At 68.3% G+C, this 109,868-nt stretch carries 112 protein-coding genes and 1 pseudogene (1 of these 113 running past the window's edge); 70 read left to right on the top strand and 43 right to left on the bottom strand.

Features of this window, described 5'->3' with window-relative positions:
* From F3H32_RS09620 to F3H32_RS09570, 11 genes are all read left to right on the top strand, one after another.
* On the top strand, positions 1 to 1,608 hold the 3' portion of the coding sequence (locus tag F3H32_RS09620) for a hydantoinase B/oxoprolinase family protein (RefSeq protein WP_149765663.1). It extends 276 nt beyond the left edge of the window; only the last 1,608 of its 1,884 coding nucleotides appear in the window; its start codon lies off the left edge, out of view; it ends in the stop codon at positions 1,606 to 1,608.
* A gap of 17 nt (positions 1,609 to 1,625) precedes the next feature.
* On the top strand, positions 1,626 to 3,755 hold the full coding sequence (locus F3H32_RS09615; RefSeq protein WP_188128635.1) for a hydantoinase/oxoprolinase family protein: 2,130 nt from the start codon (positions 1,626 to 1,628) through the stop codon (positions 3,753 to 3,755).
* A gap of 70 nt (positions 3,756 to 3,825) precedes the next feature.
* Positions 3,826 to 5,742 (top strand): ABC transporter permease, encoded by a 1,917-nt coding sequence (locus F3H32_RS09610; protein WP_188128634.1) that lies wholly within the window; start codon positions 3,826 to 3,828, stop codon positions 5,740 to 5,742.
* Positions 5,726 to 6,484: an ABC transporter ATP-binding protein gene (locus tag F3H32_RS09605; RefSeq protein ID WP_149765667.1), complete on the top strand. Its 759-nt coding sequence runs from the start codon at positions 5,726 to 5,728 to the stop codon at positions 6,482 to 6,484. The genes F3H32_RS09610 and F3H32_RS09605 overlap by 17 nt, the downstream gene beginning before the upstream one ends.
* Positions 6,484 to 7,191 carry an ABC transporter ATP-binding protein gene (locus tag F3H32_RS09600; RefSeq protein WP_149765660.1) on the top strand — a complete coding sequence of 236 codons (708 nt, stop codon included), beginning with the start codon at positions 6,484 to 6,486 and terminating at the stop codon, positions 7,189 to 7,191. The genes F3H32_RS09605 and F3H32_RS09600 overlap by 1 nt, the downstream gene beginning before the upstream one ends.
* Positions 7,192 to 7,255: 64 nt before the next feature.
* On the top strand, positions 7,256 to 8,236 hold the full coding sequence (locus tag F3H32_RS09595; protein WP_149765659.1) for a 3-hydroxyacyl-CoA dehydrogenase NAD-binding domain-containing protein: 981 nt from the start codon (positions 7,256 to 7,258) through the stop codon (positions 8,234 to 8,236).
* Between the two features lie 26 nt (positions 8,237 to 8,262).
* A complete protein-coding gene (locus F3H32_RS09590) occupies positions 8,263 to 9,183 on the top strand; it encodes a BKACE family enzyme (RefSeq protein WP_149765658.1) in 921 nt (306 codons plus the stop codon).
* Positions 9,184 to 9,193: 10 nt separating this feature from the next.
* Positions 9,194 to 9,622, top strand: a complete 429-nt coding sequence (locus F3H32_RS09585) for an acyl-CoA thioesterase (RefSeq protein WP_188128633.1) — start codon at positions 9,194 to 9,196, stop codon at positions 9,620 to 9,622.
* A gap of 14 nt (positions 9,623 to 9,636) precedes the next feature.
* Positions 9,637 to 9,843, top strand: a complete 207-nt coding sequence (locus tag F3H32_RS09580; protein WP_149765656.1) for a hypothetical protein — start codon at positions 9,637 to 9,639, stop codon at positions 9,841 to 9,843.
* Positions 9,840 to 10,994 carry an MFS transporter gene (locus F3H32_RS09575; RefSeq protein WP_149765655.1) on the top strand — a complete coding sequence of 385 codons (1,155 nt, stop codon included), beginning with the start codon at positions 9,840 to 9,842 and terminating at the stop codon, positions 10,992 to 10,994. Before F3H32_RS09580 ends, F3H32_RS09575 begins: the two co-directional genes overlap by 4 nt.
* 78 nt (positions 10,995 to 11,072) lie before the next feature.
* Entirely contained in the window at positions 11,073 to 11,801 is a 729-nt protein-coding gene (locus F3H32_RS09570; protein WP_149765654.1) for a hypothetical protein, read from the top strand.
* A gap of 84 nt (positions 11,802 to 11,885) precedes the next feature.
* On the opposite strand, the gene F3H32_RS09565 is transcribed toward F3H32_RS09570, so the two are convergent.
* Complete coding sequence (locus tag F3H32_RS09565) at positions 11,886 to 12,836, bottom strand: LysR family transcriptional regulator (RefSeq protein WP_115756682.1); 951 nt, start codon at positions 12,834 to 12,836, stop codon at positions 11,886 to 11,888.
* Between the two features lie 123 nt (positions 12,837 to 12,959).
* Between F3H32_RS09565 and chvE the strand changes: the two genes are divergently transcribed.
* From chvE to F3H32_RS09490, 15 genes are all read left to right on the top strand, one after another.
* A complete protein-coding gene (gene chvE / locus F3H32_RS09560) occupies positions 12,960 to 14,015 on the top strand; it encodes a multiple monosaccharide ABC transporter substrate-binding protein (RefSeq protein WP_115756688.1) in 1,056 nt (351 codons plus the stop codon).
* Positions 14,016 to 14,102: 87 nt separating this feature from the next.
* On the top strand, positions 14,103 to 15,623 hold the full coding sequence (gene mmsA / locus F3H32_RS09555) for a multiple monosaccharide ABC transporter ATP-binding protein (protein WP_149765653.1): 1,521 nt from the start codon (positions 14,103 to 14,105) through the stop codon (positions 15,621 to 15,623).
* A 16-nt stretch (positions 15,624 to 15,639) separates the two neighbouring features.
* Complete coding sequence (gene mmsB, locus F3H32_RS09550; protein ID WP_115756684.1) at positions 15,640 to 16,833, top strand: multiple monosaccharide ABC transporter permease; 1,194 nt, start codon at positions 15,640 to 15,642, stop codon at positions 16,831 to 16,833.
* A gap of 2 nt (positions 16,834 to 16,835) precedes the next feature.
* A complete protein-coding gene (gene araD1 / locus F3H32_RS09545) occupies positions 16,836 to 17,825 on the top strand; it encodes an AraD1 family protein (RefSeq protein ID WP_149765652.1) in 990 nt (329 codons plus the stop codon).
* A gap of 8 nt (positions 17,826 to 17,833) precedes the next feature.
* On the top strand, positions 17,834 to 19,576 hold the full coding sequence (gene araD / locus F3H32_RS09540) for an L-arabinonate dehydratase (protein WP_149765651.1): 1,743 nt from the start codon (positions 17,834 to 17,836) through the stop codon (positions 19,574 to 19,576).
* A complete protein-coding gene (locus F3H32_RS09535; RefSeq protein WP_149765650.1) occupies positions 19,576 to 20,487 on the top strand; it encodes a Gfo/Idh/MocA family protein in 912 nt (303 codons plus the stop codon). Before araD ends, F3H32_RS09535 begins: the two co-directional genes overlap by 1 nt.
* Positions 20,488 to 20,497: 10 nt before the next feature.
* Positions 20,498 to 22,006 carry an aldehyde dehydrogenase (NADP(+)) gene (locus tag F3H32_RS09530; protein WP_149765649.1) on the top strand — a complete coding sequence of 503 codons (1,509 nt, stop codon included), beginning with the start codon at positions 20,498 to 20,500 and terminating at the stop codon, positions 22,004 to 22,006.
* Between the two features lie 36 nt (positions 22,007 to 22,042).
* Entirely contained in the window at positions 22,043 to 22,999 is a 957-nt protein-coding gene (ytfQ, locus tag F3H32_RS09525; protein ID WP_149765648.1) for a galactofuranose ABC transporter, galactofuranose-binding protein YtfQ, read from the top strand.
* Between the two features lie 52 nt (positions 23,000 to 23,051).
* The gene (locus F3H32_RS09520; RefSeq protein ID WP_149765647.1) at positions 23,052 to 24,569 is read left to right on the top strand and encodes a sugar ABC transporter ATP-binding protein; all 1,518 of its coding nucleotides are present in this window, start codon (positions 23,052 to 23,054) and stop codon (positions 24,567 to 24,569) included.
* Positions 24,569 to 25,594: an ABC transporter permease gene (locus F3H32_RS09515; protein ID WP_149765646.1), complete on the top strand. Its 1,026-nt coding sequence runs from the start codon at positions 24,569 to 24,571 to the stop codon at positions 25,592 to 25,594. Before F3H32_RS09520 ends, F3H32_RS09515 begins: the two co-directional genes overlap by 1 nt.
* The gene (yjfF, locus tag F3H32_RS09510; RefSeq protein WP_149765645.1) at positions 25,591 to 26,568 is read left to right on the top strand and encodes a galactofuranose ABC transporter, permease protein YjfF; all 978 of its coding nucleotides are present in this window, start codon (positions 25,591 to 25,593) and stop codon (positions 26,566 to 26,568) included. The genes F3H32_RS09515 and yjfF overlap by 4 nt, the downstream gene beginning before the upstream one ends.
* The gene (locus F3H32_RS09505) at positions 26,565 to 27,410 is read left to right on the top strand and encodes an SMP-30/gluconolactonase/LRE family protein (protein ID WP_149765644.1); all 846 of its coding nucleotides are present in this window, start codon (positions 26,565 to 26,567) and stop codon (positions 27,408 to 27,410) included. Before yjfF ends, F3H32_RS09505 begins: the two co-directional genes overlap by 4 nt.
* Before the next feature lie 38 nt (positions 27,411 to 27,448).
* On the top strand, positions 27,449 to 28,387 hold the full coding sequence (locus F3H32_RS09500; protein ID WP_223191395.1) for an aldose epimerase family protein: 939 nt from the start codon (positions 27,449 to 27,451) through the stop codon (positions 28,385 to 28,387).
* Positions 28,384 to 29,289 (top strand): 2-dehydro-3-deoxygalactonokinase, encoded by a 906-nt coding sequence (locus F3H32_RS09495; protein WP_149765642.1) that lies wholly within the window; start codon positions 28,384 to 28,386, stop codon positions 29,287 to 29,289. Before F3H32_RS09500 ends, F3H32_RS09495 begins: the two co-directional genes overlap by 4 nt.
* Entirely contained in the window at positions 29,289 to 29,924 is a 636-nt protein-coding gene (locus tag F3H32_RS09490; protein ID WP_149765641.1) for a 2-dehydro-3-deoxy-6-phosphogalactonate aldolase, read from the top strand. The genes F3H32_RS09495 and F3H32_RS09490 overlap by 1 nt, the downstream gene beginning before the upstream one ends.
* A 43-nt stretch (positions 29,925 to 29,967) precedes the next feature.
* Here F3H32_RS09490 and F3H32_RS09485 read toward each other — a convergent pair whose 3' ends face one another.
* The 4 genes from F3H32_RS09485 to paaG all read right to left on the bottom strand — a co-directional run bounded on the left by F3H32_RS09485 (position 29,968) and on the right by paaG (position 33,278).
* Complete coding sequence (locus tag F3H32_RS09485; RefSeq protein ID WP_115756396.1) at positions 29,968 to 30,567, bottom strand: TetR/AcrR family transcriptional regulator; 600 nt, start codon at positions 30,565 to 30,567, stop codon at positions 29,968 to 29,970.
* Positions 30,568 to 30,690: 123 nt separating this feature from the next.
* The gene (gene paaK, locus F3H32_RS09480; protein WP_149765640.1) at positions 30,691 to 32,001 is read right to left on the bottom strand and encodes a phenylacetate--CoA ligase PaaK; all 1,311 of its coding nucleotides are present in this window, start codon (positions 31,999 to 32,001) and stop codon (positions 30,691 to 30,693) included.
* A 30-nt stretch (positions 32,002 to 32,031) separates the two neighbouring features.
* Complete coding sequence (gene paaI, locus F3H32_RS09475) at positions 32,032 to 32,463, bottom strand: hydroxyphenylacetyl-CoA thioesterase PaaI (protein WP_394349617.1); 432 nt, start codon at positions 32,461 to 32,463, stop codon at positions 32,032 to 32,034.
* 26 nt (positions 32,464 to 32,489) lie between these two features.
* On the bottom strand, positions 32,490 to 33,278 hold the full coding sequence (gene paaG, locus F3H32_RS09470) for a 2-(1,2-epoxy-1,2-dihydrophenyl)acetyl-CoA isomerase PaaG (RefSeq protein ID WP_149765666.1): 789 nt from the start codon (positions 33,276 to 33,278) through the stop codon (positions 32,490 to 32,492).
* Between the two features lie 104 nt (positions 33,279 to 33,382).
* Between paaG and paaN the strand changes: the two genes are divergently transcribed.
* From paaN to F3H32_RS09435, 7 genes are all read left to right on the top strand, one after another.
* Positions 33,383 to 35,032 carry a phenylacetic acid degradation protein PaaN gene (gene paaN / locus F3H32_RS09465; RefSeq protein WP_149765638.1) on the top strand — a complete coding sequence of 550 codons (1,650 nt, stop codon included), beginning with the start codon at positions 33,383 to 33,385 and terminating at the stop codon, positions 35,030 to 35,032.
* A gap of 34 nt (positions 35,033 to 35,066) precedes the next feature.
* Positions 35,067 to 36,212, top strand: coding sequence for an ABC transporter substrate-binding protein (locus F3H32_RS09460; protein ID WP_149765637.1), 1,146 nt, complete (start codon positions 35,067 to 35,069; stop codon positions 36,210 to 36,212).
* A 68-nt stretch (positions 36,213 to 36,280) separates the two neighbouring features.
* On the top strand, positions 36,281 to 37,153 hold the full coding sequence (locus F3H32_RS09455; protein WP_149765636.1) for a branched-chain amino acid ABC transporter permease: 873 nt from the start codon (positions 36,281 to 36,283) through the stop codon (positions 37,151 to 37,153).
* Entirely contained in the window at positions 37,153 to 38,112 is a 960-nt protein-coding gene (locus tag F3H32_RS09450) for a branched-chain amino acid ABC transporter permease (RefSeq protein WP_149765635.1), read from the top strand. Before F3H32_RS09455 ends, F3H32_RS09450 begins: the two co-directional genes overlap by 1 nt.
* Positions 38,109 to 38,888, top strand: a complete 780-nt coding sequence (locus tag F3H32_RS09445; RefSeq protein WP_149765634.1) for an ABC transporter ATP-binding protein — start codon at positions 38,109 to 38,111, stop codon at positions 38,886 to 38,888. The genes F3H32_RS09450 and F3H32_RS09445 overlap by 4 nt, the downstream gene beginning before the upstream one ends.
* Positions 38,875 to 39,576, top strand: coding sequence for an ABC transporter ATP-binding protein (locus tag F3H32_RS09440; protein WP_115756395.1), 702 nt, complete (start codon positions 38,875 to 38,877; stop codon positions 39,574 to 39,576). The genes F3H32_RS09445 and F3H32_RS09440 overlap by 14 nt, the downstream gene beginning before the upstream one ends.
* A 4-nt stretch (positions 39,577 to 39,580) precedes the next feature.
* Positions 39,581 to 41,521 carry a 3-hydroxyacyl-CoA dehydrogenase NAD-binding domain-containing protein gene (locus F3H32_RS09435; protein WP_149765633.1) on the top strand — a complete coding sequence of 647 codons (1,941 nt, stop codon included), beginning with the start codon at positions 39,581 to 39,583 and terminating at the stop codon, positions 41,519 to 41,521.
* Between the two features lie 31 nt (positions 41,522 to 41,552).
* Here F3H32_RS09435 and F3H32_RS09430 read toward each other — a convergent pair whose 3' ends face one another.
* Complete coding sequence (locus F3H32_RS09430) at positions 41,553 to 42,617, bottom strand: 3-deoxy-7-phosphoheptulonate synthase (protein WP_149765632.1); 1,065 nt, start codon at positions 42,615 to 42,617, stop codon at positions 41,553 to 41,555.
* A 260-nt stretch (positions 42,618 to 42,877) separates the two neighbouring features.
* On the opposite strand from F3H32_RS09430, the gene F3H32_RS09425 reads away from it, so the two are divergent.
* A complete protein-coding gene (locus tag F3H32_RS09425; protein WP_149765631.1) occupies positions 42,878 to 43,588 on the top strand; it encodes a 5-formyltetrahydrofolate cyclo-ligase in 711 nt (236 codons plus the stop codon).
* Positions 43,589 to 43,680: 92 nt separating this feature from the next.
* Positions 43,681 to 44,223 (top strand): NADPH-dependent FMN reductase, encoded by a 543-nt coding sequence (locus F3H32_RS09420; protein WP_149765630.1) that lies wholly within the window; start codon positions 43,681 to 43,683, stop codon positions 44,221 to 44,223.
* A 37-nt stretch (positions 44,224 to 44,260) separates the two neighbouring features.
* Here F3H32_RS09420 and F3H32_RS09415 read toward each other — a convergent pair whose 3' ends face one another.
* Positions 44,261 to 44,458 carry a hypothetical protein gene (locus F3H32_RS09415; protein ID WP_115757223.1) on the bottom strand — a complete coding sequence of 66 codons (198 nt, stop codon included), beginning with the start codon at positions 44,456 to 44,458 and terminating at the stop codon, positions 44,261 to 44,263.
* 329 nt (positions 44,459 to 44,787) lie between these two features.
* On the opposite strand from F3H32_RS09415, the gene phnC reads away from it, so the two are divergent.
* The 4 genes from phnC to phnE (F3H32_RS09395) are packed head-to-tail and all read left to right on the top strand — an operon-like array spanning position 44,788 to position 48,782.
* On the top strand, positions 44,788 to 45,606 hold the full coding sequence (gene phnC, locus F3H32_RS09410; protein ID WP_149765629.1) for a phosphonate ABC transporter ATP-binding protein: 819 nt from the start codon (positions 44,788 to 44,790) through the stop codon (positions 45,604 to 45,606).
* A 35-nt stretch (positions 45,607 to 45,641) separates the two neighbouring features.
* A complete protein-coding gene (phnD, locus tag F3H32_RS09405; protein WP_149765628.1) occupies positions 45,642 to 46,547 on the top strand; it encodes a phosphonate ABC transporter substrate-binding protein in 906 nt (301 codons plus the stop codon).
* A 57-nt stretch (positions 46,548 to 46,604) separates the two neighbouring features.
* Positions 46,605 to 47,453, top strand: a complete 849-nt coding sequence (phnE, locus tag F3H32_RS09400; protein ID WP_149765627.1) for a phosphonate ABC transporter, permease protein PhnE — start codon at positions 46,605 to 46,607, stop codon at positions 47,451 to 47,453.
* Positions 47,454 to 47,456: 3 nt separating this feature from the next.
* Positions 47,457 to 48,782: a phosphonate ABC transporter, permease protein PhnE gene (phnE, locus tag F3H32_RS09395; protein WP_149765626.1), complete on the top strand. Its 1,326-nt coding sequence runs from the start codon at positions 47,457 to 47,459 to the stop codon at positions 48,780 to 48,782.
* Here the strand turns inward: phnE (F3H32_RS09395) and phnF are convergent.
* Positions 48,779 to 49,498, bottom strand: a complete 720-nt coding sequence (gene phnF / locus F3H32_RS09390; protein WP_115757225.1) for a phosphonate metabolism transcriptional regulator PhnF — start codon at positions 49,496 to 49,498, stop codon at positions 48,779 to 48,781. The two genes, phnE (F3H32_RS09395) and phnF, sit on opposite strands and share 4 nt — an antisense overlap.
* Positions 49,499 to 49,615: 117 nt before the next feature.
* Between phnF and phnG the strand changes: the two genes are divergently transcribed.
* Genes phnG through phnN form a run of 7 tightly spaced genes read left to right on the top strand, consistent with a single transcriptional unit; the run spans position 49,616 to position 54,579 of the window.
* The gene (gene phnG, locus F3H32_RS09385) at positions 49,616 to 50,068 is read left to right on the top strand and encodes a phosphonate C-P lyase system protein PhnG (RefSeq protein ID WP_149765625.1); all 453 of its coding nucleotides are present in this window, start codon (positions 49,616 to 49,618) and stop codon (positions 50,066 to 50,068) included.
* A complete protein-coding gene (gene phnH, locus F3H32_RS09380; protein WP_149765624.1) occupies positions 50,065 to 50,631 on the top strand; it encodes a phosphonate C-P lyase system protein PhnH in 567 nt (188 codons plus the stop codon). Before phnG ends, phnH begins: the two co-directional genes overlap by 4 nt.
* Positions 50,631 to 51,713: a carbon-phosphorus lyase complex subunit PhnI gene (locus F3H32_RS09375; protein WP_149765623.1), complete on the top strand. Its 1,083-nt coding sequence runs from the start codon at positions 50,631 to 50,633 to the stop codon at positions 51,711 to 51,713. Before phnH ends, F3H32_RS09375 begins: the two co-directional genes overlap by 1 nt.
* Entirely contained in the window at positions 51,710 to 52,582 is an 873-nt protein-coding gene (locus tag F3H32_RS09370) for an alpha-D-ribose 1-methylphosphonate 5-phosphate C-P-lyase PhnJ (protein ID WP_149765622.1), read from the top strand. Before F3H32_RS09375 ends, F3H32_RS09370 begins: the two co-directional genes overlap by 4 nt.
* Positions 52,579 to 53,361, top strand: a complete 783-nt coding sequence (phnK, locus tag F3H32_RS09365; RefSeq protein WP_149765621.1) for a phosphonate C-P lyase system protein PhnK — start codon at positions 52,579 to 52,581, stop codon at positions 53,359 to 53,361. Before F3H32_RS09370 ends, phnK begins: the two co-directional genes overlap by 4 nt.
* Before the next feature lie 4 nt (positions 53,362 to 53,365).
* A complete protein-coding gene (gene phnL / locus F3H32_RS09360; RefSeq protein WP_149765620.1) occupies positions 53,366 to 54,049 on the top strand; it encodes a phosphonate C-P lyase system protein PhnL in 684 nt (227 codons plus the stop codon).
* Positions 54,046 to 54,579, top strand: coding sequence for a phosphonate metabolism protein/1,5-bisphosphokinase (PRPP-forming) PhnN (gene phnN / locus F3H32_RS09355; RefSeq protein ID WP_149765619.1), 534 nt, complete (start codon positions 54,046 to 54,048; stop codon positions 54,577 to 54,579). The genes phnL and phnN overlap by 4 nt, the downstream gene beginning before the upstream one ends.
* Here phnN and F3H32_RS09350 read toward each other — a convergent pair.
* A complete protein-coding gene (locus F3H32_RS09350) occupies positions 54,561 to 55,241 on the bottom strand; it encodes a DUF1045 domain-containing protein (RefSeq protein ID WP_149765618.1) in 681 nt (226 codons plus the stop codon). The two genes, phnN and F3H32_RS09350, sit on opposite strands and share 19 nt — an antisense overlap.
* A gap of 95 nt (positions 55,242 to 55,336) precedes the next feature.
* On the opposite strand from F3H32_RS09350, the gene F3H32_RS09345 reads away from it, so the two are divergent.
* A complete protein-coding gene (locus F3H32_RS09345) occupies positions 55,337 to 56,479 on the top strand; it encodes an alpha-D-ribose 1-methylphosphonate 5-triphosphate diphosphatase (protein WP_149765617.1) in 1,143 nt (380 codons plus the stop codon).
* Between the two features lie 54 nt (positions 56,480 to 56,533).
* Here F3H32_RS09345 and F3H32_RS09340 read toward each other — a convergent pair whose 3' ends face one another.
* The 5 genes from F3H32_RS09340 to F3H32_RS09320 are packed head-to-tail and all read right to left on the bottom strand — an operon-like array spanning position 56,534 to position 62,101.
* A complete protein-coding gene (locus tag F3H32_RS09340) occupies positions 56,534 to 57,493 on the bottom strand; it encodes an ABC transporter substrate-binding protein (protein WP_149765616.1) in 960 nt (319 codons plus the stop codon).
* Between the two features lie 18 nt (positions 57,494 to 57,511).
* Entirely contained in the window at positions 57,512 to 58,480 is a 969-nt protein-coding gene (locus F3H32_RS09335; RefSeq protein ID WP_149765615.1) for an ABC transporter permease, read from the bottom strand.
* A complete protein-coding gene (locus tag F3H32_RS09330; RefSeq protein ID WP_149765614.1) occupies positions 58,477 to 59,961 on the bottom strand; it encodes a sugar ABC transporter ATP-binding protein in 1,485 nt (494 codons plus the stop codon). Before F3H32_RS09330 ends, F3H32_RS09335 begins: the two co-directional genes overlap by 4 nt.
* Positions 59,958 to 61,052, bottom strand: a complete 1,095-nt coding sequence (locus F3H32_RS09325) for a Gfo/Idh/MocA family protein (protein ID WP_149765613.1) — start codon at positions 61,050 to 61,052, stop codon at positions 59,958 to 59,960. Before F3H32_RS09325 ends, F3H32_RS09330 begins: the two co-directional genes overlap by 4 nt.
* Positions 61,049 to 62,101 (bottom strand): sugar phosphate isomerase/epimerase family protein, encoded by a 1,053-nt coding sequence (locus F3H32_RS09320; protein ID WP_149765612.1) that lies wholly within the window; start codon positions 62,099 to 62,101, stop codon positions 61,049 to 61,051. The genes F3H32_RS09325 and F3H32_RS09320 overlap by 4 nt, the downstream gene beginning before the upstream one ends.
* A 96-nt stretch (positions 62,102 to 62,197) precedes the next feature.
* Here F3H32_RS09320 and F3H32_RS09315 point away from each other — a divergent pair, with 96 nt between their 5' ends.
* The gene (locus F3H32_RS09315) at positions 62,198 to 63,226 is read left to right on the top strand and encodes a LacI family DNA-binding transcriptional regulator (protein WP_149765611.1); all 1,029 of its coding nucleotides are present in this window, start codon (positions 62,198 to 62,200) and stop codon (positions 63,224 to 63,226) included.
* Positions 63,227 to 63,253: 27 nt separating this feature from the next.
* Here F3H32_RS09315 and F3H32_RS09310 read toward each other — a convergent pair whose 3' ends face one another.
* The 6 genes from F3H32_RS09310 to F3H32_RS09285 all read right to left on the bottom strand — a co-directional run bounded on the left by F3H32_RS09310 (position 63,254) and on the right by F3H32_RS09285 (position 70,082).
* Positions 63,254 to 64,270, bottom strand: a complete 1,017-nt coding sequence (locus tag F3H32_RS09310; protein WP_223191394.1) for a nucleotidyltransferase family protein — start codon at positions 64,268 to 64,270, stop codon at positions 63,254 to 63,256.
* Positions 64,271 to 64,386: 116 nt separating this feature from the next.
* The gene (locus F3H32_RS09305; protein WP_149765609.1) at positions 64,387 to 65,106 is read right to left on the bottom strand and encodes an adenosylcobinamide amidohydrolase; all 720 of its coding nucleotides are present in this window, start codon (positions 65,104 to 65,106) and stop codon (positions 64,387 to 64,389) included.
* Positions 65,107 to 65,130: 24 nt separating this feature from the next.
* Positions 65,131 to 66,519, bottom strand: coding sequence for a dihydrolipoyl dehydrogenase (gene lpdA / locus F3H32_RS09300; protein WP_149765608.1), 1,389 nt, complete (start codon positions 66,517 to 66,519; stop codon positions 65,131 to 65,133).
* A gap of 3 nt (positions 66,520 to 66,522) precedes the next feature.
* A complete protein-coding gene (locus F3H32_RS09295) occupies positions 66,523 to 67,809 on the bottom strand; it encodes a dihydrolipoamide acetyltransferase family protein (protein WP_149765607.1) in 1,287 nt (428 codons plus the stop codon).
* Between the two features lies 1 nt (position 67,810).
* Positions 67,811 to 68,827, bottom strand: a complete 1,017-nt coding sequence (locus F3H32_RS09290; RefSeq protein WP_149765606.1) for an alpha-ketoacid dehydrogenase subunit beta — start codon at positions 68,825 to 68,827, stop codon at positions 67,811 to 67,813.
* A gap of 1 nt (position 68,828) precedes the next feature.
* Positions 68,829 to 70,082, bottom strand: coding sequence for a 3-methyl-2-oxobutanoate dehydrogenase (2-methylpropanoyl-transferring) subunit alpha (locus F3H32_RS09285; protein ID WP_149765605.1), 1,254 nt, complete (start codon positions 70,080 to 70,082; stop codon positions 68,829 to 68,831).
* Between the two features lie 157 nt (positions 70,083 to 70,239).
* Between F3H32_RS09285 and F3H32_RS09280 the strand changes: the two genes are divergently transcribed.
* Positions 70,240 to 70,737, top strand: a complete 498-nt coding sequence (locus F3H32_RS09280; RefSeq protein WP_149765604.1) for an Lrp/AsnC family transcriptional regulator — start codon at positions 70,240 to 70,242, stop codon at positions 70,735 to 70,737.
* Between the two features lie 8 nt (positions 70,738 to 70,745).
* Here the strand turns inward: F3H32_RS09280 and F3H32_RS17705 are convergent, their stop codons facing one another.
* The 4 genes from F3H32_RS17705 to F3H32_RS09265 are packed head-to-tail and all read right to left on the bottom strand — an operon-like array spanning position 70,746 to position 74,680.
* The gene (locus F3H32_RS17705; RefSeq protein ID WP_188128632.1) at positions 70,746 to 71,138 is read right to left on the bottom strand and encodes a GtrA family protein; all 393 of its coding nucleotides are present in this window, start codon (positions 71,136 to 71,138) and stop codon (positions 70,746 to 70,748) included.
* Entirely contained in the window at positions 71,135 to 72,733 is a 1,599-nt protein-coding gene (locus tag F3H32_RS17700; RefSeq protein WP_188128631.1) for a hypothetical protein, read from the bottom strand. Before F3H32_RS17700 ends, F3H32_RS17705 begins: the two co-directional genes overlap by 4 nt.
* A gap of 13 nt (positions 72,734 to 72,746) precedes the next feature.
* Entirely contained in the window at positions 72,747 to 73,652 is a 906-nt protein-coding gene (locus tag F3H32_RS09270; protein WP_188128630.1) for an NAD-dependent epimerase/dehydratase family protein, read from the bottom strand.
* Positions 73,649 to 74,680, bottom strand: a complete 1,032-nt coding sequence (locus tag F3H32_RS09265) for a glycosyltransferase (protein WP_149765601.1) — start codon at positions 74,678 to 74,680, stop codon at positions 73,649 to 73,651. Before F3H32_RS09265 ends, F3H32_RS09270 begins: the two co-directional genes overlap by 4 nt.
* A gap of 178 nt (positions 74,681 to 74,858) precedes the next feature.
* Between F3H32_RS09265 and F3H32_RS17695 the strand changes: the two genes are divergently transcribed.
* The 3 genes from F3H32_RS17695 (at position 74,859) to F3H32_RS09255 (ending at position 77,600) form a co-directional block, all read left to right on the top strand.
* Positions 74,859 to 74,996: a hypothetical protein gene (locus tag F3H32_RS17695; protein ID WP_188128629.1), complete on the top strand. Its 138-nt coding sequence runs from the start codon at positions 74,859 to 74,861 to the stop codon at positions 74,994 to 74,996.
* Positions 74,997 to 75,055: 59 nt separating this feature from the next.
* Complete coding sequence (locus F3H32_RS09260) at positions 75,056 to 76,267, top strand: PQQ-dependent sugar dehydrogenase (RefSeq protein ID WP_149765600.1); 1,212 nt, start codon at positions 75,056 to 75,058, stop codon at positions 76,265 to 76,267.
* A 391-nt stretch (positions 76,268 to 76,658) separates the two neighbouring features.
* A complete protein-coding gene (locus tag F3H32_RS09255; protein ID WP_149765599.1) occupies positions 76,659 to 77,600 on the top strand; it encodes a mechanosensitive ion channel family protein in 942 nt (313 codons plus the stop codon).
* Here F3H32_RS09255 and F3H32_RS09250 read toward each other — a convergent pair.
* The 6 genes from F3H32_RS09250 to F3H32_RS09225 form a co-directional block, all read right to left on the bottom strand.
* The gene (locus tag F3H32_RS09250) at positions 77,597 to 78,325 is read right to left on the bottom strand and encodes a spermine/spermidine synthase domain-containing protein (protein ID WP_149765598.1); all 729 of its coding nucleotides are present in this window, start codon (positions 78,323 to 78,325) and stop codon (positions 77,597 to 77,599) included. The two genes, F3H32_RS09255 and F3H32_RS09250, sit on opposite strands and share 4 nt — an antisense overlap.
* Before the next feature lie 222 nt (positions 78,326 to 78,547).
* A complete protein-coding gene (rnk, locus tag F3H32_RS09245) occupies positions 78,548 to 78,961 on the bottom strand; it encodes a nucleoside diphosphate kinase regulator (protein ID WP_115755763.1) in 414 nt (137 codons plus the stop codon).
* Positions 78,962 to 79,435: 474 nt separating this feature from the next.
* A complete protein-coding gene (locus F3H32_RS09240; RefSeq protein ID WP_149765597.1) occupies positions 79,436 to 80,725 on the bottom strand; it encodes a TRAP transporter large permease in 1,290 nt (429 codons plus the stop codon).
* On the bottom strand, positions 80,718 to 81,212 hold the full coding sequence (locus F3H32_RS09235) for a TRAP transporter small permease (protein WP_149765596.1): 495 nt from the start codon (positions 81,210 to 81,212) through the stop codon (positions 80,718 to 80,720). Before F3H32_RS09235 ends, F3H32_RS09240 begins: the two co-directional genes overlap by 8 nt.
* A 4-nt stretch (positions 81,213 to 81,216) precedes the next feature.
* Positions 81,217 to 82,185: a TRAP transporter substrate-binding protein gene (locus F3H32_RS09230; protein ID WP_115755766.1), complete on the bottom strand. Its 969-nt coding sequence runs from the start codon at positions 82,183 to 82,185 to the stop codon at positions 81,217 to 81,219.
* Positions 82,186 to 82,321: 136 nt separating this feature from the next.
* Positions 82,322 to 82,969 (bottom strand): phosphoribosyltransferase, encoded by a 648-nt coding sequence (locus F3H32_RS09225; protein WP_149765595.1) that lies wholly within the window; start codon positions 82,967 to 82,969, stop codon positions 82,322 to 82,324.
* A gap of 240 nt (positions 82,970 to 83,209) precedes the next feature.
* Here F3H32_RS09225 and minC point away from each other — a divergent pair, with 240 nt between their 5' ends.
* From minC to minE, 3 genes are read left to right on the top strand one after another with little or no spacing between them, the layout of a single operon-like run.
* Positions 83,210 to 83,956, top strand: a complete 747-nt coding sequence (gene minC, locus F3H32_RS09220; RefSeq protein WP_149765594.1) for a septum site-determining protein MinC — start codon at positions 83,210 to 83,212, stop codon at positions 83,954 to 83,956.
* A gap of 23 nt (positions 83,957 to 83,979) precedes the next feature.
* The gene (gene minD / locus F3H32_RS09215; RefSeq protein ID WP_149765593.1) at positions 83,980 to 84,801 is read left to right on the top strand and encodes a septum site-determining protein MinD; all 822 of its coding nucleotides are present in this window, start codon (positions 83,980 to 83,982) and stop codon (positions 84,799 to 84,801) included.
* Between the two features lie 5 nt (positions 84,802 to 84,806).
* A complete protein-coding gene (minE, locus tag F3H32_RS09210; RefSeq protein WP_115755778.1) occupies positions 84,807 to 85,085 on the top strand; it encodes a cell division topological specificity factor MinE in 279 nt (92 codons plus the stop codon).
* 47 nt (positions 85,086 to 85,132) lie between these two features.
* Here minE and F3H32_RS09205 read toward each other — a convergent pair whose 3' ends face one another.
* The 4 genes from F3H32_RS09205 to F3H32_RS09190 all read right to left on the bottom strand — a co-directional run bounded on the left by F3H32_RS09205 (position 85,133) and on the right by F3H32_RS09190 (position 88,120).
* Positions 85,133 to 86,713 (bottom strand): GMC family oxidoreductase, encoded by a 1,581-nt coding sequence (locus tag F3H32_RS09205; protein ID WP_149765592.1) that lies wholly within the window; start codon positions 86,711 to 86,713, stop codon positions 85,133 to 85,135.
* A gap of 11 nt (positions 86,714 to 86,724) precedes the next feature.
* On the bottom strand, positions 86,725 to 87,267 hold the full coding sequence (locus F3H32_RS09200) for a Twin-arginine translocation pathway signal (protein ID WP_149765591.1): 543 nt from the start codon (positions 87,265 to 87,267) through the stop codon (positions 86,725 to 86,727).
* A gap of 45 nt (positions 87,268 to 87,312) precedes the next feature.
* Positions 87,313 to 87,708, bottom strand: a complete 396-nt coding sequence (locus F3H32_RS09195; RefSeq protein WP_149765590.1) for a VOC family protein — start codon at positions 87,706 to 87,708, stop codon at positions 87,313 to 87,315.
* Between the two features lie 97 nt (positions 87,709 to 87,805).
* Positions 87,806 to 88,120 (bottom strand): ribbon-helix-helix domain-containing protein, encoded by a 315-nt coding sequence (locus F3H32_RS09190; protein WP_115755779.1) that lies wholly within the window; start codon positions 88,118 to 88,120, stop codon positions 87,806 to 87,808.
* Between the two features lie 218 nt (positions 88,121 to 88,338).
* Here F3H32_RS09190 and F3H32_RS09185 point away from each other — a divergent pair, with 218 nt between their 5' ends.
* Positions 88,339 to 88,773 (top strand): hypothetical protein, encoded by a 435-nt coding sequence (locus F3H32_RS09185; protein ID WP_115755773.1) that lies wholly within the window; start codon positions 88,339 to 88,341, stop codon positions 88,771 to 88,773.
* 157 nt (positions 88,774 to 88,930) lie between these two features.
* Here F3H32_RS09185 and cydX read toward each other — a convergent pair whose 3' ends face one another.
* The 5 genes from cydX to cydD form a co-directional block, all read right to left on the bottom strand.
* Complete coding sequence (cydX, locus tag F3H32_RS09180) at positions 88,931 to 89,053, bottom strand: cytochrome bd-I oxidase subunit CydX (RefSeq protein WP_149765589.1); 123 nt, start codon at positions 89,051 to 89,053, stop codon at positions 88,931 to 88,933.
* A gap of 12 nt (positions 89,054 to 89,065) precedes the next feature.
* Complete coding sequence (cydB, locus tag F3H32_RS09175; RefSeq protein ID WP_149765588.1) at positions 89,066 to 90,217, bottom strand: cytochrome d ubiquinol oxidase subunit II; 1,152 nt, start codon at positions 90,215 to 90,217, stop codon at positions 89,066 to 89,068.
* Between the two features lie 4 nt (positions 90,218 to 90,221).
* Entirely contained in the window at positions 90,222 to 91,799 is a 1,578-nt protein-coding gene (locus tag F3H32_RS09170) for a cytochrome ubiquinol oxidase subunit I (protein ID WP_149765587.1), read from the bottom strand.
* Positions 91,800 to 91,889: 90 nt separating this feature from the next.
* Positions 91,890 to 93,581, bottom strand: coding sequence for a thiol reductant ABC exporter subunit CydC (cydC, locus tag F3H32_RS09165; protein ID WP_149765586.1), 1,692 nt, complete (start codon positions 93,579 to 93,581; stop codon positions 91,890 to 91,892).
* A complete protein-coding gene (gene cydD / locus F3H32_RS09160) occupies positions 93,578 to 95,269 on the bottom strand; it encodes a thiol reductant ABC exporter subunit CydD (RefSeq protein WP_149765585.1) in 1,692 nt (563 codons plus the stop codon). Before cydD ends, cydC begins: the two co-directional genes overlap by 4 nt.
* 205 nt (positions 95,270 to 95,474) lie before the next feature.
* Here cydD and F3H32_RS09155 point away from each other — a divergent pair, with 205 nt between their 5' ends.
* From F3H32_RS09155 to F3H32_RS09140, 4 genes are all read left to right on the top strand, one after another.
* The gene (locus F3H32_RS09155) at positions 95,475 to 96,353 is read left to right on the top strand and encodes an MBL fold metallo-hydrolase (protein WP_149765584.1); all 879 of its coding nucleotides are present in this window, start codon (positions 95,475 to 95,477) and stop codon (positions 96,351 to 96,353) included.
* Positions 96,354 to 96,379: 26 nt separating this feature from the next.
* The gene (locus F3H32_RS09150; protein WP_149765583.1) at positions 96,380 to 96,583 is read left to right on the top strand and encodes a YgaP family membrane protein; all 204 of its coding nucleotides are present in this window, start codon (positions 96,380 to 96,382) and stop codon (positions 96,581 to 96,583) included.
* A 40-nt stretch (positions 96,584 to 96,623) separates the two neighbouring features.
* Positions 96,624 to 97,049 carry a YeeE/YedE family protein gene (locus tag F3H32_RS09145; protein WP_115756786.1) on the top strand — a complete coding sequence of 142 codons (426 nt, stop codon included), beginning with the start codon at positions 96,624 to 96,626 and terminating at the stop codon, positions 97,047 to 97,049.
* A 127-nt stretch (positions 97,050 to 97,176) separates the two neighbouring features.
* Positions 97,177 to 97,551 (top strand): TIGR01244 family sulfur transferase, encoded by a 375-nt coding sequence (locus tag F3H32_RS09140; protein WP_149765582.1) that lies wholly within the window; start codon positions 97,177 to 97,179, stop codon positions 97,549 to 97,551.
* Between the two features lie 44 nt (positions 97,552 to 97,595).
* Here the strand turns inward: F3H32_RS09140 and F3H32_RS09135 are convergent, their stop codons facing one another.
* Entirely contained in the window at positions 97,596 to 97,916 is a 321-nt protein-coding gene (locus F3H32_RS09135) for an ArsR/SmtB family transcription factor (protein WP_149765581.1), read from the bottom strand.
* Between the two features lie 173 nt (positions 97,917 to 98,089).
* On the opposite strand from F3H32_RS09135, the gene F3H32_RS09130 reads away from it, so the two are divergent.
* From F3H32_RS09130 to F3H32_RS09110, 5 genes are all read left to right on the top strand, one after another.
* Positions 98,090 to 98,560, top strand: coding sequence for a c-type cytochrome (locus F3H32_RS09130; protein ID WP_149765580.1), 471 nt, complete (start codon positions 98,090 to 98,092; stop codon positions 98,558 to 98,560).
* Positions 98,561 to 98,742: 182 nt separating this feature from the next.
* Positions 98,743 to 98,943 (top strand): YgaP family membrane protein, encoded by a 201-nt coding sequence (locus F3H32_RS09125; RefSeq protein ID WP_115756792.1) that lies wholly within the window; start codon positions 98,743 to 98,745, stop codon positions 98,941 to 98,943.
* An 11-nt stretch (positions 98,944 to 98,954) separates the two neighbouring features.
* A complete protein-coding gene (locus tag F3H32_RS09120) occupies positions 98,955 to 99,914 on the top strand; it encodes an efflux RND transporter periplasmic adaptor subunit (RefSeq protein ID WP_149765579.1) in 960 nt (319 codons plus the stop codon).
* Positions 99,911 to 103,102: an efflux RND transporter permease subunit gene (locus F3H32_RS09115; RefSeq protein ID WP_149765578.1), complete on the top strand. Its 3,192-nt coding sequence runs from the start codon at positions 99,911 to 99,913 to the stop codon at positions 103,100 to 103,102. Before F3H32_RS09120 ends, F3H32_RS09115 begins: the two co-directional genes overlap by 4 nt.
* A gap of 166 nt (positions 103,103 to 103,268) precedes the next feature.
* Entirely contained in the window at positions 103,269 to 103,448 is a 180-nt protein-coding gene (locus F3H32_RS09110) for a hypothetical protein (protein WP_149765577.1), read from the top strand.
* A gap of 302 nt (positions 103,449 to 103,750) precedes the next feature.
* On the opposite strand, the gene F3H32_RS09105 is transcribed toward F3H32_RS09110, so the two are convergent.
* The gene (locus F3H32_RS09105; protein WP_115756623.1) at positions 103,751 to 104,116 is read right to left on the bottom strand and encodes a DUF5368 domain-containing protein; all 366 of its coding nucleotides are present in this window, start codon (positions 104,114 to 104,116) and stop codon (positions 103,751 to 103,753) included.
* 14 nt (positions 104,117 to 104,130) lie between these two features.
* Entirely contained in the window at positions 104,131 to 105,480 is a 1,350-nt protein-coding gene (locus tag F3H32_RS09100; RefSeq protein ID WP_149765576.1) for an NAD(P)/FAD-dependent oxidoreductase, read from the bottom strand.
* Between the two features lie 356 nt (positions 105,481 to 105,836).
* On the opposite strand from F3H32_RS09100, the gene F3H32_RS09095 reads away from it, so the two are divergent.
* The 5 genes from F3H32_RS09095 to F3H32_RS09075 all read left to right on the top strand — a co-directional run bounded on the left by F3H32_RS09095 (position 105,837) and on the right by F3H32_RS09075 (position 109,551).
* Positions 105,837 to 107,114, top strand: coding sequence for a solute carrier family 23 protein (locus F3H32_RS09095; protein ID WP_149765575.1), 1,278 nt, complete (start codon positions 105,837 to 105,839; stop codon positions 107,112 to 107,114).
* A 166-nt stretch (positions 107,115 to 107,280) separates the two neighbouring features.
* Positions 107,281 to 107,955, top strand: coding sequence for a phosphatidylserine decarboxylase (locus tag F3H32_RS09090; protein WP_149765574.1), 675 nt, complete (start codon positions 107,281 to 107,283; stop codon positions 107,953 to 107,955).
* Entirely contained in the window at positions 107,955 to 108,698 is a 744-nt protein-coding gene (gene pssA, locus F3H32_RS09085) for a CDP-diacylglycerol--serine O-phosphatidyltransferase (RefSeq protein WP_149765573.1), read from the top strand. The genes F3H32_RS09090 and pssA overlap by 1 nt, the downstream gene beginning before the upstream one ends.
* 9 nt (positions 108,699 to 108,707) lie before the next feature.
* A complete protein-coding gene (locus tag F3H32_RS09080) occupies positions 108,708 to 109,355 on the top strand; it encodes a class I SAM-dependent methyltransferase (protein WP_149765572.1) in 648 nt (215 codons plus the stop codon).
* Positions 109,356 to 109,368: 13 nt separating this feature from the next.
* Complete coding sequence (locus F3H32_RS09075; RefSeq protein ID WP_223191393.1) at positions 109,369 to 109,551, top strand: DUF4186 family protein; 183 nt, start codon at positions 109,369 to 109,371, stop codon at positions 109,549 to 109,551.
* 45 nt (positions 109,552 to 109,596) lie between these two features.
* Here the strand turns inward: F3H32_RS09075 and F3H32_RS09070 are convergent.
* A pseudogene (locus F3H32_RS09070) lies at positions 109,597 to 109,868 on the bottom strand (IS1634 family transposase); the annotation flags it as partial.

Here is a 109,868-nt window from a genome sequence, read left to right as displayed (position 1 = left end):
GTGGACTGCATCCCGGTGCATGTCGGCACCATGAGCCCGCCGCTGCGCTTTATCATCCGGGCCTTTGGCGACGACATCAAGGAAGGCGATGTCTTCCTGAACAACGCCTCTTATGCCGGCAACAGCCATGTCGGCGATTTCACCATGTTCGCGCCGATCTTCTATGAGGGCAAGATCGTCGCCTGGGCCTGTTCGAAATGCCACCTGCTGGATATCGGCGCGCATCTTCCGACCAGCATGGACCCCTTTGCCAAGGACATCTACGAGGAAGGCTTCCACTTTCCCGGCGTCCGGCTGTGCCGCGACCACAAGCCGATCACCGACCTGGTGCGGTTCATCGCCTACAACTTTCGCTATCCGCAGCAATGGCACGGGGATTTCCTGGCGCAGCTTTCGTCGCTTTGGGTGGCGGAATCGCGCATCATCGACCTGTGCAAGCGCTTTGGCTACGACACCTTCAAGGGCTGCCTGACCGAAGCGCTGCGCTATGGCGAACGCGCCATGCGCGAGGAAATCAGCAAGCTGCCCAAGATCACCGTCACCGAGACGCTGAAGACCGAATGCTTCAAGGGCTATATCGACGAGCCGCTGGAGTTCAAGATGACGCTGACCATCGACCCGGACGAGGGCTATATCGACTTCGATTATTCGGAAATGCCCGACCAGATCGACTTCAGCTACAACCTGTCCTATGCGACCTGCCGCTGTTCGGCGATCCAGGGCACGCTGCCGATCCTGTCGCCGGACCTGCCCTATAACAGCGGCGCGCTGGACCGCATCCGCGTCAAGCAGCGCGAGGGCGCGCTGGCCGGCATCCCGCGCTGGCCGGTCGGCACCGAGGTCGCCACCGTCGGCCTGAACGACGAGGTGACGAACCTGGTCTTCAAGACCTGGGCCAAGGTGCTGCCGGAACGGGCGCTGGCCGGCATGGGCGAACATCCGGCCGCCAACCATACCGGCGCCGGCGTCGACCCGCGCAAGAACGACCAGCCCTATGGCCACCTGCACTATCTGGCCGCCAGCGCCGCCGGCGCGACCGAGGGCTTCGACGGCCTGCCGCATATGTTCGGGCATTGCATCATGGGCAACATGGGCTACGAATCGCTGGAGATCCACGAACAGTCGCTGCCTCGCATCATCTGGGAAGTGAAGGCCGAGGCGGATTCGGGCGGCGCCGGCAAGTGGCGCGGCGGCATCGCCATGTCGCATCGCTTGCAGCCGATCGACCACGATATGCAGCTGATCTATTGCGGCGTCGGCCATACCTGGCCTGCCTTCGGGCTGTATGGCGGGGATGGCGGCACGGTCGCCGATCACTGGCTGCTCGACGGCGCAACGCAGGAAATCGAAGCGCGCCTTGAGAACATGGGCGAAACGATCTGCCGCCGCGACCAGCACTGGTATGCCAAGACCGGCGGCGGCGGCGGCTTCGGCAATCCGCTGGACCGCGATCCCGAAAAGGTGCGCGACGATGCCCGCGACGGCTTCATCTCGCTGGATGCGGCACGCGATGTCTATGGCGTGGTGCTGGACACCGAACCCGAACTCTTCGCGGTGGATCAGGCCGCGACGGCCGACCTGCGCGCCAAGATGGCCGCCGCGGCCTGAGACGAAAGGACATGACCATGAAATACCGCATCAGCGTCGATGTCGGCGGCACCTTTACCGACCTGACCATCGCCGAATCCGAAACCTTCACCCAGCTTGGCAGCCACAAGTCGCCGACCACGCCCGAGGACCGCTCGGTCGGCATCCTGAACGCCATGGGCCTGGCGGCCGAAAGCCTTGGCCTGTCGCTGGGCGAATTGCTGTCGCAGACGGCGGTGTTCTGCCACGGCTCGACCACCGCGACCAACACCATCCTGGAGATGAGCGGCGCCAAGACCGGGCTGATCTGCACGCGGGGCACCAAATACATCCTGTGGCGCGGCGAAGGCCGGCGCCAGACGATGTTCAACTACAAGATGGAGGCGCCCAAGCCGCTGATCCGGCCCTATCTGTGCCGCGAAGTGACCGAGCGCATCGATGCGCAGGGCAATGTCCTGGTCCCGCTGGACGAGGACGAGGTCCGGGCCGAAATCCGCCAGCTTCGCGAATGGGGCGTCGAGGCCATCGCCGTCTGCACCATGTGGTCCATCGTCAACGATGCCCATGAACGGCGCATCGCCGAGATCATCGAAGAGGAATGGCCGGGCGTCGATTACTGCATCAGCTCGGACATCCAGCCGATCATCCGCGAATATTACCGCACGAGCTGCGTGGTGCTGAATGCCATGCTGCAACCCAAGGTCTCGCGCTATCTGCGCAACCTGCAAGGCAAGCTGGAAGAGCGCGGCTTTCGCGGCGAGACGCTGATCGTGGTGTCGAACGGCGGCGTGGTGCCCATCTCGGAAGTGGCGAAGAAGCCGGTCTTCATGCTGTTCTCGGGCCCGTCCATGGCCCCGGAGGCGGGCTATTACTTCAGCGAGATCGAAGGCATCCCCAATTGCATCACCGTGGACATGGGCGGGACCAGCTTTGACGTCTCGACCGTCCTGGAGGGCCAGATCACCACGACCAAGGACGGCCGCATCCTGAGCTATCCGACGGGCGTCGCCTCGATCGAGATCGCGACGCTGGGCGCCGGCGGCGGCTCGATCGCGACCATCGACAAGGGGCTGATCAAGGTGGGGCCGCGCAGCGCCGAGGCGGTTCCCGGCCCGGCCTGCTACATGCGCGGCGGCACCGAACCCACGGTCACGGATGCCTATGTCGTGCTGGGCTATATCAGCCCGGCGCATTTCCTGAACGGCCGCATGCAGATCGACCGCGACCTGGCGGTCAAGGCGGTCAAGGACCATATCGCAGACCCGCTGGGCATCAGCGTCGAGGATGCGGCGCTTGGCATCACCCAGGTCGTGAACGAGAACATGCTGGGCGGCATCCTGGACATGACGATCCGCCGCGGCGTCGATCCGCGCGAGTTCGCCCTGGTCACAGGCGGCGGCGCGACGGCGGTGCCGGTCGCATTCCTGGCGCGCGAGATGGGCATCAAGAAGATCGTCATCCCGCGGGAAACCTCGGTGCTATGCGCCTTTGGCGCCAACAACGCCGCCATCGCAATGAGCGAGGTGGTGTCGAAATACAGCGATACCGGGGATTTCGACTTCGAGGGCGTCAACCAGGCCATCGCCGGCATCACCGGCAAGGGCGCGGATTTCCTGACCCGGATGGGCATCAAGCCGCAGGACCAGAAGTTCGAGCTGTTCGTCTCGGCCCGCTATCCGATGCAGACCACCGAGCTGGAAATCCCGATCACCCTGGACGGCGGCAAGATCACCCCGGCGATCCTGGAAGAGATCACCGCGGCGTTCCATGCGGCCTATCTGGCGCGCTACAAGACGAATGACCCGGCGTCGGATGTCGAATTCCTGATGTGGCGCAACATGGCCACCTTTCAGCGGCCGCGCATCGTGCTGCCCGAACATGACAAGACCGGCGAAGCCACCCCGATCCAGGCCATGCTCAGCACCAGCAAGGCCTATTTCGGCGGCGGCGAGATGGTCGACACCCCGGTCTATGACGGCGAGAAACTGCAATACGGCATGACCGTGCCCGGACCGGCGCTGGTGGTGCTGCCCGACACGACCATCGTCGTGCCGCCCTTTGCCGTGCTCGACACCCGCAAGCATGGCTATTTCGTCATGGACGTGGATGTCAGCAACCGCGACGCCGGCGTCAAGGCGCGCAAGCGCGCCCTGGCCCCGGCCGTCTGATCCGTCGCCCGTCCCGGCCGCGCGGCCGGGGCGGGCAGCCAGTTGCGCATTCCAGGACAGCGAGGCGGCCATGCTCGACATCAATGTCATGCAGATCGTGATCAACTTCCTTTCGCTCAGCGCCTTTTACGGGCTGTTTGCCGTGGGCCTTGCGCTGATCTTCGGCGTGATGAAGGTGGTGAACTTCGCCCATGGCGAATTCTTCATGCTGGGCGGCTATGCGCTGTGGTTGCTGCTTGCGGCCATGCCGGGCGTGCCGCTGTGGCTGGTCTTCCTGATCGCGCTGGTCGCCGGGCCGCTTGCCGTCGCGGTGCTGGGCATGCTGGTCGAGCGGCTGATCTTCGAGCCGACCAGCGACAACGTCTTCGGCGGGTTCATCGCCTCGCTGGGGCTGTCCTATGTCTTGCAGGCGGTGGCGGTGCTGTGCTTCGGCGTGGTGTCGAAAAGCCTGCCGGTGATGGTGCCGGGCCAGATCCAGATCGGCGGCGGCACGCTGACCTATCAGCGCCTGGTCGTGATCCTGGGCGCGGTGGCGATGATGGTGGCGCTTTACTACTTTCTTTACCGCACCCGCAGCGGCCGGGCCGTGCGCGCCGCGTCGCAAAACCGCGACGCCGCCCTGCTGCAAGGCATCGACCTGCGCCGGGTCGGGCTGATGACCATGGCCATCGGCGCCGCCATGGCGGCGGTGTCGGGCGTGCTGATGGGCAGCGTGATCAATGTCAGCCCCTATATGGGCCTGGAGGCGATCTGGAAAGCCTTTATCGTGGTCATCGTCGGCGGCCTGGGCAGCATTCCGGGCGCCATCGTCGCGGCGCTGCTGTTCGGGCTGATCGACAGCATCGCCACCACGCTGGGCTATGGCCAATATGTCGTCATCATCGACACGGTGATCATGCTGGTGGTGCTGGCGTTTTTCCCGCGCGGGCTGCTGGGGCGCGAGGCCCCGCCGCTGGATCAGGGCCAGGTCGCCGCCGACGATGCCGGCCAGGTGCGGCCGTCGCGCGCCATGGCCGGGGTGCTGGCGCTGGCCGGCGCGGCGCTGCTGGCGGGCTATCCGCTGCTGGCTTCGCCCTATTACATCGGCGTGGGCATCCTGTTCCTGATCAACCTGATCCTGGTGATCAGCTATCGCACCGTGATCACCATGGGCGGCTGGTCCTTTGCCCATATCACCATGCTGGCCATCGGCGCCTATGCCACCGGCATGCTGCAAAGCCGGCTGGGCCTGTCCTTCTGGGCGATCCTGCCGCTTTCTGGGCTGGTCGCGGCGGTGGTTGCGGTCGCGATCGCCGTCCCGGTGATGCGGACGCGGCAGTTCTATTTCTTTCTCAGCACCTTTGCGGCGGGCGAGGCGATCCGGCAATGCTTCATCCAGTTCCGCGGCGTGTTCGGCGGCATCGAGGGCATCCCCTTCCTGTCGCCGCCCGAGGACCTGTTCGGGCTGAGCTTCATGGACACCACCAATTATTTCTACCTGGCGTTGGTGGTCTGCGTCGTCAGCGGCTGCCTGCTTTATCTTTTCGACATCAGCCGCACCGGCCGGACCATCCGCGCCATGTCGGAAAACGAGAACCTGTCGGGCGCGATCGGCCTGGATGCCTTTTCGCTGAAGATCCTGGCCTTTGCGCTGGGGGCGTTCTTTGCCGGCTGCGCGGGATCGCTTTTCGCGGGCTATAACGGCTTCGTGGCCCCCACCGACTTTACCACGCAGTTCATGTTCAAGATCATCGCCGCGGTGGTGATCGGCGGCAACCGCAGCTTCTGGGGTCCGATCCTGGGCCTGCTGGTGCTGACCCTGATCGAGGAACTGCTGATCGACGCCAACCAGCTAATCCCGCTGTTCTGGGGTCTGACGATCATCTTCACGGTCCTGTTCATTCCGGCGGGACTGGAAGGGTTGGTGTCGCGCTGCCTGGCGCGCCGCCCGCTCCGCAAATGGCGGCCCATCAGCGACAGGAGGGATCGCGATGCTACGCGTGCATGACCTGACCCGCCGGTTCGGACGGCTTATGGCCCTGGACCACGTCTCGTTCGAGATATCGGCCGGCACCATCCATGGGCTGATCGGGCCGAACGGATCGGGAAAGACCACCTTCTTCAACCTGGTGACCGGCTTTCTGCCCGCCAACGAGGGCAAGGTCTTCTGGGACGGGCGCGACGTCACCGGCTTGCCGCCGCATCGGATATCGCGGCTGGGCCTGGCGCGGACCTTCCAGAACACCAGCAATTATGCCCGGCTGACGGTGCGCGAGAACCTGGTGATCGCCAGCCGCAACCATATCGAAAGCAGCGCCCTGGCGCGGATGCTGCACCTGCGATCGGCCCGGTCGGAAGAGGCGCGCCACGGCCGGAGCGCCGATGCGCTGCTGGAACGGTTCGGCATGCGCGACCTGGCCGACGTGCAGGCCGCGCAACTGCCGGGCGGCACGCAGAAGATCCTGGGCGTGGCCATCGCGCTGTCCACCAATCCCCGGCTGGTCATGCTGGACGAGCCGCTGGCCGGGCTGAACACCGGCGAAAAGGCGCAGCTCATGACCATCCTGCGCGGGCTTTGCGCCGACGGGCTGACGCTTTTGCTGATCGAACACGACATGAAGGCGATCATGCAGGCCTGCGACCGCATCACCGTGCTAAGCTATGGCACGCTTCTGGCCGAGGGCACCCCCGAGGAAATCAGCCGCGATCCGGCCACGATCAAGGCCTATCTGGGAACGGAGGTGGCGTGATGCTGGAGATTTCGGGCCTGACGGTCGATTATTCCGGCGTCATCGCGCTGGACCAGGTGTCGCTGAACGCGGATACTGGCAAGGTCAGCACGCTGATCGGGGCCAATGGCGCCGGCAAGTCCAGCCTGCTCAAGGCCATATCGGGCCTGGTGCGGCCGGCGGGCGGCAGCATCCGCTTTGACGGCGAAACGGTGCTGGATCAATCGCCCGATGCGCTGGTGCGGCGCGGCATCTGCCATGTCCCCGAGGGCAGGGGGCTGTTTCCCTATATGTCGGTGATGGACAATCTGCTGAGCGGCGCGCATCTGCGGCGCGACGCGGCGGGGATCAGGCAGGACCTGGACAAGGTCTTTCACTATTTCCCGGTGCTCAAGCAGCACCGCCACCGCATCGCCCGCAACTTCAGCGGCGGCCAGCAGCAGATGATCGCGATCGGCCGCGGCATCATGCAGCGCCCGCGCTTCTACCTGTTCGACGAGCCCTCGATCGGGCTGGCGCCGCTGGTCACGCGCGAAGTGATCGGCGCGATCACCGCCATCGCGCGCCAGGACAGATGCGGGGTGCTGCTGGTCGAACAGAACGCCAACCTGGCGCTGGACGCGGCCGAGGATGCCTATGTGATCGAACTGGGCCGCATCTCGCTTTCCGGCAGCGCGGCGGAACTGAAGAACGATGAACGCGTGCGGCGCGCCTATCTTGGCCTGTGAACGGGCGGGCTTGCGCCTGTTGGGCATTAATTTATGATCAGATATCACACATCGCGGAGCGACCATGCCTCGGGACCAGTTTGAGAATGTGGAAATGCCGGTCGTCGCCATCGTCGGCAGCGGCCTGATCGGGTGTAGCTGGGCGGCGCTGATCGCGGCCACCGGCCGGCAGGTGCTGGTTTTCGACAGCCGGCCGGATGCCGAAGCCCTGGTCAGGGGCTTTTGGGACAGCGTCCATCCCGAACTGGTGGCGCTGGATCTGGCCACCCCCGGCACGCAGCCGCGTTTCGAATTCTGCGAGACGCTGGACGCGGCGGTGTCGCGGGCGGATTTCGTCCTTGAATGCATCCCCGAGCGGCTGGAGGCCAAGCTGGCGCTTTATCGCGCCATGGAGCCGGCGTTGAAGCCGGGGGCCATCGTGGCGACAAGCTCTTCGGGGTTGAAGCTGTCGGACCTGCAAGCGGGATGGACCGATCCGGGGCGGCTGATCATCGGCCACCCCTTCAACCCGCCGCATCTGGTGCCGCTGGTCGAACTGTTCGGCAACGACCGCACCGATGCCGACGTGCTGCCCGGCGCGCGGGCGCTTTACGAAAGCTGCGGCAAGGTCACGATCACCCTGCATCGCGAGGTGATGGGCCATGTCGCCAACCGCTTGCAGGCCGCGATCTGGCGCGAGGCCATCCACCTGGTGGATAGCGGCGTCGTCTCGGTCCGGGACGTGAACGCGGCGGTCTGGGCCGGGCCCGGTCTGCGTTGGGCGGTCATGGGCCCGCATATGCTGCTGAACCTGGGCGGCGGCGAAGGCGGGCTTCGCGCCTATTGCCAGCAGTTCAGCGAAAGCTATGCCGAATGGTGGAAGGATCTGGGCCAGCCCAGCCTGGATGCCGGGACTATCCAGAAGCTGGTCGATGGCCTGGCCGATGAAAGCGGCGGGCGCGACTATGCCACGTTGCGCCGCCAGCGCGACGCCCAACTGGTCGCGGTATTGCGCGCCCTGTCCGAGACAAGGGCGGGCTTTCAGAAAACGGACGCGCTTGTCTAGGCGCCCATCGAGACAGGAGAAGACAGATGAAACGCAAGGTTATCCTGACCTGTGCCGTCACCGGCGACGGCCCGATCCACCCGCGCTATCCCGACTATCCCGTCACCCCGGCCCAGATCGCGTCCGCCTGCATCGAGGCCGCCGATGCCGGCGCCTCGGTCGTCCATATCCATGGCCGCGATCCGCAGACCGGCCTGGGCAACCGCTCTGCCGCCATCTTCCGCGAGATCGTCCAGCGCGTGCGCGAAAAGAACGACGATGTCGTGCTGAACCTGACGACCGGAATGGGCGCGACCTTCGTCCCCGAGCCCAAGAACGAGGCGGTCGCCCATCCCACCACCGACATGGCCAGCGCCGAGGAACGCTGCCGCCATGTGCTGGAAAACCTGCCCGAGCTTTGCACGCTGGACGCCACCACGATGAACCTTGAGGGCGGCATCGCCGGCGCGCCGGACTGCATCTTCATGAACACGCCCGGCACGCTGAACCGCATGGCGGCGGCGATCGCCTCTTGCGGCACCAAGCCCGAGATCGAGGTCTTCAACCCCGGCGACATCCTGCTGGCCCGCCGCATGGTCGAACAGGGCGTGATCGCCTCGCCGCCGCTGTTCCAGATCTGCCTGGGGGTGAAATGGTCCGCGCCCGCGGATGCCAAGACCCTGATCTACATGAAAGAGCTTTTGCCCCCCGATGCGATCTGGAGCGCGTTCGGCATCTCGCGCTGGCAGATGGACATCGTCGCGCTGTCGACCGTCATGGGCGGTCATTGCCGCGTCGGGCTGGAGGACAACATCTATCTTGAGCGCGGCGTCTTTGCCACCAATGGCCAGCTGGTCGAACGGGCCGGCCGCATCATCACCGAACTGGGCTGCGCGGTGGCGACCCCTGCCGAGGCGCGCGCCATCCTGGGGCTGCGCCAGCCCGCGACCAGCCCGGAACCGGCGTAGGGCGATGCAGATGGAATACGTCCCCGTCTCGACCTGGCTTGCGCATCAATGGCAATGCGATCATTTTGGCCATATGAACGCGCGCCATTACGCCGCCGCCTTTGACGATGCCGTTTTCCTGTTCTGGGACCGGATGGGGCTTGTCGTTCCCGGCCCCGGCGAGGCGGGGGTCATTCCGGTCACCGCCCGGCTGACCATCGACTACCATCTTGAGGTGGTGGCGGGGACCGCGCTGAACATCCTGGCCCGCATCGACCGGATCGGGGGCAAATCGGTGACGGTCGGCTTCGAGATGCGCGAAAGCCGCACCGGCCGGCCCGTCTCGACCTGCGAGACGGTCGAGGTGTTCTTCGATGCGGTCGAGCGCCAGAGCAGGCCGATCCCCGCCCCCATCCGCGAGGCGTTGCAGCGGGCCGCGTCGCCGGTCCCGCCCCGCTGAAAGGGGGCAGGGCGATGCTGGACGCCGCGCAGATCGAATATTTCCGGACCGAGTTCGGAACGGAACCCGCGCCCGGCGGGCGCCGCGTCGCGACCGGGCCGCGGGCGTGGCGGCTGCGGGAAATGGCCGACCGGGATGCAGCCCACACGGTGCGGGCCGGCAAGGACGCCCTTCCGTCCGTCGCGGACGGACCCAGGCAGGCGGAAAGGGCGCCGCCATGACGCTGCGCCTGCTGTTCCTGGCCTGCCTGACCAATGCGGCCATGGGCATCCTTTACGTCTGGAGCCTGTTCCTGCTTCCGATCGAGGCGGCGCTGGAGGTCCCGCGCGCCACCCTTAGCCTGGCGCCGGCCTTTGCCCTGGTGGCCTTTACCGTCGGCATGGCGCTGCATGGCCGGATCCTGCGCCGGCTGGATTTCCGGGCCTATGCGCTGCTGGCCTTTGGCCTGGCAAGTGGCGGGCATCTGCTTTTTGCCTGGGGGCAGGGCCTGGGAACGCTGTTGCTGGGCTATGGCGTGCTGTTCGGGCTGGGGGCCGGCCTGGGCTATGGCCTGGCGCTGGCGCTGGTGACGCGACTGCCCGCCGGGATCCGCAGCATGGCGATGGGGCTGGTCATGGCCGCCTTTGCCGTCAGCGGCGTCGCCCTGTCCAGCCTGCTGGCGCAGCCGATCCAGGCCGCCAGCCCGGCGGCGGGCTTTCTTGCCATCGGCCTGGCCATCGCCCTGGTCGGGCTTGCCGTCGCGCTGCTGCTGCCGGCGCAGGGCCTTGCCGCCCCTGCGCCGGACGGGCCTGCCGGCTGGTCCCTGGCCGATATCGCCGATGCGAAATTCCTGCGCCTGGCGCTGACCTTTTTCTTCATCTGCTATGGCGGCCTGATGCTGGTTGCCCATGTCTCGGGCATCGTGCTGGCGGCAAGCGGCAGCGCGGCGGTGGCGGGGCTGGCGCCGGGAACCTTTACGCTGGGCTATATCCTGGGCTCGCTTGTCGGCGGCAAGGCGGTGGAACTGTCTTCGGGCCGGGCCATGCTGGTATGGTCGAACGTCCTGGCCGGGGCCGGGCTGCTGGCGCTGGTTCTGCCCTGGCCGCCGCTGGCGCTGGCGGGGGCGCTTGCGGTGGGTGCGGTCTTTGGCGGCTCGGCCTCGTTGATGCCGGTGCTGATCGGCCAGCAATACGGCACCGCCCGGATCGGCGATGTCTATGGCAGGCTGATGATCGCCTATGGCACCGCGGGGCTTGTCGCGCCGGCCCTGTCGGGCAAGCTGTTCTCGGCGACCGGGTCCTATGCGCTGCCCGTCGCCATCGCCGTGGCGGCCAGCGCCTGCGGGGCCGTCCTGGGGCTGACCATGGATCGCGGGGCTTCTGCCGCGCGATGACGCCGATGCGAACGGGCGTGACGAAACCCTTTGCCGTCGGCCGGGGTTTCAAGCCGGTATGCATGGAGGAGGTAGATCATGCTGAAGCGCAGTTTGACGACCGCCCTGATCGGCGGCAAGGTGCTGGCTGTTGGCGCGCTGATGGGCTCGACGGTCCTGGCGCAGAACGCCGAGGTGATCGAGGGCGACGCGACGGTGGTGCAGACGCCTTCGGGCAATACCGCCATCGTGCCGGGCGTGGCGGCCGAGCCGGGAACCGCCGTGGGCGCCGTGACCGAACCCGATTACCCGCTGCTGGAGCAGCTTGACAATGACGAGGCGATTGCGCGGACATTGGTCGCGCAGGGCTTTACCGACATCCATATCCTGCGCGAAGGGCCGATGCTGACGGTCAATGCGCAGCGCGGCGGCCAGCCCATCGAACTGGTCTACAGCGTCGCCAATGGCAGCCTGGTTTCGGTCGACGGCGTCAAGCTGCGCCCCGAGCCCGACCAGTCCAGCAATGGCCGATCCTCTGAGCCGGGAACCGGGACCGATGTCGGCGACGGCGATGGGGATGGCGATGGTGATGCGGATGGGGACACAGGCGACGGAACCGATGGCGATGGGGCCGGCGGTGACGGAAGCGACGGTGACGGAAGCGACGGCGATGGGGCCGGCGGTGATGGAAGTGACGGCGACGGGGCCGGCGGAGGCGGGGCCGGCGGAGGCGGGGATGCCGGGTCGGATGGCGACTCGGGCGGCGATTCCGGCGGCGGAAGTGATGGCGGCGATGGCGGCGGGGAAGGTGGCGAAGGCGACGGCTGACATTCCCATGCGGCCGGCTTGGGCGGATGGTCCGGGCCGGCCGTTTCTGCGGTCGGCTGGCCGGTGGCCTAGCCGCCGGGGGCGCTAGGGTCCGGCCTGGTCCAGCACCTGGCTGCGCGAGTTCCGCGCCACCTCGTCGCGCAGCCGCATCGCAAGCGGCGATAGCGGCCGGCGGATCGGCGCCAGCAGGTAATAGGTGGAAACCCGGACCTCTTGCGCGCTGCGGATCACCGTGAACCCGGCCGATACCGGCGGGCGGATCAGAAGCTGCGCCACCTCGTCCGAGACCGGGGCGACGGCGTCGCTTTGCGCCAGATAGGCCATCGTCCACAGCATCGAGGGCGAGTTGATGGTGTCGGCCGGCTCGGGCAGGCCGACCTGGGCAAAAGCCGCCAGCGTCGCTTCGCGGATCGGGGCGCCGCGCTGCTGCATGATCCATTCATAGCCCGCCAGTTCCGTCAAAGTGACCACCGGGGCGCGGGCCAGCGGATGCGCGGCGCGCGCGATCAGGCTGACCTTTTCGTCGCGCATCGGCAGGATGCTGAAATCGTGGCTGTCGAATTCCGGCAGGATGCGGGCCAGCACGAAGTCGATTTCGCCCGTGGTCAGCAGGCGCAGCAACTCGCGCGAGGGCAGGACCTCGACGCTGATCCGCGCGCCGGGCGATTGCAGCTTGACCTGGCGGATGGCCGGGACCAGGCAACTGACCGCCGGTCCCGTCACCGAGCCGACCCGCACCGCCCCGGCATGGCCGGCGCGCAGATCGCGGATGTCGGTGGCCATGCTGTCCATCTCGCGCAGGATGGCGCGGGCGCGGCGCAGGAAGGTGGCGCCGATCTCGGTCGGCTCCATCCCCTTGGGCAGGCGCAGGAACAGCGGCGCGCCGGCCTGGCGCTCGACCTCGGCCAGCATGCGCGAGGCGGCGGGCTGGGTCATCGCCAGCGTCTCGGCGGCGATCTGCAACTGGCCGCTTTGCGCGATCTGGTGGATCAGCCGCAATTGCGCGGGCTTCAAGGACAGGCGGGGCTGGGGCATACCAATCCTGCTATGCGGAATGCTTGATTAGTCATTTTACCGATATGCGGCGCGGCTGCTAGGGTGTTTGCACCACTGGAGGAGACGCAGCCGCCCATGCGCGCTGCGCAGCGGGAGGATGACATGAAATTCAGCACTGCGGCGATCGCGCTGGCGATCGGTGTTTCCTGGTCCGTGCCGGGCGCCATGGCGGAAACGGTCGGCATCTCGATGCCCACCAAATCCTCGGCCCGCTGGATCGACGACGGCAACAACATGGTCAAGCAATTCCAGGAAGCCGGCTACGAGACCGACCTGCAATATGCCGAGGACGACATCCCCAACCAGCTTGCCCAGGTCGAGAACATGATCACCAAGGGCGTGGACGTGCTGGTCATCGCCGCCATCGACGGCACCACCCTGTCCAATGCGCTGGCCAATGCCACGGCGGCCGATATCAAGGTCATCGCCTATGACCGGCTGATCCGCGACACGCCGGACGTGGATTACTACGCCACCTTCGACAATTTCAAGGTGGGCGTCGAACAGGCCAGTTCGCTGGTCGCCGGCCTGAAAGAGCGCTTTCCCGACACCAAACCCTGGAATGTCGAACTGTTCGGCGGCAGCCCGGACGACAACAACGCCTATTTCTTCTATGATGGCGCGATGTCGGTGATCCAGCCGCTGATCGACGCGGGCGATGTGGTGATCCCTTCGGGCCAGATGGGCATGGACACGGTCGGCACGCTGCGCTGGGATCCGGCCACCGCCCAGGCCCGGATGGATAACGTGATGTCGGCCAATTACACCGACAAGCCGCTGCATGGGGTGCTGTCGCCCTATGACGGGCTGTCGATCGGCATCCTGTCCTCGCTCAAGGGGGTGGGCTACGGGTCGGGCGACATGCAGATGCCCATCGTCACCGGCCAGGACGCCGAGATCCAGTCGGTCAAGTCGATCCTGGCGGACGAGCAATATTCGACCATCTTCAAGGATACGCGCGAACTGGCCCGCGTCACCGTGGGCATGGTCGATGCGATGCTGAAGGGCGAAGAGCCGCAGATCAACGACACCGAAACCTATGACAACGGCGTCAAGGTCGTCCCGTCCTATCTGCTGGAGCCGGTGCCGGTGGACAAGTCGAACATCGAAAGCGTGCTGATCGAATCGGGCTATTACACCGCCGACCAGATCAAATAAGGCCGCCGCCGGGACCGGGCCGCCGCGCCTTTTGGCCGGCGGTTCCGGGCCGGGCCGCGTCAAGGGCCAGTCGCAGGGGAAATCCCGATGGATCCGCTTTTGGAAATGCGCCGCATCACCAAGACCTTTCCGGGGGTCAAGGCGCTGGACGATGTCAGCCTGTCCGTGCGCGAGGGCGAAATCCACGCCATCTGCGGCGAGAACGGCGCCGGCAAGTCCACCCTGATGAAGGTGCTGTCGGGCGTCTATCCGCATGGCAGCTATGACGGCGAGATCGTCTATGACGGGCAAAGCGCCGCCTTTTCCGGCATCCGCGACAGCGAGGATCGCGGCATCATCATCATCCACCAGGAACTGGCGCTGGTGCCGCTGCTGACCATCGCCGAGAACATCTTTCTGGGCAACGAGCGCGCCGCCCGCGGCGTCATCGACTGGCCGCGCACCTTCCGCGAGACCGAGGGGCTGCTGGCCAAGGTCGGGCTGCGCGAGGCGCCGGGCACCCGCGTCGGCAGCCTGGGCGTCGGCAAGCAGCAACTGGTCGAAATCGCCAAGGCGCTGTCCAAGAACGTGCGCCTGCTGATCCTGGACGAGCCGACCGCCGCCCTGTCCGAGGGCGACAGCCAGGCGCTGCTGGACCTGCTGCTGGAGCTGAAGGCGCAGGGCGTCACCTCGATCATCATCAGCCACAAGCTGAACGAGGTGCGCCGCATCGCCGACAGCGTGACGGTGATCCGCGACGGGGCCACCATCTCCACCATCGACGCGCGCGGCGGCGACCTGACCGAAGACCGGATCGTCCGCGACATGGTCGGCCGCAGCATGGAGAACCGCTTTCCCGACCGCGAGCGCCGCGCCGGCGAAGTGGTGTTCGAGCTGCGCGACTGGAATGTCTGGCATCCCGAACAGCGCGACCGCCAGATGATCCGCGACCTGTCCATGACCGTGCGCGCCGGCGAGGTGGTGGGCATCGCCGGGCTGATGGGCGCGGGCCGCACCGAACTGGCGATGAGCATCTTCGGCCGCTCCTATGGCCGCAACATCGGCGGCCAGGTGCTGATGCACGGCCGCCCCGCCGACGTGTCCACCGTGGACCGCGCCATCGCGGCGGGCCTGGCCTATGTCACCGAGGACCGCAAGACGCTGGGCCTGATCCTGGAGGAAACCATCCGCCGCAACACCGTGCTGGCCAACCTGGACGCCGTATCCCGCCGCGGCGTCGTCGACGAGGGGCGCGAGACCGAGGTGGCCGAGAAATACCGCCATGCCATGCGCATCCGCACCCCTTCGGTCTTTCAGAAGGTGATGAACCTGTCGGGCGGCAACCAGCAGAAGGTCGTCTTGTCGAAATGGCTGTTCACCCAGCCGGACCTGCTGATCCTGGACGAGCCGACGCGCGGCATCGACGTGGGCGCCAAATACGAAATATACAGCCTGATCAACGAATTGAGCGCGGCCGGCAAGGCCGTCATCATGATCTCGTCCGAGATGCCCGAACTGCTGGGCATGTGCGACCGGATCCATGTCATGAACCAGGGCAGCTTCGTGGGCGAACTGGCGGCGGCCGAGGCCAGCCCGCAAGCCATCATGTCGCTGATCGTGCGGGAATGAAAAGGAGGGAGAGGGCATGACCCAGACCGACAGCGCCCGCGGCGCCGGCATCGGCATCGGCGCCTATATCGCCCGGCACATCCGCGAATACGGGCTGCTTTTCGCGCTGATCGCGATCATGGTGTTCTTCCAGGTCGTGACCGGGGGCACGCTGCTGCGGCCGGTGAACATCACCAACCTGTTTTTGCAAAACAGCTATATCATCATCATGGCGCTGGGGATGCTGCTGGTCATCGTCGGCGGCAATATCGACCTGTCGGTCGGCTCGGTCATGGGATTTGTCGGTGCGCTGGCGGCGGTGATGATCGTGTCGATGAAGCTGCCGGTGGGGGTGGCCATGGTCGCCTGCCTGGTCTGCGGCGCGGCCATCGGCGCGGTGCAGGGCTATTTCGTCGCCTATTGGAAGATCCCGTCCTTTATCGTGACGCTGGCCGGGATGCTGGTGTTTCGCGGCCTGTCGCTGTGGCTTTTGGCCGGGCAATCCATCGGCCCGTTTCCGCAAAGCTTCCAGGCGCTGTCGAACGGCTTCATCCCCGACCTGTTCATGGTCGGCCGGCCCAACGTGCTGGCGATGGCGGTGGGGGTGGCGGCGGTGATGGTGCTTTTGTGGCTGGGCCTGCGCGGCCGCGCCCGCAATGCCCGCTACGGCATGGAGGACGAGCCGATGGGCCTGTTCCTGCTGCGCAACGCCATCGTCGCGGCGGCGCTTCTGTTCGTGACCTGGAAGCTGGCCTGGTTCCGCGGCCTGCCCAACGTGCTGCTGTCCATGGTGGTGCTGACGGTGGTCTATGTCTTCATCACCGAGCGCACGACCATCGGCCGGCGCGTCTATGCCGTCGGCGGCAATGCCAAGGCGGCCAAGCTGTCGGGCATCCGCACGGAACGGCTGACCTTCCTGACCTTTGTCAACATGGGCGTGCTGGCCGCGCTGGCGGGGATGATCTATGCCGCGCGGCTGAACACCGCGACGCCCAAGGCCGGCTTTGCGGTCGAACTGGACGTGATCGCGGCGGTCTTCATCGGCGGGGCGTCGATGGCCGGCGGCTCGGGGCGGATCGTCGGCGCGGTGGTCGGCGCCTTCATCATGGGGGTGATGAACAACGGCATGTCCATCCTGGGCATCGGCATCGACTATCAGCAGGTCATCAAGGGATTGGTGCTGCTCGCCGCCGTGGTCTTTGACGTCTACAACAAGAACAAGGAAGCCTGACCATGCTGCTTTCGCAACTGCATCTGGCCGATGGTGCCCGTGGCGTGGCCATGCGCGACGAAGGGGGGGCGCATCTGGTCCCCGGCGCCGCCACCACGCTGGAGCTGGCCCAGGCCGCCATCGCGGCGGGCCGCAGCCTTGCCGCCGAGGTGGCGGCGCGCGGCCGGGGCAAGCCGGTGGATCTGGCGGCGGCGCTGGCGCAGGGGCGGATGCTGCTGCCGGTCGATCATCCCGACCCCGCGCATCTGCACCTGACGGGGACGGGGCTGACGCATCTGGGCTCGGCCGCAACGCGCAACGCCATGCACCGCAAGGCCGACCCGGCCGAGCTGACCGACAGCATAAAGATGTTCCGCATGGGGCTGGAAGGCGGCAAGCCGCAGCCGGGACAGGTGGGCGTGCAGCCGGAATGGTTCTGGAAGGGCAACGGCCATGGCGCGGTGGCGCCGGGGGCCGATCTGGTGTCGCCCGGCTTTGCGCTGGACGGCGGCGAAGAGCCCGAGATCGCCGGCATCTACCTGATCGGCCCGGACGGGCGGCCGTTTCGCCTGGGCTTTGCGCTTGGCAACGAGTTCTCGGACCATGTGACCGAGCGGGGCAACTATCTTTGGCTGGCCCATTCCAAGCTGCGCCCGGCCAGTTTCGGCCCCGAGATGCGCCTGGGCGCGCTGCCCGACCATGTCGAGGGCGCCAGTCGGGTCATCCGCGACGGCAAGGTGGTCTGGGAAAAGCCGTTCCTGTCGGGCGAGGCGAACATGTCCCACAGCCTGGCCAACCTGGAACACCATCATTTCAAATATGCGCTGTTCCGCCAGCCGGGCGATGTGCATGTGCATTTCCTGGGCACCGCCACCCTGTCATTCGCCGACGGCATCGCCGTCCGGCCCGGCGACCGCTTCCAGATCGAGAGCCCCGAGTTCGGCCTGCCGCTTTGCAACCGCCTGATCCAACATTCCCATGACGCGGCCCCGGTCGCCGTCGCAGCCCTTTGAGAACCGACATGAGCTTTACCCCGGCACCCTGGCCCCGCAAGCTGCGTTCGCAGGAATGGTTCGGCGGCGTTTCCCGCGACGCGATCTATCACCGCGGCTGGATGAAGAACCAGGGCTATCCGCACGACCTGTTCGACGGCCGCCCGGTCATCGGCATCCTGAACACCTGGTCGGACCTGACCCCCTGCAACGGCCATCTGCGCGAACTGGCCGAAAAGGTGAAGGCCGGCGTCTGGGAGGCGGGCGGCTTTCCGGTCGAGGTGCCGGTCTTTTCCGCCAGCGAGAACACCTTCCGCCCCTCGGCGATGATGTTTCGCAACCTGGCGGCGCTGGCGATCGAGGAAACCATCCGCGGCCAGCCGATGGACGGCGCGGTGCTGATGGTGGGCTGCGACAAGACCACGCCCAGCCTGCTGATGGCCGCCGCCTCGACCGATATTCCCGCCATCGTCGTGACCGGCGGGCCGATGCTCAACGGCCATTTCCGCGGCGAGCGCGTCGGTTCGGGCACGCATCTGTGGCGCTTTTCCGAGGCGGTGAAGGCCGGGGCCATGACGGCCGACGAGTTCCTGGAGGCCGAAGCGTCGATGAGCCGCTCGACCGGGTCCTGCAACACCATGGGCACGGCCAGCACCATGGCCAGCATGGCCGAGGCGCTGGGGATGGCGCTTTCGGGCAATGCGGCGATCCCGGCGGTGGATTCGCGCCGCCGGGTGATGGCGCAACTGACGGGACGGCGGATCGTGCAGATGGTCAAGGACGACCTGAAGCCCAGCGATATCCTGACCCGCCAGGCCTTTGAAAACGCCATCCGCACCAATGGCGCCATCGGCGGCTCGACCAATGCGGTGATCCACCTGCTGGCGCTGGCCGGCCGCGTCGGCGTCGATCTGACGCTGGACGACTGGGACCGGCTGGGCCGCGACGTGCCGACCATCGTGAACCTGATGCCCTCGGGCGAATACCTGATGGAGGAGTTTTTCCATGCCGGCGGGTTGCCGGTGGTGCTAAGGCGCCTGGGCGAGGCGGGGATGCTGCACAAGGCGGCGCTGACCGTATCGGGCGGTGCGATCTGGGACGAGGTCAGGGACGTCGTCAACTGGAACGAAGAGGTGATCCTGCCCGCCGACCGCCCGCTGACGCCGCAGGGCGGCATCGCGGTGCTGCGCGGCAACCTGGCCCCGGACGGGGCGGTGCTGAAACCCTCGGCCGCCAGCCCGCATCTGCTGGTCCATCGCGGCCGCGCCGTCGTGTTCCAGGATATCGACGATTACAAGGCCCGCATCGAGGACGAGGCGCTGGACATCGACGAGACCTGCGTGATGGTGCTGAAGAACTGCGGGCCCCGCGGCTATCCGGGCATGGCCGAGGTCGGCAATATGGGTCTGCCGCCTAAGGTGCTGCGCAAGGGCATCACCGACATGGTCCGCATCTCGGACGCGCGGATGTCGGGGACGGCTTACGGCGCGGTGGTGCTGCATACCAGCCCCGAGGCGGCGGCGGGCGGGCCGCTGGCCGTGGTCCGCGACGGCGACATGATCGAACTGGACGTGCCCAACCGCCGGCTGCATCTTGACGTGACCGAGGCGGAACTGGCGGCGCGGCTGGCCGAGTGGCAGCCGCAGCCCGGCGGTCCCGCCAGCGGCTATGCCTGGCTGCACCAGCAGCATGTGATGGGCGCCGATACCGGCGCAGACCTGGACTTCCTGATAGGGTGCCGGGGCAATCCGGTCGGAAAGGAAAGCCACTGATGAAACTCGCGCTTGCAGGCATCGGCAAGATCGCGCTTGACCAGCACCTGCCGGCGCTGGAGGCAAGCGCGGTTTGGGACCTGGCCGCCACCGTCTCGCGCCATGGCAGCATCGAGGGGGTCGAGGCATTCCCCCGCATCGAGGCGATGCTGGAGACGCGGCCCGAGATCGGCGCGGTCAGCCTGTGCCTGCCGCCGGTGCCGCGCTTCGAGGCGGCGCAGGCGGTGCTGCGCGCCGGCCGCCACCTGATGCTGGAAAAGCCCCCCGGCGCCACCCTGGCCGAGGTGCATGTGCTGCGCGACCTGGCCCAGGCGCATGGCGTGACGATTTTCGCGACCTGGCATTCGCGCATGGCGCTGGCGGTCGCGGCGGCGAAACGCTGGTTGGCCGACCGCACCGTCCAGGAAGGCCGGATCACCTGGCGCGAGGACCTGCGCAAATGGCATCCGGGCCAGGACTGGATCCTGGATGCGGGCGGCATGGGGGTTTTTGACCCCGGCATCAACGCGCTGTCGATCCTGACCGAGATCCTGCCGGCACGGGTGCATCTGAAGGCGGCGGAACTGGACATTCCCGCCAACCGCCAGGCCCCCATCGCCGCGCGGCTGGCCCTGTCCCACAACATCACCGCCGATTTCGATTTCCGCCAGCACGGGCCGCAGACCTGGGACATGGAGTTTCAGACCGATGCCGGCCCGCTGGCCCTGCGCATGGGCGGCAATGTGCTGGAGATCGACGGCCGGCCCGCCGGGGGCGAGGCCAGCATCATGGGCGAATACCCGGCGCTTTACGCCCGCATGGCGGAACTGGTGCGCCGGGGCGCGTCGGATCTGGATCTGTCGCCGATGGTGCTGGTGGCCGACGCCTTTCTGCTGGGCCGCCGTACCCTTGTCGAACCCTTCGATTTCTAAGGACAGGATCATGACCGACAGCCCCCAAGGCAAGCATCTGATCGCCGGCGCATGGACCCGCAGCGCGGCGACGTTCCGGTCCGCCCCGGCGCAGGGGCCGGCGCGGGTTTTCAGTTCGGGCGATGCAGAACTGGTGGACCGCGCCGCCCAGGCGGCCGAGGCGGCGTTCTGGACCTATGGAAGCGCGCCGCGCCGCACGCGGGCGGACTTCCTGGACGCCATCGCCGCGGAAATCGAGGCGCGGGCGGAGGCGATCACCGAAATCGGCCGGCAGGAAACCGGCCTGCCCCCAGCCCGGCTGGAGGGAGAGCGCGGCCGCACCATCGGCCAGTTGCGGCTGTTTGCCGACCATATCCGCCAGGGCGATTACCTGGACCGCCGCCACGACCCGGCGCTGCCCGACCGGCAGCCGCTGCCGCGCCCCGACCTGCGGCTGATGCAGCGGCCCATCGGGCCGGTGGCGGTCTTCGGCGCCTCGAACTTTCCGCTGGCCTTTTCGACGGCGGGGGGCGACACGGCCTCGGCCCTGGCGGCGGGTTGCCCGGTGGTGGTCAAGGGCCACCCCGCCCATCCCGGCACCGGCGAGATCGTGGCCCAGGCCATCGACGCCGCCATCCGCGCGACCGGAATGCCCGCCGGCACCTTTTCCTTTATCCACGGCGACAGCCACGAGGTCGGCGCGGCGCTGGTCCGCCATCCGCTGATCCGGGCGGTGGGCTTTACCGGCAGCCTGCGCGGCGGCCGGGCGCTTTACGACCTTTGCGCGGCGCGGCCCGAGCCGATCCCGTTCTTCGGCGAGTTGGGCAGCATCAACCCGGTCTTCGTCCTGCCCCATGCCGCCGCCGCCCGCGGCCGGCAGATCGCCCAGGGCTGGACCGCCAGCCTGACCATGGGCGCGGGGCAGTTCTGCACCAATCCCGGCCTGCTGGTCCTGCCCGCGGCGGCGGCCGATGCGATGCTGGACGCCGCAAGCGCGGCGCTGGCCGATGCGGCCGAACAGGTCATGCTGACCGAAGGCATCGCCGCCGCCTATTGCGAAGGCCGCGACCGCATCGCCGGCATGGCGCAGGCGGTGCTGGAAAGCGACAGCCGCGGGCGCAACGCCCTGCCCAGCCTTTACCGGACCACCGCCGACGCCTTTCTGGCCAGCCGCGCCATGGGCGAAGAGGTGTTCGGCCCGCTGGGCCTGGCCGTTACCGTCCAGGACGATGATGAGATGCTGGACCTGGCCCGCGCGCTGGAGGGGCAGTTGACCGCCACGCTTCAGATGGACCAGGGCGACATGGCGCTGGCCGGGCGGCTGATGCCGGTGCTGGAGCGCAAGGCCGGCCGCGTGCTGGCCAATGGCTGGCCCACCGGGGTCGAGGTCGCCGATGCCATGGTGCATGGCGGCCCCTATCCCGCATCGACGAATTTCGGCGCCACCAGCGTGGGCACCATGGCGATCCGGCGCTTTCTGCGCCCGGTCTGCTATCAGGATCTGCCCGACGCGCTGCTGCCCGAGGATTTGCGGGGCTGAAAGAAACAGCCCCAAGGTCATAACAGGGAGGAAACCATGACCAGATACCTGATGAGCACCGCCGCCATGCTGGCCGTCTCGGCCAGTGCCGCGCTGGCCGAGGGAGAGACGATCGGCTTTTCCCAGATCGGTTCCGAATCCGGCTGGCGGGCGGCGGAAACCACGCTGACCCGGACCCAGGCCGAAGAGCGCGGCTATGAGCTGCAATTCTCGGACGCGCAGCAGCGCCAGGAAAACCAGATCGCCGCGATCCGGTCCTTTGTCGCGCAGGGGGTCGATGCCATCCTGCTGGCGCCGGTGGTGGCGACCGGCTGGGATTCGGTGCTGGAAGAGGCCAAGGAGGCGGAAATCCCCGTCGTCCTGCTGGACCGGCAGGTGGACAGTGCCGAGGACCTGTATCTGACCGCCATCGGCTCGAACCTGGTGCATGAGGGCGAGGTGGCCGGCGAATGGCTGGCCGGCGAGGTGGGCGAGCGCGATTGCCGCATCGTGGAATTGCAGGGCACCACCGGCTCGTCCCCGGCCATCGACCGCAAGGCCGGGTTCGAGGCGGCGATCAAGGACCATGCGAACCTGGAAATCGTGCGCAGCCAGACCGGCGACTTTACCCGCGCGCTTGGCAAGGAGGTGATGGAAAGCTTTCTTCAGGCCGAAAACGGCGGCAAGGACATCTGCGCGCTTTACGCCCATAACGACGACATGGCCGTGGGCGCCATCCAGGCCATCAAGGAGGCCGGGCTGAAGCCGGGCGAGGACATCCTGGTCGTGTCCATCGACGGGGTGCCCGATATCTTCCAGGCCATGGCCAATGGCGAGGCGAATGCGACGGTCGAGTTGACGCCAAACATGGCCGGCCCCGCCTTTGACGCGCTGGAAGCCTATTGGGCCGACGGCACCATGCCCGAAAAGTTCATCCAGACGGAATCGAGGCTTTACACCCAGGCCGATGATCCCGCGGGCGAATACGAACGCCGCAAGGGCCTGGGCTATTGATGCCCGCAGCCGGGCCGCCGCAGGCCGGCCCGGCGCTTACCAGGGGGGCGAGATGCTTTTGACCATCCGGTCGCTGACCAAGACCTTTCCCGGCACCAAGGCGCTGGACGCGGTGGATTTCGACCTGGCCGCGGGCGAGGTCCACGCGCTTTTGGGCGAAAACGGTGCCGGCAAGTCCACGCTGATCAAATGCCTGACCGGCGCCTATCGCCGCGACGGCGGCGCGATCACGCTGGAGGGCGCCGGGATCGACCCGCAATCCACCGTCGAGGCGCAGGAACTGGGCATCGGCACCGTCTATCAGGAAGTGAACCTGCTGCCCAACCTGACCGTGGCGCAGAACCTGATGTTCGGGCGCGAGCCGCGCCGCTGGGGCCTGATCCGCAACCGCGCGATGCGCGCCCAGGCGCGGGCGATGCTGCGCGATTACGGGCTGTCGCTGGACGTGGATCGCGACCTGGGCAGCTATTCCGTGGCCATCCAGCAGATCGTCGCCATCGCGCGGGCGGTGGCGCTGTCGGGCAAGGTGCTGATCCTGGACGAGCCGACCGCCAGCCTGGACGCGGCCGAGGTGCGCATGGTCTTCGATGTGGTGCGCGGCCTGCGCGCCCGCGGCTTGGGCATCGTCTTCGTGTCGCATTTCCTGGACCAGGTGTTCGATCTGTCCGACCGGGTGACGGTGCTGCGCAATGGCCGCCGGGTCGCGACCGAGCGGACGCGCGACCTGGACCGGGTGGCGCTGATCGAACATATGCTGGGCCGCGAGCTTGAGGCGGCGACGCAAGAACCCGCCGCGCGCCGCGGTCCGCGCCCGCCGATGCTGCGCTTTGCCGGCATGGGCCGGCGCGGCGCGGTCCAGCCCTTTGACATGCAGGTGGGCCAGGGCGAGGTGCTGGGGCTGGCCGGGCTTCTGGGCTCGGGCCGGACCGAGACGGCGGAACTGCTGTTCGGGCTGAAGCCCGCCCAGACCGGCCGTGCCCGCGACCAGGGGGGCGCGCTGGACCTTTCCACGCCGCGCGCGGCCATCGCCGCAGGCTTCGGCCTGGCCCCCGAGGATCGCAAGACCGACGGCATCGTCGCCGACCTGACCATCCGCGAGAATATCGTTCTGGGCCTTCAGGCCCGGCGGGGCTGGGCGCGGCCGATCGCGCGCGCCGAACAGAACCGGCTGGCCGAGGATTACATCCGCCGCCTGGACATCCGCACCACCGGCCGCGAAAAGCGGGTGGGCGAATTGTCGGGCGGCAACCAGCAAAAGGTGGTGCTGGCGCGCTGGCTGGCGATGAACCCGCGCTTCCTGATCCTGGACGAGCCGACGCGCGGCATCGACGTGGGCGCCCATGCCGAGATCCTGCGGCTGATCCACGACCTGACCGCGCAGGGCATGGCGCTGCTGGTCATCTCGTCCGAGATCGACGAACTGATCGCGGTGTCCGACCGGGTGATCGTGCTGCGCGACCGCCGGCATGTGGCGGAACTGGCCGGCGAGGACATCGCCCCCGCCCGCATCATGCAGGCCATCGCCGCCACCGGCCCGGCGCCGGCGGCCGCGGCCCAGGGGGCGGCGTGATGGCGGGGCTGATGCGCCGCCTGGCCCCGCAACTGGTCGCGCTGGCGGCGCTGGTCGGGCTGGTGACGGCGTTCTATCCCGCCTTCCTGGACCTGTCCTTTGGCGGCGGCCGCCTGTCGGGGCCGCTGGTCGATGTGCTGAAGCGCGCGGCGCCGGTCGCGCTGTTGGCGACGGGGATGACGCTGGTCATCGCGACGCGCGGCATCGACCTGTCGGTGGGGGCGATCATGGCGATCTGCGGCGCGGTCGCGGCGACGGCGATCACCGCCGGCTGGGGCCTGCCGGCGGCGCTGCTGCTGGCGCTTGGCGCCGGCGCCGCCGCGGGGCTGTGGAACGGCGTGCTGGTGGCGGTCCTGGGCATCCAGCCCTTTGTCGCCACGCTGATCCTGATGACCATGGGCCGCGGCATCGCCCAGTTGATCACCGAAGGCCGGATCATGACATTCACCGATGCGGGCTTTGCCTGGATCGGCTCGGGCACGGCCCTGGGGCTGCCCGTTCCCGCCTGGCTGTGGATCGCGACCGCCGCGGCCTTTGCCCTGGTGCTGCGCCGCACCGCCTTGGGGATGCTGGTCGAGGCCACGGGGATCAACCGGCGCGCCAGCGGGCTGGCCGGGGTGAACGCCACGGTGCTGCTGGTCGCGGTCTATGTCGCGGCGGGGCTCTGCGCGGCGCTGGCCGGGCTGGTCGTCACCGCCGACATCCGCGGCGCGGATGCCAACAATGCCGGCCTGTGGCTGGAACTGGACGCCATCCTGGCGGTGGTCATCGGCGGCAATTCGCTGCTGGGCGGGCGGTTTTCCATCGCCGCCTCGGTCATCGGGGCGCTGATCATCCAGACCATCACCATCGGCATCCGGCTGGCGGGCTTTCCGTCCGAATACAACCTGATCATCAAGGCGGTGCTGGTGCTGGTGATCCTGGTGCTGCAATCGCCGCGCCTGGCGCCGGAATGGCAGTTCTGGCGCGACAGCCTGCGCGCCGCCCGCAACCGCCCCGCCGACGGGAAAGGAGCCGCGAAATGAACATCCGTGCGCTGCCGCTATACGTCACCATCGCCATCTTCCTGCTGGCCTATCTGGTCTGCTGGACGCAGTTCCCCGCCATGCTGTCCACCCGCGTCATCGGCAATCTTCTGACCGACAACGCCTATCTGGGCATCGTCGCGGTGGGGATGACGCTGGTGATCCTGTCGGGCGGCATCGACCTGTCGGTGGGCAGCGTCATCGCCTTTTCCGGGGTGTTCATCGCCGTGGTCCTGCGCGACAGCACGCTGCATCCGCTGGCCGTCTTTGCCATGCTGCTGGCGCTGACCACGGCGTTCGGCGCGGCGATGGGCTTCCTGATCGACCGGCTGGCCATGCCCGCCTTTATCGTGACGCTGGCGGGCATGTTCCTGGCGCGGGGCGCGGCCTATATGCTGTCCATCGATTCCGTGCCGGTGGTGCATCCGTTTTTCGACTGGCTCGAAGGGCTTTATTGGCTGATGCCCGGCAAGGGCCGGCTGCGGCTGATCGGGGTGGTGATGCTGCTGGCCTTTGCGGCGGGCATCGTCGTCGCCCACAAGACCCGCTTCGGCACCAGCGTCCTGGCGCTTGGCGGCGGCGAGGCGACGGCGCGGCTGATGGGCGTCCGGCAGGGGCGGACCACGGTGCTGGTCTATGCGTTTTCGGGGCTGATGGCGGGGCTGTCGGGCATCGTCTTCACCATCTATACCGGCTCGGGCTATTCGCTGGCGACGGTGGGGACGGAACTGACCGCCATCGCCGCGGTGGTGATCGGCGGCACGCTGCTGACCGGCGGCGCGGGCTATATGTTCGGCACCTTCATCGGGGTGATGACCATGGGGCTGATCCAGACCTATATCGTCTTCGACGGCAGCCTGTCGAGCTGGTGGACCAAGATCGTGGTGGGGGTGCTGCTGCTGGCCTTCATCCTGCTGCAAAAGGGGCTGGTCAAGCTGTCGCAGGACCGCCTGGCCGCCGGGGCGGGGCGATGAACGCCAGCGTCCATGACGACCGGCCGTGCCTGCTGGGCGAAGGTGCGCTGTGGCATCCGCTGCGCCGGCAGTTCTTCTGGTTCGACATCCTGGGCCGGCGGCTGATGTCGCGCGACCATGCCGGGCCGCTGGAATGGCGGCTGGACCGCATGGCCTCGGCCGCGGGCTGGATCGACCGCGACCGGCTGCTGGTCGCGACCGAGACGGGGCTTGCGATCCTGGACCTGACCCGCGGCGGCGCGCTGGAGGACCTGGCGCCGGTCGAGGCAGGCGATGCCGCCACCCGTTCGAACGACGGGCGCGCGGACCGGCAGGGCGGTTTCTGGTTCGGCACCATGGGCAAGCGGGCCGAGCCGGGGGCCGGCGCCCTTTATCGCTGGTATCGCGGCCAGGTCAGGCGGCTGTTCCAAGGCATCGGCATCCCCAACGCGATCAGCTTTGCACCCGATGGGCGGACGGCGTTCTTTGCCGATACGGCGGTTGCAAGGGTCTGGCGCCAGCCGCTGGATGCGCAGGGCTGGCCGCAAGGCCCGCGACAGCCCTATCTGGACCTTGCCGGGCAAGGGCTGGCCCCCGACGGCGCGGTGATCGACGCGGATGGCGGCTTTTGCTGCGCCTGCTGGGGCGAGGGGGCGGTGATCCGCTTTGCCCCGGACGGGCGGCAGACGCATCGCTTCACGGTCGGCGGCAAGCATTCCACCTGCCCGGCCTTTGGCGCGGCGGGGCAGATGCTGGTCACGACCGCGCGCGAAGGCATTGCCGCGCCGGACCCGGCCCAGGGGCTGACCTATCTGGTCGCCCATGACCTGCGCGCCATCCCCGAACCGGCGGTGCTGCTGTGACGGGGGCCGCGCCCCCGCCGCTGCCCGACGGAAGGGCGGTGCGGCGCATCACCCTGCGCTCGGCCGGGCTAAGCGCGCAGGTGCTGACGCTGGGGGCCATCGTGCAGGACCTGCGGCTGGAAGGGGTCGATCATCCGCTGGTGCTGGGCGCGGCCGCGCCCGCCGCCTATCTGGGCCAGGCGCGCTATCTGGGCGCGATCGTCGGCCGCTGCGCCAACCGCATCGGCGGCGCGGGATTCGTGCTGGACGGCGCGGCGCATCGCACCGACCCGAACTTTCTGGGCCGCCATACGCTGCATGGCGGTCGGGACGGGCTGGACCTGCACCTGTGGCGGATCGAGCAAGAGGCAGGGGACCGGGCGGTGCTGTCGCATGTCTTGCCCGCCGGGCATATGGGCTTTCCGGGGCGGCTGGAGATCCGCGTCGCCATTGCGGTCCGGGACCGGGCGCTGGTCATCGACATGCAGGCGCAAAGCGATGCCGCCACGCCCTGCAACCTGGCCCATCACGGCTATTTCGACCTGGACGGGACCGGCGATATCCGCGGCCATGAATTGCAGATCGACGCCGAGCGCTACCTGCCGGTGGATGGCGAGCTGATCCCGCTGCCGGGAACCGCGCCGGTCGCGGGCACCGAGTTCGACTTTCGCCGCGCCCGCCCTGTCGGCGCGACGCGGCTGGACCACAATTTCTGCCTGTCGCAGGGGCCGCGGCCCGCGCGCCCGGTGGCGCGGCTGACCGGCCAAGGCGGGCTTGGGCTGACGGTCGTCACCGACCAGCCGGGCCTGCAAGTCTATGACGGCCGGCATTTCGACGGCTGGCGGGGGCTGGACGGCCGGTGCTATGGCCCCCATGCCGGGCTGGCGCTGGAGACGCAGGGCTGGCCGGATGCGCCGAATCGGGGGGATTACCCCTCGGTCATCCTGCGGCCGGGGCAGATCTATCGCCACCATGTCAGCTACAGGTTCGACCGATGACCGCGCGGTTGATCGGCATCGACTGGGGCACGTCCTCGTTCCGGGCCTGGCGCATGGATGCGGCGGGGCGGGTCCTGGACAGCCTGGACACCGGGCCGGGCATCCTGGCCGCCGGGCAGGAGCCGGGCGGCTTTCCCGGCGCGCTGGAACGCGCCGTCGGGCCGTGGCTGGGCCGGGGGGTGCCGGTGATCGCATCGGGGATGATCACCAGCCGCAACGGCTGGGTCGAAACGCCCTATCTGCCGCTGCCTTTGGATGCGGCGGCGCTGGCCGGGGCGCTGGTGCGGCACCGGGCGCGGCTGGGCGATCTGCATTTCGTCTGCGGTGCGGTGGATGGGGCGGACGGCCCGGCCCCCGACGTGATGCGCGGCGAAGAGACCGAGATCATCGGCCATCTGGCCGCGGCCGGCCATGACCAAGCACAGGGGCTTTTCGTCCTGCCGGGCACGCATAGCAAATGGGCGCAGGTCAGGAACGGGCGGCTTGCCGGCTTTCGCAGCGTGATGACGGGCGAGGTCTTTGCCCTGCTTCGCGACCGCTCGATCCTGGGGCGGCTGGCCGTGCCCGGCCCGTTCGACGCCCAGGCATTCATGCGGGGCCTCGACGCCGGCCGGGCCCAGGGGCCGCTGCTGGCCCGCATCTTCGCCGCGCGGTCGCTGGCGCTGCTGGAGCGGCTTGCGCCGGCGCAGATCGCCGACTACCTGTCGGGCCTGCTGATCGGCGACGAGGTGGCGCGGATGGCGCCGCCGCCGCAAGTCCCGGTCATGATCATCGGCCGCGGCGACCTGGCCGAGCGCTATCGCATCGCCCTGTCCCAGGCCGGAGGCGCGGCGCGCATCGCCCCGCCCGGCATGGCGCGGCAGGGGCTTTGGACCATTGCACGAAAAGCGGGGATCGTCTGATGCCGGATTGGGAAAACGCCTTTGCCACCTGTCCGCTGGTCGCCATCCTGCGCGGCCTGCGGCCCGACGAGGCGGTGGCGCAGGGCGGGGCGCTGGCCGGGGCGGGGTTTGCGCTGATCGAGGTGCCGCTGAATTCGCCCGAGCCGCTGGACAGCATCGCCCGGCTGGCGGCCGCGCTGCCCGGTGCGGTGATCGGCGCCGGGACGGTGCTGGCGGCGGCGGATGTGGCGGCGGTCCATGCGGCCGGCGGGCGGCTGATCATCGCGCCGAATTTCGACCCCGCTGTCGCATCCGAGGCGACGCGCCTGGGCCTGATCTACCTGCCCGGCATCGCCACGCCGTCCGAGGCTTTCGCGGCGCTGAATGCCGGGGCGGCGGCGCTGAAGCTGTTCCCGGCCGAGATGATCCCGCCCGCCGCCGTCCGGGCCATGCGCAGTGTGCTGCCGCGCGCCGCCAAGCTGCTGCCGGTGGGTGGGATCAACCCGCAGACCATGGCGGCCTATGCCCAGGCGGGGGCGGACGGCTTTGGCCTGGGGCAGTCGCTTTACCGGCCGGGGCAGGCGGCCGGTGACACGGCGGCCAAGGCGGCCGCCTTTGTCCAGGCCTGGCGGGCGCTGCCCCAGGCGCGCTCTTAAGTCGTCGGGCGCGGGGGGCGGAGGGACCTGAGCGGCCTTGCGCCTAGCGCACTGCCTTGATCCCTTCCAGGATCAGGGTGGTGGCCACATCGGCGTAATCGTCGCGGGTGATGCGGCCGCCGTCGCGGAACCACATGTAGACCCAGTTCATCATCCCGAACAGCGACATGGTCACGGGGGTCAGCAAGGGGCGCTGCGGGTCGTCCAGGTCGGGGTTGATCTGGCGCAGGACGGCGGCGAAGCGGCGGACGATGCGGCGTTCGACATCCAGGATCTCGGCCTTCTGCTCGTCGCCCAGGGCGGGGGTGGCGTTCAACTGCACCTTGTGCTGGTTGTCGGCGCCGCGGTAACGCTCCAACACCGTGCCGACCAGCCGGCGCAGCCGCTGCTGGGGCGGCAGGGCGGGGTCGTCGGCTTCCTCGATCGCCGCCTCCAGTTCTTCCAGATGGGTGATGATGATGGCGAAGATCAGCGCGTCCTTGCTGGGATAGTAGTGATAAAGCAACGCCTTGGAGACCTGGCTATGCGCTGCGATCTGCGCCATGGATGCCTTTTCCATGCCCAGATCGGCAAAGACCTCGGCCGCCTTGTCCAGCAGGCCGCGTTGCTTTTCCTCGAAATCCGCTGCCCGTGTCCGAGCCATGGCGTCCCTCATCAGATCAAGTATTCGCCCTGGGGTGGAAGGCGAGAAAAAAGCCGGGGGCGCAATGGCCCCTGGCGACATGGCGGGTCCGCGCCCAGGTCGCGCCGGTGCCGCAATGCGGCATCACGTCTTGGGGCGGTTGTCAAGCACCCGCTGGGCCTTGCCTTCGGACCGGGCGATGGCGTTCGGGTCGCGAATCTCGATCCGGGTCGAGACGCCGACCACGCTTTTGATGTGATGCGCCAGTTCGCGGGCGGAATGGGCGCGGGCGGATTCGTCGGCCATCGCGGCGGTGCATTCGACATGCACGACCATGCTGTCCATCCGGCCCGAGCGGGTCAGTTCGATCTGGAAATGCGGCGCCAGCCCGCAGCATTTCAGGATCTGCTCCTCGATCTGGGTCGGGAAGACGTTGACGCCGCGCAGGATGATCATGTCGTCGCTGCGCCCGGTGATCTTTTCGATCCGCCGCATGGAACGCGCGCTGCCGGGCAAGAGCCGGGTCAGGTCGCGAGTGCGATAGCGCACCATCGGTAGCCCTTCCTTGGTCAGGGTGGTAAAGACCAGTTCACCCATCTCGCCGTCGGGCAGCACTTCGCCCGTCGCCGGGTCGATGATCTCGGGATAGAAATGGTCTTCCCAGATATGCAGCCCGTCCTTGGTCTCGACGCATTCCATGGCGACGCCGGGGCCCATCACCTCGGATAGGCCGTAGATGTCGACGGCATGCATGCCAAACGCCTCTTCGATTTCCTGGCGCATGGCGTTGGTCCAGGGCTCGGCGCCGAAGATGCCGATTTCCAGCGAGGATTGCCGCGGGTCCAGGCCCTGGCGGCGGAACTCGTCCAGGATCGACAGCATGTAGCTGGGCGTCACCATGATGATGCGCGGCTTGAAGTCGTCGATCAGCGTCACCTGCCGCTCGGTCATGCCGCCCGAGATCGGGACCACGGTGCAGCCCAGCTTTTCGGCGCCGTAATGCGCGCCAAGGCCGCCGGTGAACAGCCCGTAGCCATAGGCGTTGTGCAGGATGTCGCCCCGACGCCCGCCGGCGGCACGGATCGAGCGGGCGATCAGGTTCGCCCAATGGTCGATATCGGCCTGGGTATAGCCCACCACGGTCGGCTTGCCGGTGGTGCCGGACGAGCCGTGGATGCGCACCAGCTTGGACTGCGGCACGGCGAACATGCCGAAGGGATAGGTGTCGCGCAGGTCCTGCTTGGTGGTGAAGGGGAATTTCGCGATGTCGGCAAGCGACTTCAGGTCCTCGGGGTGGACGTCATGCTTGATGAAGCGGTTGCGGTAAAAGGGCGAGTTTTCGAAGGCGTGCTTCAGCGACCGCTTCATGCGGTGGAATTGCAGCGCCTCGATCTCGTCGCGCGAGGCGATCTCGATCGGGTCCAGCTCTTTCCTTTCGGGCGCCAGTGGGTGCATGGATTTCCTCCCCTTGCGATGGGTTGCGGGTCAGGGTTCGACCGGCAGATGGGTGCCTTTGACGGTGCGGGAATGGCCGCGGAACTCGGCCAGATGCGCGCCGTCCTGGTTGGTGATGCGGATGTCGTAGATGCCCGAGCGGCCGCGGCGCGACACTTCGCGCGCCTGGGCCGTCAGCCGGTCGCCGATGCGGACCGGCAGCAGGTAGCTGATCGAGCAATGCTGGGCCACGGCAAGCTGGTTGTAGCTGTTGCAGGCAAAGGCGAAGGCGCTGTCGGCAAGCGTGAAGATATAGCCGCCATGGCAATTGCCGTGGCCGTTCGACATGGCTTGGGTGATGGTCATGGACAGCGTGGCCTGGCCCGGCGCGACATGGTCCAGGCTCATGCCCAGGCGCTGGCTGGCGGAATCATCGTTCCACATCGCCTGGGCCGAGGCTTCGGCCAGTTCCTGCGCGGTCATCTGCGAGACGGGCTTGGTCATGTCGTTCATTGGCCCCTGAACTCCGGCTTGCGCTTTTCCAGGAAGGCGGCGACGCCTTCGGCATAATCGGCGCTGCGGCCGGCCTGTTGCTGGCAGTCGCGCTCGATCTCCAGGTGATCGTCCAGGCTGGTGGTGGCGGCGGCCTGGATCAGCCGCTTGGTCAGGCCCAGGCCCAGCGTCGGCCCGGCGGCCAGCGATTTTGCCAGCGCCAGCGCCTCGTCCATCAGCGCCGCATCCTCGACCGCCTTCCAGATCAGGCCCCATTCGGCGGCCTTTTCGGCCGGCAGCGGCTCGGCCGTCAGGGCCAGGGCCTTGGCGCGCGGCTCGCCCAGGATGCGGGCCAGCGACCAGGAACCGCCGGCATCCGGCACCAGCCCGATCCTGGCGAAAGCCTGGATGAAGCGCGCCGATTTCGCCGCCAGCACGATGTCGCAGGCCAGGGCGATATTCGCCCCGGCCCCGGCGGCGACGCCGTTGACCGCGCAGACCACCGGCTTTTCCAGCGACCGGATCAGCCGCAGGGTCGGATTGTAGAACGTATCCAGCGTATGGCCCAGGTCCACGGCCTGGCCGCCCTTGCGCGGGTCGCGGTCGCCCAGGTCCTGCCCGGCGCAGAACCCGCGCCCGGTCCCGGTCAGCAGCACGGCGCGCACCGCCGCGTCGTCATGGGCGCGCTGGAATGCGGCGCGCAGCGCCAGATGCATCTGATCGTTGAAGGCATTCAGCTTGTCCGGGCGATTGAGCGTCGCCACCAGCACGCCATCGGCAAGCACCGTCAGGACGGTTTCCGTCATCGGTAGAACTCCCATGCCCCGGCCTATGGGGCTCCCTGAAAATTTTTGTTGCATAGACCGACCGGCCGGTCAATGATAATCTGGCAAGGTGAAGGGGGAACGCCGTGACAGAATTTTTCGACAAGCATCAGGCCCTTTTGGACCGCGCGCTGGAGGCCCTGCGCCAGCGCGCATTCTGGAGCCCCTTCCCCGAAATTCCAAGCGGCAAGACCTATGGCGAAACCGCGCGCGAGGACGGGCTGGCCGGGTTCCAGGCGCTGCGCGACGGCGATTTCGACCTGCCCGGCCACCCGAATCAGCGCCGGCTTGGCGCCGAGGTCTCGCCCTTTGGCGGCGCGCTGGGGATCACCTATCCGGCCTGCGATGCCGCGACGCTGATCGCGGCCGCGCAGGCGGTCGCCCCGGCCCTGGCCGCGGCCAGCGCCAAGGCGCGGGTCGGCGTCTGCCTGGAGGCGCTGGCGCGGCTGAACCGCATGAGCTTCCTGCTGGGCCATGCCACCATGCACACCACCGGGCAGGCCTTCGCCATGGCCTTCCAGGCGGGCGGCCCCCATGCGCAGGATCGCGGGCTGGAAGCGGTGGCGATGGCCTGGGACGAGATGACCCGATTCGCCCCGCAGGCGCGCTGGGAAAAGCCGCAGGGCAAGGCGGCGCCGATCCTGCTGGACAAGCATTGGAGCATCGTGCCCGCCGGCCTGTCGCTGGCCATCGGCTGCAACACCTTTCCGACCTGGAACAGCTATTCCGGCATCTTCGCCAGCCTCGCCACCGGCAATCCGGTGATCGTCAAGCCGCATCCCGCCGCCATCCTGCCCCTGGCGCTGACCGTGCGGGTCTTGCGCGAGGTGCTGGTTCAGGCCGGGCTGCCCGCCGATTCGGTGCTGCTGGCCGTGGACGAGCGCGGGGCCGAGATCACCCAGGACCTGGCCACCGATCCGGCGGTGCGGCTGATCGACTATACCGGCTCGGCCGCCTTCGGCGACTGGCTGCGCGGCCATGCGACGCAGGCGCGGCTGTTCACCGAAGAAGCGGGGGTGAATACCGTCACCATCGCCGCGACCGACGATTTCGCCGGCATGTGCGACAATCTGGCCTTTTCGCTGGCGCTTTATTCCGGGCAGATGTGCACCGCGCCGCAGAACATCTATGTGCCGGAAGCCGGCATCGACACCGATCAGGGCCACAAGAGCTTTGACGAGGTCGGGCTGGCCCTGGCCGCGGCCATCGACGCGCTGCTGGCCGACCCGGCCCGCGCGGCGGGCATCTGCGGCGCCATCGCCAATCCGGCGACGCTGGAGCGGGTGCAGCAGGCGCGGACCCTTGGCCGGGTGCTGCGCGATTCGGCGCCCGTGGGGCAGGGGCGCACCGCCGGGCCGCTGCTCTTGGCGCTGCGGGACGGCGATCCGGCCTGCGAGCGGGAATGCTTCGGCCCCGTCGCCTTTGTCATCGCGGTCGCTGATGCCGATACCGCCATCGCCCGCGCCACCGACCTGGCGCGGCGCAAGGGCGCGATCACCGCCGCGCTTTACGACCGGGACGAGGCGCGCATCACCCGCGCCGCGCAGGCCTTTGCCGCGGCCGGCGTCAACCTGTCGGTCAACCTGACCGGCAATATCTATGTCAACCAATCGGCGGCCTTCAGCGATTTCCACGTCACCGGCGCCAACCCGGCCGGCAATGCCTGCCTGACCGACACCGCCTTTGTCGCCAGCCGGTTCCGGCGCGCCATGTGGCGCCGGCCCGCGGCGGCCTGACCCAAGTCAACTGGTTCTCTGGGAGGAGACACATATGAAAAAGACCCTGACGACGACCGTTCCGGCCGCGCTGGTCGCGCTTGGCCTGGCCTCGGCCGCCAGCGCGGAAATCAGGCTGGGCGCCTCGGTTTCCGCGACCGGCCCCGCTGCCTTCCTGGGCGACCCCGAGGCCAAGACGCTGGAGATGCTGGTCGAGGAACTGAACGCCAAGGGCGGCATCAACGGCGAAGAAATCGCCTTGGTGCTTTACGACGACGGCGGCGACGCCAACAAGGCGCGCACCTTCGCCACCCGCCTGATCGAGGATGACGAGGTGCAGGCGATCATCGGCGGCACCACCACCGGCACCTCGATGTCGATCCTGTCGGTGGCCGAGGATGCGGAAATCCCCTTCATCTCGCTGGCCGGCGCCATCGACATCATCCAGCCGGTCAAGCCCTTTACCTTCAAGACCCCGCATACCGACCGCATGGCCTGCCAGAAGATCTTCGAGGACATGCAGAAAAGCGGCATCCAGAAGATCGGCATGATCTCGGGCACCGACGGGTTCGGCGCCTCGATGCAGGCGCAATGCAAGGACGTGGTCGGCGAATACGGCATCGAGATCGCCGCGGACGAGACCTATGACCCCAAGGACGCCGACATGACGGCGCAACTGACCAAGATCCGCAACGCCGATGGCGTGCAGGCGGTGCTGAACCCCGGCTTTGGCCAGGGCCCGTCCATCGTGACCCGCAACTATCGCCAGTTGGGGATCGAGCTGCCGCTTTACCAGTCGCATGGCGTCGCCTCGGACGGGTTCATCGAACTGGCCGGCAAGGAAGCGGCCGAGGGCGTGCGCCTGCCCGGCACCGCGCTGCTGGTCGCGGACCTGTTGGCCGAGGACGATCCGCAAAAGCCGGTCGTGACCGCCTACAAGGCCGCCTATGAAGGCAAGTTCAACGAGCCGGTCGGCACTTTCGGCGGCTATGCCCATGACGGCTTTGCGCTGCTGGTCGATGCGGTGACGCGCGCCGGTTCCGCGGAACCGGCCGCCATCCGCGACGCGCTGGAACAGACCGCCGGGCTGGCGGGCACGACCGGCATCTATGCCATGTCGCCCGATAACCATCTGGGCCTGGACCTGTCGGCATTCCGCATGCTGGAGGTCAAGGACGGCCGCTGGTCCATCGTCGAATGAACCCGCGCGGTCCCCGCCCTGGGGACCGCCTCCGCCCGCTCGGGAGAGCCCAGCCAGAGAGCCTTGGCATGTCTGAACTTCTGCAATTCCTGTTTTCAGGGCTGACGGTGGGCGCGGTCTATGCGCTGGTCGCCCTGGGTTTCACCATCATCTACAACGCCTCGGACGTGGTGAACTTCGCCCAGGGCGAGTTCGTCATGCTGGGCGGCATGGTCACATGGTTCGGCCATGCGGCCGGGCTGCCGCTGCCCCTGGCGGCGCTGGTCGCCATCCTGGCCACCGCCGCGCTGGGGGTGGCGATCAACAAGCTGGCCATCGAGCCGGCGCGCGGCGCGCCGGTCGTGTCGCTGATCATCATCACCATCGGCGCCTCGGTCTTTCTGCAAGGCGCGGCGCAACTGGTCTTTGACAAGCAGATCCACAGCTTCCCGGCCTTTTCGGGCGACACGCCCTTGCGCATCGGCGGCGCGACCATCCAGCCGCAAAGCCTGTGGGTGATCGGCGGCGCGCTGGTGGTCTTTGCCGGGCTGTGGCTGTTCTTTACCCGCACGCTTCTGGGCCGGGCGGTGCTGGCGACCTCGAACAACCGGCTGGCGGCGCAACTGGTCGGCATCAACACCAATTTCGTCATGACGCTGTCCTTTGCGCTGTCGGCTGGGATCGGGGCGCTGGCCGGGGTGCTGGCGACGCCGATCACGCTGACCGCCTATAATGTCGGCATCGGCTTCGCGCTGAAGGGCTTTGCCGGCGCCATGCTGGGCGGCATGGGCAACCCCAAGGGCGCGCTGGCCGGCGGCTTCCTGATCGGGCTGATCGAGGCGCTGACCGCGGGCTACCTGTCCTCGACCTACAAGGAGGCGGCGGCTTTCGTGGTGATCCTGCTGGTGCTGTTCTTCATGCCGCAGGGCCTGTTCGGCCGCAAATCGACGGAGCGGGTGTGATGCCAAGACTGACCGCCAAATCCGCCACTTTGCTGGTGCTGGCCGCGCTGATCGCGGTGACGCCGTTCTTCTTTCCGTCCGGCTATTACTACCGGGTCGGCGCGCTGATCTTCGTGAACGGGCTGGCCGTGACCGGCATCGTGATCCTGACCGGCTATGCCGGGCAGATCAGCCTGGGCCATGCCGGTTTCGCCGGCATCGGCGGCTATGCCTGCGCGCTTGCGCCGACGCATCTGGGCCTGCATCCGTCGCTGGCAGGGGTGCTGGGCGCGGTGATCTCGGCCGTGCTGGCCTATCTGGTCGGGCGGCCGATCCTGCGGCTGCGGGGCTATTACCTGGCCGTCGCCACGCTGGGCTTCGGCATCCTGGTCGCCATGGTGCTGAACAACGAACGCGCACTGACCGGCGGGCCGGACGGCATCGCCGTGCCGGAACTGGGCCTGCGCGGGCTTTTGAAAGACTGGGGGCTGGACCTGACCAACGGCCAGTTCTGGTATTTCTTCTGCGGCATCGTGCTGCTGATCGGTGCCTGGATCGCGCTGAACCTGCACCAAAGCCCCGGCGGCCGGGCGCTGCGGGCGCTGCACGGGTCGGAAATCGCCGCCGGCACCGTTGGCATCGACGTGGCGCGGGTCAAGCTGCAAGCCTTTGTCATCTCGGCGGTCTATGCCTCGGTCGCGGGGTCGCTGGTGGCGCTTCAGAACAAGTTCATCACCCCCGACATCGCCGGCTTCATGCATTCGATCGAGATGGTGACGATGGCCGTCCTGGGCGGCGCGGGTTCGGTCCTGGGCGCGATCTTTGGCGCCGGCATCCTGACGCTGCTGCCGCAGGTGCTGACGGTGCTGGCGGAATATGAACAACTGGTGCTGGGCCTGGTGATGATGCTGGTGATGATCTTCCTGCGCGAGGGGCTGTTGCCTTCGGTCCTGCGCAAGCTGCGGGGGAGGGGCGAATGACGCTGCTTTCGGTCGAAGGTCTGGGCATCGGCTTTGGCGGCATCAAGGCCGTGCATGATGTCAGCTTCAAGGTCGCGCCGGGCGAGATCGTCTCGGTCATCGGCCCGAACGGCGCCGGCAAGACCACGCTGTTCAACATGATCTCGGGCGTCTATCAGCCCGGATCGGGCCGCGTCGTGCTGGAGGGCGAGGACGTGACCGGCATGGCGTCGTTCCGGCTGGCGCAGCGGGGCATGTCGCGCACCTTCCAGAACCTGCAAATCTTCCAGAACATGACGGTGCTGGAAAACGCCATCTCGGGCTTTCACTTGCAGGAAAGGGGGCCGGTGCTGGCGGACCTGCTGCACCTGCCGTCATCCCGCCGCCGGGCGCGGGCGGCCGAGGCGGGGGCGCGCGAACTGCTGGCCCGCGTCGGGCTGGAGCGCGCGGCCGACCGCGAGGCGGGGAACCTCTCCTATGGCTCGCTCAAGCGGCTGGAGATCGCCCGCGCGCTGGCGATGCGGCCCAAGGTCTTGCTGCTGGACGAACCCGCGGCGGGCTGCAACGCCGTCGAAACCGAGGAAATCGACCACCTGATCGCCGAGGTCGCGGCATCCGGCACCGCCATCCTGCTGGTGGAACATGACATGAAGATGGTCATGCGCATTTCCAGCCATATCGTGGTGCTGGACCATGGCGAAAAGATCGCCGAGGGCGCGCCGGCCGAGGTCAGCCGCAACCCGGCGGTGATCGCCGCCTATCTGGGAACCGAGGAGGGTGCCGATGCTGACGGTTGAGGGCTTGCGCTCGCGCTATGGGCGCATCGAGGTCTTGCACGGCATCGACCTGCATGTCGATTCCGGCGAGATCGTCACCGTGGTCGGCGCCAATGGCGCGGGCAAGACCACGCTGCTGCGCTGCCTGTCGGGGGTGCAGCCGGTCTCGGCCGGGACCATCACCTTTCGCGGCGAGCCGCTGACCCCGGTGCCGGCCTATCGGCGGCTGGCCCGCGGTCTGGCGCAATCGCCCGAGGGGCGGCAGATCTTCACCAACCTGACGGTCGAAGAGAACCTGCGCCTTGGCGCCTTTCTTTACAGCGACGCGCGGGTCGAGACGGATATGGAAGACGCCTTCCAGATGTTTCCGATCCTGCGGGAAAAGCGCAACCTGGCCGCCGGGGGCCTGTCGGGCGGCCAGCAGCAGATGCTGGCCATGGCGCGGGCGCTGATGGGCCGGCCGTCCTGCCTGCTTCTGGACGAGCCGTCGATGGGCCTGGCGCCGATCATCGTAAGCCAGATCTTCGACGTAGTCAGCGGGCTCAAGGCGCTAGGCGTGACCGTGCTGCTGGTGGAACAGAACGCCTTCGGCGCGCTGAAGATCGCCGACCGCGGCTATGTGATGGAGACCGGCCAGATCACCATGCAGGGACCGGCCGAGGAGCTGATCGCCGATCCGCGCATCCGCGAAGCCTATCTGGGGATATGAGGACATGACCGTAACCATCGACCGCCAAGGGGAAATCGCCACCGTCACCGTGGACAACCCGCCCGTCAACGCGCTGTCCGCGGCGCTGCGGCAGGGGCTGTGGGACGCGGTGGCGACGCTGGACGCGGACGCATCGGTCGCGGCGGTGGTGCTGGTCTGCGCCGGCCGCACCTTTATCGCCGGGGCCGATGTGACCGAATTCGGAAAGCCCCCGGTTCCGCCGCATTTGCCCGACCTGGTGGACCGGATCGAGGCGGCCGCGAAGCCCTGGGTCGCGGCGATCCACGGCTCGGCGCTTGGCGGCGGGCTTGAGGTCGCGATGGGCTGCCGGTTCCGCGTGGCGGTCCCGGATGCCTGGCTGGGCCTGCCCGAGGTGGGCTTGGGCATCGTTCCCGGCGCCGGCGGCACGGTGCGCACGCCGCGCCTGCTGGGCGTTCCCGCCGCTGTGGACCTGGTGACGTCGGGCCGGCCCCTGCGCGCCGCGCAAGCCGCCGAGGCCGGGCTGGTCGATGCGGTGGTCCAGGGCGATCTGCTGGAAGGCGCCGTGGCCTTTGCCCGCCTGGCGCTGACCCGGCCCTTGCCCCAGCCCGTATCAACCCGGCCCATCGCCGCGCCCGATGCGGATTTCTGGGCCGAGCAGGAAAAGGCCGTCGCCAAATCCGCCAGGGGCGCCGCCGCGCCGCTGCGGGCGCTGGCCTGCCTGCGCAAGGCGGCCGAGGCGGATTTCGCCGATGCCATGGCCTTTGAGCGCCAGACCTTTCTGGACCTGCGCGGATCGGAGCAGGCGGCGGCGCTGCGCCACGTCTTCTTCGCCGAGCGTGCCGCGCCCCGCCCGGCAGCCCTGCGCGACGTGGAACCCTTGCCCCTGCGCCGCGCGGCGGTCATCGGCGGCGGCACCATGGGCGCGGGCATCGCCGCCGCCCTGCGCGACGCCGGCCTGCCGGTGGTGCTGGTCGAACGCGACGACGAGGCGGTGGCGCGCGGCATGGCCAATCTGCGCGGCATCTTCGACGGCGCCGTCCGACGCGGCAAGCTGACCGGGGCGCAGGCCGAAGACCGGCTGGCCGGCGTCACCGGGACGACCGACTACGCCGCACTGGCCGATACCGACCTGGTCATCGAGGCGGTGTTCGAGGAAATCGGCGTCAAGCGCGCCGTCTTCGACCGGCTCGCCGAAGCCTGCCGGCCGGATGCGGTGCTGGCGACCAATACCTCCTATCTCGACCCGCGCGCCATCGCCAAGGGGCTGCCGGGACCCGAGCGTTTCATCGGTCTGCATTTCTTCAGCCCGGCCAATGTGATGAAGCTTCTGGAGATCGTGCCGGTGCCCCAGACCTCGGACCGCACCCTGGCCACCGGCTTTGCCCTGGCGCGGGCGCTGAAAAAGATCCCGGTCCGCGCCGGCATTTGCGAGGGCTTCATCGGCAACCGCATCCTGAAACGCTATCGCACCGCGGCCGAGGCGCTGGTCCGCCAGGGCGTGGCCATTGCCGAAATCGACGCGGCCATGCGCGGCCATGGCTTTGCCATGGGCCCGTTCGAGGCGCAGGACCTGGGCGGGCTCGACATCGCCTATCTGCAACGCGAGGGCGCGCGGGCGGCCGGGCAGGCGGTGCCCGAGACGCTGGGCGATCTGCTGGTCCGCGCCGGCCGCAAGGGGCAAAAGACCGGCGGCGGCTGGTATGACTATGCGCCGGGCGAACGTCGCCCGCAGCCCTCGGCCATAGTGGCGGATCTGCTGGCGGGCAGCGTCGATCCCGGCCCGGCGATGGACCGCAAGGCGATTGCCGCGCATCTGGTGGCCGAGATGGCGGCCGAGGGGCAGGCGATCCTGGACCAGGGCATCGCTCAAACCCCGGCCGAGATCGACCTGGTGGAAATCCACGGCTACGGCTTTCCGCGCTGGCGCGGCGGGCCGATGTTTGCCACCGGCATCCGCGGCTAGGGGGCGGGGCGCGGGGCCGCGCCCTGCCGCTTCAGGCGGCGCAGCGCAGCCGGGTCGCGGCGGCCGCGGCCAGGTCCATCAGCAACGCGCGGCTTTCGTCCCAGCCCAGGCAGCCGTCGGTGATGCTTTGCCCATAGACCGGCACCTGGCCGGGCCGCAGGTCCTGGCGTCCCGCCACCAGGTTGCTTTCCAGCATGACGCCGCGGATGCGCGCCTCGCCCGCGCGGATCTGGGCCGCGACATCGGCAATCACCGCCGGCTGGCGCGCCGGGTCCTTGCCGCTGTTGGCGTGGCTGGCGTCAATGACGATGCCGGGATCGACCCCCGCCCTGGCCGCGGCCGCCGCCACCGCCGCGACATGATCGGCGTCGTAATTCGGCCCGGCATGGCCGCCGCGCAGCACGACATGGCAGGCATCGTTGCCGGTGGTGGTGGCGATGGCCGCCGCCCCCTGGGCGGTGATCGCCGGGAAGCTGTGGGGTTGCGCGGCCGAGCGGATGGCGTCCAGCGCCACCTGCACCCCGCCATCGGTGCCGTTCTTGAACCCCACCGGGCAGGACAGGCCCGAGGCAAGCTGGCGGTGGATCTGGCTTTCCGTGGTGCGCGCGCCGATGGCGCCCCAGGCGATCAGGTCGGCGAAATATTGCGGCAGGATCGGGTCCAGGAACTCGGTCGCCGCCGGCAGGCCCAGGCGGTTGATCTGCAAAAGCAGGCGGCGGGCCAGGGGCAGCCCGTCCTCGATCCGGTCGGTGCCGTCCAGATGCGGGTCGTTGATCAGCCCCTTCCAGCCGACGGTGGTGCGCGGCTTTTCGAAATAGACCCGCATGACGATTTCCAGCCGGTCCGACAGCGACTGGCGCAGCTCGGCCAGGCGCGCGGCGTAATCCAGCGCCGCTGCGGGGTCGTGGACCGAGCAGGGGCCGGCCACGACCAGCAGCCGGTCGTCGCGGCCCGACAGGATGGCGCGGATGGCGGCGCGGCTGTCCGTGACGGTGCGCGACACCGCCTCGTCCCGCGGCAGGGATGCGGCCAGGGCGGCGGGGGCGGGTAGGGGTCGCAGGGCGGCGATTCGCAGGTTCTCGGTCTGGGTGGGCATGGCTCTTTCTTTCTGCAAAGGGCCGGACCGGAAGCGCGTGGAATGAAGAAAGCCGCCGGTCTTGGGCCAGCGGCTTCGGGGGTTTTATCGCGCGGTCGCGCTACACCCGGCTCCGCTGGGACAGCGGAACCAATAAAACGAAACGGTGTGGGGCATTCGATGCGACATGGCCCATCCATATCCGCTGGCGCGCGGCCTGTCACGCCGATTCTTGCGTGCGGGCTTTGGCAGCGCCCGCGCCCCGTGCTACCCTGCCGCGCATGACCAGAAGGCAGCCTTTCACCGCAGGACCAGACGGGGCCGATGGGGACGGGCAGGGCGGCTCGCCCCCCTGCCTGGCCGCGCAGATCGCGCCGGATTATTTCGACCCGCTGGCGGTCGATGCAGGGCAGGCGCGTGACGTGGCGCGCTGGCGCAAGGCGCGGCGCGAGGAATTGCTGGCCCACCGCGCCCGGCTGGGCGTGGCCGAGCGGCAGGGCATCGCCGCCGCCATCGCCCGCGGCCTGGACGAGGTGCTGGCCGCGCATCTGCCCGATATCCGCGGCAAGGTGGTCGCCGGCTATTGGCCGATCCGCTCGGAACCCGATCTGCGCCCCTGGCTGGCCCGCCTGCATGATCGCGGCGCGCTTCTGGCCCTGCCCGAGGTCGAGCGCCGCGCAAGCCCGCTGGTCTTTCGCCCCTGGCATCCGGGCGCTTCGATGCGGCGCGGGCATTGGAACATCCCGGTGCCCGATACGGCGGACAGGCTTGTGCCCGATCTGGTGCTGGCCCCGCTGGTCGGCTGGGACGGCGCCGGCTATCGGCTGGGCTATGGCGGCGGCTATTTCGACCGCACCCTGGCCGCGTGCCAGCCCCTGGCGATCGGCACCGGCTTGCAGGCGGCGCGGCTGGCGACGATCTATCCCCAGCCCCATGACATCCGGCTGGCGGCCATCGTCACCGAAGCCGGGCTGCAATATGCCCCGCGCTGAAAATCCCGCCGCGGCCGCATCGTTTTCCGCGGCTGCGGCGTTAAGCGACAGCCGGGCAGGGCGGTGCCGGCAAGCAGAAAGGGAAAGCGGCGATGAGCAAGACGATCCTGGGCCTGGCCGGCAGCCTGCGGCAGGCATCCTTCAACGCCGGGCTTTTGCGCGCCGCGGCGGAACTGGCGCCGCAAGGGGCGCGCATCCAGATCGGCTCGATCCGCGAGGTGCCGCTTTACGACGGCGATGTCGAGGCGGAATCGGGCCTGCCCCAGCCGGTGCGCACGTTGCAAGCCCAGCTTGCAGCGGCGGACGGGCTGCTGATGGTGACGCCGGAATACAATAACGGCGTGCCGGGCGTGTTCAAGAACGCCATCGACTGGATGTCGCGCGGCGAGGGGGCGGCGATCTTTGTCGGCAAGCCGGTGGCGGTGATCGGCGCCTCGCCCAGCGGGTTCGGGACCACGCTGGCGCAGAGCCATTGGCTGCCGGTGCTGCGCACGCTCAAGGCGGCGCTGTGGACCGACGGGCGGCTGATGGTGTCGCGCGCGCAATCGCTGTGCGACGACCAGGGCAACCTGACCGACGACAAGACCCGCGCGCTTTTGCGCAAATTCGTCGAAGGCTTTGCCGCCAGCCTTTAGCGCCGGATGGCAAGCGCCGCCCGGCTTGTCCGGGCGCCTATTCGGCCGCGAAGGCGGTGGCGAATTGCCCGCACCAGTCGTTCGACTTGACCACCGGCCAGAAGCCCCGCGTATCCGCGTCTTTCTGGGTGACGGGCGGATTGGCGCGGCACAGGCCGGAATCGGAAAGCGTGCTGGCCGAATTGGCGACGTGATCTTCGTAAAAGGCGCAGGCGTTGCAGGCGGTCTTGGTCATGGCTGTGGCCCCTTGTCTGGCTGGCTTATGGCTGGCTGGCGGTTGCTTGGTGGCTGGCTGGCTGCATCATGCTGGCTGGCGACCTGGGCCGGGATATAGTCGCCACCCCGCGGGGTGTCAAGAAATATCTTGCAAAAACAAATAGTTGACAGAAGTTCTTGGTGTCTGTTTCCTGATGGGAACAGTCGGATTGCGCTTTTGCGTCCTGTGAAAAACGCTCGGGTAAGCCGCGCCGGGCCGCCTTGGGCGTCAAGAAAGCTTCACCTGAATGAACCAGAACCGTCACCCAGCCCCGCTATCAGCGCCGCAACCGCTTACGGAGAGCCGTCTTGCTTGCAGTCCAGAACGTCACCCGCGTCTTTTCCGGCCGCGCCGCCGTCGACGATATCAGCTTTGCCGTGGACGGCCCGGCCTTTGTCGGCATCATCGGCCGGTCGGGGGCGGGCAAGTCGACCTTTTTGCGGATGATGAACCGGCTGACCGACGCCACCGCCGGCCGCATCTGCGTCGAGGGGCGCGACATCCTGGCGCTGCGCGGCCGGGACCGCCGCGCCTGGCAAGGCCAATGCGCGATGATCTTCCAGCAGTTCAACCTGGTGCCGCGGATGGACGTGGTCTCGAACGTGCTGCACGGGCTGTTGAACCGCCGCCCGGCGTTGGCCACGCTGTTCAACCTGTGGCCGCGCGCCGACATCCTGCGCGCGCTGGAGATCCTGGACCGGCTGGGCATCGCCGAACAGGCGCCCAAGCGGGCCGAGGCGCTGTCGGGCGGCCAGCAGCAGCGCGTCGCCATCGCCCGCGCGCTGATGCAGGATCCCCGGATCATCCTGGCCGACGAGCCCATCGCCAGCCTTGACCCGATGAATGCGCAGATCGTCATGGACACGCTCAAGCGCATCAATGTCGAGGACGGGCGCATGGTCATCGCCAACCTGCACACGCTGGACACGGCGCGGCGCTATTGCGACCGGGTGATCGGCATGCGCGACGGGCGCATCGTCTTCGACGGCACGCCGGCGCAGCTTTCGACCGGCGTCGCCCGCGACATCTATGGCGCCGACCACAGCTTCAACGAGGCCGCGACCTCGACCGCCATTCCCGCCGATGCCATCGCCGATGCGGCCTATGCCGCGCGGCTGATGGCCTGACGGTCCCCGCAATATTCGCAACCCATGGAGAGACCATGAAACCGCTTGCCCTGGCGCTTGCCGCCGCCACCGCCACCGCCCTTACCTCGGCCGCCTCGGCCCAGCCGATCACCGGCTTCAACCTTGGCATCATGGGCGGCGAGAACGCGCAGGACCGCATGACCTCGAACGAATGCTACCGCGCCGCCATCGAGGCCGAGCTGGGCGTTCCGGTCAAGGTCTTTACCCCGGCCGATTACGACGGCGTCATCCAGGGCCTGCTGGGCGGCACGCTGGACATGGCCTGGCTGGGCGCCTCGGGCTATGCCAAGATCCACCTGACCGATCCCGAGGCGGTCGAGCCGGTGCTGACCAAGCAGAACATGGACGGCTCGACCGGCTATTACTCGATCGGCTTTGCCCGCAAGGACAGCGGCATCGCCTCGATCCAGGACGCCAAGGGCAAGTCCTTCGCCTTTGCCGAGCCGAACTCGACCTCGGGCTACCTGGTGCCGGGGGCCGAGCTGGCCGAGACCCATGGCAAGCTGGAGGATTTCTTTGGCCAGGTCCGTTTCGCGGGCGGGCATGAGCAGGCGATCATCGGCGTGGCCAACGGCGATTTCGACGCCGGCGTAAGCTGGGCCGACGGGCTGGGCGAATGGGAGGACGGCTATAACTCGGGCGCCTTCCGCAAGGCCGCCGATGCCGGGCTGGTCGAGATGAACGACCTGGTCGAGATCTGGAAGTCCAAGCTGATCCCGGAAGGGCCGATGGTGCTGCGCAAGGCGCTGCCGCAAGAGGTCAAGGACAAGCTCATCCGGCTGAGCGCCGACCTGCACGAGACCGACCGCGACTGCGCCTATGGCGTCGCGCATGGCGAGGCCATGGATTTTGTGCCGGTGACGCATGACGCCTATCTGGGCGTGGTCGCCGCCCGCAAGATGCAGGAAACGGCGCAGTAAAAGCGCCCCCGGCCGCGCCCGCAACGGCGCGGCCCATCTTCCATCCGCAGGTTTCCCATGGTCGATCTTACCCCCGGCGCGGCGCATCGCGACGCCTATCTGGAACTGGCGCGCCGCCGCCGCATGTATGGCGGGCTGTTGCTGGTGATCTTCGTCGCCATGATGGCGGCCGGGTTCCGGCTGGCGGAAAGCCGCAATGCCGGCGGCTTTGTCGATGGGCTGCCGATGGTCCTCGCCTTTCCGTCCGAGGTGCTGGCCGAAGCCTGGCAGAAGCGCGCGAACCTGCCGGGCCTGCTGGCCGAGCACCTGCCCTCGCTGGTCGAGACGCTGAACATCGCCGCCGTCTCGACGCTGATCGGCGGGCTGGCCGCCATGGGGCTGGCGCTTTTGTCCACGCGCGGGCTGGCGCGCTGGCCGCGGCTGACCGGGCTGTTTCGCCGGCTGATGGACGCGCTGCGCGCCGTGCCGGAAATCGTGGTCGCGCTGGTCTTGATCTATATCCTGGGCGGCGGGCCGGTGCCGGCGGTCATCGCCATCTCGCTGCATACCGCCGGCGCGCTTGGCAAGCTGTTTTCCGAAGTGGCCGAGAATGCCGACCTGAAGCCGGTCGAGGGGCTGGCCTCGGTCGGGGCCGGCTGGGGCCAGCAGGTCGGGCTGGGCGTGCTGCCGCAGGTGGCGCCGAACTGGCTGTCCTATGCGCTGATGCGGTTCGAGATCAACCTGCGCGCCAGCGCCATCCTGGGCTTCGTCGGCTCGGGCGGCATCGGCTACGACCTGAAGCTGGCGATGCAATGGGGCATGGGCCGCTATGACGAGGTGGTGGCGATATTCGCGCTGCTTTTCGTCGCCATCGTCGCCATCGACCGGCTGTCGGACCAGGCGCGCAGCCGGCTGGTAAGGGGCTGAACCATGACCGCAACCGCCACGCTGTCCCCCGCGCTGACCGATACCGTGCTGACCCGCTTTGCCCGCCGCCGGCTGGCAGCCTTTGCGGTGCCGCTGGCGATCCTGGCCTATCTGGCCTATGCCGCCATCGCCTTTGACCTGGCCGGGCTGGCGGGCCGGGCGCGGATGGACAATGCCGCCGTGCTGCTGGCGGATTTCTGGCAGCACAAGACCCATGTGACCCGCGACAACCGCTCGGGCGCGCTGCGCGTTGCCATCGACGGCGAGGCCAAGGGGGTCTATCCCGCCGACCGCCTGCCGGAATGGATCGCCACCCAGGACGACGCCACCCGCATCGACCTGGGCCAGGGCCATGTCGTCACCTATGACGCGCAAGGCGCGCGCTATGACGTGCCGGGTTACGGCCTGATCGACATCCGGCCCCAGGACGGCCGGCTGCGCCTGACCGCGCCCGAGCCGCTGCCCGACTGGATCAGCGCCTCGGCCAACCGGGTCAGCGTCACCACCCCGGCCGGCCGCTTTGCCTATACCCGCTCCAAGGTCGAGACCTTTCGCTATGAGCCGGGCTGGGCGCTGTTCTTCTTTACCCTGGACAGTCCGTTTCACTACATGAGCTGGCCCGAAATCGCCGCCAGCGCGCTTTGGGGTCCGCGCGTCACTCCCGACCTGCCCAACATCGCCGCCATGGCGCGCGATTTCTGGACCAATCCCATGTGGCGGCATGGCGACGTGATCTGGGCCATGTTCGAGACGGTGCTGATGGCCTTTCTGGGCACCTTCGGCGCGGCGATCCTGGCGCTGCCTTTGGCCTTTATGGCGGCGCGCAACATGATGCCGCTGGGCGCGCTGCGTTTCGGGCTGCGGCGGGTCTTCGACTTCATCCGCGGCGTCGATGGGCTGATCTGGACCATCGTGCTGGCCCGCGCCTTTGGTCCCGGACCCATGACCGGCGCGCTGGCGATCCTGCTGACCGATACCGGAAGCTTCGGCAAGATGTTCTCGGAAGCCTTGGAAAACATCGACGAAAAGCAGGTCGAGGGGATACGCTCGACCGGGGCGGGCGCCGTGCAGCGCGCGCGTTTTGGGGTGATCCCGCAGGTGACGCCGGTGCTGCTGAGCCAGGTGCTGTATTTCCTGGAATCCAACACCCGCGGCGCCACGGTGATCGGCGCCATCGTCGGCGGCGGCATCGGCCTGTTGCTGACCCAGGCGATCCAGACCCAGAAGGACTGGGAGGACGTGGCCTATTACATGGTGCTGATCGTGCTGATGGTGATGGCGATGGACAGCTTTTCAGGCTGGCTGCGCCGCCGGCTGATCAAGGGCTAGCAGCCGTCGGGGGCGCGCAGGCTTAGCGTCACCCGGTCGCCGGAAAACCAGGTGGTGCCGTATTCGACCGGCACGCCGCCCGCATCCACGTTCACCGCGACCGAGCGCAGCACCGGCGCGCCCTGGGGCAGTTCCAGCGCCAGCGCCATCACCGCGGGCGCCAGTTCCGCGGTCAGCCGGGTCGAGGCGCGGGTGTAGTCCCTCAGCCCGCATTCCGCCAGCGCCGCCGTGACCGAGGGGATCGCCGCCACATGCCGCAAAAGCTCGGGGAAGCGCCCGGCATCGAAGACCGAGCGGAAGGCGGCGACCGGCTGGCCATCGACCAGCGACACGCCTTCGACCACATGCACCGGGCTGCCGGGGGCAAGGTGCAGCGCCTCGGCCTCGTCGGCATTGGCGGCGCGGGTTTCGGTCAGCGTCAGCCGGCGCGAAGGCGTGCGCCCCGAAGCGGTGACGTTCTGGTGAAACCGCACCCGCAGCCCCAGCGGGTAATCGGTCGGCCGCGCCGCGACAAAGACCCCCGCGCCGCGGCGCGAGCGCACCGTCCCGCTGTCGGCCAGCGCGGCCAGCGCGTGGCGGACGGTGTGGCGATTGACGCCGAAACGCGCGGCCAGCACCGCCTCGGACGGCAGCTTGTCGCCGGGATGGTAATGGCCCTCGGCGATCTCGCCGGCCAGCGTGTCGGCGATGGATTTCCAGATCGGATTGCGGGCCATGTTTCCCTGTCACCAAAAATTCACGCGCCCGGCCCTTGAGCCGAATCGGCGGGCAGGCTATCACTTGTCTAGTTGTATAGGAAACTAGACAAACCCGCAAGCTTGTCGAGGCCCGGAATGTCCCAACCATCCCCACCCGAAACCGCCCGGCGCCGCGACTGGATCTCGGCCCTGGCCAAGGCGCCGCCGGGGCGGCTGGCGGCGCTGCTGCCCGACCTGCCCGCGCATGAGATGCTGCGCGCGCCCGAAATCGGCACCGTGATGGTGCAGGGCCGTATCGGCGGCACCGGCGCGCCCTTCAACCTGGGCGAGATGACCGTGACCCGCTGTTCGGTCCGGCTGGCCGGGGGCGCGGTGGGCCATGCCTGCGTGCAGGGCCGCGACAAGGGCCATGCCGCCCGCGCCGCCCTGGCCGATGCGCTGATGCAGACCGATGCGGCGCCGCGGATCGAGGCGCAGGTGCTGGCCCCCCTGCGGGCCGAGGCCGCCCAGGTGCGCGCCAGCCGCGCCGCCAAGGCCGCCGCCACCCGCGTCGAATTCTTCACCATGCTGCGCGGAGAGGACGCATGAACGCCATCCTGACCGGGGGTTTCGCCGCCCCCTCGACCCAATCCGCCCATGCCTTTCGCGCGCTTCTGGAGGCCATGGCCCGGCCCGGCCGCATCTTTGCCGTCATGGGGGCCGAACCGCCCGCGCCGATCTCGGTCGCGGCCGGGGTGGCGCTGCTGACCCTGACCGACGCCACTACGCCGCTGCATCTGGCCGGCGCGGCGGATTGCGAGGCGTTGCGCGGCTGGATCGGCTTTCACACCGGCGCCCCGCTGGTTGCGGCCGATCAGGCGCAATTCGCGCTCGGCGGCTGGGATGCGCTGCACCCCCTTAGCCGCTTTCGCATCGGCGAGCCGTCCTATCCCGACCGCTCGGCCACGCTGATCGTGGAACTGGACCGGCTAGAGGCGCAGGGCGCGCGCCTGACCGGCCCCGGCATCGAAACCGAGGCGCGGCTGTCCCTGCCCGAAACCGCCGCCTTCCGCGCCAACCGGGGGCTGTTCCCGCTGGGCTTCGATTGCATCCTGACCTGCGGCGCGCGCCTGGCCGCCCTGCCGCGCAGCACCATCGTGGAGGACGCCTGATGTATGTCGCCGTCAAAGGGGGCGAACGCGCCATCGACGCCGCCCATGCCTGGCTGGCCGAGGAACGCCGGGGCGATCCCGCCATCCCCGAACTGACCGTGGCCCAGATCCGCGAGCAGATGGCGCTGGCGGTGAACCGGGTGATGGCCGAGGGCTCGCTTTACGATCCCGACCTGGCGGCGCTGGCGATCAAGCAGGCGCGCGGCGACCTGATCGAGGCGGTGTTCCTGATCCGCGCCTATCGCACCACCTTGCCGCGTTTCGGCGTCTCGCGCCCGGTCGACACCGCGGCGATGGCGGTCGATCGCCGCGTCTCGGCCACGTTCAAGGACCTGCCGGGCGGGCAGGTGCTGGGGCCCACCTTCGACTATACCCACCGCCTGCTGGATTTCGCGCTGGCGGCGGAGGGTGAGGTGCCGCCCGCGCCGCAGGCGCCTGCACGGGACGAGCCGGTGCCGCATGTCACCGGCCTGCTGGACCGCGACGGGCTGATCGAGGGGCAGCCCAGGGACGACACGCCCGCCCCCGACCTGACGCGCCAGCCGCTGGAACTGCCGGCTTCGCGCGCGCTGCGCTTGCAGGCGCTGGCGCGGGCGGACGAGGGGTTCACCCTGTCGCTGGCCTATTCGACGCAGCGCGGCTATGGCCGCACCCACGCCTTTGTCGGCGAATTGCGCATCGGCCGCGTCGCGGTTCAGGTCGATCTGCCCGAGCTAGGCTTTGCCGTCGAGATCGGCGAGGTCGAACTGACCGAATGCGACACGGTGAACCAGTTCAAGGGCTCGAAGACCGAGCCACCGCAATTCACCCGCGGCTATGGCCTGGTCATGGGCCAGTCCGAGCGCAAGGCGATTTCCATGTCGCTGGTGGACCGCGCCCTGCGCTGGCAGGAACTGGGCGAGGATTTCACCGGCGCCCCGGCGCAGGATGAGGAATTCGTGCTAAGCCATTGCGACAACATCCAGGCGACGGGGTTCCTGGAACATATCAAGCTGCCGCATTACGTCGATTTCCAGGCGGAACTGGAACTGGTCCGGCGGATGCGGCGCGAGGCCGTGCAGATGCAGGAGGCGGCGGAATGACCGACCAAGCCTATAACTTCGCCTATCTGGACGAACAGACCAAGCGGATGATCCGCCGCGCGCTTCTGAAGGCGCTGGCGATCCCCGGCTATCAGGTGCCCTTTGCCAGCCGCGAGATGCCCATGCCCTATGGCTGGGGCACCGGCGGCGTGCAGGTGACGGCGGCCTGCCTGACCCCGGACGACCGGCTGAAGGTCATCGACCAGGGCGCCGACGACACCACCAACGCCGTGTCGATCCGCCGCTTTTTCCAGCGCACGGCGGCGGTCGAGACGACCGAGCGCACCGCCGACGCCACGGTGATCCAGACCCGCCACCGCATCCCGGAACAGCCCTTGGCCGAGGGCCAGGTCCTGGTCTATCAGGTGCCGATCCCCGAGCCCCTGCGCTTTCTGGAGCCGCGCGAGAACGAGACGCGCAAGATGCACGAGCTTGAGGAATACGGGCTGATGCACGTCAAGCTTTACGAGGACATCGCCCGGCATGGCGAGATCGCGACCGCCTATGCCTATCCGGTCCGGGTCGAGGGGCGCTATGTCATGGACCCCTCGCCCATTCCGAAATTCGACAATCCGAAACTGGCCGGCAATCCGGCGATCCAGCTTTTCGGCGCCGGGCGCGAGGCGCGCATCTATGCCCTGCCGCCCTATTCCGACGTGGTCAGCCTGGATTTCGAGGACCATCCCTTTACCGCCTCGAAGGCCGATCACGCATGCGACCTGTGCGGCGCGGGCAGCAGCTATCTGGACGAGGTCATCACCGACGACCGGGGCAGCCGCATGTTCGTCTGTTCCGACACCGATTTCTGCGCCTCGCGCCAGGCGCAGGGGCATCGCGGCCGCCTGTCGCCGCAAGGAGCCACGCCATGACCCTGATGCAGAACGCCATCACCGCCGCGCCGCTGCTGTCGGTGCAGGGCCTGACGAAACGCTACGGCCCGCGGATCGGCTGCGCCGATGTCGGCTTCGACCTTTATCCCGGCGAGGTGCTGGGCATCGTCGGCGAAAGCGGCTCGGGGAAATCGACGCTGCTGTCCTGCCTGGCCGGGCACCAGCGCCCGGATCAGGGGCGGATCCTGTTCGACGGTGCCGATGTGCTGGGTTTTTCCGAGGCAGAGCGGCGGCGGCTGTTGCGCGGCGACTGGGCCTATGTCCACCAGAACCCGCGCGACGGGCTGCGCATGGGCGTTTCCGCCGGCGGCAATGTCGGCGAGCGGCTGATGGCCGTGGGCGCGCGAAACTATGCCGCCATCCGCGAGAGCGCCACCGACTGGCTGGGCCGGGTCGAGATCGCGGCGGACCGCATCGACGACCGCCCCTCGGCCTTTTCCGGGGGCATGCAGCAGCGCTTGCAGATCGCGCGCAACCTGGTGACGGGGCCGCGGCTGGTGTTCATGGACGAACCCACGGGCGGGCTTGACGTCAGCGTGCAGGCGCGGCTGCTGGACCTGCTGCGCGGGCTGGTGCGCGACCTGGGCCTGTCGGTGGTGATCGTGACCCATGACCTGGCGGTGGTGCGGCTGCTGGCCGACCGGCTGATGGTGATGAAATCGGGCCGGGTGGTCGAAACCGGCCTGACCGACCAGGTGCTGGATGATCCGCAGCATGCCTATACCCAGCTTCTCGTGTCCTCTGTCCTTCAGGTGTAGCCCCATGATCGAGATCCAGAACCTTTCGAAAAGCTTCACCCTGCACAATCAGGGCGGCGTCGCCATCCCGGTGATGGCGGGGGCGCATCTGCGCGTGGGTCCTGGCGAATGCGTCGGGCTGGTCGGCCGCTCGGGCGCCGGGAAATCGACGCTGATGCGCATGGTCTATGGCAATTACCTGGCCGGCGCCGGCTCGATCCGCATCGGCGAGCTGGACGTGGTCACGGCCGAGCCGCGGCAGATCCTGGCGTTGCGCCGCGCGGTCCTGGGCCATGTCAGCCAGTTCCTGCGCGTCGTGCCCCGCGTGCCGACGCTGGAGGTGGTGGCCGAGCCGCTGTTGCGGCTGGGCGTCGCCCCGGATGCCGCGCGGGCGCGGGCCGCCGAATTGCTGGCGCGGCTGAACATTCCCGAGCGGCTGTGGCGGCTTTCCCCCACCACCTTTTCCGGTGGCGAGCAGCAGCGGGTGAACATCGCCCGCGGCTTTGCCCATGACTATCCGGCGCTGTTGCTGGACGAGCCGACGGCCAGCCTGGATGCGCAGAACCGCGAGGTGGTGCTGCGCCTGATCGAAGAGGCCAAGGCCCGCGGCGCGGCGATCCTGGGCATCTTTCACGACGAGGGGGCGCGGGACCGGGTCTGCGACCGGCTGGTCGATGTGACCGGCTTCACGCCGGGGCTGGCGGCATGAGCCGGCGGCTGGTCGCCGTGGTCGGCCCCTCGGGCGCGGGCAAGGACACGCTGATGGCGCTGGCCTGCGCCGCGCGGCCCGACATCCGCGCCGCCCGCCGCGTCGTCACCCGCCCGGCCGAGGCCGGCGGCGAGGATTTCGAGGGCGTGACCGAAGCCGAGTTCGCCGCCCGCCGGCAGGCCGGCGCATTCGCCCTGCACTGGCGCGCGCATGGGCTGGGCTACGGCATCCCGGCCGATGCCTTGGCCGGGCAGGGTACGCTGCTCATCAATGCCAGCCGCGCCGCCTTGGCTGAGGCGCAGGCGCAGTTTCCCGGCCTGGTGGTGCTGCTGGTGACGGCCCCGCCCGAGGTGCTGGCGCGGCGGCTGGCCGGGCGCGGGCGCGAAAGCGGCGCGGATCAGGCGGCTCGGCTGGCGCGGGCGGGCTTTCCGCTGCCGCCCGGCATCGCGCCGCGGGTGGTGGTCAATGACGGCACGCCCGAACAGGGGCTGGCGCGGTTCCTGGCCGCGCTTCAGCCGGAAAGGGTATAGCGATGCAGCAGGTGAAAGCGCCCGTCCTCGGCCTCTCCGAACAGGCACAGGTCCGCGACTTGGAAGGGCCGGGGCAGGACCGGGGCGAAATGCGCCTCCAGGATCTGCGCTGCCTGGGTGGCCAGCGGCTCCTCCAGCCGGTCGGTCAGGGTCAGGTGGAAACGGAACTCTTCCATGACATAGGGATAGCCCCAGAGGTCCAGCAATTCGCGCTGGCGCGGGGTCAGGTGCTCGGGGCGGCGGCGGGCGATCTCGGCCTGGATCAGGGGCGCGCGCAGGCCGTCCAGCGCCGCCACCACGGTCGCCGCCAGGGCTTGCAGCGGCGCGGTATCGCCCTGGGGCACCAGCGCCAGGAAACCGCCCAGGCTGGCCAAGTGCAGGCCGGGCAGGGTCACGGGCGCAAGCCGGCCCGCCAATTCCGCCAGGGCGCGCTGCAACTCGTCGGCATCCCGGCCCCCGGCCAGCCGGAAGGGCGGCTTCAGCGTGCCGTGAAAGCCGTATTTGCACGGATCGCGGGTGATTTCGGCCGCCGACAGGCCCAGATCAGGCGGGGTGAGCGGCCGGCCCGCGGCGGCATCCCAGCCCAGCCAGGCGCTGGCGCGGCTGGCGAAATCGCCCTCGGGCGGGGCGTAATAGACGGCGTAACGCTTTATCATGTCCATGCAGGGGCTCTTATCGCTGGCATGTCACAGGGCTGTGACACGGCGCTGGCATTCAGCCCGTCCATGGACCCGGACGCAAGACAGGACGACGAAAGATGACCGAGACGATCCTAGCCAATGCCACGCTTGTCCTGCCGGACGAGGTGATCCGCGGCGCGCTGCGCCTGGCGGATGGCCGCATCGCCGCCATCGACCAGGGCCGGGCGGTGCCGCAGGGCGCGGTGGATTGCCAGGGCGATCTGGTGCTGCCGGGGCTGATCGAACTGCATACCGACAACCTGGAGCGTCACATCCAGCCCCGCCCGCGCGTGCATTGGCCGCACCAGGCGGCGATCCTGGCCCATGACGGCGAACTGGCCAGCGTGGGCATCACCACGGTCTTCGACGCGCTGCGCGTGGGGTCGGTCGTATCGGACGGCAAGGCGAATTACGGCGAATATGCCCGCGCCCTGGCCGACGAGATCCTGGAGCTGCGTTCCATGGGCGCGCTGAAGATCAGCCATTACCTGCACCTGCGGGCCGAGGTCTGTTCCGAAACCCTGGTGGCCGAGATGGCCAAGTTCGGCCCCCAGGACCGCATCGGCATCGTCAGCCTGATGGACCACACGCCCGGAGAGCGGCAGTTCCGCGACCTGTCCAAGCTAAGGGATTACGTCTGCGGCAAGCATGGCCTGTCGGACGAGGGCTTTGCCGACCATGTCGCCAGCCAGCGCGCCCTGCGCGACCGGCTGGGCGCGCTGCACGAGGCGACGGCGGTGGCCGAGGCGCGGCGCTATGGCGCGGTGCTGGCCAGCCATGACGACACCACCGCGGCGCAGGTCGCGATTTCCGCCGTCCATGGCGCGTTTTTCGCCGAGTTCCCGACCACGGCCGAGGCGGCGGCGGCCTGCCGCGATCACGGCATCCGGGTGATGATGGGCGCGCCGAACCTGATCCGCGGCGGCAGCCATTCGGGCAATGTCGCCGCGGCCGACCTGGCCGAGGCGGGGCTTCTGGACATCCTGTCTTCGGATTACGTGCCCTCGTCGCTTTTGTCGGCGGCGCTGCTTTTGGGCGATCTGTGGGGGGACATGGCGCGCGGTATCGCCACCGCGACCGAAGCCCCGGCCCAGGCCACCGGGCTTGCCGATCGCGGCCGGCTGGCCCTGGGCGCGCGGGCCGACGTGATCCGCGTCGCCCGCATCGGTGGCGGCGCGGCGCTGCGCGGCGCCTGGGTGCAGGGGCGCCGCGTCGCCTGATCGCGTCGCCGGACGCAGCCCCGCCGAGGCAAGGGGGCTGCACGGCTTGCCCGGTCAGAACGGGCTGTCGGGGTAATAGAACTGCTCGGCGTTTTCGGGCGTGATCAACTGGCTGCCGATGATGAAGCGCCCGGTCATCGGGGCATTGGACACGAAGTTCAGCGCCGTCATCTCGATGGCCGATGAAATCAGCGCCGGCGGATAGGTCACGTTCACCGGCAACTGCTGGTCGCCCTCCATGATGCGCTTGACGATCTCTTTCATGCCGGCGCCGCCGATCACCCACATCTCGTCCTGGCGGTCCGCGGCGGAAATCGCCTCCAGCACGCCGATGGCCATGTCGTCGTCGGCCGCCCAGACCGCGTCGATTTCGGGATATTTCGCCAGATAGTCCTGCATCACCGCGAAAGCGTCGTCGCGGTTCCAGTTGCCGTGCTGCATGTCCAGGATTTCGACATCCGACCCGTCCAGTGCGGCCTGGAACGCCTCGACCCGCTCGTTGTCCAGCGTGGTCGGGATGCCGCGCAGCACCACGATCTTGGCGCCGGGTTCAAGGTTGTCGCGGAAATACTGGCCGGCGACGCGGCCGAAGGCGGCATTGTCGCCGGCGACGTAAAGATCCTCGATGCCCTCTTGCGACAGGCCGCGATCGACGACGGTGACGAACTTGCCCGCCTCTTTCACGGCGGCGACCGGGGCGGTCAGCGGCTCGGATTCAAAGGGCAGCACCACCAGCCCGTCGATGTTGCGGGTGGCCATCATGTCCTCGATATCGTTGACCTGCTTGGCCGCATCGCCGGCGGTGGACAGCACGAATTCCAGGTTCGGATAGGCCTTGCCCAACCGCTCGATCGTGTCCTGGGCGTGCCAGTTCAGCCCGCCCATGAAGCCATGGGTGGCCGACGGGATCGACACGCCGATGATCTTCTTCTCGGCCTCTTGCGCGGTGGCGGGGGCGGCGATCCCCATCGCGGCCATCAGGGCCGCGGCTTTCATCAGGCTTCTGCGTTTCATCATTTGCTTCCTCCCCAGTCACCGCTCGTCGGCGGTGCGTTTCTCCCGCTGCAAGACGACAGCAAGAACGATGATGACCCCCTGGATCGCCCCGTTCAGATAGGGGCTGACCAGGTCGGCCAGATTCAGGATATTGTCGATCAAGGACAGGATCAGGACGCCCACGACCGTGCCCCAGACCCGGCCGCGCCCGCCCTTCAGCGCCGTGCCGCCGATGATGACGGCGGCGATGGCCTCAAGCTCCCACAGAACCCCGGTCGAGCCCGAGGCCGAGCCGAGGCGCGGCACGTAAAGCACCACCGCCAGCCCGACCAGCACGCCCAGCAGGACATAGGTCAAAAGCCGCACCCGGTTCACGTCGATGGCCGAATAGCGCGCCACCCGGTCGTTCGAGCCTATGGCCTCAACATGGCGGCCAAAGCGGGAATGGCGCATGGCCCATTCGCCCAGGAACGCGATCAGGGCAAAGACGATGATCGGCCAGGTGATCCAGCCGATGCCGCCGTAATAGACCGGCCGGTAAAGCGTGCGCAGCCCGTAATCCAAGGACAGCGTGCCGCCGTCGGCCAGCCATGTCACCAGGCTGCGAAAGATGCCCATGGTGCCCAGGGTGACGATAAAGGGCTCGATCCCCGCCTTGGTGACAAGCGCGCCGTTCAGATAGCCCGCGGCAATGCCGCCCAGCACCGCGACGCCCATGCCCAGCAGGATGGTGCCCCAGTTGCTGCCCATTCCGGGCAGGGCGGCGTTCATGGCGATGATGGCGATCCCGGCCAGGAATGCCGCCATGGACCCTACCGACAGGTCCAGCCCGCCCGCGGTGATGACGAAGGTCATGCCGACCGCGATCAGCCCGATGAAGGCCGAGCGCGCCAGCACGTTGGTGATGTTCGCCGGCGCCAGAAAGGCGCTGTTCAGTGCCGCGCCCAGGATTACCAGGGCGACCAAGGCGACAAGCGGGCCAAGGGTATGCAGGTCTATCTTCATGCAACGTCTCCGGTCACGCCCATGGCCAAGCGGACGATATTGTCTTCGGTCATCGCCTGGCCCGCGACTTCGCCGGCCAGCCGCCCTTCGCGCATGACCAGCACGCGGTCCGACAGGCCGATCACCTCGGTCATTTCGCTGCTGATGACGATCAGGCTGCGGCCTTCGGCGGCAAGCTTGCGGATAAAGGCATAGATCTGGCGCTTGGTGCCCACGTCGATGCCGCGCGTCGGCTCGTCGATGATGATGATCCGGGGGTCGGGCAGCATCACCTTGGCCAGCAGCAGCTTTTGCTGGTTGCCGCCCGAAAGCTTGCCCGCAAGCATGTCGCGGCGGGGCGCGCGGATGTCGAATTCGCGCGTGGCCCGGTCCAGCGCTGCATCCTCGGCCGCGGTGTCCAGCCGCCAGGCGCCGAAACGCTCCAGCGTGGCCAGGGTCAGGTTCTCGCGCAGGCCCTTGTCCAGCAGCAGCCCGGCTTCCTTGCGGTCCTCGGTCAGATAGGCCAGTCCCGCCGCAAAGGCGTCGCGCAGGCTGCGGATGGCGACGGGCCGGCCCTCGACGCGGATCTCGCCGGTCGCGGGGCGCAGGCCGACCAGCCCCTCGGCCAGTTCGGTGCGGCCCGAGCCGACAAGGCCCGCGATGCCCAGCACCTCGCCCCGGCGCAGGGTCAGGCTGACGTCGCGGACCCGGCCGGGCACGGTCAGGCCCCGCACCTCCAGCGCGGGCGCGTCGCCCGGCTGGCCCTTGGGCGGGTAGAAGTCCTGCAATTCCCGGCCGACCATGGCGGTGGCCATGCCGTCCTCGGTCAACTCGCCGCGCAGGGCCTGGCGCACCACGCGGCCGTCGCGCAGGACGGTGATGCGGTCGGCCAGGTGCGCCACCTCGTCCAGCCGGTGCGAGCAGTAAAGGATCGCCACCCCCTCGGCCCGCAGCCGGTCGATCTGCGCGTAAAGCGCGCCGACCTCGCGATGGGTCAGCACGGCGCTGGGTTCGTCCATGATCAGCACGCGGGCCTGGCGCGACAGGGCCTTGGCGATCTCGACCATCTGGCGGTCGGGCACCGACAGGTCGCGGATGCGCGCATCGGGGTCGATGCTAGTGTCCAGGCGTTTCAGCAGCGCGGCGGTGGCATCGCGCATGGCGGCATGGTCCAGCCGCCAGGCGCCGGCTTCGCGGCCCAGGAACACGTTCGCTGCCACGCTGAGGTCGGGGGCCAGGTTGAATTCCTGGTGGATGACCACGATGCCCTGCGCCTCGGCCTGGGGGCCGCTGGCGAAATGGACGGGCTGGCCGTCTAGCAGCACCTGGCCCGCGGTCGGGTCCAGGAAGCCGCCCAGGATCTTCATGATCGTGGACTTGCCGGCGCCGTTCTCGCCGATCAGGGCATGGACCTCGCCCGGTTCCAGCGCCAGATCGACGCCGTGCAGAACCTCGATCGGGCCGAAGCGTTTCGAGACATTGTCCAGCGCCAGCACGGTCATGGCCCCACCTCTGTCCACGCGCCATCCCGTCCCGAGGATGCCTGGGCGGCGGCGATGAACGCCATGCCTGACAGGCCGGCATCCAGTCCCGGCACGCGGTCCACATAGCTGGAATCGCCGCGAATAATGGCCGCTATATCGCTATAAAGATTGGCGAACCCCTCCAGATAGCCCTCGGGGTGGCCCGGCGGCGTGCGGTATGAGGCGCTGCGGTCCTGCGCCCGCGTCAGGATGCGGGCCGGGCCGTCCTTGGGCGACAGGATCAGCCGCTCGGGGTCGGTCAGGCGCCATTCCAGCGCGGCCTTGGTGCCGAAGACCCGCAGCGACAGCCCGTTTTCCTGCCCGACGGCGACCTGGCTGACCCAGATGCCGCCCCGCGCGCCCGAGCCGTAGCGTAGCGCGATGCGGGCATCGTCATCGACCGCGCGGCCCGGCACCAGGCTGGACAGTTGCGCCGACAGGGACGCGGGCGTCTGGCCGGTGACGAATTGCGCAAGCTGCCAGGCATGGGTGCCGATATCGCCGATGGCCCCGGCCCCGGCGCGGGCGGGATCGGTGCGCCATTCGGCCTGCTTGCCCTCGGCCGGGTCGGCCAGCCAACCTTGCAGGTATTCGGCCTGCACCAGCCGGATATCCCCCAGCGCGCCTTCGGCCACCAGGGCGCGGGCCTCGCGCAGCATCGGCATGGCGCAGTAGTTGTGGGTCAAAAAGAATCGCGCGCCGCTGGCCTGCGCGGCCTGCGCAATCTCGCGCGCCTGTTCGGGCGTCGCCGCCAGCGGCTTGTCGCAGATCACATGGATGCCGGCGCGCAGAAAGGCCGCGGCGGGGGCGGCGTGCAGGTGGTTGGGGGTGACGATGCTGACCGCCTCGATCCCGTCGGCGCGCGCCGCCTCGGCCCGTGCCATCCGGGCGAAATCGTCATAGCCGCGGATGCCCAGTTCGGCCGCGCCGGATGCCGCGCGGTCGGGGTCCGAGGACAGCGCCCCCGCCACCAGCACGAAGCGGCCGTCCATGCGCGCGGCGATGCGGTGGACGGCGCCGATAAAGGCGCCGCTGCCGCCGCCGACCATGCCTAGGCGGACCGGCATCATAGCCCCAGCGCCCTGTCGATGGCGGCGCGGTCCACGCGGCTGACGGCAAAATCGTCGAAGGCATGGGGCGTCACCCGGATGATGTGGTCGCGCACGAAACGCGCGCCTTCCCGCGCCCCGTCCTCGGGGTGTTTCAGCGCGCATTCCCATTCGACCACCGCCCAGCCGTCGAAACCGTATTGCGTCAGCTTGGAAAACACGCTGCGGAAATCCACCTGCCCGTCGCCGGGGCTGCGGAAGCGGCCGGCGCGCTCCGCCCAGGGCTGGAAGCCGCCATAGACGCCCTGCCGGCCCGTGGGGCGGAACTCGGCATCCTTGACGTGGAACATGCGGATGCGGTCGTGATAGATGTCGATATTTTGCAGGTAATCAAGCTGTTGCAGGACATAATGCGACGGGTCGTAAAGCATGTTCGCCCGCGCATGCCCGCCGACCCGGTCCAGGAACATCTCGAAGGTGGCGCCGTCATGCAGGTCTTCGCCCGGATGGATCTCATAGCAAAGGTCGATGCCGTTTTCCTCGGCCAGGTCCAGCAGCGGGCGCCAGCGCGCGGCCAGGGTGTCAAAGGCCGCCTCGACCAACCCCGGCGCGCGCTGCGGCCAGGGGTAAAGATAGGGCCAGGCCAGCGCGCCCGAGAAGGTCGCCATCCGGTCCAGGCCCAGCAGGCGGCTGACGCGGATGGCGCGGGCGACCTGGTCCACCGCCCATTCCTGCCGCGCGCAAGGATTGCCGCGCAGGGCCGGCGGCGCAAAGGCGTCGAAGCCGGCGTCATAGGCCGGATGCACGGCGACAAGCTGGCCTTGCAGATGCGCCGAAAGCTCTGTCACCTCGACGCCGTTCTGCCGGGCGATGCCCAGGAATTCGTCGCGATAGGCCGCCGATTCCCCGGCCAGCGCCAGGTCCAGGATGCGCGGGTCATGCGTCGGCACCTGCACGCCCAGATAGCCGCAATCGGCCGCCCAGCGGGTGATGCCGTCCCAACTGTCGAAGGGCGCCTTGTCGCCGATGAACTGCGCCAGAAACAGCGCCGGTCCCTTGATGGTCCGCATGGTTTCCCTTTCCCCTTGGGCTTAGGCTGCACTTCTCTGCAATCGATTGCAAACATTTTCTTGCACCCGCCCGGCGCGGGCGGATAATCTTTGGCGATGGAAAGCCAGACGCCGCCCGGACGGGCCAGATTGTCGGATGTCGCCAGGCGCGCGGGGGTCTCGGCCTCGACCGTCAGCCGGGTGCTGTCCAATCCCGGAGTGGTGGCCCATGCCACGCGCGAGGCGGTGATGCAGGCCGTGGCCGAAACCGGCTATCGCATGAACCACGCCGCGCGAAACCTGCGCAAGCAGCGGACCGGCTGCGTCGTGGCGCTGGTGCCGAACCTGGGCAATCCGTTCTTTGCCAAGATCCTGGACGGGATGGGGCGGGAACTGGCTGGTGCGGGCTATGACCTGCTGGTCGCCGACACGCTGGAAGACAGCGGTCGCCACACCCGGCTGGACCGTTTCCTGGACCCGTCGCGCGCCGATGGGATCATCCTCATGGACGGGCTGGCGCCCTTTGGCGACCTGGCGGGGCGGGCGGACCTGCCGCCGGTCGTCACCGCCTGCGAATGGATCGAGGGGGCGGACCTGCCCCGCGTCATGCTGGACAATCGCCAGGGCGGGCGGCTGGCCGTGGCGCATCTGCGCGCGCTTGGCCATTGCCATATCGGGCTGATCGGCGGCCCGCCCGGCAACGTGCTGCACCAGGCCCGCCACCAGGGCGCGCATGAGGGCGCGCATGAAGGTGCCGGGGGCGTCCGCCTGACCGAGTTTCCCGGCGATTTTACCATGCAGTCGGGACAGCGGGCGGCGCAGGCATGGCTGGCGCTGCCGCGCCCTGACCGGCCCACCGGCATCTTCGCCTTTTCCGACGAGATGGCCTGCGCCTTCATGTCCGGGCTGCATCGCGCCGGGCTTGCGGTGCCGCGCGACGCGTCCATCGTCGGGTTCGACGATATCGAACTGGTCTCGCACCTGTCCCCGGCATTGACCACGATCCGCCAGCCCAAGCGCGAGATCGGCCGCAAGGCGGCGCGGATCATCCTGGATCGCATCGCCGGGCGCGAGATTGCGCCCGTCACCCTGCTGGCGCCCCGGCTGATGGAACGCGAAACGACGGCGCCGCCGCCCCCGTCATAAGCGGCCGTCCGGCGCGCCTGCCCAGGGCTAAAGCGCCGCCAGCCGCTCGGCCAGATGCGGCAACCGCGCCAGCGTCGCCGCCAGCCGTGTCCGCCAGGACGGGCCCTGCGCCATCGCCGTCTCATAGGCGTCGCGCAGATCGTCGGGGCGTTCCTCGGCCAGCGCCTCGATCAGGAACGCGGCCTGCGCCCGGTCCTTGCGCGCCTTCAGCGCCTCCGGCCCCTCGCGCCTGCGGTCGGCGACGATCAGCTTGTGGATGGCATAGCGTTCGGGCCGCGGCACCTGGATCAGGAAGCCGGCGCGGTAAAGCAGCGGCACCCGGATCGGCTCGGCGATCAGGAAGTTCAGGTAATGCAGGCTCTGCGCCGAAACTCCCAGCGCCGGCAGGTCGCGCAGCCCTTCTGTGCCGTCGAAACAGGGGGTCAGGAACTCGACCAGCGTCTGCTGCTCGCCCTGGCGCCAGCGCCAGACCCGCTGCCCCTCGACCGAGGGCAGGGGGGCAAAGCGCAGCTCGCGGAACACCTCGGCCAGCGGCTCGGTCACCTGGTCGCCCAGCACCAAGGACAGCCGCTCGAAGCTGGCGATGTCGATGTCGTCGGTCATCGCCGTCTGGTCGAAACCCAGGCGGATGCCCAGTTCCCCCTCGTAACAGCGGAACGCCTGGGTGCCGACCAGCGTGCCCCCCAGCCGGAACACCCCCGCCCGCGCCATGGCCGAGATCACCTGGCCGGTGCCGCGGTCGGTCATCAGGCAGCCCTCGGCCCGCAGGACGCGCATCAGCCGCGAGCGTTCGCGCTGGCTCTGCCTCTCGGCCTCGCGCAGGGTCTCCAGCCGGTCCAGCCGCGCGCGCAATTCCTCGCCATCCTCGCCGATATAGCGGTCGAGCGTGCGGTCGCCGATGCGGAAATGATCATACCAATAGGCCCTTTGCCCGACCTTCTTCAGCCGCGGCACCCCGCGCAATTCGCTGACCGCCGCATCCTTGAGATGCCGCAGCAAATCGGTCCAGGCCGCCACCGCCACCGGCGAAAGATGCTGCATCACCGCGCTACCCCACAGTTTCTTCCTTGTGGGGCAAGGATAATCCCCTCGCGTCTACCCCACAAGAAAAAATCTGTGGGGTAGGACGTGACTGCCCGATTTCACCGTTTCTCAAATACTCATGCACCCGCGCAACCTGGCACCGCACCGGCCGGCTGGGTCCCATGTTCGGCCACCCATTCCAGGGCGCCGGCCAGCACGGCGTCATGGACCGCCGCCCCGATCGCCTCGCCAAGCGCGGTGTGCAGCCCGGCAAAACCCGTGCCGCCGGCGTCGCAGGCGACCGCGATGCAATCGGTGCCGGTGCCGGTGGCGCGGCCGGTCGGCAGTTCGATCCCGGCGGCGATCACCGCGGCGGTGCGGGCCTCGGCCACGATGCTCAGCGCCTCGATCATCGCGGCATCGGTCAGCCCGCCTTCGATCAGCAGGGCGATGTTGATGGTGCCATAGCCGCGGGGCTGGACCATGCGACGCCGGCCGACCCGTTCGGCATTGCCCAGTCCGACGGTGGCCAGGCAGGCCGCCGGCCCGGCATGGGCCATCCGGTAATGGCGCAGCGCGCGCGAGGTCATCATGCCCACGTCGCCGCCATGGTCGATCCGCGCCATCTCCTCCCCCAGCCAGGCCGCGGCATCCAGGTCCGGGGTCAGGTCGGCATCGCGGACCTGGCGGATCAGGATATGCCGCGCGCTGCGAAAGCCGGGGCGATGCGGGGCAAAGGACAGCACCCGCCGCTCTCGTCCCAGATCGGCCACCAGCCAGGGCGGGGCCAGCCTGACCCGCAAATCCGTTCCTGCCACCGCCATCCCCCGCGCCCATGCCGGCCGGGTTTGCGCCATCGCCGGGCGGCGATCAATGCCCTTTCAGATATGCAGGGCGTGACCCAGCGCGCGCAGGCAGGCTTCGTGCAGCGCCTCGCCGCGGGTCGGATGGGCGTGGATGGTGCCGGCGATGTCCTCCAGCCGCGCGCCCATTTCCAGCGCCAGGGCAAAGCCGCCGGCCATCTCGGCCACGCCGGCGCCGACCGCCTGGATGCCCAGCACCTCATGCGTGTCGGGGCGGGCGGTGACGCGGACGAAGCCCGTCTCGTCGTCCGAGGTCATCGCCCGGCCGTTGGCGGCAAAGGGGAAAAGGCCGGTCACGACCTCGCGCCCCGCCGCCGCCGCCTCGTCGGGGGACAGGCCCACCGAAACGATCTCGGGGTCGGTAAAGCAGACCGCCGGGATCGCCCGCTTGTCCCAGGCGCGGCGCTGGCCGGCGACCAGTTCGGCCACCATCTCGCCCTGGGCCATGGCGCGATGGGCCAGCATCGGCTCGCCGGTGACGTCGCCGATGGCCAGCACGCCGGTCATCGAGGTGCGGCAGCGCTCGTCGATGCGGATGAAGGGGCCGGCCATCTCCAGCCGCAGCCCGGCCACCCCAGCGGCGGTAGCGCGCGGGCGGCGGCCCACCGTCACCAGCACCTTGTCGGCCTGGATGTCCTCGGCCCCGTCCACGCCGGCGACGCGCAGCGCGCCGCTGTCCGACAGCCCGCCGGCCCGCGCCCCGGTCAGCACCCGCACGCCCAACTGCGCCAGGCGCTGCGCCACCGGCCGGGTCAGTTCGGCATCGTATTGCGGCAGGATGCGCGACGCGGCCTCGACCACCGTCACCTGCGCGCCCAGCTTGGCATAGGCGATGCCCAGTTCCAGCCCGATATAGCCGCCGCCGACCACGGCCAGCCGGCCCGGCACCTTGGTCAGCGCCAGCGCGTCGGTCGATGAGATGACCTTGCCGCCAAAGGGCAGCGCCGGCACCTCGATCGGCTCCGAGCCGGTGGCGATGACCAGCACCTCGGTGCGGATCTGCACCGGGCCCTCGGGCGTCTCGACCAGCACGGTCTTGCCGTCGCGGATGCGGGCATGGCCCGTCACCAGCCGCACTTTGGCCTTGCGCAAAAGCGTGGCGACGCCGCCGGTCAGCCGCTCGACGATGCCGTCCTTCCAGGCCATGGTGGCGCCCAGGTCCAGCCGCGGCGCGCCCGCCGAAATCCCCATCGACGGGGTCGAGGAAAGCTGGGCAAGCCGATGATATTCCTCGGCCGCATGGATCAGCGCCTTGGACGGGATGCAGCCCACGTTCAGGCAGGTTCCCCCCGGCGGCTCGGCATCCACGATCACCGTGTCGACGCCCAACTGCCCGGCGCGGATGGCGCAGACATAGCCGCCGGGGCCGGCGCCGATGACCAGCAGCCTGCATTGGATCTCGCGCATCGCTCAGCCCTCCACGAAGATCAGCGCCGGGGTTTCCAGCAGCTCTTTCAGCCGCGCCACGAAGACGGCGGCGTCCCAGCCGTCGATCACCCGGTGGTCGAAACTGCATGACAGGTTCATCATCTTGCGCGGCTCGAAGGCGGCGCCGTTCCAGTGGGGCCGCACCGCCAGGCGGTTGACGCCGACGATGGCGACCTCGGGGACGTTCAGGATCGGGGTCGAGGCGATGGCGCCCAGGGGCCCCAGCGAGGTGATGGTGATGGTCGAGCCGGCAAGCTCGTCGCGCTTGGCGGTGCCTTCCTTGGCCGCCGCGCCCAGCCGCGCGATCTCGGCCGCGAGGCTGCGCAGGTCCAGCGCCTCGGCATGGCGCACGACCGGCACCATCAGCCCATGCGGGGTCTGCGCGGCGATGCCCAGATGCACCCCGCCAAAGCGGCGGATCAGCCCGGCCTCGGCGTCGTAATGCGCGTTCAGCATCGGCTGTTCATGCAGCGCGCGCACGATTGCGCGGGCGATGAAGGGCAGCGGGTTCAGCCGCATCCCCTTGCCCTGCGCATTCATCCGGGCGCGCAGGTCTTCCAGGGCGGTTGCGTCCACTTCCTCGACGATGGTGATCTGCGGGACGCGGTTGGCGGCCTCCATGCGTTCGGCGATCTTGCGGCGCAAGCCGATGACGCGGATGTCCTCGACGCCGGTATCCGCCTGCGGGCCGGAAGGGGCGGGAATGCCGCCCGAGGCGATGAAGGCATCCAGATCTTCGTGCCCGATCCGGCCGGCCGGACCCGAGCCGCGCACCAGCCGCAGGTCCACCCCCGCCTCGCGCGCCCGTGCCCGCACGGCGGGCGAGGCGATGGGCCGCTCGCCTTCGGCGCGCAAGGGCGCGGCGGGCGCGGCCTTGGCCGGCGGTTTCGCGGCCGGCGGTTCCGCCTGGGGCGCGGGCGCGGGCGGCGCTTCGGCCTTGGGCTGCGCCGGTTCGGGATCGGCGGGGGCGGTTTCGGCCTGCCGCGACGGTTCCGCCGGTGGCGCATCGTCCGCGACATTGCCCGGCCCGTCCACTTCCAGCCGGACCAGCTCGGCGCCGACGGCGATCACGTCGCCGGGCTGGCCTGCCTGCCAGACCACCGTGCCGGTGAAGGGGCAGGGGATTTCCACCGTCGCCTTGTCGGTCATGACCGCGACCATCGGGTCGTCCTCGCGCAGGATGTCGCCGGGCTGGGCCAGCCATTCGGCGATCTCGGCCTCGGCGATGCCTTCGCCGATATCGGGCATGCGGATTGCGTGGATACCCATGTCAGGCCACCTCGACCAGTTGACGCAATGCCTCGGCCACCCGTGCGGGGCCGGGGAAATAGCTCCATTCGTGGACATGCGGATAGGGCGTGTCCCAGCCCGCCACCCGCCGGATCGGCGCCTCCAGGTGCCAGAAGCATTCGGCCTGCACCAGCGCCGCCAGTTCCGCGCCATAGCCCGAGGTCAGCGTCGCCTCGTGCAGGATCAGGCAGCGGCCGGTCTTGTTGACCGAGGTCACGATGGTTTCCATGTCCAGGGGCAGCAGGGTGCGCAGGTCGATCACTTCGGCATCGACGCCGCAATCCGCGGCCGCGGCCAGCGCGACATGGACCATGGTGCCATAGGTCAGCACCGTCACCGCGCGGCCCTGGCGGCGGACCGCCGCCTTGCCCAGCGGCACGGTGTAATGCCCCTCGGGCACCTCGCCCAGCTCGTGGCTTTTCCAGGCCGTGACCGGGCGGTCGTGATGGCCGTCGAAGGGACCGTTGTAAAGCCGCTTCGGCTCCATGAAGATCACCGGGTCGGGATCCTCGATGGCGGCCATCAGCAGCCCCTTGGCGTCGCGCGGGTTCGAGGGCACGACGGTCTTGAGGCCCGTGACATGGGTGAACAGCGCCTCGGGCGATTGGCTGTGGGTCTGGCCGCCGAAGATGCCGCCGCCGGTGGGCATGCGGATCACCATCGGACAGGTGAACTCTCCGGCCGAGCGATAGCGCAGCCGCGCCGCCTCGGACACGATCTGGTCATAGGCGGGATACATGTAATCGGCGAACTGGATTTCCACCACCGGCTTCAGCCCGTATGCGGCCATGCCGATCCCCGCCCCGACGATGCCGGATTCGTTGATCGGCGTGTCGAAGCAGCGGGTCTTGCCGTATTTTGCCTGCAAGCCGGCGGTGCAGCGAAAGACGCCGCCGAAATAGCCCACATCCTCGCCGAAGACCACGACGGCGGGGTCGGCGCCCATCGCCACGTCCAGCGCATCGCGGATCGCCTCGATCATCGTCATGCGTGCCATGTCAGAACCCCGCCTCGTGACGTTGCTTCAGAAGATGCGGCGGCATCTCGGCATAGACATCCTCGAACATGTCGGCGGGGCTGGGGTGCTGGCCGTGATGCAGGGTGCCGATGGCTTCGGCGCGTTTCTGCATCTCGGTGATCTCGGCCAGGATCTGCGCCTCGGCCTGCTGGTGGCGCTCGTCGCTCCAATGGCCAAGCGCGATCAGGTGGTTTTTCAGCCGCAGGATCGGGTCGCCCAGCGGCCAGGCCGCGCTTTCCTCGGCCGGGCGATAGGCGGACGGGTCGTCCGAGGTCGAATGCCCGCCGGCGCGATAGGTGACATATTCGATCAGCGTCGGACCCAGGTTGCGCCGCGCCCGTTCCGCCGCCCAGCCGGCCACCGCCAGCACCGCCAGGTAGTCGTTGCCGTCCACCCGCAGCGAGGGGATGCCGAAGCCGTGCCCCCGCGCCGCAAACGTGCCCGACCCGCCGCGCGCAATCCCCTGAAAGGTCGAGATCGCCCATTGGTTGTTCACGATGTTCAGGATCACCGGCGCCTTGTAGGTCGAGGCAAAGACCAGCGCGGCGTGGAAATCGCTTTCCGCCGTCGAGCCGTCGCCGATCCAGGCCGCCGAGATCCTGCGGTCGCCCGAGATGGCCGAGGCCATGGCCCAGCCCACCGCCTGGATATATTGCGTCGCAAGATTGCCGGAAACGGTGAAGAAGCCATGCGCCTTGGAGGAATAGCAGACCGGCAGTTGCCGCCCGCGCATCGGGTCCTGGGCATTGGAAAACACCTGGTTCATCATCGAACTGATGGGATAGCCGGCGGCGATCAGCAGCCCGGCCTGGCGATAGGTCGGGAAGTTCATGTCGCCCGGCGCAAGTGCGCGCTGGAAGCCGCAGGAAATCGCCTCTTCGCCCAGGTGCTGCATGTAGAAGCTGGTCTTTTGCTGGCGCTGCGCGTTCAGCATCCGCGCGTCGTAGATGCGCAGGGTCATCATGTGGCGCAGCCCCTCCAGCAGGTCGTCGGGGGTGATCTCCAGCGCCTCGGCCCAGGGGCCGACGGCCTGCCCCTCGCGGTTCAGGACGCGGATGATGGTGAATGCCAGGTCGCGCATCGCCTGGGGGTCGGCATCGACCTCGGGGCGGCGGACGCTGCCGGCCCGCGCAATGGCTACATGCGAGAAATCCGGCTGGCCGCCGGGGCGGACCTCGGGCTCTGGCACCACAAGGCCAAGCGGCGGATAGTCGTCGGGGTCTGGTCTCTGCATCGATACCTCCCTGGTCCGGGCGATGGTCGGGCCCCCGCGGGTCCCTTTCCCGGCTTCTTCCATGTTGATGATGCCACAGATCGCCGCAAAATCTTCTTTCTTTCTTTCCGCGCATCGACCAATCTAAGAAAGATTCTTTCGACGATCCGGGGCTGACATGAGCGGACCTTCTGCATCGCGCCAGATTGACGCGACCGACCTGAGGATCCTGCGCGAGCTGAGTCGCGATGGGCGGCTGTCCAACAGCCAGCTTGCCGAACGGGTCGGGCTGTCGCCCAGCCCCTGCTGGCAGCGCACCCGCCGGCTGGAGGCCGAGGGCGTGATCCGCGGTTATGCGGCGATCCTGGACCAGTCGCGGCTGGGCGCGGCCGAAACCGTCATCATCGAGATCACGCTGGAGCGGCATGACGAAAAGGTGCTGGAGCAGTTCGGCCGCGCCATGGCCGCCATCCCCGAGGTGCAAGAGGTCTATATGACCACCGGCGAATATGATTACCTGCTGAAGGTCGCGGTCAGCGGCACCCGCGGATACGAGGAATTCCTGCGCCGCAAGCTTTACCGGGTGCCGGGGATCAGGAACGCCCGCTCGATCTTTACCCTGCGCTGCCTGAAGGAACGCGGCACCGTCCTGGCCTTGCAGCCCGAGGCGGAATAGGGGCCGGCTTAGCCGCGCAGGCGATAGACCCAGTGCCGGGACAGCAGAAAGACCATCGCCGAGATGATCGCCGTCACCAGCACCTGCGCCGCAAACAGCGGCGCGCCCAGCCCCTGGACCAGGCCGGCCATCAGCCCCGCGTTCAGCGCCATCGCCCCCAGATGCATGGCGACAAAGCGCGCCATGCTGCCCAGGTTCGGCGGGCCGGCGCGAAAGGTCAGCCAGCTTTGCAGCGCGTAATTGTAAAGCATGCTGATCGCATAGCAGGCCGAGGTCAGCACGACGATGCTGTCGATTCCGTCGCGCAAGCCCCAGAGCAGCAGGAAATAAAGCCCGGTGGACGAGGCCCCGACCAGCACGAAGCGCAGGATCTGCCAAGGGTCCGCCCCGGCGCTGTTCAATCCGCCATCCTTTCGAACAAGGTGCCGAACCCGCCCTGCATGGCCACGCGGTAGCCGTCCCCCATATGGGACAGCAGCGCCGCCAGCATCGGCCGGCCCGGCCCCGCCGGCACCAGCCCGCCGCCATCGGTCGCGGCAAAGGGCGCGCCCATGATCAGCACGAAACGCGGGCGATGGGTTTCCAGCCCGTCGCGGATCTCGGCCATCCAGGCGTCGTAAAGCGGGAAATCCGGCTGCATCAGCTCGACCGCGGGGGTGATGAAGCGATGCGCGGGCAGTCTTTGCGCCAGATAGGGGATCTGGTGAGCGGTGCCGTATTGCACCATCCGCTCATCCGGGGTGCTGCCGGTGCGGATGATCTGCACCAGCCGCTCCTGGTCCTGGGCCGAGATGTCGAAGCCGCCGGTGACCGGCGCAATGCCGCGGCCGCGAAGATCGGCCAGCAGATGCGCGTCGCCCGCCAGTTTCGCGCCGATGCCCGCCACGACAAGCGCCGTCATGGCCACAAGCGCGCCGCCGGCCATCGCCCGGCGTCGCGGGTCGGATGCGTCCCGCCGGGCGGCGGCCAGGCGGTCCAGCGCCACCGCACTCAGCATCACCAGCAGCGGCAGAAAGCCCGCAAGGTGATAGCCGAAGCCCTTGCCTTGCGCGAAAAAGGACAGCAGGATCGCGGCGGCCAGGCCCAGCACCAGCATCAGCGGATAGCGCAGGCCGCGGTCGCGCGTGATCCACAGGGCCAGCCCGACCAGGCCGCAAAGCGTCATCCAGTGCCACCAGCGCCCGAACAGCACCAGCAGCGTCTGGCCCATAGCCATCGGCGTCTCGTCCGCATAGACCTGCGCGGTGAACAGCACCGATTGCCGATACCAGTCGTCCAGATTGCCCACGGCCAGCGCCCAAAGCACGACGGCCAGCACGACCAGCGCAAAGCCCGCCGCCGGCGCGGCCAGGCGCGCAGCCGTCCCATGCCGGCGCGGCCAGCCGATCCAGGCCCGCGGCAGCGCCTCGATGATCAGCAGCCCGGCCAGCACGGAAAGATAGGTGGGGCGGACCATCACCGCCGCGCCGACCAGCATCCCGGCGCAGGCCAGGCCCGCCAGTTCGCGCCGCGCCGGGGCCAGCATGGCGCAGCAGGCCATGACCGACAGCCCCGCGGCGATGATGTCGCGCTGCCCCGCCATCCAGCCGCCGGCGGTGACATAGACCGGCGGATAAAGCGCCAGCGCGACAAAGGGCGCCAGCCGGAACCCCGCCCGCCACAGCAGCGCCGCCGCGGCGATGGCCACGCCCTGCATCAGCAGGAAATCCGCCAGATGCCACGCCCAGGGGGCCGGGCCGAAAAGCCGCAAGGCCGCCAGGTGCAGCAGCATCGCGCCCGGCCAGTTCATGTCGAAGCTGCCCGAATAGAACGGCATCCCCTGGGTCGCCATCCAGGCCATGTAGTCGAATTGCGCCTGGTCGGGCGACGGCTCGACCTTGAGCCACAGCAGGCACAGCACCGGCGCCGAGGCCAGCCACAGCGCCAGCAGCCCGCGGCGCAGCAGGGCCGCGCCACCGCTTGCCGAGGCATAGGCGGGGGGAACAAGCATGGACATGGCGGGCCTCCCTTCAGGCCAGGCCGCTGCGGGCCATGGTGGCGATGCGCGAAATCCCCGCCACCAGCGAGGTCGCCTGCCAATCGGCGGGCAGGGCGGATGGCAGGAAGCTCATGTCCTGCATGTTCGACGGATGGGGATCGAATTGCAGCAGCAAGGGCCGCTCGACCCGCTCGCGCACCCGTTCGATCACCTCGAAGACCGAGGCCGGGCGGCCGCGCGCCAGCAGCAGGACCTGCATCTCGGCGCGGTCTTCGGGCGCGGCGATCCGGCGGGCGATGTAATGGCCGATGTCGTCGGCCAGCACATAGTCGCGCAACGTGTTGGGATTGCCGAAGATGCGCGTGGTCCGCCCCGTCAGCCCGTTCGCGACCAGCGCCGCGACCAGCCCCACGCGTTTCGAGCGCGTCGCCCCATAGACCGAGCTGGGGCGATAGACATGGCGGCGGTCCAGCCCCTCGGCCCGCGCCAATGCCTGTTCCTGCGCCAGCTTTCCCGCGCCATAGGCGCGCAGCGGCCGCGGCCGGGTTGCGGACGAGCAATGGGTCTGGCTTTCGAACAGCCCGCCTGCGGAACTGATCATGTGGAAATCGACCGGCCGGTCGCGGCGCAGCGCCTGGGCCATGCGGATCAGCTCTTCGACCAGGGCGGTTTCCTGCCGCATCTGCGCCTGGTCCGAACCGAAGCCGCTTTGCCCGCCGGCCCAGACCAGCGCCACGGGCAAGCGCGGGGGCAGGGCGGCCGCGATCGCATCCGCCTGCGCCCGCCGCCGCGGCGCGTCGTGCCAGTCATAGGGAAATTCGACCCCGCGCGCGCCAAAGCGCAGCCGCAAGGCGCGGTCCACCGCGCCGCCGATCAGCCCCAGGCCGAACAGCAGGATGACCGGCTTGTCGCCGCCGTCGATCTGCAAAAGCTTCATCGCGGCAAATCCGGGGCGGTTTCGAACCATTGCCGAACCGCATTATCGCCGGATCGGTCGATGGTGAAAAAGGTGGGCTTGCCATGCACCTTGAGAACCAGCGACGAAAGATATTGCAGCACGATGCCCAGCATGAAGGCCGAAAGCCCGCCAAAGAACATCATCGCCAGGAATAGCGAGGTCCAGCCCTGCACCTGGATATCCGCCGGATAAAACAGCTTGACCGCCAGGAAATAGACCGATGCCAGGACGGATATCGCCATTGCCGTCAGCCCCAGCACGGCGCCTATTCTCAGCAGCTTGATCTGGCTGGAAAAGATCATCCTCCAGGCATGGGACAGCAGCGACCGCAGGCTGTAGCCGCTGCGGCCGGTGCGCATATATCTTTCATCCTTCATTTCCACGCGGATCGCGCGGATGCTTTGCGTGAACCAGCCCAGCGTGATGTCCAGATAGGTATCATGCGAACAGACGCTGGCCGCCGCCCGCGCCACCGGCCCGCGGATCAGCCGAAAGCTGTTAAAGCTGGGCAGGTTGGGATTGTCGGTCAGCCATTGCATCAGCCGCTTGAAGCTGCGCGAGGTCAGGTCGCGGATCGCCGCGCCGTGGACGGCCGAGACGGGATTGGCATAGACGATATCTGCCCGCTCCAGGACCGCGCAGCGCAGCATCTGGGTGATAACCTCGGGGCGGTGCTGCAAATCCTCGTCCATCGTGACCACCCAGTCGCCGGAACTGTGCAGGATGCCGACGATGGTGGCGGGGTGCTGGCCGAAATTGCGCGACAGGTGCAGCGGCACGATCCAGTCGTGCCGGCGGGCCAGCGCCTCGATCCGCGCGGCGGAATCGTCGATGGCCGCATCGTCGACGAATATCGCCTCGGCCAGGAAAAACGGGGTCTGCTGTTGCTGCCATTGCCGGCGCAGCCCGTCCAGGGCCTCGGCCAGGGGGGTCAGGTAATCGCTGCCGCAATAGACCGGCACCACGATGCTGACCATGATGCCTTGTATCTTGGAAATCTCGGACATATTCGCGTTGGCCCAGGTTTTACCAGTTGACGATTCCCGTTTACCCTTTGGCTGCCAGGCGCTGCGATCCCCCCAAGGCTTTGGCGGCGTTAAATCGAATTGCGTCACCGCTTATCGGGCACGGCTTTGCGCCGCTGCCGATAAGACATTCTTGATTCCCGTCGAATGATACGATGCCTTGTTGGAAAGCCTGCCCGCATCCCTGATAAAAAACAAGCATTTTCTGGCTTGTATCGGCGTGGATAAAGACAACCCCGGCGCGACCATTGCCGCGGATATTCCAGGCGCATTGACCGGGCCGCCGGCAAAGGGCTAGAAGAAATGGCCGCGGTCCCGATGCGGCGCGCCAGGACCCATCCAGATAAGGGAATCGCCATGCCGCCCCTTGGACGTTTTGCCGCCGTTCTGGCGCTGGCGCTGGCCGCGCCTTTGGCCGTCCTGGCCGATTTCAACGCCGAACCGCCCAATGCTGCGGGCCAGAGCCCGGCTTTCGCCGGCCAGACCCGCGCCCCGGTGATGGCGCAGGCGATGCGGCTGATGCGCCAGCCGCTGGTCCAGGACCTGCGCCACCCCTGGGGAATGGCGCTTTTGCCCGATGGCGGGCTGCTGATCACCGAACGTCCCGGCCAGTTGCGGCTTTACCGCGATGGTGGGCTGTCGGCGCCGATTTCCGGCCTGCCCCCGGTCGATGCCCGCGATCAGGGCGGCCTGCTGGACGTGGCGATCGCGCCGGATTTCGCCCGGACCCGGCAGGTCTGGCTAAGCTTTTCCGAGCCGCGCGGCGGCGGCGAAAACGGCACCGCGGTCGCCACCGGCCGCCTGTCGCCGGACGGCGCGGCGCTGGAGGAGATGCGGGTGATCTTTCGCCAGCAGCCGGGCGTGGAATCGCCGCTGCATTTCGGATCGCGGCTGGTCTTCGGCCCGGACGGCTATCTTTACGTCACCGCGGGCGAGCGCGCGATCCCGCCGGACGTGCCGGTGGCGCAGGATCTGGGCAACCATCTGGGCAAGGTGCTGCGGCTGGATCCGGCGACCGGGCAGGCTGCGCCGGGCAACCCCCTGGCCCGGACACAATCGGCGCAGCCCGAGATATGGACCTATGGCCATCGCAACATCCAGGCCGCGGCGCTGGACGGGCAGGGCCGGCTTTGGACGGTCGAGCATGGCCCGCTGGGCGGGGACGAACTGAACCTGCTGGCCCCGGGGCGCAATTACGGCTGGCCGGTCATCAGCTATGGGCTGGACTATGGCGGCGGACCCATCGGCCAGGGGATCACCCGGCAGGACGGCATGGAGCAGCCGGTCTATTACTGGGACCCGGTGATCGCCCCCAGCGGCATGGTGTTCTATGACGGCGCGATGTTTCCCGAATGGCGGGGCGACGCGCTGATCGGCGGCTTGCGGGCCGAAGCCCTGGTGCGGCTGCGCATCCAGGGCGACCGCGTGACCGGCGAACAGCGCCTTGTGCCGGGCATCGGGCGGGTCCGCGATGTCGAGATTGCCGCGGACGGCGCCCTGCTGGTGCTGATCGACGACGATCCGGGGCAACTGGTCCGGCTGACGCGCCGGGGCACCGTGCCGGACTAGCCGCCAACCCCCTTGAAAACACGGAAACAATGACCATCTTGAGTGATGGGCCTGGGGTCCGTCGGATTTTCTTTGCATATGGGGCTTTTCTTGGTGGGCTGCGGCTTGGACAGGTTCGTGCTGCGTCTTGAACAGGCGCTTGGGTGGCCCCGGCCCCGTTGACACGCCAGGCGTGGACGGACGGCCGGGGTTACGCGAACCCAACCCGTCTTTCCAAGAGGTCTTGTCATGCTGCGCGCCTATCTGCCTGCGGTTTGCCCGCATTGCGGCCAGGATGTCCCCAGGGCTGCGGCCGGGCGATGTCCGATCTGCCGCTCTCCGTTCCACCTGCCGTCCCGGCTGCCCGAGCCGCGCCGCCTTGCCCGGCGGCGGCGGATAAACGAGGTCGATAATGACCAAGGATGAGCGCCCGCCCGTGGGCGCGCTGTGGCGCAGCGCGGCGGCGGTCCTGGCGGCGCTGGCCATCGCCACCCTGGTCGAGCCGCTGGCGCTGCGCCATCCAGACCTGTCCGCCTTGCAGCTTTGGGCGCAGCCGCTGCGCAATGCGGGCCTGTCGGTGGCCTGCTTTGCCGGCGCCAAGCTGGCGCATGGCCTGGCGGCGCGCCGGCTGCTGCGGCGGCGCAAGGGCCGCCGCGCGGTCCCCAAGGTGCTGCTGGACCTGCTGTGGTTCGTGCTGCTGGCCGTGGCCACGCTGGCCAGCCTGTCGCTGTTCTTTCGCCAGGACCTGTCGGGCATCCTGACCGGCTCGGGGCTGGTGCTGGCGGTGCTGGGCTTTGCCATCCGCAACGCCGTCGCCGACGTGTTTTCGGGGCTGGCCATGGGGATCGAGGCGCCCTTTCGCATCGGCGACTGGGTGCGCATCGAAACCCTGGCCGAGGGGCGGGTCCAGGAAATCGGCTGGCGCACCACCCGGCTGGTCACCCGCGACAGCACTTATGTCATCCTGCCCAACAGCCAGATCTCGTCGCGCCGGATCACCAATTTCAGCGCGCCGCGCCAGGAATATCGCGACCATGCGGAACTGACGCTGCCCGTCGACCTGCCGGTGGCCCAGGCGGGCGAACTGATCGCCCAGGCAGCGACGGCGGCGCGCGCCATCTCGGCCGGCAAGCCGCCCGAGGTGCAGGTGACGCATTTCGGGCCGGCCGGCATCACCTATCGGGTGAAATACTGGGTGCCGCAGCATGACCGGGAACTGGCCTGCCGCAACGAGGTGCTAAGCCTGATCGACGCCGCGCTGCGCGAACAGGGCATCCGGCTTTCCGCGGGCCGGATGCCCTGGGACGGTGCCGAGGTGCCGGGACCGGCAGGCCCGTCCCAGCCGCAGGGCTAGGTCGGCGCCAGTTCGGGACTGGCGGCGGCCGGTTCCGGGCGCAGGCCGATGCGGGCGGGATCGGCCGAGGTCAGGTAGATGTGATGAAAGGCGTCGGCCCGCCCGCCGACAAGCTGGATATCGTCGCGCCGCCAGTGCCAGGGCTGGCTGTCCAGCGCCCGCTCGAACGGGTCGGAAACGGTCGCCGACCAGAAGGCGGCGATGCCGCCCGGCCGCAGCGCCTTGCGCAGCACCGCCAGCCCGCCTTGGCCGTAAAGCCGGCCGTTCGCCGGGCGCACGGTGAAATCCGGCCCGTTATCGGTGTCCATCAGGATCACGTCGAAACCGGCGCGATGTTCCAGCAGCACCTCCATCACATCCGCCACGCGCAGGGTGACGCGCGGATCGCGCAGCGGGTGGCCGGCCAGATGGCCGATGCGGCCGCGGTTCCAGTCGGCGATTTCCGGGATCAGCTCGCAGACCGCGACCTGCGCGGCCGGCCCCAGAAGCTCTAGCGCCGCGCGCAGGGTAAAGCCCATGCCCAGCCCGCCGATCAGCACGCGGGCGTCGTGCCGGTCGTGCAGGCGCAGGCTGCGTTCGGCCAGCAGGGTTTCGGACTGGTGGTTGAGGTTGGACATCAACTCCAACCCGTTGAAGCGGATTTCGTAAAGGCTGCCGCGTTCACGCAGCAGGATTTCGTCGCCCGCCGCCGTATCGGCGCGGGCCAGGGTATTCCAGATGGGCATAGGGTCGATCCCCGAGATCGGGCCGGCCGCAAGGCCGCCCGTCGATTGCGTGACGGTTGGGAAATGGCCTGGGGTTGCCCGCGTTCAATGCGCGGACAACCCCGGCACATTGTTGGCCCTGAAACCGATCAGCAGCGGAAAGACCGCCGAAGGATGCGAATGGCCGGGCTGCGGCGCCGGGCCGCGATCCCGGCACAGCCGATCCTGTCCCATCGCCCGCCCCTATGCGGCCGGGCTGACCGGGCCGGCCCGGCTGACCGACAGCATGGTCAGTTCGCGCGTCTCGCCCGACCGCGTTTCCCAGGTGAAGCGCGCCCCTTCGCGCAGGCCGATCAGCGCCACGCCGATGGGCGTCAGCACCGAAGCGCGGCCGGCGGCGATATCGGCGTCCTCGGGCCAGGTCAGCACGACGGTCTGTTCGCGTTCCGTCGTCTCGTCGCGAAAGGTCACGGCGCTGCCGATGCCGGCCACGTCCGCAGGTGTCTGGCCTGCCGGCAGGACGCGGGCGCGGGCCAGTTCGGTCAGCAGCCGGTCGGCAAGTTCGGGATTGCGCGCCATTGCCCCCTGGGCAAGACGCTCCAGCCGGTCGAGCGTGTCGCTGGCGATGACGACCGGCGGTCGCGATGTTCTGGCCATGTCTGCTCCTTCAAATGATGTCATGCCGTGCCCTGGCCGCCATGCGGCCCTGGGACGGTTGGTCTGGCTGGATCGGGGGACCCCGGACGCGAGGTTAGCGCGGCGCCGCCTCTGTCCGGGGCAGAGGGCGCGTCAGCAGCAAACCGGGACGAAGCCGGCTCCTGCAAGGAGGAAGGCGCGTGATCATGGACCCAGTCTAGCCGCCGCAGCCCGCCGAGTCGAGAGCGTGTGCGGCAATGGCCGCGCCCCTGCCGGGGCGCCTGCGGTCAAAGGCCGTAAAGCGCCCCGGCCAGCGCCAGCCCGATCACCAATAGCGGCGCGACGATCCCGCCCATCTGCCGGGGGTCGGATTTGGAAATCGCTTGGTTCCTGCGCATGGGATGCCCGCCTGCTCTGTTCGTTATGCATAGTTAAGCACAACGAAGGGCAAGTCAAGCGTCATCCCGCCGCACCCCCTGGCGGCCGGGGCGGCGACTAGCGGGCGAAGCCGCTGATCTGCGGCAGCCAGGTGGACAGGGCCGGCACGAAGGTCAGGATCAGCAGCGCCGCCATGGCCGCCAGGAAAAAGGGCGGCAATTCGCGGATCAGCGCCGAGGGCCTTTGCTTGGTCGCCGAAGCGACGACAAAGATCAGCCCGCCGACCGGCGGCGTCATCAGGCCAAAGGTCAGGTTCACGATAACGATAATGGAGAAATGATCGGCCGCGATGCCCAGGCTGTGGGCGATGGGCGCCAGGATCGGCACCAGGATCATCACCCCCGGCAGCGGGTCCATGAACATGCCGAAGACCAGCAAAAGCAGGTTGACCATCAAAAGGAAGGCGACGGGCGACAGGTCCATGGCGATCACCGCATCGGCCATGGCCTGGGGCACGCCCTCGATGATCAGCACCCAGGCAAAGGCGCGGGCGGCGGCCAGGATCATCAGCACCGCCACCGACATGATGGCCGAGCGCAGGAACGCCCCCCACAGGTCCGCCAGCGTGAAGCCGCGATAGACGAAGGCGCTGGTCAGGATGGCATAGAACACCGCCACGACCGAGGCTTCGGTGGGCGTGAACACCCCGCCGCGGATGCCGCCGACGATCAGCACGATCAGAAGCAGCGCCGGCAGGGCGGTGAATGTGTTGCGCAGCATCTGCCCGGCCGGCGGGCGCGGCTCGGCGCTGCGATAGCCGCGCTTGCGGCTGATCCACCAGTTCACCCCGGCCAGCAGCCCCGCGATCAGCAGGCCGGGCAGGATGCCGGCCATGAACAGCGAGCCCACCGAGGTGTTGCGGTCCTGCAGCGCATAGATGATCATGGTGATCGAGGGCGGGATGATCGGGTCGATCACCGCCACGGAAATGGTCAGCGCCCCGGCATAGGCCTTGGCATAGCCGCTGCGCTCCATCATCCGGGCCATCATCGCGCCCGGCCCCGCGGCCGAGGCGAGCGCCGAGCCGGAAATCCCCGCAAACAGCGTACCCGTCAGGATATTGGCATAGCCCAGGCCGCCGCGCAGATGGCCCACGAATTGCGAGGCAAAGCGCAAGAGCATCCGCGAGATGGCGCCGGTGGACATGATTTCGGCCGCCAGGATGAAGAAGGGCACGGCCAGCAGCGGAAAGCTGTCCAGGCCGGTGAACATCTCCTTGACCACCACCACCAGCGGATAGCGGCCCGACAGGCCCACCGCGGCAAAGGCCGCCATCGCCAGGGCAAAGGCGATGGGCACCCCCATGACCATCAGGATCAGGAAGGCGGCGATCAGGATCTCAACCAAGGGCGGCCTCGTCGGAATGCTGCAAGCCGGCGCGCAGGTATTGCGGCGCGATCAGGGCCAGATGGACGATCATCAGCGCGAAACCTGCGGGCATCGCGGCATAGATCCATTTCATCGGCACCTGAAGCGCCGCCGAACGCTGGATCGCCATGCGGTTCATGTAGTCGATGCCGACCCAGACCATGAAGCCGAAAAAGCCGAACATCACCAGCAGGATCAGCCCGCGCAGCGCCAACTGGCCCCGCGTGGGCAAGGCGTCCTGGGCATTGGTGATGGCGGCATGGGCGCCATGGCGCAGCGCCAGCCCGCTGCCCAGGAAGGTCAGCCAGATCATCGAATAGCGCGCCACCTCGTCGGCCCAGGTCAGCGAATTGCCGGTCAGGTAGCGGCCGGCGACGTTCCAGCCCAGGATCGCCGCCATGACGGCCAATCCCAGGACCAGCACGGCGCCGTTCGCCGCGACGAATGCGCGTTCGATGCGGCGCATGGGCTTATTCGACCGCCTGGATGCGGTCCATCAGTTCCTTGCCGAACTGCGCCTCATACTGCTGATAGGGGCCGGCCAGCGCCTCGCGGAAGGCGGCCTTCTGCTCGGGGGTCAACTCGTTGACCGCCATCCCGGCATCCTTCATCGAGGCGACGCCCGAGGCATCGACATCGTCCACATAGGCGCGCATCGCGACGACCGCGTCCTTGGCCGCCTTGTCGAAGGCCGCCTTCTGCGCGTCGTCCAGCCCGTTCCACAAGGCGGGCGAGACGAGGATGATGGTCGAGGAATAGACATGCCCGTCCAGCGTCAGGTATTTCTGCACCTCGTTCAGCTTGGCCGAGACGATCACCGAAAGCGGGTTTTCCTGTCCGTCAATGGCGCCCTGTTCCAGCGCGCCGATCACCTCGGGCCATGCCATGGGCGTGGGTGCGGCGCCAAGGGCGCGGAACGCTTCGATATGGACGGGGTTTTCCATGGTGCGGATCTTCAGCCCGTCCAGATCGGCCGGCGCCTCGACCGCGCCGCGATTGCTGGTGATGTGGCGGAAGCCCTGTTCGCCCCAGGCCAGCGCATGCAGGCCGGCGGGGTCGAACTTGGCCAGCATCTCCTGGCCGATCTCGCCGTCAAGCACCTTGCGGGCATGGTCCTTGTCGCGCAGCAGGAAGGGGATGCCCAGAACGCCCACCTCGGGCACGAAATTGGTCAGCGTCCCGTCCGAGGCGATGGTCATCTCGACAGTGCCAAGTTGCAGCCCCTCCAGCACCTCGCGCTCGCCGCCCAGCCCGGACGAGGGGAAATGGCGAAAGCTGAACTGATCGCCCAGGCTTTCCGTGAGCGAGGCTTCGAACGCCTTGGCGCCGGCGCCGTAATGGCTGTCCTCGGCCAGGGCATAGCCGATCTTGATTTCCTGCGCGAACGACGGCGCGGCGACAGCGGCGCAAAGCAGCGCCGCGGCAAAGACGTGTTTCATGGTGGCTCCCTTCCCCATCTTCGGTGTGGATTTAGCGCCACCATACCGGAAAGTGCAATCCTGTAGCGACCGGGACACGGGCTGGGGCACGGGCTGCGGGACGGGTCGGGGCCTGGAAGGGCCGGCGCGGCCTCCGTCAGTCCCTGCCGCGATCGGCTTCGGCCAGGGCGCGCACCACCTCGTCGTCGCTGGTCTGGTCGAAGTCGCGATAATGCATGCCCACGGCGTGGAACGGCTCGGGCATGCGCAGGCAGATGACCTCGTCGGCCTCGGCGCGGATGCGTTCCAGCACGTCGGGCGGCGCCACCGGGACGGCGACGATCACCCGCGCCGCCCCCAACTGCGCCAGCGCCCTAAGCGCGATGCGCATCGTCGCGCCGGTGGCGATGCCGTCATCGACCACGATCACCGTACGGCCCCGCGTCGCCGGCGGCGGGCGGTCGCCGCGATAAAGCTGGCGCCTGCGCTCGATCTCGTGCAGTTGGCGGGCCTTTTCGGCCTTGATGTGGTCCTGGGTCGCGCCGGTCGCGGCGACGATCTGGTCCTCCAGCAGCAATTGCGGCGGCGATCCGTCCACCACGGCGCCGATGGCCAGTTCGGGATGCGACGGCGCGGTGATCTTGCGCACCAGCAGCACGTCCAGGGGCGCGTCCAGCACCCGTGCGACCTCCAGCCCGACCGGCACGCCGCCGCGCGGCAGCGCCAGGACCAGCACCGGCTGGCCGCGATATGCGGAAACCGCGGCGCCAAGCTGCCGGCCCGCATCCGTACGATCTGAAAACATCCCGCCCCCTTTTTTGTCCTTCTCGGCCAAACCGCTGTGGCGGCCGGAATGTTCCCCGCCCCGTCCATGCCGGCGCATTTCCCGGCGGGCGCGGGCTGCATCTTGCGCGCGGTTTTGCCGAAACCGGCCGCGGCGGCAGATGCCGATGGACGCTTGGGCCGGGACGTATTAGGAAGATGGCCAAGCCAGGGCTGGCAGCCCGTCCCGACACAAAGAACCAAGAAGAAACCGAGCAGACAGATGCAATCCGGCAAGAGCGCGGCCCAGACCGTCGCGACCGTGAAGCCCCTTCAGATCCGCGGCCGCACCTTCACGGCCATCGCGCTGCATCTGAGCGGCCGGCCGGACCGCGCCTTTTTCGAGGCGCTGGAGGCGCGGCTGAACCAGACGCCGCTGTTTTTCGACAATGCGCCCCTGGTCATCGACCTGGAACAGGCCCAGGGGCTGGACGGCCCCCAGGATCTGGTCCACCTGGCGGCCGAGCTGCGGCGGCGCAAGCTGTCGGTCTTTGGCATCCAAAGCGGCACCCCCACCCAGGCGCGCGCCGCGGCCGAGGCGGGGCTGATCTCGTTGCCCGGCGGGCGCGATGCGGCGCTGGAGCGGGTCTCGCGCCAGGGCAGCCGCCCGGAACCCGCCCCCGCGGCCGCAGCGAAAGAGCCGGCGAACCGCATGGTGACGCAGCCGGTGCGGTCGGGCCAGACGGTCTTTGCCGACCGGGGCGATCTGGTCGTCGTCGGCTCGGTCAGTTCCGGGGCCGAGGTGATCGCGGCCGGCAATATCCATATCTATGGCCGGCTGCGCGGCCGGGCGCTGGCGGGCGTGAACGGCGACGCCTCGGCGCGCATCTTCTGCCATGCGCTCGATGCCGAATTGCTGGCCATCGCCGGGCTTTACCGCACCAGCGAAAACCTGGGGCCCGATACGCCGCGCCACCATGTGCAGGTCTATCTTGAAGGCGAGGTGCTGCGCATCGAGGCCCTGGCATAACCCATGATCGAAAGGAAACGCTCGTGAGCAAGGTTATCGTAGTCACCTCTGGCAAGGGCGGCGTCGGCAAGACGACCTCCTCGGCCGCCATCGGCGCGGGGCTTGCCATGCGCGGCCACAAGACCGTCGTGATCGACTTCGACGTGGGCCTGCGCAACCTGGACATGATCATGGGTTGCGAGCGCCGCGTCGTCTTCGATTTCATCAACGTCATCCAGGGCGACGCCAAGCTCAAGCAGGCGCTGATCAAGGATCGCCGGCTTGAGAACCTGTATGTCCTGCCGACCTCGCAGACCCGCGACAAGGACGCGCTGACAAAAGAGGGCGTCAAGGCGGTCCTGGACGAGCTGCGCCAGGAATTCGACTATATCGTCTGCGACAGCCCCGCCGGCATCGAACGGGGCGCGCATCTGGCCATGTATTACGCCGACGAGGCGGTGGTTGTGACCAACCCCGAAGTGTCGTCGGTGCGCGACAGCGACCGGGTGCTGGGGCTGTTGAACAGCAAGTCGGCGCTGGCCGAAAAGGGTGATGGCAGCGCCGTCAAGGCCCAGCTTCTGCTGACCCGCTTTGACCAGAACCGCTCGGCCAGCGGCGACATGATGAGCGTCGAGGACGTGCTGGAAATCCTGGCGATCCCGCTTTTGGGCATCATTCCCGAAAGCACCTCGGTGCTGAAGGCGTCGAACGAAGGCACGCCGGTGTCGCTGGACGAGAAGTCGCCGGCCGGCAAGGCCTATATGGATGCCGTCGGCCGGCTGGTGGGCGAACAGATCGAGATGCGCGCCACCCCCGGCGAACAGCGGCGCGGCTTCTTCCAGCGGCTGCTGGGACGGACGGCCTGACCATGGTGTTCGGTTTTTCATTCCGCCAGCGAAAGCCCAATTCGGCGCAGACCGCCAAGGAGCGGCTGCAAATCCTGCTTGCGCATGAGCGTTCCAGCGGCGGGGCCAGCCCGGATTTCCTGCCGCTGTTGCAGCGCGACATCCTGGAAGTGGTGCGCCGGCACATGGAGATCGACAGCGACGCGGTCGACGTCAAGCTGGAGCGCAGCGACGATCTGTCGAGCCTCGAAATCAACATCGAACTGCCTTATGCCAAGACGGCAAAGGCGCAGGGCGCAAACTGATCCCCTGCACGCGCGCCCCCGCCCGCCAGGGGCAGGGGCGCGTCTGGTCAAAGCGTGCCTTTTTCCATCTCGGCCGCGATATGCTCTGCCTGCCGGATCGCCAGCGCCACGATGGTCAGCGTCGGGTTTTCCGCCGCTGATGTGGTAAAGGCCGAACCGTCCGAAACAAAAAGGTTCGGGACGTCGTGGGATTGCCCCCATTTGTTCACCACCCCGTCCCGCGGGTTTTCCGACATGCGGTTGGTGCCCAGGTTATGCGTTGACGGATAGGGCGGCGTCGGCAGGATGCGCGTCGCGCCCGCCGCCCGATAGATCCGCTCGCCCATCCCATAGGCATGGTTGCGCATGGCGATGTCGTTGGGGTGGTCGTCGTAATGCACGTTCGGCACCGGCAGGCCGAAGCGGTCCTTCTGGCCGCGGTTCAGGGTGATGCGGTTGGTTTCCTGCGGCAGATCCTCGCCCACGATCCACAGGCCGGCCATGTTCTCGTAGCTGTCCAGCGCCGAGGTGAATTCGCGCCCCCAGCCGCCGGGGTCCATGAAGGCCGCCATGAAGGGGATGCCCAGGGCCAGCGTCTCCAGCTCATAGCCGCCGACGAAGCCGCGGGCAGGGTCGTGATGCGCCTCGTCCTGCACGATGCCGGCCATGGTGGTGCCGCGCCACATCCGCACCGGGCGTTCGAAGATCGCATAGACCGATCCGGTCATGTGGCGCATGTAGTTGCGCCCGACCTGGCCCGAACTGTTCGCCAGCCCATCCGGGAAGCGTTCCGAGGCCGAGGCCAGCAGCAGCCGCGGGCTTTCGATGGAATTGCCGGCGACGGCGACGATGCGGGCGCGCTGGAACTGTTCGGTCCCGTCGCGGTCGATATAGCGCACCCCCGTGACCTTGCCGTCCTGGTCATGCTCGATCCGGGTGGCGTGGCTATGGTCGCGGACTTCCAGGTTGCCGGTCGCCTCGCCGCGCGGGATGTCGGTATAGGCGGCCGACCATTTCGCGCCCCATTTGCAGCCCTGGAAGCAGAAGCCGGTCTGCTGGCAGGCCATGCGGTCGTCGTTCTCGACCGAGTTGATCGCCATATGCCCGGTCGAAACCTTGCTGTAGCCCGCGGCCTTGGCGCCCTTTTCCAGCACCAGGTAATTGTTGTTCCCCGGCAGGCCGGGGAGGTCGTTGGTGCGGGTAACGCCCAGCTTCTTTTCGGCCAGGTCGTAATAAGGCTCCAGTTCGGCCAGGGTGATCGGCCAGTCCAGCAGGTTCGCGCCATCGACCGGGCCATAGGTGCTGGCGGCCTTGAACTCGTGTTCCTGGAACCGAAGCGAGGCGCCGGCCCAGTGGATCGAGGTGCCGCCGACCGCCTTGACGATCCAGGCCGGCAGGTTGGCAAAGTCCCGCGCCACCCGCCAATCGCCCGAGGTGGTGCGCATGTCGCCCCAGCTTAGCTGCGCGAAACTGTCCCATTCGTCGTTGATGTAATCCTCGGGCAGGTAGCGGCCGCCCGCCTCCAGCGCCACGACCTTGACGCCCCTTTGCGCCAGTTCGTTGGCCAGCACGCCGCCGCCCGAGCCGGTGCCCACCACGACCACGACCGAGGCATCGTCATGCCCGAATTTAGCAACATTGTCAGCCATCTCCGCCTACCTTACAGCCAGTCGATGTCGTTGAAGCCGCGCTCGATATAGCCGCCCTGGGAAAAGCTTTCGCCCTCGTAGCCAAAGACCGGCCAGATCTCTTTCTGGTTGTACAGGCCCGTCACCAGCCCGGCGCGGACCGCCTGGAAAAAGGGCGTGTGCTCGATCAGGCGCAGCATGGCGACGCGGTCCTTTTCCCAGCCCGCGGCCAGGTAGGTGTCGAAGCCCTGCGCCTGGGCGACCAGGTTCAGCCCGGCCACGCCCTCTTCGATCATCTGCGCCTGTTCGGGGGTGTCATGCGCCTTGACGGCGACGGCATAGAAGCGGTCGGTGATCCGGTCATGCGGATAGATGTCGCGGGCCATCTGGATCAGCGCCGCCATGGTTTCGGGCTTCAGCGCCGCGGTCTCGACCGCCCAGGCCGCGTCGCGGGCGGCGACGAAGCCAGAGCCGACGGCGAAGGTCGCCCCGGCCGCGATGGCGCGCGCCAGCAGGCCGCGCCGGGTCAGCCCTCTGACATCGCTGCCAGAGGGGGATTTAGGGGTTGCAGTCATCTATTCCTCCCTGAGTTGGTTTGCCCGCCTCCCGCGGGCGCCTGCCTAGAGGTAGCGGCCTGCGCGTTGCAGCACCTCGATCTCGTAGCCGTCCGGGTCCTTGATAAAGAAGAAGCGGGCGATCACTTCGCCGCCGGGGGCGAAATCGACCAGCTTGCGCGGGGCCAGGCCCAGATCGGTCAGCCGCCGGTGTTCCGCCTCGACATCCTGGACCGAGACGGCCAGATGGCCGTATCCGTCGCCCAGGTCATAAGCTTCCCCGCGGCCCTTGTTGATGGTCAGCTCCAACTCGAAGCTGCTTTCGGCATTGGCCAGATAGACCAGGGTGAAGCTGTCGAAATCCAGCCGCTCGACCGGCTCAAGCCCGAAGGCCGCCTTGTAAAAGGCCAGCGAGCGCGCCTCGTTCGTCACGCGGATCATCGAATGAATCATCTTGGCCATATGGGCTTTCCTTTCCGATCTTCCTGCCAGTATCGGAAAGCCCGCGCCCTTGCGGGTAGCATCATGCTACCACGGCGGCGATTTCTGAACGCCGCAGTCAGGCGGCCCGCGCCACCTGCTGCGCGGCCTGGCGGAACGCCTGCGCGCCGCTGCCGCGCAGTTCCAACTGCACCAGGCAGGTGCAGCGCAAAAGCGAGGCAAAGTTCACCGGCTCGCCCCGAAGTTGCAGGACCTCGGATTGCAGGGTGGACAGGAACGCGGTCGTGGCCATGCCCTCGCCGGCGGCGATGGTGTCGAGGATATCCCAGAACGCCTGTTCCAGCCGGATCGAGGTGCTTTGCCCGTTCAGCCGCAGCTTGCGGGTCACGGGCTGATAGCGGCGCGGATCCTGGCGCGAGAAGACTTCACACATGGCGTGGCTTTCCAAACGGACAAGGCTGGCACCGATCATAGCACGGTCCGGCGCCCTTGCCAGACGCTTGTGCAAAGCCGCGCCGCGCCCGGCCGCAGCCCGACCCGCGGAATGCCGCCGCCCGGACCGCGGGGCGACAATAAGCCGCTGTGCGACGGTTTTCCTATGAAATATACGTAAATTCGCATCAACGCACCTTGCAGAAACAGGAGAACCCCATGAAAAACCTGCTTGCCGCTTCCGCCCTTGTCCTGGCGGCCGCGCTGCCCGCCTCGGCCCAGGATGGCCGCAAGGTCGTCACCATTCTGACCGCCCCCGAGCCCCAGACGCAACTGATGGCGATGGTGCTGACCATGAACGCCGTGGCCAAGGGGGCCGAGGCGAAAATCCTGCTATGCGGTCCCGCCGCCGACATGGCGCTGAAGGAGGCGCCGGAATCCGCCACCGCCGGCCAGCCGCCCCAGGGCGCCAGCCCCCAGGGCCTGATGCGCCAGATGATCGAGAAGAACGGCGTTACGGCGCAGGTCTGCGCCATCTACCTGCCCGGCAAGGGCGCGGATGCCTCGGTGCTGATGGATGGCGTGACGCCGGCCAAGCCCGACGCCATGGCCGCCGAACTGATCGCCGACAATACCACGGTGCTGAGCTTCTGATCCCGGTCGGGACCAGGCAATAAAGAAAGGGCCGCCCCGATCCGGGCGGCCCTTGTCGTTTTGCGGCCTTCGGCCGGCGGGCGATCCTGGCCGGCCTGGGCCCGCCCTGTCCCGGACGCGCCTGTCGCGGCGTCCGGGGGTGGGGCCTATGCCCTGTTCAGGCGCTGTCAGTGTCCTGCCGGGCCGCGGCGCGGTCCTCCATCATCTCGAACCACATCGCGTTCAGGACTGCGAAGGTGACGGCCAGCGGCAGGCCCAGGATCCATGCGAAATACCACATTGCTTTTTCCTTTCAGTAGGCGTGACCACCCTCGGTGATGTCCTTTTCCTCGACCTTGCCCCACAGCACCTTGTAGACCCAGGCGGTGTAAAGCACGATCAGCGGCAGGAAGATCCCGGTGCAGACCAGCATGATGAACAGCGTCAGGTGGCTGGACGACGCATCCCAGACCGTCAGGCTTGCGCCCGGCATGACCGAAGACGGCAGGATGAAGGGGAACATCGACAGCCCCACCGACGAGATGATGCCAAAGATCGCCAGCTTGCTTAGCAACAGCGTGCGAACCTCGCGCCCGGTTTTCAGCGACCACAGCACGCCAAGCGCGCCCAGGAAGCCAAGGGCCGGGGCCAGCAGCATCCAGGGATGCGCGGCGTAATTGGCGAACCAGGCGCCGGGCGCGATCTCTGCCGACTTGGCCAGCGGGTTCGACGGACCGTTCGGATCGACCGCCCCGCTGATGCGATAGCCGTCGACGAACAGCCACAGCGCCAGGCCGCCCGCCGCGTAAAGCAGCACCGTCGCCAGCGCCGCCCAGGTGCCGAAACGCCGCGCGCGCTCGGCCACGATGCCCGACGATTTCAGCACGATCCAGGCCGCGCCGTGCATGGCCAGCATGGCGACCGAAAGCACCCCGCATAGCAGCGCGAACGGGTTCAGCAGGCCGAAGAAGCCGCCGTCGTAATAGATGCGCAGGTCCGTGCCCAGCCGGAAGGGCACGCCCAGAAGCACGTTCCCGACCGCGACGCCGAAGATCAGCGAGGGCACGAAGCCGCCGATGAACAGCGCCCAGTCCCAGTTGCTGCGCCAGCGCGCGCTTTCGCGCTTGGATCGGTATTTGAACCCGACCGGCCGCAGGATCAGCGCCGCCAGGATCGCGAACATGGCGATGTAGAAGCCGGAAAAGGACACCGCGTAAAGTGGCGGCCAGGCGGCAAAGATCGCGCCGCCGCCCAGGATCAGCCAGACCTGGTTGCCCTCCCATACCGGGCCGATGGTGTTGATGACGATGCGGCGTTCCAGGTCGGTCTGGCCGGCAAAGGGCAGCAGCATGCCCACGCCAAGGTCGAAGCCGTCGGTGGCGGCAAAGCCGATCAGCAGCACCCCCAGCAGCACCCACCAGATGACGCGCAGGGTTTCATAGGTCAGCAATTCGTGAAGGATCATGGTCTTACTCCGCTGCGGCGAAACGGGCGGGCAGAAGCGGCGCTTCCGGCCCATGGTCGGGCTGCGGCCCCTTGCGGATCGCGGCCAGCATCAGGCGCATCTCGATCACGATCAGCACCGAATAAAGCAAGGTGAAGCCGGCGATGGTGAACAGAAGCGTCGGCACCGTCAGCGACGAGGCGGCGGCCACCGTGGGCAGCACGCCCTCGATGCTCCAGGGCTGGCGGCCGAACTCGGCCACGATCCAGCCGGCCTCGGCGGCGATCCAGGGCAGGATCAGCGCCGCGACGGCGGCTTTCAGCAGCCAGGGCCGGCGCGTGACCGTGCCGCGGGCGGAAACCACCACAAAGGCCGCCATCAGCGCGACATTGACGAAGCCGATGCCCACCATGATGCGGAAGGCCCAGAACAGCGTCGGCACATGCGGCACGGTATCCCATGCGGCCGACTTGATCTGGTCCTCGGTCGCCTGGCGCGGGTCAGCCACATATTTGGTCAGCAGCAGCGCATAGCCCATGTCGTCGCCATGCTGGTCGAAGGCCGTGACCGCCTCGGGCGGCACCGCATCGCGCGAGGGTGCGGCGCGATAGTCCTGCAAGGCGTCATAGGCGATGATGCCGCTGCGGATGCGGTCTTCGGCCTTGTCCACCAGTTCCAGGATGCCGGGGATTTCCTGCGTCAGCGAGCGGGTGCCGATCAGGCCCATCACCCAGGGGATGTGGATGGCGAAGTGGTTGGTGCGTTCCTCCATGTCGGGGATGCCGACCAGGGTGAAGGATGCCGGCGCGGGCTGGGTTTCCCACATGCCCTCGATGGCGGCGAGCTTCATCTTCTGGTGTTCCGAGGCCAGGTAGCCGCCCTCGTCGCCCAGGATCACCACCGAGACCGCCGACAGCAGCCCGAACGAGGCCGCGACGGTGATCGACCGCTTGGCCAGGTCGATATGGCGCCTCTTGAGCAGATACCAGGCCGAGATGCCCAGCACGAAGACCGAGGCCGTGACATAGCCGGCCGAGACCGTATGCACGAAGCGGGTCTGCGCCACATGGTTGAACACCACCTCGAAGAAGTCGTTCACTTCCATGCGCATGGTGTCGGGGTTGAAGGCGGCGCCGACCGGATGCTGCATCCAGCCATTGGCGATCAGGATCCACAGCGCCGAGAAGTTCGAGCCGATGGCCACGGCATAGGTGGACAGCAGATGGCCGACCTTGGAAAGCTTGTCCCAGCCAAAGAAGAACAGCCCGACGAAGGTCGCCTCCAGGAAGAAGGCCATCAGCCCCTCGATCGCCAGCGGCGCGCCGAAGATGTCGCCGACATAATGGCTGTAATAGCTCCAGTTCATGCCGAACTGGAACTCCATCACGATGCCGGTGGCTGCGCCCAGCACGAAGTTGATGCCGAAAAGCGTGCCCCAGAATTTGGTCATCTGGCGCCAGATGGCGCGGCCGGTCATGACGTAGACGGTCTCCATCACCGCCAGCAGGATCGACAGGCCAAGGGTCAGGGGCACGAACAGAAAGTGGTAGAGCGCGGTCAATGCGAATTGCAGCCGCGACAGGGTGACGATGTCTAATTCCATCGGTTTGCCTTGTTTCTTCCCGGCAGGGCCGGGGTCTAGCATCGGGCGTCCGCCGGGGCGGGCGTCGGTGGTCGTGGGGCGTCCCCCTTTCTAATCGGGACGCAGACCGGCCAGGGCCGAGGCAAAGCCGGCGCTGCCCCTGGCATGGATCGCAACGATCCGGCCCTGGTCGATATGGACAAGGCGGTCGGCCAAAGCGGCCTCGCGCCGGATATGGGTGGCGATGACGGTGCTGCGCCCGGCAAGGCAGGGTTGCAGGCGGGCGATCACCTGGCGGGCGGTGGCGCCGTCCAGCCCCTCGGTCGGCTCGTCAAGCAGCCACAGCGCCGCATCGCGCAGGATCAGCCGCGCCAAGGCCAGCCGCCGCGCCTGGCCGCCCGACAGGCCCAGCCCATGCTCTCCCAGCCGCGCGTCGAGGCCCGCGGGCAGCGCCGCCACCTCGGGGCCCAGGCCCGCCGCGGACAGCGCCGCCAGCAATTGCGCGTCCCCGGCCTGCGGTGCGGCAAGGCGCAGGTTGTCGCGCAGGCTGTCGCGGAACAATTCGCTGCGCTGGGTCATCAGGCAGGCGTCAAGGCGGGCGATCTGGCCGCTGTCGGGGCGGGCCTCGCCGGCCAGAAGCGCCAGCAGGCTGGACTTGCCGGCCCCGCTGGCCCCGATCAGCGCCACCGTCTCGCCCGCGGCGATGTCCAGCGTGATGTCGGCCAGCACCGCCCGCGCCGCGCCGGGGTGGCGCAACGACACGGCTTGCAACCGCGCGGCAAGCCCGGCCACGGGCCGCGGCGCCGCGGGCAGGGCAGGGGGCGGTTCCAGCCGCGGCCCCAGGCGCCGGGCCGAGATGCGGCTGCGCGGCAGTTCCATCGCCCCGCGGCGCAACTGGGCAAAGGGTTCGACCGCCGCCAGCGCCACCAGCAGCGCCAGCGCCGCGACCGGCGCGCCGATGCGGCCGCTTTCCGCAAGCGCCCCCGCGATCAGAAGCACCCCGGCCAGCAGCACCGCCGAGGCCGCGCCATAGCCCAGGCCCGCCAGCACGTCGATGCGGTTGAGCCGGTCGTCCGCCGCCGCCAGCCGGCTGTCCGCGGCGGCGATGGCGCGGCGCTGCGCCTCTAGCCGGCCGGCCATCAGCAATTCGGTCTGGCCCTGCACAAGGTCGATGGTGCGGGCGCGCAGCGTTTCGGTCATCTGGGCGCGGCGGGCCATCCCCGGCCCGGCCGCGCGGCCGGCGGCCAGCGCCAGACCCGCCCCGGTCGCCACCAGAAAGACAAAGACCCCCAGGCCGAACAGCGGCTGCATCAGCCCCAGGGCCAGCCCCGCCGCCAGCGCGGTGACAAGTGCCGCCGCCAGCGGCACCAGCACCCGCAGGTAAAGCACGTCCAGCGCGTCGATATCCACGGTCAGCCGGAACAGCAGCCGCGCCGGGCGCAGCATCAGCGCCCCGGCCGCGCCCGGCGCCGACCAGCCGCGAAACAGCCGCTCGCGCAGCCCGGCCAGCACCGCCAGCGTGGCGTCATGCGTCACCAGCCGCTCGCCATAGCGGGCCGCCGTGCGCCCCAGCGCCAGCAGCCGGATCCCGGACGAGGGCATGAACACGTCAAAGGCCAGCGCCGTCGCCGTGGTCAGCCCGGCAATGGCGGTGGCGGTGATGAACCAGCCCGACAGGCCCAGAAGCGCGATGCCCGACAGCATCGTCACCGCCGCCAGTGCCGCGCCCGCCCACAGCTTGCGCCGCCCCTCGGCGGCAAACAGCGCCAGCACCGGCGCCATGTCCCGGACCAGCCGCCTCATGCCGCGGCCTCCAGCCCCTGGCCGTCCAGGCGAATGATGCGGTCCATCCGCGCGGCCAGTTCCCGGTCATGCGTCGCCACGATCAATGTGCGCCCGCGCGCCAGCGCCAGCAGGCCGTGGGTGATGTCGGCCGCGGTTGCGGCGTCCAGATGCGCGGTGGGTTCGTCGGCCAGGATCAGCCCGGCCTGCGGCGTGGCCGCCACCCGCGCCAGTGCCAGCCGCAGCGACTCGCCGCCCGAAAGCCCCGCGCCGCCCTCGCCGATGGGGGCGCTGCCGCGCCGGGCGGCGACCTGGTCCAGCCGGGCGATGCGCAGCGCCTCGTGCAGGCTGTCGGGCGCCTCCAGCGATCGGCCCAGGGTGATGTTCTGCGCCAGAGAGCCGGCAAAGATATGCGGCGCCTGGCCGATCCAGGCCATCCGGCCGCGCAATTCGGCGGCGCTTTGCGCGTCGAGCGGGCGCCCGTCGATCAGGATGCGCCCCGAATCGGGCAGGGCCAGCCCGGCGATCAGCGAAAGCAGCGTCGACTTGCCCGAGCCGCTGGGTCCGACCAGCGCCACATGCTCGGCCGGCGCGATGGACAGGCTGACCGCCCCGCCGGGCGCGGCCGCGCCGGCATGGCGAAAGCGCAGGCTTTCGATCCGCAGCGCCGGAGCGGCGGCGGGCTTGCACGCAGGCGGGCCGGCCTGCGCGCCGGGCAGGGTCGCGCCCGCTTCGGCCAGGCGCTGCAAGGCGGCCATCCCGGCTTCGCCCGCGGCCTTGTCGTGCCAGACCGCGGAAAGCTCTCGCATCGGCTCGAAGAAGGCGGGGGCCAGCAGCAGGATGAACAGCCCCTCGGCCAGGGTCAGCTTGTCGCCCCAGGCGCCAAAGGGCAGGTTCCCCAGCAGGTGAAAGCCGATATAGACCGCGACCATCGCCACGCCGAGCGCCGCGAAAAGCTCCAGCACCGCCGAGGTCAGGAAGGCGATGCGCAGCACGGCCATGGTCCGGGCGCGCAGCGATTCCGCGTCCCGGCGCACCCGCTGCGCCACGGCCTCGACCGCGCCCAGGCTGCGAATCGTCGCCATCCCGCGCAGCCGGTCCAGCAGAAAGGCGTTGACGTCGCCGACCTCGACCATCTGCGCGGCGCTGGCCGCCTTGGCCTTCCAGCCGACCAGGACCATGAAGACCGGGATCACCGGCATGGCCACCAGCAAAACCACCGCCGCCGTCCAGGAAAAGGACAGGATCGCCGCCAGGATCACCAGCGGCAGGACCGCGGCCTTCAGCCGCACGGGCTGAAAGCGCGCAAGCCAGGGCACCACGGCTTCGGCCTGTTCGGCAAGGATGCTTGCCGCCTCGCCCGAAGGGACGCGGCCGGCATCCAGCGGCGAGCGCGCCGACAGCGCCGCCACGGCCTGGCCGCGCAGGGCCGACAGCCGCCCCCTGGCCGCGCGCCAGGCCAGCCTGCCGGCCGCCGCCTCCAGCACCGCGCGCGCCAGGCCCAGGGCCAGCACGCCAAGCGCCGGCCAGGCCAGTGCCGCCGCCGGTTCGCCCGCCGCGATGCCCGCCACGGCCCAGGCCAAAAGGCCCGCCTGCGGCAGCCACAGCATCGCGCCAGCGACCGCAAGCGCCGAGGCAAGCCGAGCCGCAGGATATGCGCCATCGCAATCGGGCCGAGCCGGCCGAATTTGCCTTTCGGGTTCGTGCATGGTGGTGTCTTTGCTTGTTCGCGCCCGCTAGTAGGGCGCTCTACATTCGCGGCGACGTATAAAGGATGATTTACATGAGCGCAGCGGGACAACACGACGCATCCCCGATGCAGACCCGGCGCGGCCGGCATTGCATATATACGCATAAGCGAATATGTTAGGCGGCGCTCCATTGCAAACGGCGATCAGGAAGGAGGAAGCTTTCATGTCCCATGCCCCCGAGGTGACAGGGTTCTACGAGGCGCGCACCGGCTCGGTGCAATATGTGGTGGCCGACCCGGCGACGAAGAAATGCGCCATCATCGACCCGGTGCTGGACTATGACGAAAAGTCCGGCGCCACCGCCACGATCGAGGCAGACCGTATCCTGGCCTTTGTCGCCGAGCGGGGCTACCGGGTCCAGTGGATCCTGGACACCCATCCGCATGCCGACCATTTCTCGGCCGCCGATTACCTCAAGCGCAAGACCGGCGCCCCCACCGCCATCGGCGAAAAGGTGGTCGAGGTGCAGAAGCTTTGGAAAGGCTTCTACAACTGGCCCGACTTTCCGGCCGACGGTTCGCAATGGGACAAGCTTTTCGCCGAGGGCGAGACCTTCCAGGTCGGCGACATCCCGGCGCGGGTGCTGCTGTCGCCCGGCCATACGCTGGCCTCGATCAGCTATGTGATCGGCGACGCGGCCTTTGTGCATGACACGCTGTTCATGCCCGACAGCGGCACGGCGCGGGCCGATTTCCCCGGCGGCGACGCGCATGTGCTGTGGTGCTCGATCCAGCAGATCCTGGAACTGCCCGACGAGACGCGGGTCTTTACCGGCCATGACTATTGCCAGGGCGGGCGCGATCCGCGCTGGGAATCGACCGTGGCCGAACAAAAGGCCAGCAATATCCACATGGCGCAATATCGCACCGAGGCCGAGTTCGTCGCCGCCCGAGAGGCGCGGGACCGCACCCTGCCCATGCCCAAGCTGATCCTGCACGCCTTGCAGATCAACACCAATGCCGGCCGCCTGCCGGAACCGGAAGCGAATGGCCGGCGCTATCTCAAGCTGCCGCTGGACCTGTTGCAGGCCCCCTGGAGCTGAAGCCGAAATCAAAAGGAGGACGCGAGATGCAGATCAATATCGGAACTGCCGAACGCGCGCTGCGCCTGATCCTGGGCGTCGTGCTGGTGCTGCTGCCGTTCCTGGCCGGGCTATCGACGCTTTGGACCTGGGTGTCGGTGATCGTCGGGCTGGTGCTGGTCGTGACCGGCCTGGTGCGTTTCTGCCCGGTCTGGGCGATGCTGGGCATCCGAACGGGGGGCCGGGAATGAGCCGCGGCCGGATGGCGCCCCAGGCGGCGGAGGCATGGCAATGACCGAGTTCACACCTGTGCAATCGCTGCTGGGCGGCGCGCTGATCGGGCTGGCGGCGGTGCTGCTGATGGCCCTTCACGGCCGCATCGCCGGCATGACCGGGATCCTGGCCGCGGCATTCGCGCCCGGCGCGGGGCGCGGCTGGCGGCTGGCCTTTCTGGCCGGGGCGATCGCGGCCCCGCTGCTGCTGATGCAGATGGCCGGGGTCCAGATCCCCTTTGACAGCCCGGTTCCGCTGGGCTGGACCGCCGTCAGCGGGCTGGTGGTGGGGATCGGCGTGACCTATGGCGGCGGCTGCACCTCGGGCCATGGGGTCTGCGGCATGGCGCGGCTTTCGGCGCGCTCGATCGTGGCGACGCTGACCTTCATGCTGGCGACCGGCGTGACGGTCTATGTCACGCGCCACCTGTTGGGATGGGTCTAAGATGGGCGTGCTGTTGCGCCCAGGGCCTGCGATTCCTGCCGCCGCGATGCTGGCGGGGATCACGGCGGCGAATCCCGTGCGGGCACGGGCGCTTGCCCCTGCCCGCGACCTTCGGCAGGGGGCGTGAATGTGGCCCTTTGGACCGCGCCGCAGGCCAAGGTTCCGGCGCATTGATGATCGGTTTTCGGCCACCGGGCAGATCCGCCCCGAGGATCTGCCCGCCGTGGCCGAGGCCGGGTTTCGGGTGCTGGTCTGCATTCGTCGCGACGGCGAAGATCGCGGCCAGCCCCAATTCGCCGCCATCGCGGCCGAGGCAAGGCGCCATGGCTTGACCGCCCGGCATCTGCCCAGCTCGGTCCCGCCCACGCCCGGCCAGTTGGCGGCTCTGCGCCGCATCCTGGCCGAGGCGGACGGGCCGGTCCTGGGCTGGTGCCGTTCGGGCGCCAGGGTGCGGGCCATGTATGCGCTGGCCTGCCGCGGGCCGGTTTCCGGCCGGGCCTAAGGCCCCCCTGCGGGCCGCGCCGGCTCAGGCAGGGGCTGGGCGCGTCAGTCCTTGCGGTTGCAGAAGCTGTTGTAAAGCATTTCCATCATGTCCAGCGCCGGCTGGCTTTCGATGCGATACCAGATCGTCTGGCCATCGCGCCGGCCGGCAATGATCTTGTCGCGGCGCAAAAGCGCCAGATGCTGCGACACGGTCGAATCGCGGATGCCCAGGAAATCCGCAAGCTGGCCCACCGATTTTTCGCCCGGAACCAATTGGCACAGGATCAGCAGCCGATGACGGTTGCCCAGCGATTTCAGGAACTCGCTGGCTTCGTCGGCGGCGGCGCGCATGCTTTCCGGGTCTATGCTAAGCTTTGCGGTCATCCTTAATAGCTACATGGCTGCGAATATACGGTCAAGGAAAAGCCCGCGCGGCGCCTGCGGGCGGGCATTTCTCTGCGGCTTTTCGCCACGTTAATATTCGAACATTCGAATGTTATCGCCGTTCATTCGAGTTCCACGCGAGTCGCTGATCTCGCGAGCAAGAGGTGATTTTCATGCGCAAGTCCATTGTTACTGCCGCCGCGCTGGCGTTTCCCGTCCTGATCGCTCCGGCTTTGGCCCAAGCCGCCGAGCCGGCGGATATTGCCGCCGCCCGTATCGGCTATTTCAGCCTGGTCAACCTGGAGATGGGCGGGCTGGCCGCCATGGCCAAGGGAGAGGCGCCCTACGACGCCGACCGGGCCAAGGCTTTGGCGGGCGATCTTGGGACGCTGTCGGAATATCTGCATGACGACCTGTTGGCGCCCGGAACCTCGAATGCCGATCTGGCCGGCAAGACGCGGGCGCTGCCGGCGATCTGGGAACAGACCGATGATTACCGCGCCAAGGGCATGGCCTTCCGCGAGGCGGTGGCCGGCCTGAACGAGGTCGCGGGCCAGGGGCAAGAGGCGCTTGCCGCTGCCGTCGGCAAGGTCGGCGGCACCTGCAAGGCATGCCACGACAGCTATCGCGCCAAGGATTTCTGAACCAATGGCGCGGGTCGGCAGGGGCGACAGCCCCTGTCCGGCCCGGTTCGGCATATTCGGCACGGCAGGGCGAAATGTCGCAGCCGGGGCTTTTCCGGCCCCAGCCACGGCGTTTTGCCTTGAAAACGATTATACGCATATATGTATATACGGACAGCAATCGCTGTTCTGGAGGATTTCCGATGACACTCGACCGCGCCATTTTCGCCTTTGCGGGATTCATGATCCTGCTTTCCGTCGCGCTGACGGTCTGGGTTTCGCCCTGGTTCGTCTGGCTGACGGTCTTTGTCGGCGCCAACCTGCTGCAATCCGCCTTTACCGGCTTCTGCCCGGCAGCCACGATCCTGCGCAAGCTTGGCATCAAACCCGGCTGCGCCTTCTGAAAGTTCAAGCCATGCGATTGCTGCTGCTTGTCGCCCTTGTCGCCGCCGGGCCGGCGCTGGCCCAGCCGCTGACCCTGGACTGGCGCCTCATTCCCGAGATGAAGGCCGTCTACGGCACGGTCGAGGCGCGCGACACCATCCCGGCGCGGGCGCGCATCGGCGGCACGGTGACGGAACTGCTGGTCAGCGAGGGGGACCGGGTCGAACAGGGCGCGCGGCTTGCGACCGTCCATGACGACAAGATCGCCTTCCAGATCGCCGCCTATGCCTCGCGGATCGAGGCGTTGCAGGCGCAACTGGCCGTGGCGGAATCCGACCGCGCCCGCGGCGCGTCGCTGGTCGAGCGCGGCGCGACATCGCAGCAACGACTGGAGCAGTTGCAGACCGCGGTCGATGTCATCCGCGGACAGATCGCCGCGACCCAGGCCGAGCGCGCCGTGGTCGAACAGCAACAGGCCGAAGGCGCGGTGCTGGCGCCGGTGACGGGCCGGGTGCTGAGCGTGCCGGCAGTGCGCGGCTCGGTCGTCATGCCGGGCGAGGTGGTGGCAAGCGTGGGCGGCGGCGGCTTCTTCCTGCGCCTGTCGGTGCCCGAACGCCATGCCGCCGACCTGACCGAGGGGGCTGAAATCCAGATCATTGCCGGCGGCAAGGCCGTGGCCGGCCGGCTGGCCAAGGTCTATCCGCTGATCCAGGGCGGCCGGGTCCAGGCCGATGTCGAGGTGGACCAGCTTGCCGATGCCTTTGTCGGCGCGCGCGTCGCGGTGGACCTGCCGGTCGGGCAGCGCCGGGCGCTGCTGGTGCCCGCCACGGCGGTCACGACCCGCGGCGGGGTGGATTTCGTCAGCGTCGCCGAACCGTCCGGCGAGGCGCGCCGCGCGGTCATCACCGGCGAAAGCCTGGCGCAGGACGGCGTGGCCATGGTCGAGATCGTGACCGGCCTTGCGCCGGGCGACAAGGTGGTCGTCCCATGACCACCCCCGCCGGCAACCCTCGCAGCCCCGGCCTTGCGGGCTGGCTGACACGCGGCTTCATCACCTCGCCCTTGACGCCGCTGTTCCTGATCGCGGCGCTGGCCTTTGGGGTGCTGGCGCTGATCAGCCTGCCGCGCGAGGAAGAGCCGCAGATCTCGGTCCCGATGGTGGACATCCGCGTCCAGGCCCCCGGCCTGCGGGCCGAGGATGCGGTCAAGCTGGTGACGGAACCCCTGGAAACCATCGTCAAGGGCATCGACGGGGTCGAGCATATCTATTCCCAGACCCAGGACGACGGCGTGCTGGTGACGGCGCGCTTCCTGGTCGGCACCCCCTCGGACGCGGCGGTGCTGCGGGTGCATGACAAGCTGCGCGCAAACATGGACCGCATCCCGGTCGGCATCCCCGAACCGCAGGTGGTCGGCCGCGGCATCGACGACGTGGCCATCGTGGCGCTGACGCTTTCGGCACGGCCTGACGCGGCGGACCGGGTGACGGCGGCCGAACTGACCCGCATCGCCCGCGAATTGCGCACCGAACTGGCCAAGATCGACGATGTCGGCCTGACCTACCTGATCGGAGAGATGGACGAGGCGATCCGCATCGCCCCCGACCCCGCCAAGCTGGCGCTTTACGGCATCACGCTGCAACAACTGGCCGGCAAGGTCCAGGGCGCCAACCGCGCCCTGCCGGCGGGGACGGTGCGCGACGGCGGCCAGCAGGTGATGCTGGTCGCGGGCGAGACGCTACGCAGCCCCGATGAGATCGGCAACCTGGTCCTGACCGCCCGCGACGGCCGCCCGGTCTATGTCCGCGACGTGGCCGATCTGGGCTTTGTCAGCGACACCTCGGACGCGCTGGTCGCCACCATCGACCGGGATTCCGACCGGCGCCCGGCGGTGACGCTGGCCCTGGCCAAGCGCCCCGGCGCCAATGCCGTGACCGTGGCCGAGGCGATCATGCACCGCGCCGAGACGCTGCAAGGCAGCCTGATCCCCGACGACATGCAGGTGGAAATCACCCGCGACTATGGCGAGACGGCCAACGAAAAGGCCAATGAGCTGCTTTACCACCTGGGCCTGGCCACGCTGTCGATCATCGCGCTGGTCTGGCTGGCCATCGGCCGACGCGAGGCGCTGGTGGTGGCAGTGGTGATCCCGGTGACGATCCTGCTGACGCTGTTCGCATCCTGGATCATGGGCTATACGCTGAACCGGGTCAGCTTGTTCGCGCTGATCTTTTCCATCGGCATCCTGGTCGATGACGCCATCGTGGTGATCGAGAACATCGCCCGGCATTGGGGCATGGGCGGCACCGACCGCCGCGAAACCGCCATCGAAGCGGTGATCGAAGTCGGCAACCCCACCATCGTCGCTACCCTGACCGTGGTCGTGGCGCTGCTGCCGATGCTGTTCGTGTCGGGGATGATGGGGCCTTACATGAGCCCGATCCCCTCGAACGCCTCGGTGGCGATGATCTTTTCCTTCTTCGTCGCGGTGACGGTCACGCCCTGGCTGATGCTGAAGGTCGCCGGCCGCGCGCCGCTGCATCACGGCGCCGAGGGGCAGGGGGGTCGGCTGGGCCGCCTCTATGCCGCCGTCGCCCGGCCGGTGCTGGCCAGCAAGGGCCGCGCCTGGCTGTTCCTGGGCGGGGTGATCGTGCTGACCTTCGGCTCGCTCGCGCTGTTCTATACCCGCGACGTGACGGTGAAGCTGCTGCCCTTCGACAACAAGTCCGAACTGTCCGTGACCATCGACCTGCCCGAAGGCGCGGCGGTCGAAGCGACGGATGCCGTGGCCCAGGCGGTCGCCCGCGCGGCGATGGAACTGCCCGAGGTAATCTCGGTCCAGACCCATGCCGCCGCGGCCGCACCGTTCAATTTCAACGGCTTGGTGCGGCATTCCTTCTATCGCACCCAGCCGCATCAGGGCGAGGTGGCGGTCAATCTGACCCCCAAGCATGACCGCGATCGGTCAAGCCACCAGATTGCGCTGGACCTGCGCGCGCGCGTCCAGGCGCTGCCGCTGCCCCAGGGCACGGTGCTGAAGGTGGTGGAACCCCCGCCCGGCCCGCCGGTGATGGCGACGCTTCTGGCCGAAATCTATGGCCCCGACCCGCAGACCCGCCGTGCGGTGGGCGAAAAGGTCGAGGCGGCCTTCCGCTCGGTTCCCTTCATCGTCGATGTGGACAATTCCTGGGGTGATGCCGCGCCGCGGCTGCGGGCGCTGATCTCGCCCGACGACCTGGATTTCTACGGCGTGGCGGAATCGGATGTCTTCGACAGCATCGCCATCCTGAACGGCTCGACCACGGTCGGCTATTCGCACCGGGGCGAGGGCCGCGCGCCGATCCCGATCCGGGTCGAGCGGCCCCGCGATCAGCGCGTGCCGGGCGAGGATTTCCTGACCACGCCGATCCCGGCCGACCTGCTGCCCGGCAATCGCGGCGTGGTCGAACTGGGCGACGTGGTGCGGATCGAGGAAGAGCGCGCCTCGCATATCCTGTTCCGCCACAACGGCCGCCCGGCCGAGATGGTGACGGCGGAACTCGCCGGCGATTTCGAGGCGCCGCTTTACGGCATGATGGCGGTCAAGGATGCGCTGGAGGCGCAGGATTGGACCGGCCTGCCGCAGCCCGAGATTCGCCTGCGCGGCCAGCCCGAGGATGACAGCGCCAGCACCTTGCTGTGGGACGGCGAATGGGAAGTGACCTGGGTCACATTCCGCGACATGGGCGGGGCCTTTGCGGTGGCGCTGCTGGGCATCTATATCCTGGTGGTGGCGCAGTTCGGCAGCTTCCGGCTGCCGCTGGTGATCCTGACCCCGGTGCCGCTGACCTTTATCGGCATCCTGGGTGGGCATTGGCTGTTCGGCGCACCCTTTTCGGCGCCGTCGATGATCGGGTTTATCGCGCTGGCCGGGATCATCGTCCGGAACTCGATCCTGCTGGTGGATTTCATCCGCCACGACACCACCGGCCGGCCGCTGACCGAGGTGCTGATCGACGCGGGCGCCGTGCGCTTCCGGCCGATTCTGCTGACCGCGCTGGCGGCGATGATCGGCGCGGCGGTGATCCTGACCGATCCGATCTTCCAGGGGCTGGCGATCTCGCTGTTCTTCGGGCTGATCTCCTCGACCCTGCTGACGGTGCTGGTCATCCCGGCGGTCTATCGGGTGTTCCGCACCTGAGCCGCCGGCCATCCGCCCATACCGGCATTCCGCGCTCCCGTCCGACGCCACGCAAGCAAACCGCTATCACCACCTTGGCTGGCATCACGGTATCGAGCTGTTCGCGGCCGCCTTCGGCCACCAGACCTCTGGCCGCCATGCGCATGACGGCTTTGCCACCGGCGCCATGGCCGAAGGCGCGGGCGGCGATGTCCGCCGCGGCGAAACCATGGTGCTGTCGGCGGGCGCGGCCCATCTGCTGTGGCTGGCCTGGCGGCTGCTGCGCGACGACGGCCGGTCACATGGAGCGGTCCGACAGCGGAGGCCGCGCCCGGCTTCTGGTCCGGCGTCCTGGTGCAGGGGCTGAACCCCAAGGCATGGCTGGCGGCCTTGTCCTCGCTCTTCGACCTTCGTGATGCCGCTGGCCGATCCGGCGGTGGGGCTGGCTGTCTTCGCGGGATTTTTCGGGGCGATCTGCTGGATCTCGCTTGCCGCCTGGGCCTGGGGCGGGGCAAGGGTCGGACAGGGCCGGCGGCGGGAGGTTCAAGCCGCGGCATGGCCCTGATCCTGGCGCTATCGGTGGGCTGGATGCTGGTGCCGGCCTTCTGACGGGCCGGCGAGCAGGTGCAGGGCGGTCACGGAGCCGGGCCGCCCTGCATCCGCCGCCGATCAGCCGTCGTGCTGGCTGTGTTGCGGCGGCCGGATCAGCGATTGCACGGTGTAGACCAGGATGGCGCCGCCCACCGCGCCCAGCACCGCCACGCCAAGAAGCACGATCACGTCGACCGGCCCGCCGATGTCGCGCAGGCCGGAATGCGTCATCCGCTGGACAAAGATCACCGCCAGGATCGCACCGAAGGGCATGGAAAGCTGGGCCCACAGGAACTTGCGCATCGACATGGCCCGGTCGCGCATCAGCACGTAAAGATAGACCAGCGTGACGGCTGCGGCCAGCAGGACCATGATCCAGAACAGGCCGCGGCCGAAGATTTCCTCGAAGACGGCGAGCAATGTGCCGAATGTCAGTTCTTTCATCTTGCTTTCCCCTGTCAGGCCCGGCCGCGCAGCATGGCGTTATAGGTGGCTTTCAGCGCCACTTCCTTCATCAGCCAGCTTATCCACAGTTCCTCCAGCGGGGCGATCACGCCGGGGAACGAGGGCACCAGGTTGTCGTGATAGTCGAATTCGACCAGCATCGCCCGGCCGACGCGGGTGATGAGCGGGCAAGAGGTGTAGCCGTCGTAAAGCTCGGTCCCCTCACGCCCCTCGATGGCGGCGACCAGATGATCCTCGATCACCGGGACCTGCCATTTCACCGAAGCCGCGGTCTTGCCCTTGGGCACGCCCGCCACGTCGCCAAGCGCGAAGATTTCCGGGTAGCGCAGGTGGCGCAGGGTCTTCATGTCGCATTCGACCCAGCCCTGGTCGGTCCATTTCTCGGCCCAGGACAGGCCCGACTGCCGGATCACCTCGGGCGCGCGCTGCGGCGGGATAACATGCAGATAGTCATAGGGCATTTCGGTCATGGACTTGACGACCTCGCCCGTCACCGGGTCCGCGGCGGCGGTTTCGAAACGCGCCGTCTTGCGGGCAGAATCGATGGATTTCAGCGTATGGCCGTAATAGGTGGCCACGCCCCGCTCGCCAAACAGCATCCGCACCTTTTCCGCGACGATCGGGACCGAGAACAGGGCTTTTTGCGGGCAGGTATAATGGATCTCGTACTTGCCCTTGGCGCCGCTGCGGCTGGCGATATCGTCGATCAGGAACGCATGTTTCAGCGGCGCGCCGGCGCATTTCATTTCGGTCGCGGGGCGGGTCATCAGGCCGATGCCGCCTTCCTCGGTGAATTTTGACGCCGCCTGCCAGGTCTTGGCCGCATAATCGGGCCCGGCGTAAAGCGCGCCGATCCCGTCCTTGCCCACCATGTCGAGCGAAAAGCCCTCGATCGCGTCGTGATCCAGAACCAGGCCCGGCGCCACGACCAGGAAGTCGTAATCGAATTTTTGCCCCTTGTCGGTCGCGACCGTCTTGGCCAGCGGGTCGATGGCCGCCGCGGCTTCGGCAACCAGCGTCACGCCCGCGGGCAGCCAGTCCGCCGTCTGCGAGACGGTATAGCTGGAGGGCTTGAGCCCCGCCGCGACCAGCGACAGGCCGGGCTGGTAATAATGCTGCACCCTGGGATCAAGCAGGGTGATCTGCGCCCCGTCCAGCCGTTCGACCAGGCGGTTGGCAAGCGCCGTGCCGCCCGCGCCGGCGCCGATGATGATGATCCGCGCCTTTGTCGCGATCCTTTTGGCCTGGGCGGGGCGGACGCCCAGCCCCGCCGTGACCGCACCGGCGAAGGCAAGGCCTAGAACCCCCCTGCGCGACGGTTTGAAATGATCTTGTCCTGTCATTCGGTCTCCTCCGTGACCTTCCGTGCCCGCGGCCGGGTTCCGGCTTCTCGGACAGTCGCGCTGATATCCGTTCGGGCCTGCAACGACCTTGACCCCCGGCCGCGGTGCACGGCATCCGGCAGGGGATCGAACAGGTCGGGGCGGCGTTCCCAGTTACCCGATCCGGCAGTAGTTTCCGTATATTCGACGTTATGAATGTTCAATATCGTCGCATTTGTCTGCACCGGCTACGCGGCACTTCGCCGCAGCGACAGGAGGTCCGGGGTCCGCTCAACCGGCCGCGTGCGCGGTTGGGACTGGCATTTTGCCGCAAACCCGCCCACAAGCGGACACGCAATGCAGATCCGAGAGACGTGATGGGCTATTTTCCTGACTGGCGCGCCGCCGCGGGCGCCACGGTGCTTCCCGATGAAAAGCTGCCGCTGACCCAAGCGGTGCCGATGAGCCTGCAACATTTGCTGGCCATGTCCGGCTCGACCATCCTGGCGCCGCTGATCATGGGGTTCGATCCCAATGTCGCGGTGCTGTTTTCGGGCATCGGCACGCTTTTGTTCTTTGTCGTGACCGGGGGCAGGGTGCCCAGCTATCTGGGTTCCTCTTTTGCCTTCATCGCCGTGATCATGGCGGCGACCGGCTTTGCCGGCGGCGGACCCAACCCCAATATCGCCGTGGCGCTTGGCGGCATCATCGCGGCGGGCGCGCTTTATGCGCTGATCGGGCTGGTGGTGATGGCCATCGGCTCGGGCTGGGTGGAACGGCTGATGCCGCCGGCGGTGACGGGCGCCATCGGCATGTCCATCGGGCTGAACCTGGCCCCGGTCGCGGTCAAGCAGCTTGCCGGCAGCCATGCCCACCTGACCATCGCGCTGGCGACCGTGCTGTGCATGGCCATGGTCTCGGTCTATGGCCGGCAGGCGACGCGGCGGATCGCGGTGCTGGTCGCGCTGATCTTCGGCTATGGGCTGGTGCTGGTGTTCGGCAACGGGCTGGGACTGCTGCCGGGCATCGACTTTGCCGCGGTGGGCGCCGCGCCCTGGTTCGGGGTGCCGAATTTCACCGCGCCGCGCTTTGAATGGCAGGCGATCAGCCTGATCGCCCCGGTCGCCATCGTGCTGGTGGCCGAGAACCTGGGCCATATCAAGGCCCTGGGCGCGATCACCGGGCAAAGCATGGACCGCTATATCGGCCGGGGCTTTCTGGGCGACGGGCTGGCCACCATGCTGGCCGGGGCGGGCGGCGGCACCGGCGTCACCACCTATGCCGAGAATATCGGCGTCATGGCCATGACGCGGGTCTATTCCACGCTGATCTTTCCGATGGCGGCAGTGATCGCGATCCTGCTGGGCCTGTCGCCCAAGTTCGGCGCCATCCTGCAAACCATCCCCGCGCCGGTGCTGGCCGGGCTGGCGGTGTCGGTCTTTGGCCTGATCGCTTCGGCCATGGCGCGGATCTGGGTGGACAACAAGGTCGATTTCTCGGACCCGCGCAACCTGTTCACCGTGGGGGTGGCGCTGATCCTGGGGGCGGGCGACTTTACCGTCAATATCGGCGGCTTCGCGCTGGGGGGAATCGGCACCTCGACCTTTGCCGCGCTGCTGCTTTACCAACTGCTGGGCATGGGGCGGCGGGCCTGACATGCTGCTGCGGGCGCCGCAACCGGCGCCCGGACCCAGCAGGGCCAAAGGCCGGCGCCGCAAGGGCCGGACGCCCCGCGCGCAACATGTATGGCAGGCTGCGCTATTGCGCAGCGGTTCAATCCCATTATGACTGGCGGCGCCACTTAGACGCGGGGACCGCCAGATGCGCATGCGCGACACTTTCATCAAGCCGATGCACCGCGAGGGCATCCGCTTCGTGGCCGTCTTTGCCGCCGCGACGCTGCTGCTGTTCCTGATCTGGGAACCGCTGGGCTGGATCGGGGTCGGGCTGACGGTCTGGTGCTATTACTTTTTCCGCGACCCCAAGCGGGTGACGCCGGCGCGCCCCGGCCTGATCGTCAGCCCCGCCGATGGCATCGTCTCGCTGATCAAGCCGGCGGTGCCCCCGGCCGAGCTGGGCATGGAGGACGTCCCCCTGACCCGCGTCAGCGTGTTCATGAGCGTTTTCAACTGCCATGTGAACCGCAGCCCCGCTGCGGGTCAGGTGGCGGCGGTCGCCTATCGGCCGGGCAAGTTCCTCAACGCCTCGCTGGACAAGGCCAGCGTGGACAATGAACGCAACGGGCTGCGCATCCGCCTGGAGGATGGGCGCGACCTGGCGGTCGTGCAGATCGCGGGGCTGGTGGCGCGCCGCATCGTCTGTTTCGTCAAGCCGGGCGACCGGCTGGACCGGGGGGAACGCTTCGGGCTGATCCGATTCGGCTCGCGGCTGGACGTCTATCTGCCGCCGGGCGTGGTGCCGCTGGTCGCCATCGGCCAGACCATGATCGCGGGTGAAACGGTGATCGCCCGGCTGGACCAGCAGGCAGAGGCGTGATGGACCAAGCCCCCGGCCCCCAGACCGAGTTTTCGCTGATCCAGCTTTTGCCCAACATGCTGACCATCGTCGCGGTCTGCGCCGGGCTGACCGCCATCCGCTTCGGGATGCAGGGCGACTATATGCCGGCGGTGCTGCTGATCATCGGCGCCGGCATCCTGGACGGGATCGACGGGCGCATCGCGCGGCTCTTGGGTTCGTCCAGCAAGATGGGGGCCGAACTGGATTCGCTGGCCGATTTCCTGAATTTCGGCGTCGCCCCGCCGCTGATCCTGTATTACTGGGCGCTGCAAGACATCCGCAGCATGGGCTGGATCTGCGTGCTGGTCTTTGCCGTCTGCTGCGTGATCCGGCTGGCACGCTTCAACGTCTCGGCCAAATCCGACGACTTGCCCCGAGACGGCGCCTATTTCGAGGGCATCCCGTCGCCCGCCGGGGCGCTTCTGGTGATGCTGCCGATGTATCTGTCCTTTGCCTTTGCCGACCGGCCGGTGCTGCCCGGCGTCATCATCTGCCTGCATATGGTGCTGGTGGGGCTGCTGCTCATCAGCCGCATCCCGACCTGGTCCTTCAAGACCACGAAGATCTCGCGCGAGAACGTTAAGTTCTTCCTGCTCGGCGTCGCCTTTGTCGGGGCGGCCCTGCTGAGCTTTGCCTGGGTGACGCTGATCGCGCTGTGCCTGGGCTATGTCGCCATGGTCATCTGGGCCTGGATCGACCGCGAACGCCCCTCGAACCGATAAGGCAAGGCCATGGATATCGAAGCCATCCGTTCCTCTTATTCCCGCTGGGCGCCGATCTATGACCGGACCTTCGGGGCCGCGACCAATATCGGCCGGCGCCGGGCGGTGGACTATATCAACCGCCGCGGCGGCTCCGTGCTGGAGGTCGGCGTCGGCACCGGCCTGTCGCTGGAACATTACGGGCCCGGCACCAGCGTGACCGGCATCGACTTCAGCCAGGAAATGCTGGACAAGGCCATCGCCAAGGTGCAGCGCCTGGGGCTGCGGCAGGTGCGAGAGCTGCGCCAGATGGATGCCCGCGCCCTGGATTTTCCCGACGGCCATTTCGATACGGTCACGGCGATGCATGTGCTGTCCGTCGTGCCCCAGCCCGAGCGGGTGATGGCCGAAATCGCCCGCGTCTGCAAACCAGGCGGCAAGGTGGTCATCACCAACCATTTCGCGCGCCAGGCGGGGGCGATGGCGGCTGTGGAACGGGTTCTGGCGCCATTGGCCAATATCATCGGCTGGCATTCGGATTTCCGCATCGAGCAGGTCCTGGGCCAGGAATCGCTGGTTCTCGAAGAACGCCGGACCCTGCCGCCCCTGGGAATGATGACATTCCTGGTGCTGGGCAAACCGGCGGGGCAGGGGGGTTTCGGCCACCCTCCAACGTGATTATGCCGGGGTGATGAGCGACGAGATCTTCGACCGGCTGGCCCGTTCGGCCTTTCGCAGCCGCTTTCGCCTTGGCGCGAAAGAGCGGGCCTATGCCGATGCCAAGGGGCGCGAGGTGATCGCCGCCCATGCGCGCGACTTCATCGCCGCACGGCTGGCGCCCCGAAGTTCGACAGCAAAACCGCTAAGCGATTGATTTCTCTGAGGCGGATTTCGCCTTTGTGTGACTACGGGACGGCTCTTAGGCAGGTTTTGGCAGGTTCAGGGTGTTGAACAGCTCCAATTGTTCCGGGGTTGTCGTTGAGAGGCCATCAATTGAGCGTTCGCCGATTTTCGTGCTGTGGCGCTGTATGCGCGCGAGCATGTCGAGCGCGGTTCTGGGGCTTGCGCTGTGCCCCCTGGCTTTCAGGCGCATGCGCATGACGCGGTAGAGAACGAGGGCCAGGAAGCAGATCAGCGCGTGCGCGCGGATGCGCTCGGGCAGCCGATGGTGGACTGGCGCGATCTCGATGT

It is taken from the genome of Paracoccus thiocyanatus (assembly GCF_900156255.1).
Lineage (GTDB): Bacteria > Pseudomonadota > Alphaproteobacteria > Rhodobacterales > Rhodobacteraceae > Paracoccus > Paracoccus thiocyanatus.
The sequence above is the reverse complement of the archived record's forward strand: the minus strand, read 5'-3'. Positions and strand labels throughout refer to the sequence as shown.

What these genes read in the sequence shown, in the direction of transcription:
- F3H32_RS09615 (WP_188128635.1), top strand. Translation starts at nt 1,626, where the DNA reads ATGAAATACCGCATCAGCGTCGATGTCGGCGGCACCTTTACCGACCTG.
- F3H32_RS09610 (WP_188128634.1), top strand. Translation starts at nt 3,826, where the DNA reads ATGCTCGACATCAATGTCATGCAGATCGTGATCAACTTCCTTTCGCTC.
- F3H32_RS09605 (WP_149765667.1), top strand. Translation starts at nt 5,726, where the DNA reads ATGCTACGCGTGCATGACCTGACCCGCCGGTTCGGACGGCTTATGGCC.
- F3H32_RS09600 (WP_149765660.1), top strand. Translation starts at nt 6,484, where the DNA reads ATGCTGGAGATTTCGGGCCTGACGGTCGATTATTCCGGCGTCATCGCG.
- F3H32_RS09595 (WP_149765659.1), top strand. Translation starts at nt 7,256, where the DNA reads ATGCCTCGGGACCAGTTTGAGAATGTGGAAATGCCGGTCGTCGCCATC.
- F3H32_RS09590 (WP_149765658.1), top strand. Translation starts at nt 8,263, where the DNA reads ATGAAACGCAAGGTTATCCTGACCTGTGCCGTCACCGGCGACGGCCCG.
- F3H32_RS09585 (WP_188128633.1), top strand. Translation starts at nt 9,194, where the DNA reads ATGGAATACGTCCCCGTCTCGACCTGGCTTGCGCATCAATGGCAATGC.
- F3H32_RS09580 (WP_149765656.1), top strand. Translation starts at nt 9,637, where the DNA reads ATGCTGGACGCCGCGCAGATCGAATATTTCCGGACCGAGTTCGGAACG.
- F3H32_RS09575 (WP_149765655.1), top strand. Translation starts at nt 9,840, where the DNA reads ATGACGCTGCGCCTGCTGTTCCTGGCCTGCCTGACCAATGCGGCCATG.
- F3H32_RS09570 (WP_149765654.1), top strand. Translation starts at nt 11,073, where the DNA reads ATGCTGAAGCGCAGTTTGACGACCGCCCTGATCGGCGGCAAGGTGCTG.
- F3H32_RS09565 (WP_115756682.1), bottom strand. Translation starts at nt 12,836, where the DNA reads ATGCCCCAGCCCCGCCTGTCCTTGAAGCCCGCGCAATTGCGGCTGATC.
- chvE (WP_115756688.1), top strand. Translation starts at nt 12,960, where the DNA reads ATGAAATTCAGCACTGCGGCGATCGCGCTGGCGATCGGTGTTTCCTGG.
- mmsA (WP_149765653.1), top strand. Translation starts at nt 14,103, where the DNA reads ATGGATCCGCTTTTGGAAATGCGCCGCATCACCAAGACCTTTCCGGGG.
- mmsB (WP_115756684.1), top strand. Translation starts at nt 15,640, where the DNA reads ATGACCCAGACCGACAGCGCCCGCGGCGCCGGCATCGGCATCGGCGCC.
- araD1 (WP_149765652.1), top strand. Translation starts at nt 16,836, where the DNA reads ATGCTGCTTTCGCAACTGCATCTGGCCGATGGTGCCCGTGGCGTGGCC.
- araD (WP_149765651.1), top strand. Translation starts at nt 17,834, where the DNA reads ATGAGCTTTACCCCGGCACCCTGGCCCCGCAAGCTGCGTTCGCAGGAA.
- F3H32_RS09535 (WP_149765650.1), top strand. Translation starts at nt 19,576, where the DNA reads ATGAAACTCGCGCTTGCAGGCATCGGCAAGATCGCGCTTGACCAGCAC.
- F3H32_RS09530 (WP_149765649.1), top strand. Translation starts at nt 20,498, where the DNA reads ATGACCGACAGCCCCCAAGGCAAGCATCTGATCGCCGGCGCATGGACC.
- ytfQ (WP_149765648.1), top strand. Translation starts at nt 22,043, where the DNA reads ATGACCAGATACCTGATGAGCACCGCCGCCATGCTGGCCGTCTCGGCC.
- F3H32_RS09520 (WP_149765647.1), top strand. Translation starts at nt 23,052, where the DNA reads ATGCTTTTGACCATCCGGTCGCTGACCAAGACCTTTCCCGGCACCAAG.
- F3H32_RS09515 (WP_149765646.1), top strand. Translation starts at nt 24,569, where the DNA reads ATGGCGGGGCTGATGCGCCGCCTGGCCCCGCAACTGGTCGCGCTGGCG.
- yjfF (WP_149765645.1), top strand. Translation starts at nt 25,591, where the DNA reads ATGAACATCCGTGCGCTGCCGCTATACGTCACCATCGCCATCTTCCTG.
- F3H32_RS09505 (WP_149765644.1), top strand. Translation starts at nt 26,565, where the DNA reads ATGAACGCCAGCGTCCATGACGACCGGCCGTGCCTGCTGGGCGAAGGT.
- F3H32_RS09495 (WP_149765642.1), top strand. Translation starts at nt 28,384, where the DNA reads ATGACCGCGCGGTTGATCGGCATCGACTGGGGCACGTCCTCGTTCCGG.
- F3H32_RS09490 (WP_149765641.1), top strand. Translation starts at nt 29,289, where the DNA reads ATGCCGGATTGGGAAAACGCCTTTGCCACCTGTCCGCTGGTCGCCATC.
- F3H32_RS09485 (WP_115756396.1), bottom strand. Translation starts at nt 30,567, where the DNA reads ATGGCTCGGACACGGGCAGCGGATTTCGAGGAAAAGCAACGCGGCCTG.
- paaK (WP_149765640.1), bottom strand. Translation starts at nt 32,001, where the DNA reads ATGCACCCACTGGCGCCCGAAAGGAAAGAGCTGGACCCGATCGAGATC.
- paaI (WP_394349617.1), bottom strand. Translation starts at nt 32,463, where the DNA reads ATGACCGCGCAGGAACTGGCCGAAGCCTCGGCCCAGGCGATGTGGAAC.
- paaG (WP_149765666.1), bottom strand. Translation starts at nt 33,278, where the DNA reads ATGACGGAAACCGTCCTGACGGTGCTTGCCGATGGCGTGCTGGTGGCG.
- F3H32_RS09460 (WP_149765637.1), top strand. Translation starts at nt 35,067, where the DNA reads ATGAAAAAGACCCTGACGACGACCGTTCCGGCCGCGCTGGTCGCGCTT.
- F3H32_RS09455 (WP_149765636.1), top strand. Translation starts at nt 36,281, where the DNA reads ATGTCTGAACTTCTGCAATTCCTGTTTTCAGGGCTGACGGTGGGCGCG.
- F3H32_RS09450 (WP_149765635.1), top strand. Translation starts at nt 37,153, where the DNA reads ATGCCAAGACTGACCGCCAAATCCGCCACTTTGCTGGTGCTGGCCGCG.
- F3H32_RS09445 (WP_149765634.1), top strand. Translation starts at nt 38,109, where the DNA reads ATGACGCTGCTTTCGGTCGAAGGTCTGGGCATCGGCTTTGGCGGCATC.
- F3H32_RS09440 (WP_115756395.1), top strand. Translation starts at nt 38,875, where the DNA reads ATGCTGACGGTTGAGGGCTTGCGCTCGCGCTATGGGCGCATCGAGGTC.
- F3H32_RS09435 (WP_149765633.1), top strand. Translation starts at nt 39,581, where the DNA reads ATGACCGTAACCATCGACCGCCAAGGGGAAATCGCCACCGTCACCGTG.
- F3H32_RS09430 (WP_149765632.1), bottom strand. Translation starts at nt 42,617, where the DNA reads ATGCCCACCCAGACCGAGAACCTGCGAATCGCCGCCCTGCGACCCCTA.
- F3H32_RS09425 (WP_149765631.1), top strand. Translation starts at nt 42,878, where the DNA reads ATGACCAGAAGGCAGCCTTTCACCGCAGGACCAGACGGGGCCGATGGG.
- F3H32_RS09420 (WP_149765630.1), top strand. Translation starts at nt 43,681, where the DNA reads ATGAGCAAGACGATCCTGGGCCTGGCCGGCAGCCTGCGGCAGGCATCC.
- F3H32_RS09415 (WP_115757223.1), bottom strand. Translation starts at nt 44,458, where the DNA reads ATGACCAAGACCGCCTGCAACGCCTGCGCCTTTTACGAAGATCACGTC.
- phnD (WP_149765628.1), top strand. Translation starts at nt 45,642, where the DNA reads ATGAAACCGCTTGCCCTGGCGCTTGCCGCCGCCACCGCCACCGCCCTT.
- phnE (WP_149765627.1), top strand. Translation starts at nt 46,605, where the DNA reads ATGGTCGATCTTACCCCCGGCGCGGCGCATCGCGACGCCTATCTGGAA.
- phnE (WP_149765626.1), top strand. Translation starts at nt 47,457, where the DNA reads ATGACCGCAACCGCCACGCTGTCCCCCGCGCTGACCGATACCGTGCTG.
- phnF (WP_115757225.1), bottom strand. Translation starts at nt 49,498, where the DNA reads ATGGCCCGCAATCCGATCTGGAAATCCATCGCCGACACGCTGGCCGGC.
- phnG (WP_149765625.1), top strand. Translation starts at nt 49,616, where the DNA reads ATGTCCCAACCATCCCCACCCGAAACCGCCCGGCGCCGCGACTGGATC.
- phnH (WP_149765624.1), top strand. Translation starts at nt 50,065, where the DNA reads ATGAACGCCATCCTGACCGGGGGTTTCGCCGCCCCCTCGACCCAATCC.
- F3H32_RS09375 (WP_149765623.1), top strand. Translation starts at nt 50,631, where the DNA reads ATGTATGTCGCCGTCAAAGGGGGCGAACGCGCCATCGACGCCGCCCAT.
- F3H32_RS09370 (WP_149765622.1), top strand. Translation starts at nt 51,710, where the DNA reads ATGACCGACCAAGCCTATAACTTCGCCTATCTGGACGAACAGACCAAG.
- phnK (WP_149765621.1), top strand. Translation starts at nt 52,579, where the DNA reads ATGACCCTGATGCAGAACGCCATCACCGCCGCGCCGCTGCTGTCGGTG.
- phnL (WP_149765620.1), top strand. Translation starts at nt 53,366, where the DNA reads ATGATCGAGATCCAGAACCTTTCGAAAAGCTTCACCCTGCACAATCAG.
- phnN (WP_149765619.1), top strand. Translation starts at nt 54,046, where the DNA reads ATGAGCCGGCGGCTGGTCGCCGTGGTCGGCCCCTCGGGCGCGGGCAAG.
- F3H32_RS09350 (WP_149765618.1), bottom strand. Translation starts at nt 55,241, where the DNA reads ATGGACATGATAAAGCGTTACGCCGTCTATTACGCCCCGCCCGAGGGC.
- F3H32_RS09345 (WP_149765617.1), top strand. Translation starts at nt 55,337, where the DNA reads ATGACCGAGACGATCCTAGCCAATGCCACGCTTGTCCTGCCGGACGAG.
- F3H32_RS09340 (WP_149765616.1), bottom strand. Translation starts at nt 57,493, where the DNA reads ATGAAACGCAGAAGCCTGATGAAAGCCGCGGCCCTGATGGCCGCGATG.
- F3H32_RS09335 (WP_149765615.1), bottom strand. Translation starts at nt 58,480, where the DNA reads ATGAAGATAGACCTGCATACCCTTGGCCCGCTTGTCGCCTTGGTCGCC.
- F3H32_RS09330 (WP_149765614.1), bottom strand. Translation starts at nt 59,961, where the DNA reads ATGACCGTGCTGGCGCTGGACAATGTCTCGAAACGCTTCGGCCCGATC.
- F3H32_RS09325 (WP_149765613.1), bottom strand. Translation starts at nt 61,052, where the DNA reads ATGATGCCGGTCCGCCTAGGCATGGTCGGCGGCGGCAGCGGCGCCTTT.
- F3H32_RS09320 (WP_149765612.1), bottom strand. Translation starts at nt 62,101, where the DNA reads ATGCGGACCATCAAGGGACCGGCGCTGTTTCTGGCGCAGTTCATCGGC.
- F3H32_RS09315 (WP_149765611.1), top strand. Translation starts at nt 62,198, where the DNA reads ATGGAAAGCCAGACGCCGCCCGGACGGGCCAGATTGTCGGATGTCGCC.
- F3H32_RS09305 (WP_149765609.1), bottom strand. Translation starts at nt 65,106, where the DNA reads ATGGCGCAAACCCGGCCGGCATGGGCGCGGGGGATGGCGGTGGCAGGA.
- lpdA (WP_149765608.1), bottom strand. Translation starts at nt 66,519, where the DNA reads ATGCGCGAGATCCAATGCAGGCTGCTGGTCATCGGCGCCGGCCCCGGC.
- F3H32_RS09295 (WP_149765607.1), bottom strand. Translation starts at nt 67,809, where the DNA reads ATGGGTATCCACGCAATCCGCATGCCCGATATCGGCGAAGGCATCGCC.
- F3H32_RS09290 (WP_149765606.1), bottom strand. Translation starts at nt 68,827, where the DNA reads ATGGCACGCATGACGATGATCGAGGCGATCCGCGATGCGCTGGACGTG.
- F3H32_RS09285 (WP_149765605.1), bottom strand. Translation starts at nt 70,082, where the DNA reads ATGCAGAGACCAGACCCCGACGACTATCCGCCGCTTGGCCTTGTGGTG.
- F3H32_RS09280 (WP_149765604.1), top strand. Translation starts at nt 70,240, where the DNA reads ATGAGCGGACCTTCTGCATCGCGCCAGATTGACGCGACCGACCTGAGG.
- F3H32_RS17700 (WP_188128631.1), bottom strand. Translation starts at nt 72,733, where the DNA reads ATGTCCATGCTTGTTCCCCCCGCCTATGCCTCGGCAAGCGGTGGCGCG.
- F3H32_RS09270 (WP_188128630.1), bottom strand. Translation starts at nt 73,652, where the DNA reads ATGAAGCTTTTGCAGATCGACGGCGGCGACAAGCCGGTCATCCTGCTG.
- F3H32_RS09265 (WP_149765601.1), bottom strand. Translation starts at nt 74,680, where the DNA reads ATGTCCGAGATTTCCAAGATACAAGGCATCATGGTCAGCATCGTGGTG.
- F3H32_RS09260 (WP_149765600.1), top strand. Translation starts at nt 75,056, where the DNA reads ATGCCGCCCCTTGGACGTTTTGCCGCCGTTCTGGCGCTGGCGCTGGCC.
- F3H32_RS09255 (WP_149765599.1), top strand. Translation starts at nt 76,659, where the DNA reads ATGACCAAGGATGAGCGCCCGCCCGTGGGCGCGCTGTGGCGCAGCGCG.
- F3H32_RS09250 (WP_149765598.1), bottom strand. Translation starts at nt 78,325, where the DNA reads ATGCCCATCTGGAATACCCTGGCCCGCGCCGATACGGCGGCGGGCGAC.
- rnk (WP_115755763.1), bottom strand. Translation starts at nt 78,961, where the DNA reads ATGGCCAGAACATCGCGACCGCCGGTCGTCATCGCCAGCGACACGCTC.
- F3H32_RS09235 (WP_149765596.1), bottom strand. Translation starts at nt 81,212, where the DNA reads ATGCGCCGCATCGAACGCGCATTCGTCGCGGCGAACGGCGCCGTGCTG.
- F3H32_RS09230 (WP_115755766.1), bottom strand. Translation starts at nt 82,185, where the DNA reads ATGAAACACGTCTTTGCCGCGGCGCTGCTTTGCGCCGCTGTCGCCGCG.
- F3H32_RS09225 (WP_149765595.1), bottom strand. Translation starts at nt 82,969, where the DNA reads ATGTTTTCAGATCGTACGGATGCGGGCCGGCAGCTTGGCGCCGCGGTT.
- minC (WP_149765594.1), top strand. Translation starts at nt 83,210, where the DNA reads ATGCAATCCGGCAAGAGCGCGGCCCAGACCGTCGCGACCGTGAAGCCC.
- F3H32_RS09205 (WP_149765592.1), bottom strand. Translation starts at nt 86,713, where the DNA reads ATGGCTGACAATGTTGCTAAATTCGGGCATGACGATGCCTCGGTCGTG.
- F3H32_RS09200 (WP_149765591.1), bottom strand. Translation starts at nt 87,267, where the DNA reads ATGACTGCAACCCCTAAATCCCCCTCTGGCAGCGATGTCAGAGGGCTG.
- F3H32_RS09195 (WP_149765590.1), bottom strand. Translation starts at nt 87,708, where the DNA reads ATGGCCAAGATGATTCATTCGATGATCCGCGTGACGAACGAGGCGCGC.
- F3H32_RS09190 (WP_115755779.1), bottom strand. Translation starts at nt 88,120, where the DNA reads ATGTGTGAAGTCTTCTCGCGCCAGGATCCGCGCCGCTATCAGCCCGTG.
- F3H32_RS09185 (WP_115755773.1), top strand. Translation starts at nt 88,339, where the DNA reads ATGAAAAACCTGCTTGCCGCTTCCGCCCTTGTCCTGGCGGCCGCGCTG.
- cydX (WP_149765589.1), bottom strand. Translation starts at nt 89,053, where the DNA reads ATGTGGTATTTCGCATGGATCCTGGGCCTGCCGCTGGCCGTCACCTTC.
- cydB (WP_149765588.1), bottom strand. Translation starts at nt 90,217, where the DNA reads ATGATCCTTCACGAATTGCTGACCTATGAAACCCTGCGCGTCATCTGG.
- F3H32_RS09170 (WP_149765587.1), bottom strand. Translation starts at nt 91,799, where the DNA reads ATGGAATTAGACATCGTCACCCTGTCGCGGCTGCAATTCGCATTGACC.
- cydC (WP_149765586.1), bottom strand. Translation starts at nt 93,581, where the DNA reads ATGAGGCGGCTGGTCCGGGACATGGCGCCGGTGCTGGCGCTGTTTGCC.
- cydD (WP_149765585.1), bottom strand. Translation starts at nt 95,269, where the DNA reads ATGCACGAACCCGAAAGGCAAATTCGGCCGGCTCGGCCCGATTGCGAT.
- F3H32_RS09155 (WP_149765584.1), top strand. Translation starts at nt 95,475, where the DNA reads ATGTCCCATGCCCCCGAGGTGACAGGGTTCTACGAGGCGCGCACCGGC.
- F3H32_RS09150 (WP_149765583.1), top strand. Translation starts at nt 96,380, where the DNA reads ATGCAGATCAATATCGGAACTGCCGAACGCGCGCTGCGCCTGATCCTG.
- F3H32_RS09145 (WP_115756786.1), top strand. Translation starts at nt 96,624, where the DNA reads ATGACCGAGTTCACACCTGTGCAATCGCTGCTGGGCGGCGCGCTGATC.
- F3H32_RS09140 (WP_149765582.1), top strand. Translation starts at nt 97,177, where the DNA reads ATGTGGCCCTTTGGACCGCGCCGCAGGCCAAGGTTCCGGCGCATTGAT.
- F3H32_RS09135 (WP_149765581.1), bottom strand. Translation starts at nt 97,916, where the DNA reads ATGACCGCAAAGCTTAGCATAGACCCGGAAAGCATGCGCGCCGCCGCC.
- F3H32_RS09130 (WP_149765580.1), top strand. Translation starts at nt 98,090, where the DNA reads ATGCGCAAGTCCATTGTTACTGCCGCCGCGCTGGCGTTTCCCGTCCTG.
- F3H32_RS09125 (WP_115756792.1), top strand. Translation starts at nt 98,743, where the DNA reads ATGACACTCGACCGCGCCATTTTCGCCTTTGCGGGATTCATGATCCTG.
- F3H32_RS09120 (WP_149765579.1), top strand. Translation starts at nt 98,955, where the DNA reads ATGCGATTGCTGCTGCTTGTCGCCCTTGTCGCCGCCGGGCCGGCGCTG.
- F3H32_RS09115 (WP_149765578.1), top strand. Translation starts at nt 99,911, where the DNA reads ATGACCACCCCCGCCGGCAACCCTCGCAGCCCCGGCCTTGCGGGCTGG.
- F3H32_RS09110 (WP_149765577.1), top strand. Translation starts at nt 103,269, where the DNA reads ATGGCCGAAGGCGCGGGCGGCGATGTCCGCCGCGGCGAAACCATGGTG.
- F3H32_RS09105 (WP_115756623.1), bottom strand. Translation starts at nt 104,116, where the DNA reads ATGAAAGAACTGACATTCGGCACATTGCTCGCCGTCTTCGAGGAAATC.
- F3H32_RS09100 (WP_149765576.1), bottom strand. Translation starts at nt 105,480, where the DNA reads ATGACAGGACAAGATCATTTCAAACCGTCGCGCAGGGGGGTTCTAGGC.
- F3H32_RS09095 (WP_149765575.1), top strand. Translation starts at nt 105,837, where the DNA reads ATGGGCTATTTTCCTGACTGGCGCGCCGCCGCGGGCGCCACGGTGCTT.
- F3H32_RS09090 (WP_149765574.1), top strand. Translation starts at nt 107,281, where the DNA reads ATGCGCATGCGCGACACTTTCATCAAGCCGATGCACCGCGAGGGCATC.
- pssA (WP_149765573.1), top strand. Translation starts at nt 107,955, where the DNA reads ATGGACCAAGCCCCCGGCCCCCAGACCGAGTTTTCGCTGATCCAGCTT.
- F3H32_RS09080 (WP_149765572.1), top strand. Translation starts at nt 108,708, where the DNA reads ATGGATATCGAAGCCATCCGTTCCTCTTATTCCCGCTGGGCGCCGATC.
- F3H32_RS09075 (WP_223191393.1), top strand. Translation starts at nt 109,369, where the DNA reads ATGAGCGACGAGATCTTCGACCGGCTGGCCCGTTCGGCCTTTCGCAGC.